The organism is Helicobacter mehlei, assembly GCF_003660265.1.
GTDB lineage: Bacteria > Campylobacterota > Campylobacteria > Campylobacterales > Helicobacteraceae > Helicobacter > Helicobacter mehlei.
Window position 1 is genome coordinate 1 of the sequence record NZ_QXQP01000001.1, and the last position, 115,343, is coordinate 115,343.

The 115,343-nt window shown below is 46.7% G+C and carries 109 protein-coding genes, 7 tRNA genes and 2 pseudogenes (1 of these 118 running past the window's edge); 83 read left to right on the plus strand and 35 right to left on the minus strand.

Annotated features, from left to right (window positions below):
* Together EAO36_RS00005 and EAO36_RS00010 are read left to right on the plus strand one after the other, a co-directional pair.
* Window positions 1-567 (plus strand): J domain-containing protein (locus EAO36_RS00005; protein ID WP_235852328.1); only part of this gene is annotated, 567 nt, incomplete at its 5' end.
* Window positions 568-569: 2 nt separating this feature from the next.
* Window positions 570-935 (plus strand): heat shock protein transcriptional repressor HspR, encoded by a 366-nt coding sequence (locus EAO36_RS00010; RefSeq protein WP_120948703.1) that lies wholly within the window; start codon window positions 570-572, stop codon window positions 933-935.
* Between the two features lie 81 nt (window positions 936-1,016).
* On the opposite strand, the gene EAO36_RS08880 is transcribed toward EAO36_RS00010, so the two are convergent.
* The 3 genes from EAO36_RS08880 to EAO36_RS00020 all read right to left on the minus strand — a co-directional run bounded on the left by EAO36_RS08880 (window position 1,017) and on the right by EAO36_RS00020 (window position 3,373).
* Window positions 1,017-1,148, minus strand: a complete 132-nt coding sequence (locus tag EAO36_RS08880) for a hypothetical protein (RefSeq protein ID WP_268877247.1) — start codon at window positions 1,146-1,148, stop codon at window positions 1,017-1,019.
* Between the two features lie 237 nt (window positions 1,149-1,385).
* The gene (locus tag EAO36_RS00015; protein ID WP_235852329.1) at window positions 1,386-2,513 is read right to left on the minus strand and encodes a hypothetical protein; all 1,128 of its coding nucleotides are present in this window, start codon (window positions 2,511-2,513) and stop codon (window positions 1,386-1,388) included.
* A gap of 2 nt (window positions 2,514-2,515) precedes the next feature.
* Complete coding sequence (locus tag EAO36_RS00020; protein WP_235852330.1) at window positions 2,516-3,373, minus strand: hypothetical protein; 858 nt, start codon at window positions 3,371-3,373, stop codon at window positions 2,516-2,518.
* A 119-nt stretch (window positions 3,374-3,492) separates the two neighbouring features.
* Between EAO36_RS00020 and EAO36_RS00025 the strand changes: the two genes are divergently transcribed.
* The 22 genes from EAO36_RS00025 (at window position 3,493) to EAO36_RS00130 (ending at window position 27,731) form a co-directional block, all read left to right on the plus strand.
* A tRNA-Thr gene (locus tag EAO36_RS00025) sits at window positions 3,493-3,565 on the plus strand.
* Window positions 3,566-3,567: 2 nt separating this feature from the next.
* A tRNA-Tyr gene (locus EAO36_RS00030) sits at window positions 3,568-3,653 on the plus strand.
* A 2-nt stretch (window positions 3,654-3,655) separates the two neighbouring features.
* Window positions 3,656-3,732 (plus strand) — tRNA-Gly (locus EAO36_RS00035).
* A gap of 20 nt (window positions 3,733-3,752) precedes the next feature.
* Window positions 3,753-3,828, plus strand: a tRNA-Thr gene (locus EAO36_RS00040).
* Window positions 3,829-3,881: 53 nt separating this feature from the next.
* A complete protein-coding gene (tuf, locus tag EAO36_RS00045) occupies window positions 3,882-5,081 on the plus strand; it encodes an elongation factor Tu (RefSeq protein ID WP_120947838.1) in 1,200 nt (399 codons plus the stop codon).
* A 13-nt stretch (window positions 5,082-5,094) separates the two neighbouring features.
* Window positions 5,095-5,253 (plus strand): 50S ribosomal protein L33, encoded by a 159-nt coding sequence (gene rpmG / locus EAO36_RS00050; protein ID WP_006017816.1) that lies wholly within the window; start codon window positions 5,095-5,097, stop codon window positions 5,251-5,253.
* A gap of 17 nt (window positions 5,254-5,270) precedes the next feature.
* Window positions 5,271-5,346, plus strand: a tRNA-Trp gene (locus tag EAO36_RS00055).
* A 29-nt stretch (window positions 5,347-5,375) separates the two neighbouring features.
* Window positions 5,376-5,555 (plus strand): preprotein translocase subunit SecE, encoded by a 180-nt coding sequence (gene secE, locus EAO36_RS00060; protein WP_120947839.1) that lies wholly within the window; start codon window positions 5,376-5,378, stop codon window positions 5,553-5,555.
* A gap of 15 nt (window positions 5,556-5,570) precedes the next feature.
* Window positions 5,571-6,098, plus strand: a complete 528-nt coding sequence (gene nusG / locus EAO36_RS00065; protein WP_104638355.1) for a transcription termination/antitermination protein NusG — start codon at window positions 5,571-5,573, stop codon at window positions 6,096-6,098.
* Between the two features lie 9 nt (window positions 6,099-6,107).
* Entirely contained in the window at window positions 6,108-6,533 is a 426-nt protein-coding gene (rplK, locus tag EAO36_RS00070; protein WP_120947840.1) for a 50S ribosomal protein L11, read from the plus strand.
* A 10-nt stretch (window positions 6,534-6,543) separates the two neighbouring features.
* On the plus strand, window positions 6,544-7,245 hold the full coding sequence (rplA, locus tag EAO36_RS00075) for a 50S ribosomal protein L1 (RefSeq protein ID WP_120947841.1): 702 nt from the start codon (window positions 6,544-6,546) through the stop codon (window positions 7,243-7,245).
* Window positions 7,246-7,328: 83 nt separating this feature from the next.
* A complete protein-coding gene (gene rplJ, locus EAO36_RS00080; protein ID WP_120947842.1) occupies window positions 7,329-7,811 on the plus strand; it encodes a 50S ribosomal protein L10 in 483 nt (160 codons plus the stop codon).
* A gap of 9 nt (window positions 7,812-7,820) precedes the next feature.
* A complete protein-coding gene (gene rplL, locus EAO36_RS00085; protein ID WP_120947843.1) occupies window positions 7,821-8,195 on the plus strand; it encodes a 50S ribosomal protein L7/L12 in 375 nt (124 codons plus the stop codon).
* A 121-nt stretch (window positions 8,196-8,316) separates the two neighbouring features.
* A complete protein-coding gene (locus tag EAO36_RS00090) occupies window positions 8,317-17,010 on the plus strand; it encodes a DNA-directed RNA polymerase subunit beta/beta' (protein WP_120947844.1) in 8,694 nt (2,897 codons plus the stop codon).
* A gap of 412 nt (window positions 17,011-17,422) precedes the next feature.
* Entirely contained in the window at window positions 17,423-17,902 is a 480-nt protein-coding gene (gene purE, locus EAO36_RS00095; RefSeq protein ID WP_120947845.1) for a 5-(carboxyamino)imidazole ribonucleotide mutase, read from the plus strand.
* The gene (purC, locus tag EAO36_RS00100; RefSeq protein ID WP_120955486.1) at window positions 17,899-18,609 is read left to right on the plus strand and encodes a phosphoribosylaminoimidazolesuccinocarboxamide synthase; all 711 of its coding nucleotides are present in this window, start codon (window positions 17,899-17,901) and stop codon (window positions 18,607-18,609) included. Before purE ends, purC begins: the two co-directional genes overlap by 4 nt.
* A gap of 1 nt (window position 18,610) precedes the next feature.
* Window positions 18,611-20,008 carry an amidophosphoribosyltransferase gene (gene purF / locus EAO36_RS00105; protein ID WP_120955488.1) on the plus strand — a complete coding sequence of 466 codons (1,398 nt, stop codon included), beginning with the start codon at window positions 18,611-18,613 and terminating at the stop codon, window positions 20,006-20,008.
* Window positions 20,009-20,020: 12 nt separating this feature from the next.
* Complete coding sequence (gene purM / locus EAO36_RS00110; RefSeq protein WP_120947847.1) at window positions 20,021-21,034, plus strand: phosphoribosylformylglycinamidine cyclo-ligase; 1,014 nt, start codon at window positions 20,021-20,023, stop codon at window positions 21,032-21,034.
* Entirely contained in the window at window positions 21,028-21,708 is a 681-nt protein-coding gene (locus tag EAO36_RS00115) for an IMP cyclohydrolase (RefSeq protein ID WP_120947848.1), read from the plus strand. Before purM ends, EAO36_RS00115 begins: the two co-directional genes overlap by 7 nt.
* Window positions 21,701-22,855, plus strand: coding sequence for a phosphoribosylaminoimidazolecarboxamide formyltransferase (locus tag EAO36_RS00120; protein WP_120947849.1), 1,155 nt, complete (start codon window positions 21,701-21,703; stop codon window positions 22,853-22,855). The genes EAO36_RS00115 and EAO36_RS00120 overlap by 8 nt, the downstream gene beginning before the upstream one ends.
* Before the next feature lie 8 nt (window positions 22,856-22,863).
* Window positions 22,864-24,096 carry a phosphoribosylamine--glycine ligase gene (gene purD, locus EAO36_RS00125; protein WP_120955490.1) on the plus strand — a complete coding sequence of 411 codons (1,233 nt, stop codon included), beginning with the start codon at window positions 22,864-22,866 and terminating at the stop codon, window positions 24,094-24,096.
* Complete coding sequence (locus tag EAO36_RS00130) at window positions 24,093-27,731, plus strand: phosphoribosylformylglycinamidine synthase (protein ID WP_120955493.1); 3,639 nt, start codon at window positions 24,093-24,095, stop codon at window positions 27,729-27,731. Before purD ends, EAO36_RS00130 begins: the two co-directional genes overlap by 4 nt.
* Window positions 27,732-27,733: 2 nt before the next feature.
* On the opposite strand, the gene EAO36_RS00135 is transcribed toward EAO36_RS00130, so the two are convergent.
* Together EAO36_RS00135 and EAO36_RS00140 are read right to left on the minus strand one after the other, a co-directional pair.
* Window positions 27,734-28,237: an isochorismatase family protein gene (locus EAO36_RS00135; RefSeq protein ID WP_120955495.1), complete on the minus strand. Its 504-nt coding sequence runs from the start codon at window positions 28,235-28,237 to the stop codon at window positions 27,734-27,736.
* An 82-nt stretch (window positions 28,238-28,319) separates the two neighbouring features.
* A complete protein-coding gene (locus EAO36_RS00140; RefSeq protein WP_120947853.1) occupies window positions 28,320-29,432 on the minus strand; it encodes a DegT/DnrJ/EryC1/StrS family aminotransferase in 1,113 nt (370 codons plus the stop codon).
* A gap of 55 nt (window positions 29,433-29,487) precedes the next feature.
* On the opposite strand from EAO36_RS00140, the gene EAO36_RS00145 reads away from it, so the two are divergent.
* The 5 genes from EAO36_RS00145 to EAO36_RS00165 all read left to right on the plus strand — a co-directional run bounded on the left by EAO36_RS00145 (window position 29,488) and on the right by EAO36_RS00165 (window position 32,192).
* Complete coding sequence (locus EAO36_RS00145; RefSeq protein WP_120955497.1) at window positions 29,488-29,766, plus strand: lipopolysaccharide biosynthesis protein; 279 nt, start codon at window positions 29,488-29,490, stop codon at window positions 29,764-29,766.
* Window positions 29,735-30,325 carry a glycosyltransferase family 25 protein gene (locus EAO36_RS00150; protein ID WP_162983234.1) on the plus strand — a complete coding sequence of 197 codons (591 nt, stop codon included), beginning with the start codon at window positions 29,735-29,737 and terminating at the stop codon, window positions 30,323-30,325. The genes EAO36_RS00145 and EAO36_RS00150 overlap by 32 nt, the downstream gene beginning before the upstream one ends.
* On the plus strand, window positions 30,325-31,323 hold the full coding sequence (locus EAO36_RS00155; protein ID WP_185962977.1) for an A/G-specific adenine glycosylase: 999 nt from the start codon (window positions 30,325-30,327) through the stop codon (window positions 31,321-31,323). The genes EAO36_RS00150 and EAO36_RS00155 overlap by 1 nt, the downstream gene beginning before the upstream one ends.
* Window positions 31,324-31,370: 47 nt before the next feature.
* A tRNA-Asn gene (locus EAO36_RS00160) sits at window positions 31,371-31,445 on the plus strand.
* 156 nt (window positions 31,446-31,601) lie between these two features.
* Window positions 31,602-32,192, plus strand: a complete 591-nt coding sequence (locus EAO36_RS00165; RefSeq protein WP_120955500.1) for an outer membrane beta-barrel protein — start codon at window positions 31,602-31,604, stop codon at window positions 32,190-32,192.
* A 27-nt stretch (window positions 32,193-32,219) separates the two neighbouring features.
* On the opposite strand, the gene mfd is transcribed toward EAO36_RS00165, so the two are convergent.
* From mfd to EAO36_RS00230, 13 genes and pseudogenes are all read right to left on the minus strand, one after another.
* On the minus strand, window positions 32,220-35,204 hold the full coding sequence (mfd, locus tag EAO36_RS00170) for a transcription-repair coupling factor (protein ID WP_205586146.1): 2,985 nt from the start codon (window positions 35,202-35,204) through the stop codon (window positions 32,220-32,222).
* The gene (locus EAO36_RS00175) at window positions 35,191-35,622 is read right to left on the minus strand and encodes a bactofilin family protein (RefSeq protein WP_120947856.1); all 432 of its coding nucleotides are present in this window, start codon (window positions 35,620-35,622) and stop codon (window positions 35,191-35,193) included. Before EAO36_RS00175 ends, mfd begins: the two co-directional genes overlap by 14 nt.
* Complete coding sequence (locus tag EAO36_RS00180) at window positions 35,547-36,479, minus strand: M23 family metallopeptidase (protein ID WP_120947857.1); 933 nt, start codon at window positions 36,477-36,479, stop codon at window positions 35,547-35,549. Before EAO36_RS00180 ends, EAO36_RS00175 begins: the two co-directional genes overlap by 76 nt.
* Window positions 36,466-37,395, minus strand: coding sequence for a M23 family metallopeptidase (locus EAO36_RS00185; protein WP_120947858.1), 930 nt, complete (start codon window positions 37,393-37,395; stop codon window positions 36,466-36,468). The genes EAO36_RS00180 and EAO36_RS00185 overlap by 14 nt, the downstream gene beginning before the upstream one ends.
* The gene (locus tag EAO36_RS00190; protein ID WP_120947859.1) at window positions 37,388-38,551 is read right to left on the minus strand and encodes a Mur ligase family protein; all 1,164 of its coding nucleotides are present in this window, start codon (window positions 38,549-38,551) and stop codon (window positions 37,388-37,390) included. Before EAO36_RS00190 ends, EAO36_RS00185 begins: the two co-directional genes overlap by 8 nt.
* Window positions 38,548-39,048: an LPS assembly lipoprotein LptE gene (lptE, locus tag EAO36_RS00195; RefSeq protein ID WP_120947860.1), complete on the minus strand. Its 501-nt coding sequence runs from the start codon at window positions 39,046-39,048 to the stop codon at window positions 38,548-38,550. The genes EAO36_RS00190 and lptE overlap by 4 nt, the downstream gene beginning before the upstream one ends.
* Before the next feature lie 3 nt (window positions 39,049-39,051).
* A complete protein-coding gene (gene leuS, locus EAO36_RS00200; RefSeq protein WP_120955502.1) occupies window positions 39,052-41,478 on the minus strand; it encodes a leucine--tRNA ligase in 2,427 nt (808 codons plus the stop codon).
* A complete protein-coding gene (locus EAO36_RS00205) occupies window positions 41,479-41,820 on the minus strand; it encodes a DUF6394 family protein (RefSeq protein WP_120947862.1) in 342 nt (113 codons plus the stop codon). It lies immediately after the preceding gene.
* A 21-nt stretch (window positions 41,821-41,841) separates the two neighbouring features.
* Window positions 41,842-42,810 carry a protein translocase subunit SecF gene (gene secF / locus EAO36_RS00210; RefSeq protein ID WP_120947863.1) on the minus strand — a complete coding sequence of 323 codons (969 nt, stop codon included), beginning with the start codon at window positions 42,808-42,810 and terminating at the stop codon, window positions 41,842-41,844.
* The gene (gene secD / locus EAO36_RS00215) at window positions 42,797-44,410 is read right to left on the minus strand and encodes a protein translocase subunit SecD (RefSeq protein ID WP_162983235.1); all 1,614 of its coding nucleotides are present in this window, start codon (window positions 44,408-44,410) and stop codon (window positions 42,797-42,799) included. Before secD ends, secF begins: the two co-directional genes overlap by 14 nt.
* 3 nt (window positions 44,411-44,413) lie before the next feature.
* Window positions 44,414-44,735 (minus strand): annotated as a pseudogene (gene yajC, locus EAO36_RS08555) (preprotein translocase subunit YajC).
* Window positions 44,736-44,790: 55 nt separating this feature from the next.
* Window positions 44,791-46,113: a sodium/proton antiporter NhaA gene (gene nhaA, locus EAO36_RS00225; RefSeq protein ID WP_120955506.1), complete on the minus strand. Its 1,323-nt coding sequence runs from the start codon at window positions 46,111-46,113 to the stop codon at window positions 44,791-44,793.
* A gap of 25 nt (window positions 46,114-46,138) precedes the next feature.
* Entirely contained in the window at window positions 46,139-48,988 is a 2,850-nt protein-coding gene (locus EAO36_RS00230; RefSeq protein ID WP_120955508.1) for a RecB-like helicase, read from the minus strand.
* A 134-nt stretch (window positions 48,989-49,122) separates the two neighbouring features.
* Here EAO36_RS00230 and ppsA point away from each other — a divergent pair, with 134 nt between their 5' ends.
* The 3 genes from ppsA to EAO36_RS00245 are packed head-to-tail and all read left to right on the plus strand — an operon-like array spanning window position 49,123 to window position 53,247.
* Window positions 49,123-51,531, plus strand: coding sequence for a pyruvate, water dikinase (ppsA, locus tag EAO36_RS00235; RefSeq protein ID WP_120947868.1), 2,409 nt, complete (start codon window positions 49,123-49,125; stop codon window positions 51,529-51,531).
* The gene (pepE, locus tag EAO36_RS00240; RefSeq protein ID WP_120955510.1) at window positions 51,531-52,229 is read left to right on the plus strand and encodes a dipeptidase PepE; all 699 of its coding nucleotides are present in this window, start codon (window positions 51,531-51,533) and stop codon (window positions 52,227-52,229) included. The genes ppsA and pepE overlap by 1 nt, the downstream gene beginning before the upstream one ends.
* Window positions 52,219-53,247, plus strand: a complete 1,029-nt coding sequence (locus EAO36_RS00245) for a glycosyltransferase family 9 protein (RefSeq protein ID WP_120955512.1) — start codon at window positions 52,219-52,221, stop codon at window positions 53,245-53,247. Before pepE ends, EAO36_RS00245 begins: the two co-directional genes overlap by 11 nt.
* A 30-nt stretch (window positions 53,248-53,277) precedes the next feature.
* Here EAO36_RS00245 and EAO36_RS00250 read toward each other — a convergent pair whose 3' ends face one another.
* Genes EAO36_RS00250 through pxpA form a run of 5 tightly spaced genes read right to left on the minus strand, consistent with a single transcriptional unit; the run spans window position 53,278 to window position 57,529 of the window.
* Window positions 53,278-54,252 (minus strand): 5-oxoprolinase subunit C family protein, encoded by a 975-nt coding sequence (locus EAO36_RS00250; protein ID WP_120955514.1) that lies wholly within the window; start codon window positions 54,250-54,252, stop codon window positions 53,278-53,280.
* A complete protein-coding gene (locus tag EAO36_RS00255) occupies window positions 54,249-55,145 on the minus strand; it encodes a 5-oxoprolinase subunit B family protein (protein WP_104752511.1) in 897 nt (298 codons plus the stop codon). Before EAO36_RS00255 ends, EAO36_RS00250 begins: the two co-directional genes overlap by 4 nt.
* A gap of 2 nt (window positions 55,146-55,147) precedes the next feature.
* Window positions 55,148-56,509 carry an acetyl-CoA carboxylase biotin carboxylase subunit gene (locus tag EAO36_RS00260; protein ID WP_120947873.1) on the minus strand — a complete coding sequence of 454 codons (1,362 nt, stop codon included), beginning with the start codon at window positions 56,507-56,509 and terminating at the stop codon, window positions 55,148-55,150.
* Window positions 56,510-56,512: 3 nt separating this feature from the next.
* Window positions 56,513-56,746 carry an acetyl-CoA carboxylase gene (locus EAO36_RS00265; protein WP_104752513.1) on the minus strand — a complete coding sequence of 78 codons (234 nt, stop codon included), beginning with the start codon at window positions 56,744-56,746 and terminating at the stop codon, window positions 56,513-56,515.
* Window positions 56,747-56,755: 9 nt separating this feature from the next.
* Window positions 56,756-57,529, minus strand: a complete 774-nt coding sequence (gene pxpA, locus EAO36_RS00270; protein ID WP_120955516.1) for a 5-oxoprolinase subunit PxpA — start codon at window positions 57,527-57,529, stop codon at window positions 56,756-56,758.
* Between the two features lie 209 nt (window positions 57,530-57,738).
* On the opposite strand from pxpA, the gene EAO36_RS00275 reads away from it, so the two are divergent.
* A tRNA-Pro gene (locus EAO36_RS00275) sits at window positions 57,739-57,816 on the plus strand.
* A 143-nt stretch (window positions 57,817-57,959) separates the two neighbouring features.
* Here the strand turns inward: EAO36_RS00275 and EAO36_RS08410 are convergent.
* On the minus strand, window positions 57,960-58,136 hold the full coding sequence (locus tag EAO36_RS08410) for a hypothetical protein (RefSeq protein ID WP_162983060.1): 177 nt from the start codon (window positions 58,134-58,136) through the stop codon (window positions 57,960-57,962).
* 38 nt (window positions 58,137-58,174) lie between these two features.
* Window positions 58,175-59,236 (minus strand): SAM-dependent methyltransferase, encoded by a 1,062-nt coding sequence (locus tag EAO36_RS00280; RefSeq protein WP_120947875.1) that lies wholly within the window; start codon window positions 59,234-59,236, stop codon window positions 58,175-58,177.
* 105 nt (window positions 59,237-59,341) lie between these two features.
* On the opposite strand from EAO36_RS00280, the gene ppk1 reads away from it, so the two are divergent.
* The 10 genes from ppk1 to rseP all read left to right on the plus strand — a co-directional run bounded on the left by ppk1 (window position 59,342) and on the right by rseP (window position 69,499).
* Window positions 59,342-61,372, plus strand: coding sequence for a polyphosphate kinase 1 (gene ppk1 / locus EAO36_RS00285; RefSeq protein ID WP_120947876.1), 2,031 nt, complete (start codon window positions 59,342-59,344; stop codon window positions 61,370-61,372).
* The gene (gene pyrD, locus EAO36_RS00290; protein ID WP_120955518.1) at window positions 61,365-62,405 is read left to right on the plus strand and encodes a dihydroorotate dehydrogenase (quinone); all 1,041 of its coding nucleotides are present in this window, start codon (window positions 61,365-61,367) and stop codon (window positions 62,403-62,405) included. Before ppk1 ends, pyrD begins: the two co-directional genes overlap by 8 nt.
* Window positions 62,406-62,469: 64 nt before the next feature.
* Window positions 62,470-63,759: a M16 family metallopeptidase gene (locus tag EAO36_RS00295; RefSeq protein ID WP_407925308.1), complete on the plus strand. Its 1,290-nt coding sequence runs from the start codon at window positions 62,470-62,472 to the stop codon at window positions 63,757-63,759.
* Window positions 63,760-63,762: 3 nt separating this feature from the next.
* Window positions 63,763-64,647 carry a 4-hydroxy-tetrahydrodipicolinate synthase gene (gene dapA / locus EAO36_RS00300; protein WP_185962975.1) on the plus strand — a complete coding sequence of 295 codons (885 nt, stop codon included), beginning with the start codon at window positions 63,763-63,765 and terminating at the stop codon, window positions 64,645-64,647.
* Window positions 64,644-65,429, plus strand: a complete 786-nt coding sequence (locus EAO36_RS00305; RefSeq protein ID WP_120947880.1) for an enoyl-ACP reductase — start codon at window positions 64,644-64,646, stop codon at window positions 65,427-65,429. The genes dapA and EAO36_RS00305 overlap by 4 nt, the downstream gene beginning before the upstream one ends.
* Window positions 65,430-65,482: 53 nt before the next feature.
* Complete coding sequence (locus tag EAO36_RS00310; protein ID WP_104640648.1) at window positions 65,483-66,610, plus strand: Eco57I restriction-modification methylase domain-containing protein; 1,128 nt, start codon at window positions 65,483-65,485, stop codon at window positions 66,608-66,610.
* Window positions 66,591-67,238, plus strand: coding sequence for a restriction endonuclease (locus EAO36_RS00315; protein ID WP_120947881.1), 648 nt, complete (start codon window positions 66,591-66,593; stop codon window positions 67,236-67,238). The genes EAO36_RS00310 and EAO36_RS00315 overlap by 20 nt, the downstream gene beginning before the upstream one ends.
* 32 nt (window positions 67,239-67,270) lie before the next feature.
* On the plus strand, window positions 67,271-67,891 hold the full coding sequence (locus EAO36_RS00320; protein ID WP_120947882.1) for a hypothetical protein: 621 nt from the start codon (window positions 67,271-67,273) through the stop codon (window positions 67,889-67,891).
* A 13-nt stretch (window positions 67,892-67,904) separates the two neighbouring features.
* Window positions 67,905-68,462: a CDP-diacylglycerol--glycerol-3-phosphate 3-phosphatidyltransferase gene (gene pgsA / locus EAO36_RS00325; protein ID WP_120955520.1), complete on the plus strand. Its 558-nt coding sequence runs from the start codon at window positions 67,905-67,907 to the stop codon at window positions 68,460-68,462.
* Entirely contained in the window at window positions 68,459-69,499 is a 1,041-nt protein-coding gene (gene rseP, locus EAO36_RS00330) for an RIP metalloprotease RseP (protein WP_120947884.1), read from the plus strand. The genes pgsA and rseP overlap by 4 nt, the downstream gene beginning before the upstream one ends.
* Window positions 69,500-69,549: 50 nt before the next feature.
* On the opposite strand, the gene EAO36_RS00335 is transcribed toward rseP, so the two are convergent.
* On the minus strand, window positions 69,550-70,536 hold the full coding sequence (locus EAO36_RS00335) for an asparaginase (protein WP_120947885.1): 987 nt from the start codon (window positions 70,534-70,536) through the stop codon (window positions 69,550-69,552).
* Window positions 70,537-70,825: 289 nt separating this feature from the next.
* Between EAO36_RS00335 and EAO36_RS00340 the strand changes: the two genes are divergently transcribed.
* The 9 genes from EAO36_RS00340 to EAO36_RS00380 all read left to right on the plus strand — a co-directional run bounded on the left by EAO36_RS00340 (window position 70,826) and on the right by EAO36_RS00380 (window position 78,833).
* Complete coding sequence (locus EAO36_RS00340) at window positions 70,826-71,626, plus strand: HrcA family transcriptional regulator (protein WP_120947950.1); 801 nt, start codon at window positions 70,826-70,828, stop codon at window positions 71,624-71,626.
* Between the two features lie 15 nt (window positions 71,627-71,641).
* Complete coding sequence (grpE, locus tag EAO36_RS00345) at window positions 71,642-72,169, plus strand: nucleotide exchange factor GrpE (protein WP_120947886.1); 528 nt, start codon at window positions 71,642-71,644, stop codon at window positions 72,167-72,169.
* 21 nt (window positions 72,170-72,190) lie between these two features.
* Window positions 72,191-74,059 carry a molecular chaperone DnaK gene (dnaK, locus tag EAO36_RS00350; protein WP_120947887.1) on the plus strand — a complete coding sequence of 623 codons (1,869 nt, stop codon included), beginning with the start codon at window positions 72,191-72,193 and terminating at the stop codon, window positions 74,057-74,059.
* A 405-nt stretch (window positions 74,060-74,464) separates the two neighbouring features.
* Window positions 74,465-74,749 (plus strand): hypothetical protein, encoded by a 285-nt coding sequence (locus EAO36_RS08415; protein ID WP_143928363.1) that lies wholly within the window; start codon window positions 74,465-74,467, stop codon window positions 74,747-74,749.
* 67 nt (window positions 74,750-74,816) lie between these two features.
* Window positions 74,817-75,434 carry a DUF1104 domain-containing protein gene (locus EAO36_RS00360; RefSeq protein ID WP_120947888.1) on the plus strand — a complete coding sequence of 206 codons (618 nt, stop codon included), beginning with the start codon at window positions 74,817-74,819 and terminating at the stop codon, window positions 75,432-75,434.
* Window positions 75,435-75,532: 98 nt separating this feature from the next.
* Complete coding sequence (locus EAO36_RS00365; protein WP_120955522.1) at window positions 75,533-76,078, plus strand: DUF1104 domain-containing protein; 546 nt, start codon at window positions 75,533-75,535, stop codon at window positions 76,076-76,078.
* A gap of 141 nt (window positions 76,079-76,219) precedes the next feature.
* Window positions 76,220-77,701 carry a catalase gene (locus EAO36_RS00370; protein WP_120947890.1) on the plus strand — a complete coding sequence of 494 codons (1,482 nt, stop codon included), beginning with the start codon at window positions 76,220-76,222 and terminating at the stop codon, window positions 77,699-77,701.
* Between the two features lie 18 nt (window positions 77,702-77,719).
* A complete protein-coding gene (locus EAO36_RS00375) occupies window positions 77,720-78,574 on the plus strand; it encodes a transglutaminase-like domain-containing protein (protein WP_120947891.1) in 855 nt (284 codons plus the stop codon).
* A 43-nt stretch (window positions 78,575-78,617) separates the two neighbouring features.
* Window positions 78,618-78,833 (plus strand): hypothetical protein, encoded by a 216-nt coding sequence (locus EAO36_RS00380; protein ID WP_120947892.1) that lies wholly within the window; start codon window positions 78,618-78,620, stop codon window positions 78,831-78,833.
* Between the two features lie 71 nt (window positions 78,834-78,904).
* Here EAO36_RS00380 and EAO36_RS00385 read toward each other — a convergent pair whose 3' ends face one another.
* The 7 genes from EAO36_RS00385 to gabT all read right to left on the minus strand — a co-directional run bounded on the left by EAO36_RS00385 (window position 78,905) and on the right by gabT (window position 86,432).
* Window positions 78,905-79,636, minus strand: coding sequence for a hypothetical protein (locus EAO36_RS00385; RefSeq protein WP_120947893.1), 732 nt, complete (start codon window positions 79,634-79,636; stop codon window positions 78,905-78,907).
* 55 nt (window positions 79,637-79,691) lie between these two features.
* Entirely contained in the window at window positions 79,692-80,831 is a 1,140-nt protein-coding gene (locus EAO36_RS00390; RefSeq protein WP_120955524.1) for a methyl-accepting chemotaxis protein, read from the minus strand.
* Between the two features lie 9 nt (window positions 80,832-80,840).
* A complete protein-coding gene (locus EAO36_RS00395; protein ID WP_120955526.1) occupies window positions 80,841-81,329 on the minus strand; it encodes a PAS domain-containing protein in 489 nt (162 codons plus the stop codon).
* Window positions 81,330-81,385: 56 nt separating this feature from the next.
* Window positions 81,386-82,585: an L-2-hydroxyglutarate oxidase gene (gene lhgO, locus EAO36_RS00400; RefSeq protein WP_120947896.1), complete on the minus strand. Its 1,200-nt coding sequence runs from the start codon at window positions 82,583-82,585 to the stop codon at window positions 81,386-81,388.
* Window position 82,586: 1 nt separating this feature from the next.
* Window positions 82,587-83,546 carry a glutarate dioxygenase GlaH gene (gene glaH / locus EAO36_RS00405; RefSeq protein WP_120947897.1) on the minus strand — a complete coding sequence of 320 codons (960 nt, stop codon included), beginning with the start codon at window positions 83,544-83,546 and terminating at the stop codon, window positions 82,587-82,589.
* Window positions 83,547-83,739: 193 nt separating this feature from the next.
* A complete protein-coding gene (locus EAO36_RS00415) occupies window positions 83,740-85,173 on the minus strand; it encodes an NAD-dependent succinate-semialdehyde dehydrogenase (RefSeq protein WP_120947899.1) in 1,434 nt (477 codons plus the stop codon).
* Window positions 85,170-86,432, minus strand: coding sequence for a 4-aminobutyrate--2-oxoglutarate transaminase (gabT, locus tag EAO36_RS00420; RefSeq protein WP_120955528.1), 1,263 nt, complete (start codon window positions 86,430-86,432; stop codon window positions 85,170-85,172). Before gabT ends, EAO36_RS00415 begins: the two co-directional genes overlap by 4 nt.
* A 131-nt stretch (window positions 86,433-86,563) precedes the next feature.
* On the opposite strand from gabT, the gene EAO36_RS00425 reads away from it, so the two are divergent.
* From EAO36_RS00425 to EAO36_RS00555, 27 genes and pseudogenes are all read left to right on the plus strand, one after another.
* Window positions 86,564-87,712: a glycosyltransferase family protein gene (locus EAO36_RS00425; protein ID WP_235852331.1), complete on the plus strand. Its 1,149-nt coding sequence runs from the start codon at window positions 86,564-86,566 to the stop codon at window positions 87,710-87,712.
* Between the two features lie 33 nt (window positions 87,713-87,745).
* Window positions 87,746-88,639, plus strand: a complete 894-nt coding sequence (locus EAO36_RS00430) for a DMT family transporter (RefSeq protein ID WP_120955530.1) — start codon at window positions 87,746-87,748, stop codon at window positions 88,637-88,639.
* A 47-nt stretch (window positions 88,640-88,686) separates the two neighbouring features.
* The gene (locus EAO36_RS00435) at window positions 88,687-89,133 is read left to right on the plus strand and encodes a CoA-binding protein (RefSeq protein WP_120947901.1); all 447 of its coding nucleotides are present in this window, start codon (window positions 88,687-88,689) and stop codon (window positions 89,131-89,133) included.
* Entirely contained in the window at window positions 89,100-90,341 is a 1,242-nt protein-coding gene (locus EAO36_RS00440) for a hypothetical protein (protein WP_185962973.1), read from the plus strand. The genes EAO36_RS00435 and EAO36_RS00440 overlap by 34 nt, the downstream gene beginning before the upstream one ends.
* On the plus strand, window positions 90,341-91,519 hold the full coding sequence (locus EAO36_RS00445; RefSeq protein ID WP_120955534.1) for a capsular biosynthesis protein: 1,179 nt from the start codon (window positions 90,341-90,343) through the stop codon (window positions 91,517-91,519). Before EAO36_RS00440 ends, EAO36_RS00445 begins: the two co-directional genes overlap by 1 nt.
* Window positions 91,519-92,085, plus strand: coding sequence for a ComF family protein (locus EAO36_RS00450; RefSeq protein WP_120947904.1), 567 nt, complete (start codon window positions 91,519-91,521; stop codon window positions 92,083-92,085). The genes EAO36_RS00445 and EAO36_RS00450 overlap by 1 nt, the downstream gene beginning before the upstream one ends.
* A gap of 118 nt (window positions 92,086-92,203) precedes the next feature.
* The gene (locus EAO36_RS00455; RefSeq protein WP_120947905.1) at window positions 92,204-93,220 is read left to right on the plus strand and encodes a branched-chain amino acid aminotransferase; all 1,017 of its coding nucleotides are present in this window, start codon (window positions 92,204-92,206) and stop codon (window positions 93,218-93,220) included.
* Window positions 93,221-93,230: 10 nt separating this feature from the next.
* Window positions 93,231-94,268 (plus strand): PTS sugar transporter subunit IIC, encoded by a 1,038-nt coding sequence (locus EAO36_RS00460; protein ID WP_120955536.1) that lies wholly within the window; start codon window positions 93,231-93,233, stop codon window positions 94,266-94,268.
* Window positions 94,269-94,350: 82 nt separating this feature from the next.
* Entirely contained in the window at window positions 94,351-94,755 is a 405-nt protein-coding gene (gene ndk / locus EAO36_RS00465) for a nucleoside-diphosphate kinase (protein ID WP_120947907.1), read from the plus strand.
* An 8-nt stretch (window positions 94,756-94,763) separates the two neighbouring features.
* The gene (locus EAO36_RS00470) at window positions 94,764-95,147 is read left to right on the plus strand and encodes a DUF177 domain-containing protein (RefSeq protein WP_120955538.1); all 384 of its coding nucleotides are present in this window, start codon (window positions 94,764-94,766) and stop codon (window positions 95,145-95,147) included.
* A 14-nt stretch (window positions 95,148-95,161) separates the two neighbouring features.
* Entirely contained in the window at window positions 95,162-95,311 is a 150-nt protein-coding gene (rpmF, locus tag EAO36_RS00475) for a 50S ribosomal protein L32 (protein ID WP_120947909.1), read from the plus strand.
* A gap of 8 nt (window positions 95,312-95,319) precedes the next feature.
* Entirely contained in the window at window positions 95,320-96,363 is a 1,044-nt protein-coding gene (gene plsX, locus EAO36_RS00480; RefSeq protein WP_120947910.1) for a phosphate acyltransferase PlsX, read from the plus strand.
* 10 nt (window positions 96,364-96,373) lie between these two features.
* On the plus strand, window positions 96,374-97,363 hold the full coding sequence (locus EAO36_RS00485) for a beta-ketoacyl-ACP synthase III (RefSeq protein ID WP_185962972.1): 990 nt from the start codon (window positions 96,374-96,376) through the stop codon (window positions 97,361-97,363).
* Between the two features lie 23 nt (window positions 97,364-97,386).
* Window positions 97,387-97,626 carry a 30S ribosomal protein S16 gene (gene rpsP / locus EAO36_RS00490; protein WP_120955540.1) on the plus strand — a complete coding sequence of 80 codons (240 nt, stop codon included), beginning with the start codon at window positions 97,387-97,389 and terminating at the stop codon, window positions 97,624-97,626.
* Window positions 97,627-97,629: 3 nt separating this feature from the next.
* Window positions 97,630-97,923 (plus strand): KH domain-containing protein, encoded by a 294-nt coding sequence (locus EAO36_RS00495; protein ID WP_120947912.1) that lies wholly within the window; start codon window positions 97,630-97,632, stop codon window positions 97,921-97,923.
* Entirely contained in the window at window positions 97,923-98,444 is a 522-nt protein-coding gene (gene rimM / locus EAO36_RS00500) for a ribosome maturation factor RimM (protein WP_120955542.1), read from the plus strand. The genes EAO36_RS00495 and rimM overlap by 1 nt, the downstream gene beginning before the upstream one ends.
* A gap of 11 nt (window positions 98,445-98,455) precedes the next feature.
* On the plus strand, window positions 98,456-99,187 hold the full coding sequence (trmD, locus tag EAO36_RS00505; protein WP_120955544.1) for a tRNA (guanosine(37)-N1)-methyltransferase TrmD: 732 nt from the start codon (window positions 98,456-98,458) through the stop codon (window positions 99,185-99,187).
* Window positions 99,184-99,546 (plus strand): 50S ribosomal protein L19, encoded by a 363-nt coding sequence (gene rplS / locus EAO36_RS00510; RefSeq protein WP_120947914.1) that lies wholly within the window; start codon window positions 99,184-99,186, stop codon window positions 99,544-99,546. Before trmD ends, rplS begins: the two co-directional genes overlap by 4 nt.
* A gap of 30 nt (window positions 99,547-99,576) precedes the next feature.
* Entirely contained in the window at window positions 99,577-100,542 is a 966-nt protein-coding gene (locus EAO36_RS00515) for a TrbG/VirB9 family P-type conjugative transfer protein (RefSeq protein WP_407925309.1), read from the plus strand.
* Window positions 100,542-101,650 (plus strand): annotated as a pseudogene (locus tag EAO36_RS00520) (DNA type IV secretion system protein ComB10). The gene EAO36_RS00515 and the pseudogene EAO36_RS00520 overlap by 1 nt, the downstream one beginning before the upstream one ends.
* Window positions 101,651-101,699: 49 nt before the next feature.
* Entirely contained in the window at window positions 101,700-102,443 is a 744-nt protein-coding gene (locus EAO36_RS00525) for a (Fe-S)-binding protein (RefSeq protein WP_120947916.1), read from the plus strand.
* Window positions 102,440-103,882 (plus strand): LutB/LldF family L-lactate oxidation iron-sulfur protein, encoded by a 1,443-nt coding sequence (locus tag EAO36_RS00530; protein WP_120947917.1) that lies wholly within the window; start codon window positions 102,440-102,442, stop codon window positions 103,880-103,882. The genes EAO36_RS00525 and EAO36_RS00530 overlap by 4 nt, the downstream gene beginning before the upstream one ends.
* Window positions 103,875-104,519, plus strand: a complete 645-nt coding sequence (locus tag EAO36_RS00535) for a LutC/YkgG family protein (protein ID WP_120955547.1) — start codon at window positions 103,875-103,877, stop codon at window positions 104,517-104,519. Before EAO36_RS00530 ends, EAO36_RS00535 begins: the two co-directional genes overlap by 8 nt.
* A 9-nt stretch (window positions 104,520-104,528) precedes the next feature.
* A complete protein-coding gene (locus tag EAO36_RS00540; RefSeq protein WP_205586149.1) occupies window positions 104,529-105,050 on the plus strand; it encodes a DUF2846 domain-containing protein in 522 nt (173 codons plus the stop codon).
* A 43-nt stretch (window positions 105,051-105,093) separates the two neighbouring features.
* Window positions 105,094-105,549: a thioredoxin-dependent thiol peroxidase gene (bcp, locus tag EAO36_RS00545; RefSeq protein ID WP_120955549.1), complete on the plus strand. Its 456-nt coding sequence runs from the start codon at window positions 105,094-105,096 to the stop codon at window positions 105,547-105,549.
* Between the two features lie 48 nt (window positions 105,550-105,597).
* Window positions 105,598-105,795 carry a sulfur carrier protein ThiS gene (gene thiS / locus EAO36_RS00550; protein WP_120947920.1) on the plus strand — a complete coding sequence of 66 codons (198 nt, stop codon included), beginning with the start codon at window positions 105,598-105,600 and terminating at the stop codon, window positions 105,793-105,795.
* A gap of 6 nt (window positions 105,796-105,801) precedes the next feature.
* On the plus strand, window positions 105,802-106,521 hold the full coding sequence (locus EAO36_RS00555) for a metallophosphoesterase (protein WP_120947921.1): 720 nt from the start codon (window positions 105,802-105,804) through the stop codon (window positions 106,519-106,521).
* Here EAO36_RS00555 and gpmI read toward each other — a convergent pair.
* Together gpmI and EAO36_RS00565 are read right to left on the minus strand one after the other, a co-directional pair.
* On the minus strand, window positions 106,518-108,005 hold the full coding sequence (gene gpmI / locus EAO36_RS00560) for a 2,3-bisphosphoglycerate-independent phosphoglycerate mutase (protein ID WP_120947922.1): 1,488 nt from the start codon (window positions 108,003-108,005) through the stop codon (window positions 106,518-106,520). The genes EAO36_RS00555 and gpmI overlap by 4 nt on opposite strands.
* Before the next feature lie 150 nt (window positions 108,006-108,155).
* Window positions 108,156-108,812, minus strand: coding sequence for a hypothetical protein (locus tag EAO36_RS00565; protein WP_235852210.1), 657 nt, complete (start codon window positions 108,810-108,812; stop codon window positions 108,156-108,158).
* Between the two features lie 105 nt (window positions 108,813-108,917).
* Between EAO36_RS00565 and glyS the strand changes: the two genes are divergently transcribed.
* The 4 genes in view from glyS to EAO36_RS00585 are tightly spaced (at most 3 nt apart) and all read left to right on the plus strand, a layout consistent with a single transcriptional unit that may run on beyond the window.
* The gene (glyS, locus tag EAO36_RS00570) at window positions 108,918-111,005 is read left to right on the plus strand and encodes a glycine--tRNA ligase subunit beta (RefSeq protein ID WP_235852211.1); all 2,088 of its coding nucleotides are present in this window, start codon (window positions 108,918-108,920) and stop codon (window positions 111,003-111,005) included.
* Window positions 111,006-111,008: 3 nt separating this feature from the next.
* Entirely contained in the window at window positions 111,009-112,277 is a 1,269-nt protein-coding gene (locus EAO36_RS00575) for a TolC family protein (RefSeq protein ID WP_185962971.1), read from the plus strand.
* Window positions 112,274-113,347, plus strand: a complete 1,074-nt coding sequence (locus tag EAO36_RS00580) for an efflux RND transporter periplasmic adaptor subunit (RefSeq protein ID WP_120955551.1) — start codon at window positions 112,274-112,276, stop codon at window positions 113,345-113,347. Before EAO36_RS00575 ends, EAO36_RS00580 begins: the two co-directional genes overlap by 4 nt.
* Window positions 113,347-115,343, plus strand: the 5' portion of a protein-coding gene (locus EAO36_RS00585) for an efflux RND transporter permease subunit (RefSeq protein ID WP_162983062.1). 1,066 nt of this gene lie beyond the right edge of the window; only the first 1,997 of its 3,063 coding nucleotides appear in the window; it begins with the start codon at window positions 113,347-113,349; its stop codon lies off the right edge, out of view. Before EAO36_RS00580 ends, EAO36_RS00585 begins: the two co-directional genes overlap by 1 nt.

Genomic DNA, 115,343 nt, shown 5'->3' on the forward strand with positions numbered 1-115,343 from the left:
GGGAGCTTTAACATGGGGGGTATGGGGGGTGGGAGTTTTGGCAACTTTGGGGATTTTGGCTTTTCAGAAAATTTAGATGTCCAAGTGGAAATCCAAATTGCCCTAAGAGAGGCAGTTTTAGGGGCAAAGCGTAAAATCCAACTCCAACATGATAGTTTTGAGATCAAAATCCCCGCTGGGGTCAAGGAGGGCGAGGTGTTGCGCGCACGGGGGCGCGGACACCAACAGGGCAGAATGCAGGGCGATGTGCTCTTAAAAGTGCATGTGCTGGAGGACAGCGAATACACCAGAGAGGGAGACGATCTCATTAAATCCTTTGATCTGCCCTTGAAGATTGCACTTTTTGGGGGCAAGGTGCAGGTGGAAACCTTGCACAGGGAAGTTAGCTTGAAAATCCCACCCAATACCAAAAACGCCCAAAAATTCCGCCTTAAAGAATTGGGGGTTAAAAACCGCAAAAGTGGGAACATGGGGGACTTATACCTAAAGGCTAATGTAATTTTGCCCCATACTGATAGCATGAGTGCGCAGTTTAAGCAAGTTTTGCAAGAACAATTAAAGGATTAGGCATGGTGGATTATGACGCACCGCTTTATTTGATCAGCGTGGTGGCTAAGATTTTAGGCGTGCATCCCCAGACCCTGCGCCAATATGAAAAAGAGGGGCTAGTAGAGCCTAAGCGCACCGATGGGAAAATGCGCCTCTATTCGCAACGCGATGTGGATAAGATCAAGACGATCTTGCGCCTAACCCGTGATATGGGTGTGAATTTAGCAGGGGTGGATATCATTTTGCGTTTAAAAGAACGCCTAGATGAGCTCGATAGTCTCAATGAGCAACTCCAAGCCCACGTGAAAAAACACGCCACTACCCCCACAGAAGCCAAACAAATCCAAAAAACTTCCTATGAGTTGATTTTATTTAAGAAGTCTTAAAGCACAGAGGGGGCTCAAACCCACTCTTTGACCTCTTATATGCCCTTTAATGTGATATGGGACTTGCACAACCACGCACTTTCACGCATTCACTGCCCAAAAGCTACCAAAACCAAGGATAGATTTCTTTGTTGCACCGATATCGATCAACTTCTCTTGCTTTGCACCAAATCCACTAGCATATATATTGGCCTGTTGTTGCACCTGTTGCATCGCCCGTTGCTTAAATCCTCCATTATGTGCCTTGCCATAAGGGCACAAGTGAGTTGTTGCATGCATACCCAAAAACAGAGGTTGTGTTATCCGTCAATGGCTGGTTAGGGTTAATGGCGTCTAACCGAGTGGTGCAACCCACAAAGAGGAGACCAGCGACTACCGCCCCTCCATATTAACAATGGATAACTAGCCATTGAAAAATGGCAAAATGATTGATTCGAGGGATTCAGGGTACTACTCCCCCCCTCTATATTCATAAACAAAAGGCACGGGGTGGTAATCCACCACCCTATCACCACAAGCTCCCATGCCAAAAAAGGCATCTTGCCAATTAGCCCATTTGTGTTCTTGGTGCTTCTCTTTGGGGCTAGAGCAATCAAGATTGACATAATCAGTGTCCTTAATGGCAAAATAATTTTGGAACAAGGCAATTTTAGCAGCGTTGTTTTGGCGACAACGGACTTGTTTGTTAAAGGTTTGGATATCGCCATTGTTATCGGTGTTTCTATCATCAGTAAGGATGATATGCAGATTTGCCTTTTTGAGCATATTGGGAAAATCCTCCACAATGCGCTGGCTTTGAGCGAAAATCTCCATATTACTATCAATCGCACTGGGTAAGACTATATAGAGGTCTTTAGCTTGGGGGTTTTGAGAAAGGATCGTAACGATTTGAGAGGTCGGAATGAGATCAAAAAGGGCGTTAAAATCACGGTGGTAGTAGGCATCATTAGCCTTTTGCATCTCTTGCATGCTCCGCCTAATCATTTGGCGGGCTTGCTTAAATCCACCAGAAGGGTCAGTGAGCTCAATAGCCAAAGTGTTGCCCTTGTCTAAAATCCATGTGCTATAAGTGGTGGTGCGCACACCCCAACCATAGAATGCGCCTTGATGTGCTTGGGCATAATCCTTGATCTGGGCGATGTTAAAATCTGTCCCTTCTAAGGGTTTTAGAGATAAAAGGGCGATGTCTCTGGGTTCATTTTCTTCCCCCTCATCATCCCCTTCAGGCACCTTATTGTTTAACATATCCCTAATCTTAGGGGGCGTGTTCTCATAGGCGCGCGCCTCTTGTATTCTCTGATGGATATAGGTTTTCTCTTGGGGCGTGGCGCGCTCTAAGAAATCCTGAGCTCTGTAAGCTTGGCTGTTATCTTTACTCACCACAAAGACATACAATTTGTCATATGCTTTAGAGCGCACGGCAACCACTACATCAAACTTAGCATTTAAACTCGTGCGCTCTTTTTCAAGGGGGTTAGTGCCTAAAAACTTAGACAACGCTTGTAAATTATCCTCACTAGTAAGCCCACCAGCAAGCAAACTACCCATACAAAGGCATAGTAACATTAACAAACGCATATTTAATCCTTTTTGGGGAGTGTGTAAAAGAGGGGCAAGAAGAAAGCAAGATCATCTGAATCTGTAACGCGATTTTTAGCAAGCCCCAATCTAAGGGTCAATCTGATGTTTTGCGTGATGCGCGCCATAGTTTTATGTTCCAATGTATGAGTCTCTGCTTCATTATCCAACACATCCGAGTCTAAAAACCGCGTGCATTGTTGCAAACGCGCTATGGTGCTAAGGTGTTGCGGGTTTTGTTGGAAATATTGTAGGCAAAGAGCTGCCCCCAAGAAGAGAGTATTCTCCACATCTTCACTAGGGTATCCTCCTAATAACACCACATGCACCCTTGCCTCTTTGGTGAGCTTTTCAAGCTTAGCTACAATCTCTTTGGACGGGACTCCTTTAGAGATGTAATAGACCTCCTTAACGGGGTGCTTGGATGGGGATTCTAGGGTGATGGTGTTTTTTGGAGGCAGTGCCTTGATAAATGCTTTAAAAGCTTTGGCATGCGTGGCGATAAAACGCTCCTTTTGCAAGGGGTCATTATGCTTTGCTGCTTGCTGACGCAACTCTAGGATTTGCTTGTAATCTCTTGGATCGGGCAAAACTAGCCCTCCATTGGCAGCCAACATTAAACTACTTTTGGGATCCCATAAAGACACTTCTTGCTCTTGGGTTTGCACATTTTGCGCTAACAGCACATTAAAAGAGGTGGCGTGTAAGGGCACTTGTTTTAAAATCATAAACACTTCCTTTGGTTTAGAAGAGGGGACAAAATGCAAATACACTTGTTTAGTGGTTTTGGTGTTAAAATCTGAGGGGTTGCCTAGGAGCATGGAACAAGACAAACAAACAAGACTTAAGATTTTTTGCACAGGCACTCCTTTTATTGGGGAATCGTGCATTATACTAAAAAGCGTTACACGCCACAAAATCTAAGGAGTCAAGAAAACTTGACAAATAGACAATGAAGTTGCTATAATATAAGTTTTATGCTGGCTTAGCTCAATTGGTAGAGCAGCTGCCTTGTAAGCAGCAGGTTGGGGGTTCAAGTCCCTTAGCCAGCTCCGGTGAGATACTCAAGTGGCCAACGAGGGCAGACTGTAAATCTGCTGGCTTTCGCCTTCCGTGGTTCGAATCCACGTCTCACCACCAGCGCGGGAATAGCTCAGTTGGCTAGAGCATCAGCCTTCCAAGCTGAGGGTCGCGGGTTCGAGTCCCGTTTCCCGCTCCAGTTAGGAGATTTGGCAAAGTGCCCATATAGCTCAGGGGTCAGAGCACTTCCTTGGTAAGGAAGAGGTCGGCGGTTCAATTCCGCTTATGGGCTCCAGTTGATGCAAATCCCTTAACGTGGCTTTTTAAAATTTTAGATAGGAGTCAAATATGGCAAAAGCAAAGTTTGAAAGAAATAAGCCCCATGTCAATGTCGGGACCATTGGGCATGTAGATCATGGCAAAACTACCTTGAGCGCGGCGATTTCTGCGGTGCTATCTCTCAAAGGTCTAGCCGAACTCAAAGATTATGACAACATTGACAACGCCCCTGAGGAAAAAGAGAGGGGTATTACCATTGCTACTTCTCACATTGAGTACTCCACAGAAAACCGCCACTATGCACATGTAGATTGTCCCGGACACGCTGACTATGTGAAAAATATGATCACCGGTGCCGCCCAAATGGATGGCGCGATTTTGGTTGTCTCAGCTGCTGATGGTCCCATGCCCCAAACCCGCGAACACATCTTATTAGCCCGTCAAGTGGGCGTACCCTATATCGTGGTGTTTTTGAACAAACAAGACATGGTCGATGACCAAGAGTTGTTGGACTTGGTGGAAATGGAAGTGCGCGAACTTTTGAGTCAATATGAGTTTCCCGGAGATGATACCCCTATCATTGCTGGCTCTGCTCTTAAAGCCCTGGAAGAAGCCAAATCAGGTAACGTAGGCGAATGGGGTCAAAAGGTTTTACAACTCATGGAAGAAGTGGATAAATACATCCCCACTCCCGAAAGAGATACTGAAAAAGCTTTCTTGATGCCCGTAGAAGATGTGTTTTCTATCGCTGGTCGAGGTACCGTGGTAACCGGTCGTATTGAACGCGGTGTGGTGAAAATCGGGGATGAAGTGGAAATTGTTGGCATTAAAGACACCCAAAAAACCACCGTTACTGGTGTGGAAATGTTCCGCAAAGAACTTGAAAAAGGTGAAGCTGGGGACAATGTGGGCGTGCTTTTGCGGGGCACAAAAAAAGAGGAAGTCTTCCGCGGTATGGTGCTTTGTAAGCCCGGCTCCATCACTCCCCATAAGAAATTTGAAGGCGAAGTCTATGTCCTCTCCAAAGAGGAAGGTGGTCGCCATACACCTTTTTTCAATGGCTATCGCCCCCAATTCTATGTCCGCACCACCGATGTAACCGGCTCTATCACTTTGCCTGAAGGCACAGAGATGATCATGCCCGGGGATAACACTAAAATTGTTGTGGAGCTCATTAGCTCTATTGCCCTAGAACTTGGGACAAAATTTGCGATCCGCGAAGGTGGTAAGACCGTGGGTGCGGGCGTGGTTACAAAGATCATTGAGTAGTTGGGGGATCATTGTGAAAGTTAAGGTAGGTTTGAAATGTTTGGGGTGTGAGGAGATCAACTACAGTACCACCAAGAACGCCAAAACAAACACAGAAAAACTGGAGCTCAAGAAGTTTTGTCGCAGAGAAAACAAGCACACCTTGCACAAGGAGATCAAGCTCAAGAGCTAGAGGATGGGGAGGGGTGAAGGTCAGTAGCTCCAATGGTAGAGCGTCGGTCTCCAAAACCGGTTGTTGGGGGTTCGAGTCCCTCCTGGCCTGCCAGTGGGTGTAAGATTTTAAAAGTGGGTGGCATGAAGAAGTTATTATCTCAGTATAAATTGACAAAAGAAGAGCTGTCAAAGGTGATTTTTCCGCTCAAAGAGCAGATTCGCAATGCCTTAGTATCCGTTTTGGTTGTGGTGACGATCATCACGCTATTTTTGACTTTGATAGATTTTGTTTTGTCGGCTTTTGTTTCTAGCGTGCTTTAGGGGAATTTAATGGGTATGGAGTGGTATGCGATCCAGACTTATTCGGGGAGCGAACAGGCGGTTAAAAAAGCCATTGAAAACATGGTGAGCGATCACAATATCGCCGATCGTGTCCAAGAGGTGATTGTGCCAACTGAGGATGTGATCGAGCTTTCTAAAAAGAGCAAGAATAAGGTTACTGAGCGGAGTTTGTATCCGGGTTATGTGTTTATCAAAGTCGATTTAGATGAAGTGCTTTGGCACAAAATCCAATCTTTACCTAGAGTGAGTCGTTTTATTGGAGAAAGCAAGAAACCCACCCCTCTAGGGGAAGCTGATATTAGCAACATTTTAGAGAAAATGACCCACCGGGCAGCCCCCAAGCCCAAGATTTATTATGAACGCGGGGAGGTGGTGCGCATCATTGAAGGACCTTTTGCGAATTTTACGGCTGTCGTGGAAGAATACGATGTCGAGCACCGCAAGTTGAAGCTGAATGTGTCTATTTTTGGGCGCAATACTTTGATTGAGATTTTATATTCTCAAGTTGAAAAAATCATTTAAGGAGCATGCATGGCAAAAAAGGTTGTCGGCGAGATCAAGTTACAAATCCCCGCAGGCAAGGCTAACCCCTCTCCGCCCGTAGGTCCAGCTTTGGGTCAAAGGGGTGTGAATATCATGGAGTTTTGCAAGGCATTTAATGAGCGCACAAAAGACATGGGGAGTTTTAATATCCCCGTGATCATCACGGTTTATCAAGATAAAAGTTTCACTTTTATCACCAAAAAACCCCCCGTTACAGACTTGATTAAAAAAGCCAGCGGGGTCGCCAAAGGCTCAGATAACCCCCTTAAAAACAAGGTGGGTAAGCTCACCATGCAACAAGTCGAGGAGATCGCCCAAAACAAGATGGAGGATCTCAACACCACCACCCTAGAGGCAGCTAAAAAGATCGTCATGGGGAGTGCTAGGAGCATGGGCATCGAGGTTGTAGAGTAGGAGAGAAAACATGGCAAAAGTGGCAAAAAGATTGCAAAAATTAGCAGAAAAGTTTGATAAAGACAAGGTGCATAGCGTTCAAGAGGGCGTTAGTGTAGTCAAATCCCTAGCTTCGGCTAAGTTTGATGAAAGTGTGGAGGTGGCTTTGCGTCTAGGGGTCGATCCCAGACATGCCGATCAAATGGTGCGCGGAGCGGTGGTCTTGCCCCATGGCACCGGTAAAAAAGTGCGTGTAGCTGTCTTTGCTAAAGACATCAAACTAGATGAAGCTAAAGAGGCGGGGGCTGATGTGGTCGGGGGCGAGGATTTGGCTGAGGAGATCAAAAACGGGAATACCAGTTTTGACATGGTGATCGCCACTCCGGACATGATGGCGGTTGTGGGGAAGGTGGGGCGTATTTTAGGCCCTAAAGGCTTGATGCCTAACCCCAAAACTGGCACCGTTACGATGGATGTCAAAAAAGCCGTGAGCAATGCCAAAAGCGGGCAAGTCAATTTCCGCGTGGATAAAAAGGGCAATTTGCACGCCCCCATTGGCAAAGCGAGCTTTAGTGAAGAGCAGATCCAGCAAAACCTGTTGGAGCTAGTCCGCACACTTAATAAACTCAAACCCAATACCTCAAAGGGCAAATATATCCGCAATGGTGTGGTGTCTTTGAGCATGTCCCCGGGTGTGCGTTTGGATTGTCAAGAGTTGATGGACACAAAATAATTTATCTTAGACTTAAGAAACAAGGGCGCAAGCTTGATTTACTTTGGTAGCCTTGTGGAAGTCAGGTCGGAAAGGAGGAAACCATGAATAAAGAGCAAAAACAAGAGCTTGTGGTACGCTTAAAAGAGGCATTCGCCAGCATGGATGCGTTGGTGGTGTGTGATTATAAAGGCTTGCCAGTCAAGCACTTAGAGCAATTACGTAATGCTGCTAGAGTGCAGGGCATCCAAGTGCAGGTGGTCAAAAACACCTTAGCCCGCCTAGCCCTTCAAGAAGCGGGTCTAAGTCCCTTAGAGCTTAAAGAGACTAATATCTTTGTTTGGGGGAGCGATCAGATCGCTTTATCTAAATTGGTGATGGGCTTTGCTAAGGACCACAAGGATCATTTTCACATCAAAGCCGGGCTTTATGAAAAGCAAGCTGTGGATCGCGCGCATGTGGAGGCTATCTCCAAATTACCCAGCAAAGAAGAGCTTATTGGCATGCTCTTGTCTGTTTGGATGGCACCGGCAAGGTATTTTGTTACCGGTTTGGACAATTTGAGAAAAGCAAAAGAACAAGAATAAAGGATGACTATGGCAATTAGCAAAGAAGAAGTGTTAGAGTATATTGGGGGCTTGAGTGTTTTAGAGCTCTCAGAACTGGTTAAAGCGTTTGAAGAAAAGTTTGGCGTGAGCGCAACACCTGTGGCAGTAGCTGGAGCTGTAGCCGGAGCATCTACTGAAGTGGCTGAGGAAAAAACCGAGTTTAGCGTGGTGCTCGCTGAAACCGGGGCGGAAAAAATTAAGGTCATTAAAGTCGTGCGCGAGATCACCGGGCTAGGGCTTAAAGAGGCTAAAGAAGCCACCGAGAAAACCCCGCACGTACTCAAAGAAGGTGTGAATAAAGAAGAGTCTGAGGCCATCAAGAAAAAACTCGAGGAAGTGGGGGCAAAAGTCGAAATCAAATAGCTTTTTGTCTTTTTACAAAAAGGAGGGGAAGGGAGGGGAGATAAGTGGCGCAAGGATGTAGCGTGCGTTATTTAGGTCAATCTACCCAAAGCTTCAAATCCACCAATAAAGGTTTATAGACATGGATACTTTAAGGAATCGCTTACGCGCGGATTTTACACGACTCCCACAAGAGCTAGAAGTCCCCAACCTCCTACTCTTGCAAAAAGACAGCTATGAAGCGTTCTTATACGCCAAAGAAGGTAAGGAGAGCGGGATTGAACGGGTGTTTAAGTCTGTCTTCCCCATCCATGACACCCAAAACCGCATCACCCTTGAATATGGCGGGTGTGAGTATGGGAAATCCAAATACACCGTGAGAGAAGCCATGGAGAGAGGGATTACCTACTCTGTTCCCTTGAAAATTAAAATCCGTTTGATTTTATGGGAGAGGGATTCTAAGAGTGGGGAGAAACTGGGGGCTAAGGATATTAAAGAGCAAAATATTTTTATCCGTGAAATCCCCTTGATGACCGATCGCACTTCCTTTATCATCAATGGCGTAGAGCGCGTGGTGGTCAATCAGCTCCACAGGAGTCCGGGCGTGATTTTTAAAGAGGAAAAATCTTCTACCAGCGCAAACAAACTCATCTATACCGGACAGATCATTCCCGATCGTGGATCGTGGCTTTATTTTGAATACGATGTGAAAGATATCTTGCATGTGCGCATTAACAAACGGCGTAAAGTCTCAGCCACTATTTTATTCCGGGCTCTAGGTTATAGCAAACAGGACATTATTAAAATTTTCTACCCGTTGTTAAAGGTGCGCTACAAAGCTATCAGCCCCACAGAGGGTAAATACTTTATCCCCTTTGAGAGCATTGATGCCAATAGCCGGGTAGATTTTGATCTCAAGGACGATCAGGGGAATATTTTACTGGCAGCGACCAAAAAGATCACTGCTAAAAAAGCCAGAGAAATTAAAGAAAGCGGGGTAGAGTGGGTCGAATACCCCACAAATATTTTGCTCAACCGCTACCTAGCCGAACCGGTTTTGGATAGTGATGGGGGCGTGTTGTTAGATACTCTAACCCAGCTAGAAGCCCCTAAACTAGACAAACTACGCGCCAGTGGCATTGAGGAATTTGTGATCGCCAATGATTTGGCTTTAGGGCATGATGCTTCCATCATCAAATCCTTTGGCACCGATGCCGAATCGCTCAAAAACGAATCGCTCAAATTGCTCAGACAGAGTGAGAAAATAGAGGACGAAAATGCCCTAGCGGCTGTGCGTATTTACAAGGTGATGCGCCCGGGGGATCCTGTAACCCCAGACGTGGCTAAGGCTTATGTGCAACAACTCTTTTTTGATCCCGAACGCTATGACTTAACGATGGTTGGGCGCATGAAAATGAACCACAAATTGCATTTAAAAGTACCCGATTATGTCACCGTGCTCACCCATGAGGACATCATTGAGACGGTCAAATACTTGATCAAGATTAAAAACGCTGAAGGGCAGATTGACGATCGCGATCACTTGGGTAACCGCCGTATCCGTGCTGTGGGCGAGCTCTTAGCAAACGAATTGCACGAGGGCTTGATGAAAATGCAAAAGAGCATTAAAGATAAGCTCACCACTATGAACACTGCCCTAGATACGCTCATGCCTCATGATTTGGTCAATTCTAAGATGATCACCAGCACCATTTTAGAGTTTTTCATGAGCGGGCAACTCTCCCAGTTCATGGATCAAACCAATCCGCTATCCGAGGTTACACACAAACGCCGTTTGTCCGCTTTGGGTGAGGGGGGGCTAGTCAAGGATCGCGTAGGCTTTGAGGCACGCGATGTGCACCCCACCCACTATGGGCGTATCTGCCCCATTGAGACCCCAGAGGGGCAAAATATCGGGCTAATTAACACCCTATCCACCTTTACCCGTGTCAATGACCTAGGTTTCATTGAAGCTCCTTATAAAAAGGTGGTGGATGGTAAGGTTAGCGATGAAGTGGTGTATTTGACTGCAATCCAAGAGGAAGGGCAGGTGATCGCACCTGCTAGCACACGGGTGGATAAACAAGGCTATATCCAAGAGGATTTAGTGGAAACACGTGTGGGCGGGGAAATTGTGCTCAATGAAAAACACAAGGTTACTTTAATGGATTTAAGCTCGCGCATGCTGGTGGGCGTGGCCGCCTCGCTCATCCCCTTTTTAGAACATGACGATGCTAACCGCGCGCTTATGGGCACCAACATGCAACGCCAAGCCGTGCCCCTTTTAAAGGCAGAAACGCCCATCGTGGGCACCGGCATTGAAAAGATCATCGCCCGCGATTCGTGGGGGAGCGTGAAGGCCCAGCGTGGGGGGGTTGTCGAAAAAGTGGATTCCAAAAACATCTACATTTTAGGGGAGGATGACAAAGAAACCTACATTGATGCCTATTTGTTGCAAAAAAACCTACGCACCAACCAAAACACCTGTTTTAACCAAGTTCCCATTGTCAAAGTGGGCGATGTGGTGGAGGCAGGGCAGATCATTGCCGATGGCCCCAGCATGGATCAAGGTGAGTTGGCTTTAGGGAAAAATATCCGTGTGGCGTTCATGCCTTGGAATGGCTATAACTTTGAAGATGCAATCGTGGTGAGCGAGAAGATCACCAAAGAGGATATTTTTACCTCCGTGCATATCTATGAAAAAGAGATTGAAGCTAGAGAGCTCAAACATGGGATCGAGGAGTTTAGCGCGGACATTCCCGATGTCAAAGAAGAAGAGGTTGCTCACTTAGATAGCGGGGGGATTGTCAAGATCGGAACTTATGTGAGTGCAGGCATGATTTTGGTAGGCAAGGTGTCCCCCAAGGGTGAGATGAAAAGCACGCCAGAGGAACGACTCTTGCGCGCCATCTTTGGGGACAAGGCTGGGCATGTGGTCAATAAATCTCTTTATTGCCCCCCCTCTTTGGAGGGGACGGTGATTGGGGTGAATATCCTCACCAAAAAGGGCTATGAAAAAGACGCGCGCGCCATTAGTGCCTATGAGGAAGAGAAGGCGGTGCTAGACATCGAGCACTACGATCGCCTAACCATGCTCAATCGCGAGGAACTTTTACAAATTAGCTCGATTTTCTCCAAAGAGCCCCTAGAGGAAGCCACGACTCTAAATGAGGTCGAATACGCTAAGGGTGATTGCATCCCTAAAGAGGTGGTGCTCGAGATCAACCGCTTTGCGCTCAATTCGCTCGCCAAGAAATACAAAAAAGAGGTCCAAGATCGCTTTGAGCAAATCAAAGCCAACTTCTTAGAGCAAAAGAAAATTTTAGGTCAAGAACACGAGGAAAAACTCTCGATCTTAGAAAAAGATGACATCTTGCCCAATGGGGTCATCAAGCAGGTTAAAATTTACATCGCCACCAAGCGCAAGCTCAAGGTGGGGGACAAAATGGCAGGACGGCATGGCAATAAGGGCATTGTCTCTAACATCGTCCCCATTGCCGACATGCCCTATACTGCCGATGGGCAACCGGTCGATATTGTGCTAAACCCCCTAGGCGTGCCCAGCCGCATGAATATCGGGCAGATTTTGGAAGTGCATTTGGGCTTGGTGGGCAAACAATTAGGGGATCAAATCAGCACCCTCTTAGAGCAACACAATGCGGACATGCTTAAAAAATTGCGCGCCAAAATGCTCGAGATCGCCCATGTGGTGAATGTGGATAACCATGATTTGGCTAAAATGCTGGAAAAGTGCAGCGATGAGGCACTTTTGGGCTATGCGCGCGATTGGAGTTCTGGAGTCAAGTTTGCCATCCCCGTTTTTGAGGGCATCTCTAGTGAGCAGTTCATGAATCTCTTTAAGCTAGCCCAAATTGATTTGGATGGCAAAACCGAGCTTTATGACGGGCGCACGGGTGAAAAGATGAAAGAACGGGTGAATGTGGGCTACATGTACATGCTCAAATTGCACCACCTGGTGGATGAAAAGGTGCATGCTAGAAGCACAGGACCCTATTCTTTGGTAACCCACCAACCTGTAGGCGGGAAGGCACTTTTTGGGGGGCAACGCTTTGGGGAAATGGAAGTTTGGGCATTGGAGGCTTATGGAGCAGCCCACACGCTTAAAGAGATGCTCACCGTGAAATCTGATGACATTAGAGGGCGTGAGAATGCCTATAAAGCCATTGCACGGGGCGAACATGTGGGCGAATCTGAAATCCCGGAAACCTTTTATGTTTTGACCAAAGAATTACAATCTTTGGGGCTAGATGTGAATATCTTTAATGAGGAAGTGGATGAATTTGGCGCGCCTAAACCCATTGTGATCAAAGAGGACGATCGCCCCAAAGACTTTAGCTCCTTCCAACTCACTTTGGCTAGCCCGGATAAAATCAAAGAGTGGAGCTATGGGGAGGTTAAAAAGCCCGAGACGATCAATTACCGCACCCTCAAGCCCGAGCGCGACGGACTCTTTTGTATGAAAATCTTTGGACCTACCAAGGATTATGAATGCCTGTGTGGCAAATACAAAAAACCCCGCTACAAAACCATCGGCACTTGTGAAAAATGTGGGGTAGCAATCACCAGCTCCAAAGTGCGCTCCTTTAGAATGGGGCATATTGAGCTAGCCACGCCCGTAGCGCATATTTGGTATGTGAGCTCTCTACCTAGCCGCATTGGTACGCTACTAGGGATCAAGATGAAGGACTTAGAACGCGTACTTTACTATGAAGCCTACATTGTCAAAGAACCCGGCGAGGCTTTTTATGATAGCGAATGCACCAAACCCATTTGCAAATACGACATTTTAAATGAGGAGCAATTCCAAAGCGTGGCGCGCCTCAATGAAGATAAGGGTTTTGTGGCACACATGGGCGGGGAGGTGATCAAGGACCTTTTAGAAGAGTTGGATTTAGTCGCTTTGCTCAGAAGCTTAAAAGAGGATGTCAAGGAGACCAATTCAGATGCCAAGAAAAAGAAACTCATCAAACGGCTTAAAGTGGTGGAGAGTTTCTTAAATTCAGGCAATCGCCCCGAGTGGATGATGCTCACCGCCCTGCCCGTGCTACCCCCCGATTTGCGCCCGCTCGTGGCTTTGGATGGAGGCAAATTTGCTGTCAGCGATGTCAATGAGCTCTACCGTCGCGTGATTAATCGCAACCAACGCCTGAAACGACTCATGGAATTGGGTGCGCCGGAAATCATTGTGCGCAATGAAAAACGCATGTTGCAAGAGGCCGTAGATGCCTTATTTGATAATGGCAGAAATGCTAACGCCGTTAAGGGTGCCAACAAACGTCCCTTAAAATCGCTCTCAGAGATCATCAAGGGCAAACAAGGGCGTTTCCGCCAAAACTTGTTGGGCAAACGGGTGGATTTCTCGGGGCGTAGCGTGATTGTGGTGGGGCCTAATTTGCGCATGGATGAATGCGGGTTGCCTAAAAACATGGCCTTAGAACTCTTCAAACCCCATTTGCTCTCCAAGCTAGAGGAAAAGGGCTTTGCAACCACCCTCAAGCAAGCCAAGCGCATGATCGAGCAAAAAAGCAATGAAGTTTGGGAATGCTTAGAGGAAATCGTGCAAGGCTATCCTGTCTTGCTCAACCGCGCCCCCACTTTGCACAAACAATCAATTCAAGCCTTCCACCCCAAACTCATTGATGGCAAGGCGATTCAGTTACACCCCTTAGTGTGTTCGGCTTTCAACGCCGACTTTGATGGGGATCAAATGGCTGTGCATGTGCCCTTAAGCCAAGAAGCCATCACCGAGTGCAAGGTTTTAATGCTAAGTTCGATGAATATTTTATTGCCTGCTAGTGGTAAGGCGGTCGCCGTGCCCAGCCAAGATATGGTGCTAGGACTTTACTACCTCTCTTTGGAAAAGAGTGGGGTATTAGGGGAGCATAAACTCTTTTCCAGCGTGCATGAGGTTTTGATGGCTGTGGATACCAAGGTGCTAGATTTGCATGCTAAGGTGCGTGTCTTGCACGATCGCCACATTTTACACACCACTGCTGGGCGTTTGGTTTTAAAATCCATTTTGCCCGACTTTGTGCCCATACACCTATGGAATAAAATGATGACCAAAAAGGACATTGGGGCATTGGTGGATTTTGTGCATAAAGAAAGCGGGATTGGGGCGAGTGCGCGCTTTTTAGACAATCTCAAAATGCTAGGCTTCCGCTACGCCACTAAGGCTGGAATCTCCATTTCTATGGAAGATATTATCACACCCAAAAATAAAATCCGCATGGTGGAAAATGCCAAAGAAAAGGTGCGGGCAATCCAAGCGCAATTTGAGGGTGGGCATTTAACTACACAAGAACGTTACAATAAAATCATTGACATTTGGACGGAGGTCAATGATTTGATGAGCAAGGAAATGATGCAAGCCATTGCGGAGGACAAAGAGGGCTTTAACTCCATCTATATGATGGCTAATAGCGGGGCACGTGGCTCGGCTGCCCAAATCCGGCAACTCTCTGCGATGCGTGGGTTGATGACCAAACCGGATGGTACGATCATTGAAACGCCTATTATCTCCAACTTTAAAGAGGGTTTGAATGTCCTAGAATATTTTAACTCCACGCACGGGGCACGTAAGGGGTTAGCCGATACGGCATTGAAAACCGCCACGGCTGGTTATCTCACCCGTAAGCTCATCGATGTTTCCCAAAATGTCAAGGTCGTGCAAGAGGATTGTGGCACGCATGAGGGAATCGAGATTACAGACATCACCGTAGGGAGTGAGCTGATCGAGCCCTTAGAAGAGCGCATTTTTGGGCGCGTCTTAGTTGAGGACATCATCGATCCGCTCACAAATGAGGTTTTGTTAAACGCCGATACAATGGTGGATGAGGAGAAGGCTAAAAAAATCATTGAAGCGGGGATCAAATCCGTAACGATTCGCACGCCCGTAACCTGTAAGGCACAAAAGGGCGTGTGTGCCAAATGCTATGGCTTAAACTTGGGCGAGGGCAAGATGGTCAAACCCGGGGAGGCTGTGGGCGTGGTGGCGGCCCAATCCATTGGGGAGCCGGGCACACAATTAACCCTAAGGACTTTCCATGTGGGCGGGACGGCTTCAAGGAGCCAAGAAGAACATGAAATTGTGGCAAACAATGAGGGTTTTGTGCGCTTCTTTAATATCAAAACCTACCAAAACAAGGAGGGTAAAAATATTATTGTCAATCGCCGCAACGCAGCGATTCTTGTGGTTGAGCCCAAGATCAAAGCCCCTTTTGCTGGCGTGTTGAAAATTGATAGCGCGCATGAAGAGGTCGTTTTGAGCGTGGTGGGTGAGGGGCAAGAGGCTAAGTTTGTGCTTAGAAAGAGCGATGTGGCCAAACCCAATGAGTTAGCAGGCGTGAGTGGCAAGATTGAGGGCAAAATTTATTTGCCCTATGCCAGCGGGCATGCCGTGCGTGAGGGTGGGAGCATTGCTGACATCATTAAAGATGGCTGGAATGTGCCTAACCGTATCCCCTATGCAAGTGAAATTGCCATCAATGATAACGACCCCATCACTCAAGAAATCAGTGCCAAAGAGAGGGGCGTAGTGAAGTATTACCACTTGGTAGGCGATCACTTGGAACGCTCTAGGGGTATTCGGGCAGGTGATGTGGTGCAAGAAAAGGGTTTGTTTGCTGTGGTGGCCGATGAGAACGATCAAGAGGCAATCCGCCACTACATCGCTAGAGATTCGGTTGTGGAAGTTGATGACAATAGTCCTGTTGAAAGCGATACGCTCTTAGTCAGACCCAGTCAAGACACTAAGAATGTGATCGCCTCTTGGGACCCTTACAACACGCCTATTATTGCTGATGCCAGCGGGGTTGTGCGTTACATGGACATTATTTCTGGAGTGAGTGCAACTGAGAGTGAGGATGAAAATACGGGGGTGCGCACTTTGGTGATCAATGAATATATCCCCAGTGGTTACAAGCCCAGTCTATTATTGGAGACAGATGGGCAGAGTATCCAGTATTTGCTAGAGCCCAAAACCTCTATTGTGGTCAATGAGGGCATGGCCGTTGAGGTTGCCGACATCTTGGCTAAAATCCCCAAAGCCACCATCAAATCTAAAGACATCACGGGGGGCTTGCCCCGGGTTTCTGATATTTTTGAGGCTAGAAAATCCAAGCCCAAAGACATCGCGATTCTTTCTGAAATTGATGGGGTGGTGAGCTTTGGCAAGAGCGCGCGCAATAAAGAGCGGGTTTTGATCACCTCTGCTGATGGGCGTAGCGTGGAATATTTTGTGGATAAGGGCAAGCAGATTTTAGTCCACGCCAATGAATTTGTGCATGCAGGCGAGGCGATCACTGATGGCGTGGTGAGCAGTCATGACATCTTGCGCATTAGCGGGGAAAAAGAGTTGCACAAATACATTGTGAGCGAGGTCCAACAAGTCTATCGTCGCCAAGGGGTGAGCATTGCCGATAAGCACATTGAGATCATCGTCTCCCAAATGTTACGCCAAGTGCGGATTTTAGATAGCGGGGATACTAAGTTCATTGAAGGCGATTTGGTGAGCAAAAAGCACTTTAAAGAGGAGAATCAGCGCATCTTAAGCCTCAAGGGTGAGCCTGCCATTGCTGAACCCGTGCTTTTGGGAATCACCCGCGCTGCCATTGGGAGTGATAGCATTATCTCAGCAGCCAGCTTCCAAGAGACCACAAAAGTGCTCACAGAGGCGAGCATTGCGATGAAAAAGGACTTCTTGGAGGACTTGAAAGAAAATGTCGTCTTAGGGCGCATGATCCCTGTAGGCACAGGGCTTTACAAGGATAAAAAAGTGGGGGTTAAAATTGAGGAGGAGCGTGCCAAACACTAATGAAAATCCCCCTTGCCCTATAGGGGCACAACTGGCTAACTAAAATTCTGGCATGTTTTGGGTGTTATAACCCCCATGCCATGCTGGGTATTTGGTGGGACTATCACAACCCAAGAATATATCTTCCATACACCCGACCCTAGACAGTTCCCAAGTTTCTAAGCCTTTAAAGTTTGTGCGCTCTGGCTGATAAAACAACCAACTCGGGTCCCTTAAGTCTCCAATATCAACTCCAGCCAAATGGACTTTTTTATTTTTGATTAATTTCTGAACACAACCATTAGCCTAAGTTTTGCCCATTTTGAGCTTATTAGCTTGAATTAATCTGTATTCACAAAATGCAATGGCTCAAAGCCGTTTTTGGGGCGTGATCTGCTAAAATAGGTTTTTATCCCTCATCTTAAGGTTTGCCATGGAAAAAGTTGCTGTGTTGATGGGGAGCCAGAGCGATACGCCGATCGTGCAAGAGGGGGTCAAAATCTTACAAGATTTTGGCGCACCCTTTGAATGGCGCATACTCTCAGCGCACCGCACCCCCCAAGCTCTCAAAAGTTTTGTTTTGGAGAGTGGTTGTAGCGTGTTTATCGCTGCTGCTGGCAAAGCCGCACATTTAGCAGGTGTGATCGCTTCGCTCACCACCCGCCCTATCATCGCTCTACCCATTTTAACCTCCGATCTAGGCGGGCTAGATTCCTTGCTCTCCAGTGTGCAGATGCCTAAAGGTATCCCAGTTGCCTGTGTGGGGATCAATGCGGCTAGCAATGCTGCACTACTGGCTTTACAAATACTCGCCCTAAACGATCCCCTTTTAGCCCAAAAACTCACTAAGCACCGCCAAGAGCAAGAATCTCAAGTCTTGCAAGCCGATCTTGAACTCCAAAGGCTCCTATGAAACCCACAACTCTTTTATACGAAGGCAAGGCTAAAAAAGTCTATGCCACCAGCGATCCGACTCTTTGCATTGTAGAGTATAAAGACAGCGCGACTGCTTTTAATGGAGCTAAAAAAGCCACTTTAGAGGGCAAGGGCGCGCTCAATAATGCCATTAGTAACCAGCTGATGGCGTATTTGCACGATCAAGGCGTGGCAACCCATTTTGTGGAAACACTCAGCCCCACCCAAAGCCTCGTCAAAAAGCTGGAGATGTTTGCCCTAGAGGTCATTGTGCGTAATTTGTGTGCGGGCTCGATGGCACAAAGATTGGGTATTGCAGAGGGCACAAGCTTTGAGAGCCCAGTTTTAGAGTTTTGCTACAAAAATGATTCTCTTGGCGATCCACTCATCAACGATCACCACGCCCTAGCCCTCAAACTGGCTAGTTTGGATCAATTAGAGCAGATCAAAGTCCTAGCCTTAAAAATCAATGCCCACTTGCAAGAGTATTTCAAGCCAAGAGGGATTATTTTGGTGGATTTCAAGTTAGAATTTGGGCACTCTGGTGGGCAGATCATCTTAGGCGATGAGATTTCCCCAGATACTTGCCGTTTTTGGGATAGCCAAACTCGCCGAAAACTCGACAAAGATCGCTTTAGACAGGATTTGGGCGGGGTGTGTGAGGCTTATGCGCTCATCTTAGAAAAGGTCTCTGTTAGGAGTTAGCATGGTTAAGGAAGAATGCGGGGTGTTTGGGGCTTTTGCCCCCACAAGTACCCAGCTAGCCCCCCTAGCTTATAATGCTCTGTGTGCCCTGCAACACAGGGGGCAAGAGGGCTGTGGGATCGCGCTCACACACAAGGGGCATATCACCTATTATAAAAATACGGGGCTAGTCAGCGAGGTTTTCACCCCCACTATCTTAGAACGCCTAGGTCAGGGGGAAATTTGTATCGGGCATGTGCGCTATGGCACCACAGGGGAGAATAACCGCACCAATACCCAGCCCATTGTGTTAAATCATATTAAAGAGCCCATTGCCATCGCCCATAATGGGAATTTGGTTAATTCTCTAGCCCTACGCTACGAATTGGAGCTCAAGGGCTGTATTTTCCACACCTCCAGCGACACAGAAGTGATCGCCTATTTGATCGCCAAGCACAGATTACACACCTCTAGCCTAGAAGAGGCGATTTTAGCCGCTGTGCCTAGCTTGCAAGGGGCTTACTCTCTAGTGATCATGACCGCTGATAAACTCATCGCCCTTAGGGATTGCTTTGGCTTTAGACCCCTATGCTTGGGGCAGACCCCTAGTGGGACTTACATTGTTGCCTCTGAGAGTTGTGCTTTAGATGCCTTAGGGGCATCTTTTATTAGGGATATCGATCCGGGTGAGATGGTGAGCATCGATTCTAGTGGCCTGCACGCCTGCTCTCTAACCCCCAAACAAGAACGCAAAATTTGCTCCTTTGAGTATATCTATTTTGCGCGGGGCGACTCTATGCTAGAGGGTAAAAGCGTGCATTTGGCGCGCTTGCGCGCAGGGGAATATTTGGCTCAAATTGCCCCCGCTCAAGCCGATGTCGTGGTGGGCGTACCTGATTCGGGGATTGATGCGGCTTTGGGCTATTCTAGAGCATCTAAGATTCCCTACGCTTTGGGCTTTATCAAAAACCGCTACATCACACGCACTTTTATTGCCCCTGAGCAAGAACGCACAGAGAAATTACGCCTCAAACTCAACCCGATCATTCCCAATCTACAAGGCAAAAAGATCGTGTTGATTGATGACTCCATTGTGCGGGGGAACACCACCAAACGCCTAGCCCAGCTATTGCGGGGGGTGGGGGTGCAAGAAATCCACATGCGAATCTCCTCCCCCCCCTTTTTGCACCCCTGTTTCTATGGGACAGACATTGATTCTCAAGAACATTTGATCGCCCACAAGCACAGCATTGAGGAAATCACCCAGCTTTTAGGTTTGGATTCGCTAGCCTACCTGCCCTTAGAGGGGATTGATTTTATGCTGGAGGGTTTGGGCTGTTGCAAGGCGTGTTTTTCAGGGCACTACCCCACCCCCACGCCCAAAGAAAAAATCACCCTCAAAGCCCCCACCCACATTTAAAGGAAAATTATAATGGAATCTTACAAGCAAGCGGGCGTAAATGTCCAAGCCGGTTATGAAGCGGTGGAACGCATGAAAAAACACATTGCGCGCACCAAAATCCAGCCCCTCAACACGATCGGGGGTTTTGCCGGGCTCTTTGCGCTGGATTTAAAGGATTATAGCCAGCCCGTGCTGGTGAGCGGAGCTGATGGCGTGGGGACCAAGTTAAAGTTGGCCTTCTTGTTGGAAGATCACAGCAGTATCGGGATCGATTGTGTGGCGATGTGTGTGAATGATGTTTTGTGCATGGGGGCTAAACCCCTGTTTTTTTTAGATTACATCGCCCTTGATAAAAACGAGCCTAGCAAGGTGGAAAGCATTGTCGCGGGCGTAGCACAAGGGTGCATCGAGGCGGATTGTGAGCTTTTGGGCGGGGAGAGTGCGGAAATGCCTGGATTTTATGCGCCTAAAGAATACGATTTAGCCGGCTTTTGTGTGGGGATTGTAGAACAATCCCAAATCTTAGACTCTAAGAGTGTGCAAGTGGGCGATGTGTTGATTGGGCTAGCCTCTAGCGGGTTGCATTCTAATGGTTTTTCTTTAGTGCGCCAAATTTTAGCCAATCAGAGAATCGATGCGCTACACACCGATTTTGAAGGGCAAAATCTAGCCCAAGTCTTGCTCACCCCCACGCGTATTTATGTTAAGCCCGTGTTAGAACTCTTGGCTAAAATCCGGGTTAAATCCATCGCACACATCACCGGTGGGGGTTTTTTGGAAAATATCCCCCGGGCTTTGCCTGATGGGCTAAAAGCTAAAATTGATCTAAAAGCCTTCCCCACCCCGCCTATTTTTGATTTTTTGCGCTCTTTAGGGGGGCTGGGGCTGTTGGAATGTTTTAGCGTGTTTAATATGGGCGTTGGGATGGTGATCGTGCTAGAGAGCGGGCATGCCAGCCAAGCTTTAGAGATTTTAAAACAAGCAGGGGTAAGTGCTTATGTGATCGGAGAAGTTGTTAGTGGGGAGGGGGTGGAGCTATGCTAGGCAAACAACGATATTTTGGGCGGGGTATTCTCATCGGGGCGAGTGGGGATTGTGTCTTTTTGGGGTATTTTTTGATGGGCAGGAGTGGGGCTAGCCAAAACCGATTTTTGAGCCTTGAGGGGGACAACGTTAAAATTTCTCTACTAGAACCCACAACTCAAGACACAACGCTCATCCTCTACCCGCCCTTAGTGCATGTGGGTGATCGCCAAATTGTGATTAGCAATGGGAGTCAAACTGAGGCGATTGTGCAAACCCTACAAGAGGAGGGGAGTTTTGAGGGGGCTTTGCGCACCCAAACTTTTGAGCCTGATGCGCCCCATTTCACGCCCCGCATTAGCGCGTTGGTTTGCTTAGATGGGGCAGACTTTAGTTACCAACTTAGCTTGATCAAAGCTCTAGAGCCGCCCGCTTGTGCGCGCTTTTTTTATAAATACGAGAGCGTGGCTGGGCGGGGGCATTTCTTGCATACTTACGATCATGATAACGACCCTTTGCCTGCCTTTTGTGGCGAGCCTAAGCCCCTTACAATCCCGCCTAGTTTGACTGAGTGGGGCGAAAGCCTATGGGAGGCACTGGATAGTGAATATAAAGTTGCGCTTTGTGTGCAGAGTGTGCATTTAAAAAGTGGCCAAGTGAAAACCCTCATTTTTAATAGGAAAACCCATGCCTAGTTTGCCCCTCAAATACGGAATCAACCCCCACCAGCTCCAAGCCTCTTTAAGTGCACCCACCCTCCCGCTTAAAATCCTCAATGGCAACCCTAGTTACATCAATTTTTTAGATGCGCTCAATGGCTACCAGTTGGTCAAAGAATTGGAATACGCTCTAAAGTGCCCCGCTGCCACCTCGTTTAAACATGCTAGCCCCACCTCTAGCGCGCTGGCTAGACCTCTTGAAGAGGCGCGTTTAAAAGCCTATTTTTTAAGTCCGGCGATCAATGATTCGCCTATAGCCACTGCCTATGCACGCGCACGGGGGGCGGATCGGCTAAGCTCCTTTGGGGATTTTGTAGCTTTGAGTGCACCTTGCGATCTGGCTTGTGCGCAGATGTTAAGCGTTGAGGTGAGCGATGGGATCATCGCTCCTGACTTTGAGCCTAAAGCCCTAGAGTTGCTTAAGCAAAAGAAAAAGGGGGGGTATGTGATTTTACAAATCGATCCGAGCTACACCCCCCCACTTTTAGAAAAACGCGATGTTTTTGGGCTCACACTCACCCAAGAGCGCAACCATGCCCCCATTAACCTAGATTGTTTAAAAGACATTGTGAGTCAAAAAAAAGAGTTGCCCACGCAAGCTAAGGAAGATTTGATTTTGAGCCTCATCACGCTCAAATACACCCAGTCTAATTCCATTTGCCTAGCCTATGAGGGGCAAGCCATCGGGGTGGGGGCAGGGCAACAATCCCGCATTTATTGCACCAAGATCGCCGCTGATAAAGCCGATTTGTGGCATTTAAGAGTCCATCCCAAAGTCTTAGATTTGCCCTTTAGGCCCAAATTGCCCCGCCCCACTAGAGATAACCTCATCTATGCCTATCTCACCCACGGGCTTTCTCAAGCTGATTTAGAGCATTTCACGAGCCCGCCTGAACCCTTGAACCTAGAGGAAAAAGTAGGCTATCTCAAAGGGATTTGTGGCGTGAGTTTGGGGAGCGATGCGTTTTTTCCATTTAGTGATAGTTTGGAGCGTGCCGCCTTAAGTGGAGTGGGCTATGTGGCTCAAAGTGGGGGGAGCAAGCAGGATAAAAGCGTGATTGCCACCAGCGATGCACTGGGCATGGTGATGATCTTTACCCATTTGCGTTTATTCCACCATTAGGAGAATTGATGAAAATAGCCATTATTGGGAGCGGGGGGCGTGAGCATGCGATTTTAAAAAAAATTGCCTCTAAGGATCGCCAAATCTTTATGATCCCGGGCAATGCAGGCATGCAAGCTCCATGCGTGCCTCTGAGTGTAGGCGATCAACAAGGCATTTTAGAGTTTGCCCAAAAAGAGCGACTAGATTTCATTATTGTCGCCCCGGATAACCCATTGGTGGAGGGATTGGTGGATGTGCTAGAGGGGGCGGGCTTTGCTTGCTTTGGACCTAGAAAACAAGCCGCACGCTTAGAGGGCAGTAAGATTTTTGCCAAGGAGTTCATGCAGCGGCACAACATCCCCACTGCCCCCTACCAAGCTTTTGACAATTTCAAAGAGGCTCAAGCCTTTTTAGAGAGAACGCATTTCCCCCTAGTCATTAAAGCCGATGGGTTAGCTTTTGGCAAGGGGGTTATGGTGGTTAAGAGTGTTTTAGAGGGAGTCCAAGCCCTAGAGCAGATGATGGTGCATAAAATCTTTGGGAGCAGTGGGGAAAGGGTGATCATTGAAGAGTTTTTAGAGGGGGTGGAGGCTTCTATTCTTGCCTTTTGTGATAGCCATAGCTTAAAGCTAATGCCCTCTAGCATGGATTACAAGCGGGCATTAGAGGGCAACAAGGGCTTAAACACGGGCGGGATGGGTTGCATTGCCCCCAACCCGCATTTCACCCCCCAAATTGCCAAAGAATGCCAAGAGAAAATTTTTGCCCCCACCCTAAAGGGTTTGCAAGTGGAGGGGCTGGATTTTAGAGGCTGTCTTTACTTTGGATTGATTTTAACCCCCCAAGGGGTCAGGGTTTTAGAATATAATTGCCGTTTTGGTGACCCAGAAGCCCAAACTCTCTTGCCCCTACTCCAAAGCGATTTGCTCCAAGTGATGCAGGCTTGCTCTAGGGGGGAATTAGAAAAACAAGAAGTCATCTTTAGCCCGCTGGCCTCTTGTTGTGTCGTACTCGCCTCTCGAGGGTATCCCCAAGAGTTTAGAACAGGGCACGCCCTCACCTACCCGCCCCATTTGGATATTTGTTTTGCAGGGGTCAGAAACACCCAAGAGGGGCTAGTCAATGCTAGTGGGCGGGTTTTAAGCATCACTAGCATAGCCCCTAGCTTAGAGCAAGCCCGCACCCTAAGTTATGAACGCATCGCCCAAATCCAGCTAGACAATGGCTATTACCGCCCCGATATTGGGAAAAACCTATGATCATCTATGTACAAAAAAAACCTGATTTTGATTTTCTAGCCCAAGAGTTGTTAGCCAAACTCCAAACCCTCTTAGTCCCCCATTTAGAACAAATCCGCTTGATTAACGCCTACTTGGTTGAAAATGTGTCTGCTGAGGATTTAGAACGCGCGCGGGGCATTGTTTTTTTAGAAGCCCAAGTGGATGAATATTTGCCCGAGCTGGATTTGAACGATTGTGCGGGGTATTTTGCCCTCCAAACTCTAAAGGGGCAACTCTGCCCTAGAAGTGAGGCAGCGCAACTAGCCTTGCAGGTGTTAAATCCCAGTGCACCCACACCTCTAGTTGAGCATGCCAGTATTTACAAACTCTATGGGAATCTCAGTACCGAGGATATAAAATCCATCTGCACCTACTTAACCAACCCCCTAGAAAACCACGAAATCCCCCTACCCCTTAGCCAAGCTCAAGCAAGCATGCCCACCAGCCCCAAACTAGAACTAGCAAATTTTGCCAACCTGTCAGATTTTAGCCATTTTATCAGACAGCACCAACTTTGCCTCAGTCCAGAGGATTTAAAAATCATCCAAGAGCAACTCCCCAACCTCAATCTCTTAGAACTCAAAATTTTAGACACTTATTGGTCTGATCACTGCCGCCACAGCACTTTTTTAACCAAACTAGAGGTGCATCTAGATCACCCCATAGCCCAAGAGATCTATGATCAATACCTCCAAGTGCGCCAAGAACTCGGGCATAACAAACCCATTAGCTTGATGGATTTATCCACCATCATGGCCAAATACCTAAGCGCACAAAACAAACTCCCCCAACTGGTGCAAAGTAGCGAAAATAATGCCTGCACTTTATCTATCAAGGTGCAGACCCCCCAAGGAGCTAAACCCTATTATCTCTTTTTTAAAAACGAAACCCACAACCACCCAACTGAGATCGAGCCTTACGGAGGGGCTTCTACTTGTGTGGGTGGGGCAATCCGCGATGTGCTTTCCGCCCGGGGTTATGTCTATGCGGCTTTACGCATTTCAGGCTGTGGCGATCCTTTAGAACCCATTGGCAAAACCCGAGCAGGCAAACTCCCACAAATTAAAATCGCTAAGCAAGCCACGCAGGGCTTTAGTAGCTATGGTAATCAAATTGGCGTGGCTACTGGGCTTGTCCAAGAGGTCTATCATAGAGGCTATAAAGCCAAACATTTAGAATTAGGCGCGGTGCTAGGGGCTGCCCCTCAAGAATGCGTGCAGAGTTTAGAGCCTGCTGTGGGCGATCTGATTGTATTACTAGGTGGGCGCACGGGGCGGGATGGCTTGGGGGGGGCTAGTGGGTCTTCTCAAGCCCACCAGATTCAATCTTTGGAGCTTTGCGGGGCGCAGGTACAAAAGGGCGATGCCTTGCAAGAGCGCAAATTGCAACGACTCTTTGCCAACCCGCATTTTACTAAGCTCATCAAGCGTTGTAACGACTTGGGGGCGGGCGGGGTGAGTGTAGCCATCCCGGAGTTAGCCAGCATGGGCGTGATCGTGCAACTAGATAAAATGCCCATAAAATATGCAGGTTTGAGCGCGTTCGATCTAGCCCTAAGCGAGTCTCAAGAGCGCATGGCAATTCTTATTGACCCCAAAGACTTAGACATGATCAACAAACTTTGTGAGAGTGAGGGGGTATTAAGCGCATGCGTGGGGCAGACAACGCCAAGCGGGTATTTTGAACTTTTTTATCACCAAAAACGCCTAGCACATATCCCCATAACACTTTTGCAAAGCGGGGGTGCACCCAGATTAGCCCATGCGCACATCAGCCAGAGTGCACACCTGCCTAAATGCGTCCATTCTTTTACCCTCAGTTTTGAAGCTCTCGCTTTGGGTTTGAATACTTGTTCTCAAAAAGGACTGGTGAGCCAATTTGACTCCACCATTGGGAGTAACACAATTTTTATGCCCTTAGGGGGGGCTTACCAAAGCACGCCCATCCAAGTGATGGCACACACAATCCCCTTTGAGCAAACCCATACTTGTTCGCTAGTGGCTTTTGGTTTTGATCCGCATGCATGCGCGCAAGAGCCCATCAAGGGGGGGTATTTTGCCGTGGTTACAAGTGTGTGTAAGCTGATAGCTTGTGGGGCGCAATTCAAAGATATTTATTTGAGTTTTCAAGAATACTTTGAATGTTTGGACAGCCCATCTAAATGGGGAAAGGCTTTAGGCACGTTGCTAGGCGCATTTTTAGCCCAAAAAAGACTGGGCATTGCCTGCATTGGGGGTAAGGATTCGATGAGTGGGAGTTTTGAGGATTTAAGCGTACCCCCCACTTTTATTAGTTTTGCCTTCTGTGCCCAAGAAAACCAACGCCTGATTAGCCCCGAATTCAAGGGTGCAAACCATTATCTCTATCTTTTGACCCCACCCCTAGATTTGCATGGTCTCCCCTATGATTTTGCAGAACTCTTCACTTATTTACACGCCCTGATCGTCCAAGAGGTGATCCTCTCCGCTTCTGCTTTGGGGCGCAAAGGCGCAGCGCAGGCGATTTTGCAGATGTGTTTGGGGAATAAAATTGGGGTTGAATTAGAAGAAGTGCCCCTAGATTTGCTCTTTGATCCGTGTTTTGGGGGCTTTGTGGTGGAATGCACACAAAAGTTGGATCGGGGGATTCTCTTGGGACACACCACAGCTAAAGCCCATATCAAACGCGTGTCTGCATGTTTGCCATTAAGCACCCTGCTAGAACTACTAGAACAACCTCTAGAACAACTTTACCCCACAAAAGCCCCCAAGGCTTTAGACCTACACACGCCTGCTAAGATTTTCTGCGATTTACCTAAAAGCCACACCAAGATCGCCAAACCGCGTGTACTCATCCCTGTTTTTGCAGGCACTAATTGTGAGATAGACACCCAAAAAGCCTTTGAGAGGGCGGGGGCTTTGGTGCGCTCTCTTGTCATCAATACTCTAACTCCTGAGTCTAGCACCGGATCAATACTAGCCATGCGCCAAGCTCTTAGAGAGTCCCAAATTTTATTTTTAGCTGGGGGCTTTTCGGGAGGCGATGAACCCGATGGGGCGGCTAAGATGATCAAAGCGTTTTTTTCCAACCCCAGCTTACAAGAGGCGATTTTAGCCCTTTTAAAACATCAAGACGGCCTCATTGGGGGGATTTGCAATGGGTTTCAGGCTTTGCTCAAAACCGGTCTCTTGCCCTTTGGGCGGTCTGTCCCTTCACAAGAAAATCACCCGACCTTACTGCCTAATTCTCTCCTACGCCACCAAAGCCAAATTGCCTATATCAAGGTGCGCTCAAATCGTTCGCCATGGCTGGCACGCACGCAAGTGGGGGAGATTTACGCTGTGCCCATCTCGCATGGGGAGGGACGTTTTTTTGCCCCACCTGCCATGCTTGGCGATCTAGCCCAAGGCGATCAAATTGCCACCCAGTATGTGGATTTGCAAGGCAATATTGCCCTAGAGACTCCCTTTAATCCTAATGGCTCACTCTGTGGCATTGAGGGGATCACCTCGGCTTGTGGGCGTATTTTTGGCAAAATGGGGCATACTGAGCGTTTTAAACCCGGTCTTTATCAAAATGTCCCGGGTCAGTTTGCCATGCCCATTTTTCAAGGTGCGGTGGATTATTACGCTTAAAGCTACTTGATAATTTGGGAGATGGTCTTAAACTGCGGGTGGGTGTAGGTTTGCATGCATTCAAAAGCGACAATTTCAGTCGATAAAATCCGCACCCCCAAGTGCCTTAACTCCTCTAGGGCTAGAGTTTTATTTTGCAAATCCCTAGAACTGGTGCAATCAGCTAACAAAGTTACCTCAAAGCCATGTTTTAAAAAATCTTTAGCACTCTGATAGACACAAACATGGGCTTCAATCCCCAAAAGGATGAGGGGGGATTTGTGGGTTGCGCTAAAAACGGGATAGGCACTAAAACTTTCTTTGTTCCAAGCCTCTTGAGCAAAATATTCCTTGATGGGGGCTAGAGTGGGGCCTAATTTTGCCGGGTTTTGCTCGGTGGCATAGATGGGGAGCTCTAAAGTGCGTGCAATTTTTAAAAACCGGGTGCAATTTTCTAGCAATAGATCTTTATTGGCCATCACGGAGAATAATCTTTCTTGAATATCAATCACCAACACACAAGACATGGAGGTCCTTTCTTTTTGCTATCTTAGCGTATATACTTAAAATTACATGTTATTTTGGCAGAATGGGTCTTATCCTATGGGGCTATTTTAAGCATGCCCCATTGATCACCTCAATAATAAAGCGTGTGGCCTCCAAGCTTTGGGTAGGGCTGATGGGCAGGCTCAAAATTTCTTGGCTAAAGCGTTGCGTGTTAGGTAGGTCTATGTGGCTGTATGTGCTTAAGAGTGGTTGTAAGTGGCAGGGGATGGGGTAGTGGATACTGGTTTCTATGGAATGCTTGGCTAAGTATTTTTGGAGCCGGTCTCTAGCGTGTGTGCGGATCACAAAGAGATGGAAAACATGTTCGTCAAAATTTCTAATCGGGGGCAAAACAATATGGGGGTTTGTAATGCCCTCCAAATAGAGTTGCGCCACCGCACGCCGTTTAGCATTGTCGCAATCTAAATGGGGTAGCTTGGCGTGTAAAAAGCTGGCTTGCAAACTATCCAAGCGTGAGTTAAAGCCCGCATAAAGCGCGTGATCTCTGCGTGGTGCACCATCATTGCCCAAAATACGCACCATTTCGATGACTTGTGGATCAGAGCTCAACACACAACCCCCATCGCCCAATGCGCCTAAATTTTTACTGGGATAAAAACTAAAGGCACTAGCATGCCCTAAGGAGCCTACCTTTTGACCCTCAAAGAGCGCACCATGCGCTTGGGCGGCATCTTCAAGTAACAAAAGTTGGTGTTTTTGCGCAACCGCTTGCAAGGCGCGCATATTAGCACTCTGCCCGTATAAATGCACCACTAGAATCGCTTTGCTTTGGGGCGTGATGGCAGATTCTACCAGTTTGGGGTCGAGCAAATAATCCATCCCCACATCGACAAATTGGGGGATCAAATCATTATGCAGAATGGCTAAAATGGTGGCAATAAAAGTAAAAGAGGGTACGAGAACACCCGCCCCCTTAGGGAGTGCCCCTAAGATTTGATAAGCCCTTAACATCAAGGTGAGCGCATCCAGTCCGCTATTCACACCGATTCCATAATCGCTTTGGCAATAATGGCTAAAGGCATGTAGAAAATCGGCACTAATGGGGGCATTGATGAAACTAGAATCGTCTAAATGATGGTCTAAAATCTGTTTAAAGCGTTCCTTGTAGGGCGCATGGAGAGTGTTTAAGTCTAAAAAAGGGTATTGGTAGGGCATGCACAACCTTAAGACATAATAATTTATAATGATACACCATCTTTGTAGGAAAGCCATGCGCATTTTTGTGATTCATCTCTCTAAACAGACTTGTTTAAAATATGGGCTTCGAGAGCGCAACGCCGAGCCCTTGTTAGAAAGTCTACAAAACCCTAAACACCCAGTAGAGGTCTTTGATGCGATCTATGCAAAAATCTCTAAGGGCTTACACCCTTTAGTACAACAACATGCCCACCCCTATTTTGTGCATACAAGCGTGCGACAAGATTTGGTGGGTAGAGTTTGTGGGGGGGGGGGGGGGGGTGAGCGCATGTTTTTATGCTTTAAAATATGAGGCGCGTGTTTTGAGTGCGGGCGAGTTGGGGGCATATGCGAGTCATTACTCTTTATGGCAAAAATGTATCCAGCTAGATGAGCCCATCGTGATCTTAGAAGATGATATTTATCTAGAACCTTACTTTTTTGAGAGTCTGGACTTTTTGCAAGAACATATAGCTAAAATAGGTTATATACGCTTGTCGCATAACACACACCACAAAATTTGCAAGAGGCCTACAAAATTTCCCCATATATTTGAAGTCGTCCAATTCACGCTAGGCATTGGGACGATGGGCTATTGCCTCACACCCAAAGTAGCGCACAAGTTTATCCAAGCGAGTCAAAAGTGGGTCATGCCCGTGGATTGGGTGATGGATAACCACTGCTTACATGGGGTTAGAAACTTGGTATTTGAGCCCTTTATTATTGGTGAAAATGAGCAAGCCATGCAATCTAGTATTGATAGACCGCCTTCAACCCAAAAGGTCTCCCCTCTTGTGTGGCTGTGTAACAAAATAGCCCATTTTCGCTTTGAACTCTATTTTTGGTCGTATGCTAAAATGAGGGTGAGCTAATGCTTAGCCATCTCCAAGATGCGCTTTTAAAATGGTATCCCTTGCATGGACGCATAGACATGCCCATCCGCCATTTGAGTGGGGAAAATGCGCCCTATGAGATTTATATTTCTGAGATCATGTCTGCCCAAACCCAAATTAATGTGGTGTTAGACAAGTTTTACTATCCCTTTTTACAAGCCTTCCCCACGCTCAAAGACTTAGCCCAAGCCCCTTTAGAACAAGTTTTGATTTTATGGAAAGGGCTTGGTTACTACGCTCGGGCTAAGAATTTACACAAAGCCGCTCAAATTTGCATGGCCCAACATGGCGGGTATTTGCCAAGAAGTTACCAAGCCCTACTAGCACTGCCCGGCATTGGGGCTTATAGTGCGGGTGCGATCTTGTGCTTTGGCTTTAAAGAGGCGGTGGGTGTGGTGGATGCCAATGTATCCCGTGTGCTCTTGCGGCTATTTGGGATGGATATTTCTAGCAAAACTTTAAAAACAGACTTGCAAAACCAAGCCAATGCCTTTGTGAATGTGGCTAACCCCTTTGATCACAACCAAGCCCTCATTGACTTAGGCGCGCTCATCTGCACGCCCAAAAATCCCCAGTGCCATCTTTGCCCCCTACGCTTTGCTTGTCAAGGTCAAAACGACACAGAACGCTTTAGCCTGCTGAAAAAAACCCCCAGTATCGCGCTCACCCAACATTATGGCGTGTGTGTGGATCAAGGTGGGTTGTATTTGTCCTTGCCCCAAAAGGGCTTGTATGCTGGGCTTTACCAATTCCCACTCTTAAAAGAACAGGAGCTTGTGAGTCTGCCCTTTATAGGGACCATCAAGCATAGCTACACCAAATACCGCCTACAAATCAAACTTTACCAAGCCAACTTGCACGATTTGGTGCCCACCAATCTTAAAAAGATGCCTTTAAGCCAGCTTGATCAAATCCCTACCAGCTCCATGACCGCTAAAATTTGGCATCTTTGCCAAAAAAGAAGAATATTATCCTAAAACCTTGACAAGTTTATTGAAATCATTATATAATCGGGTTTTGTTGATCCAGATTAGCTCAGCGGTAGAGTAGGCGGCTGTTAACCGCTTGGTCGTAGGTTCGAATCCTACATCTGGAGCCATTTTTAGGTTTCCCTTTATCCCCTTAGTTTGAGCGTTTTCTCCTTGCTGATTTACTTTTCTGTGTTAGTTTTGCCGATATAAGAGGGCGCAGTGTGGATAAGTTGGAACACTATTGGCTTACCTTGCTGTGTCCTAATTTAAAAGAAGGAGTTTTCATGGTTTTGAGTAAAAAATTGGGGGGCTTGGCTCTCTCTAGTTTGATGGCACTTGGTTTAGCTTCGTTTGCACAAGCAGATGAAAAAAATGGCTTTTTTATGGGGCTTGGTTACCAACAAGGTAAGATCGGGGGTGGTGCTTACCACACTGCTTTGACCAAGGGTACCCCCGTCTATGGTATGGATATCCAACTAGGGGGCGTGGGCTTTGCTAATAAATGGTTTGGCGGGCAGGTTTATGGGTTCTTTGATTGGAACAATAGCCATATCATGGGATCCAATGATCGCGACAAGTGGAATGTCTATACCTATGGTGGCGCAGCCGATGCGATCGTGAATCTAGTCGCCACTAATCCCTTTGCCTTTGGTCTAGTAGGCGGTATCCAGTTAGCGGGCAACAGTTGGAATTTTAACACCTTCTCGCACACTGCGTTCCAATTCCTCTTCAATGTGGGTGGCCGTATCCGCATGGGTACACACTCTGCTCTCCAAGCAGGGATCAAGTTCCCCATGATTCCCCAAAAGCTCACACCTGAAATCAAAGACATGCGCCGTTATGTGTGGTATGTCAATTATGTCTTCACTTTCTAGGCTGACCTAGAGATTCTAGGAGGGGGTTTAAGCGGGGCTTTTTAAGCGTTCTTGCAAATTTTCCAATAAGCTTTGCAACACTTCCGAGTCGTCTTTGCTAGGAGCTAGAATTGTGTATTGTTGGTTGCCCTTAAAAATGGTTGTGCGTTGGGCGTATTGGGAGATTTTGTGGATACCCAACAAGTTAGCCAAAATTTTAACACGGATGATCTGCAAAAATTGCGCACTCATAGGATCAAGCGGACCAAAGCGATCCACGATCTCCTCTTGGATGGCGCGCACACTGGATAAGTCGCTACACAAGGACAGCCGGCGGTAAAGTTCCAAACGCAAACTATCATTTTCAATCAAATCTGCGCTCAAATACCCACTCACCGCTAATTTCAAATCCACACTTTTTAACTCCACTCTCTCTCCGCTCTTTTCCCTGATGGCCTGTTCTAGCATTTTGCTATACAGACCATACCCGATATTTTGGATATGCCCGCTCTGATCTTGGCCTAAAAAATTCCCACTCCCCCGAATTTCTAAATCATGCAAAGCTAGACTCGCGCCCGCCCCCAAATCGCTATTTTTTTCAAGCGCAACTAAGCGTTTGAGGGCATCTAGGCTTAAATCCTTTTTGTTTTCCACCAAGCAATAACAAAAGCCCTCTTTGTGGCTTCTGCCTATACGCCCCCTAAGCTGGTGCAAATCGGCTAAACCAAAGCGATCGGCACGATCAATGATGATCGTATTGGCATTGGGGAGATGCAATCCCGATTCCACGATCGAAGTGCAGACTAAAATATCTAATTGCCCTTGCTCAAAGGCTTGCATAATATCCTGACTCTGTTGTAAGGGGGTTTTGGCATGCAGGGTTTCAATCTGCAAATGGGGTAAGAGATCAACAAGAGTTTTTTTAGCTTGGGGCATGCTCTCAATATGGTTGTGGATATAAAAGACCTGCCCGCCCCGTCTGCGTTCCCTTAAAATGATCTCTTTGAGCAAACTGGGGGTTTTTTCTTTCACAAACGTGCGGCTAGGGACTTTATAGCTAGGCGGAGTGGCTAAAAAACTCATGCCCTTGATGTGGGAGAGTGCCATGCTAAGGGTTCTTGGGATGGGAGTTGCAGACATGCTCAAACAATGCACGCTTTGGGCTAAAAGCTTGATGGTCTCTTTTTGCTTGACTCCAAATTTATGTTCTTCATCCACCACCACCAGCCCCAAGTTAGCAAACTCTGCCCCCAAGAGGGCATGCGTGCCAACCACCACATCTAAACTACCCTGCTTTAAGCCCTCTAGGATGTGTTTTTTTTCCGTGGGCTTGCTAGAACGATCAAGCCTGGCTACCCGCATGCCAAAGGGTTCTAAGCGGGTTTTGAGGCTATTAAAATGTTGGTTGGCTAAAAGCGTGGTGGGCACAAAAAATGCACTTTGCTTATCGGCTAAAAAAAGCGCATAGATGGCGTGCATAGCAACCTCTGTCTTGCCAAAGCCCACATCTCCACTTAAAAGCCGATCCATCACTTTCCCACTAGCCAGATCTTGTAAAATCTCGGTGATGCTACGCTCTTGATCAGCAGTGAGGGCAAACCCACTAGCGCGTTTGAAACGCTCTAGAGCATGCGTGGGGGGCGCGATAACCTGCCCAGCGATTAAATTACGCGTGGCTGCTAGATTAATAATATCTGTTGCCATGTCTAGTAATTTGGCTTTGAGTTTGGCTTTGAGTTTGGCAAAACTGCCCTTGCCTAGACGATCTAAAGTTGGGCTACCCGGGGCGATGTAGCGATCCAAGAGGTGCAAATTTTCCACTGGGAGCAAGAGGCGATCGTGGTTGCCATACTCTAGGGCTAAAAAGTCGCGTACGCTCCCTAGCACGCTATTTTGCACCAAGCCTTGAAATTTGCCCACACCATAATCTTCATGCACGACATAATCGCCCAAGCTAAGTTCATCTAGGATCAATTTGGAACGCCCACGCACCCGTTGCTTAATATAGCCATGCAAGGATAAAAAAATCTGTGTGGGGGTGGCAAAATGCAAGACACAATCTGAAATAACCACATCAAGTGCCATTTTAGGCAAGGGGGGGACAAGGCTTTTGTCTTTGGCTAGCAAGGTGATTTTGCGGTGCTGGTTGAGTTCTAAAAAACCATGGAGTTTGTCTAAATCCACTTGGATATCTTGGCATTTAGGGGGCGTAGCCAACACAGGCAAATTTAAAGCACGCTCCAAACTCTTTAAAGACTCCAAGCTGGAGAGTTCGCGCGCCTCCTCTAGAGCTTTGGGTGTGAGGGTGGCACTATATGTACTTAAAAAATCCACCCCTAAGTCGCCCAGCACCCAAAAGCCCAAAGAGGCGATATCTGGGATCAAGGCATCGCTTTTTAATGCCTCTAGGCGTGCTTGCATTTGCACCATCTGTTGCTTGGTGAGGCTAAAAAGAGCGGGGGTGATTTCTATGCTCTCGATGAGTTCAGGCTGGCTAAGTTGGGTGCGTGGATCAAAGCGTTTAATATCCTCGCAAGCATCGCCTAAAAAGCCCAAACGATAGGGTAACTCTTGTCCGGGGATAAAAATATCCACAATGTCGCCTCTAAAGCTAGCTTCCCCGGGCAATTCCACCACTTCTACAAATTCGTAACCATAATGGATCAAATCCTCTTTGAGGACGCTCAGATCATAGCTCTCTAAACACTCTAGGCGAAAGCTTTGGAGCAAGCAAGATTGGGGCAAGGGGTGCAATAACGCGCTTAAAGGAGCAACCAATAAGCAATCTTGCCCGCGCTCTTTAGCTTGATAAAACAAGCGCAACTGGGTTAAAAGTTCTTGAATCTCCGTGCTAAAAGCGCGCATGTCATCCAAATAGCGGGCGCGCAAATCAGGCAGGGTAAAGGCTAAAGAATGATCCCTAAAAAAGTGCCATACCTGCAACGCCTCCCTAGCCTCTAGGCTATCTTGCACGATTAAAATTTGGCTAGAAAAGGCATGTTGGAGGGCGGCATAAAAACTAGCTTGGATCATTGGCTTTATCTTTGGGGGCTAAAATGGGGGTTTCTGGACTTTTATCTTGCAATAAATTAGAGGACATCTCACCCTTGGGGCGGCTTTCCCCCGATAAAATACCCTTGCGCTCAATCACCAGCTCCGCGCTTACAATCTTGCCATCCACATATCCAAAGGGCATGATTTCAATCAAATCGGCTTGGGCATTGCCCATAAACTTCCCGCTCACCACCAAACGCGCTGCCACCAAGTCGCCCACCACCACGCCATTTTTGCCAATCACCACTGTGCTAGAGGAGTGAATCGTGCCCTCCAGCATGCCATCGACATGCAAGTGGCAATCAATATCGACCTCTCCTTTTACTTTGGTACCTTGGGCGACGATGGTAACCGATCCATTAGCAGGTTGTTTATAATCGTTAGTAAAGATGGCCATGCGATATTCCTTTCTTGCGTAAAAATGAAGTCAAAATTCTTCATGTTCCATTTGATAAAAAACATGGGATTAATAGGCTTGTCCATGAAACGCACCTCATAATGCAAGTGGGGTCCGGTGCTCATGCCACTACTCCCACTATAACCGATGAGTTGCCCTTTTTTCACAAATTCCCCATTCTCGACCACAATTTTACTCAAGTGGGCATAATAAGTCTTGAAACCAAAGGGGTGGAAGAGTTTAACAAGCCGCCCATACCCGCCATTCCACCCGTTATTGGCTAACCCCACCACCCCATTAGCAGTGGCATAAACGGGTGTCCCAACGGGCGTGCTCAAATCCACACCGGTATGCTGGTGCATGGTGTGCAAAATCGGGTGGAAGCGTTTATAAAACCCGTCGGAGACACGTACATATGAAACCAGCGGGGAGTCATTGGGGATAAAACGCATGATGAAGGTTTTTTGTGCACCGGTGATGCTGGCGACATCCAAACGCGCGCTCAAAGGGGCATCGTCCTGCTGATCCTCCACACTCTCAATACCCACCAAATCTTCTAAATCATTAATGCGATCGCCCGCCAACATCATCTCTTCGATATAGCCCTGCACTTTTTGGTGTAAGCGTGAATTGGTTTGGGTGCTCTTTTGGTATTCAGCTTTGAGGGTTTTGGTCTGATCTTTGGTGGCTTTGATTTCGTGGTTGAAGGTATAGAGCGCGCTACCCAAAAAGATCAATACGCCCAAAATGAATAATAAAAAATAGTAAGCCAGTTGTTTATAGATAATGGGGACATTGATAAATTTACTCCCATCGGGGTGGGTGATCATCAAAATCAGCCGTCTATTGAGCCACATTCAAAACGCTCCCCTTAGATTTTTGCGTGAGCTGATCGGCATTTTGGTAGCCCTGTATTTGCGCCATGTCGCTGATACTATAAAAGAGATTCTTCCAATTCACTTGCGAATCTTCCTTGAAAATAGATTCAAAGTGCACCAAATCCCAATTCAAATACCGGGGCATATCCACAATCTGCCCCAAAAAGCGGATTTCATAGTGTAATTGTGCGCGCTTCAAACCCCCGCTATTCCCGCTATAACCCAAGAGTTCGCCCTTTTGCACAAAGGCGTGCCTTTTAACCACAATTTGACTCAAATGCGCATAAATGGAGCTAAACCCAAAGGCGTGATCCAAACGCACTACATTTCCATAACCTTGGTGTCTGTTTAAAAAGATCACATCCACAATCCCGCTGGCGGTGGCATAAACGGGGGTATCAAGGGGCGCGCTAAAATCATAGCCTTCATAGTTCCCATTTTTCTTTTTAGCCGTAGGGGCTTTAGAAGTGTAGGATTTTAAAGGCTCGCCATTGGGGATTAGGGCTAGGGCTAGGGTTTTGTTGGCTAAAGAGAGTTTGTTTAAATCCACCCCGCTATAAGCATCTGCCCCATCGCTCTTTTTGACCTCTAAGATTTTCTTTAATTCCCTAATCCGGTGGGTGATGATGGCGATTTCTTGGGTTTTTTGGGCAATCTCTTTTTTGAGGCTGTTATTTTTATGGTAGAGGCTTTGGTAATCCGATTCCACGATGTGCTTTTCCAAATTCAAATGCCCGATTTTTTGCACCAAATAGCTTAAAAACCAGCCCCCAGCCACCATGCCCGCTACAACAAACAGCGCGCTCAAGAATAAATGCCGTTTGATTTTTTTGGAGAGTCTGAGCTGTTTAGAGCCATTCTCATCAATGATGGTTAAAACTAATTTGTCATGCATGCATGTGCCTATAAGATTGTATAAATCCTCCCACCACACTAAAAGAACCCGTTACCAACCAAAGCGTATTGGGTTTGGGTTTAAAATGCTCCCAGCTAAAGATACTAAAAGTTACTTTTAAGTCTTGTAAAATGCGTTCTAAGTCCTCTTGGGGGATGATTTGGGGATCATCGATCTGAAAAATAAACACATGGCTTATCAAGGGTTTTAAACAAGCAAGCACGCCCCGCACATCTTTTCTAGCATAGCTATTATATACCAAGTTGGCTTTGGCTCCTTTGAGAGCTTGGGCTAAGACCTGTGCACCACTGACATTGTGGGCACTATCGGCAATTAAATTAGGTGCTATGCGTTCAAAACGCCCCCCTAAATTCAAAGGAGGAAAAGAATCAAGGTTATAGGCAATCCCCAAAACTTCTAGGGTACTCAGGGCACTTTGGAGATTTTGGGCTAAAAAGGGCGGGTAGTGATGTTTATAGGCATAATCACAAACTAGCTTGGAGGGTGGGGGGGCTAGGGTTAGGGGCAAATGGGCTTGGCTTGCCATTTCCTTAGCTAGTTGGAGCACTAAATCCTCTTGGGGGGCACAAATGATCGGGGTGTGGGGCTCTAGGCTTTGCATCGCTTTTAACTTGGTGGTGGCAATGGCTTGAAGAGTAGTGCCCAGTCTGTCGGTGTGATCAAAACTAATGGGTGTGAAGACAATAGCACAACGCTTATCTAAACGCGTGGTGCTATCAAACTCCCCACCTAGGCCTGCCTCTAGCACCAAATAATCACAATCTCTAGCCAAGACAACCGCTAAAAGCGTGGCGTATTCAAAATAGCTAATTTGGGGCTCTAGGGACAAACTTTGCAAAAACTGGTGGGCATCTTCTAGCTCATGGGCTGTAATCACCGCCCCTTGTTTGTAAAAACGCTCGGCAAAATCACACAAATGGGGCGAGCTAAAATGCAAGACCTTAAAACCTGCATGTTCTAGGCCCAAAGTTAAAAACCGCCCCGTGCTGCCTTTGCCATTTGTGCCGATGATTTGGATTTTGGGTACGCAATCCTCAAAGTGCGCCCTAAATTGCGCATAAATACGCTTAAAACGCGTTGGGTCAAAGTGGGCTAGTTCATGCGCACGGGTGTTTAAAAAAGCCTGTAGAGTCATTTGACCTTGCCCTCATAGGCGATTTGGGAAACAAATTGCGTCATGGTTTGATCTAAGGCTTGGGAGATCGCATACAAGCGGTTATTATAGGTGATCAACGGGTTTTGCAAGGAGACGGCATAGTTGTAATACCCGCTGAACTCAAAACTCTTGGTCGTGCCCATTTTGTTATCATAAGTGTAGGTAACATAGACGGTTACGCGGTAAAAGGTGGTGAAACCCTCTTGGTTTTGGCTAATGGAAGTGTCTAGCACCTTATTCATCTCAATGGTGATGATCGAATCGGCTTGTTTTTCGCTGGTGAGAGTGTTTTGGAAGCGTTGGACCACGACACGATTGATCATGTCTTTAAATTCCACCGAGTTTTTGGGGTTGGGCATATTCACCACCAAGCGCACATAAACCCCCTTACCCAAGACTTTATCCGCAAAGTTCGCAATGGGTTTATAACCACAGCCACCCAAACCCAAGAGCCATAAAACAAGCAAGACCCGCAAAGATCACTTCACCACAAAATTCACTAACTTTTGGGGCACGACAATTTCTTTGACAATTTCTTTGGACTCCAACCATTTTTGCACGCTAGCTCTAGCCTCTTGTAAAAGGGTGGCGTTATCCAAGTCCTTAGCCACCACAATCTCCGCGCGCCTTTTGCCATCCACGCTCACGGCCATGCTGATTTGTTCTTGTTCTAATGCGCTTGAATCGACACTCAAAGGCTTAAAATTGCGCCGTTCAAAAAGGCGTTTTGCAATCTCAGAACACACATGGGGGATGATGGGTTCTAAGATGTGGGTTAGAATATAGTAACCCTCTGTCCATAGTTCCGTGTTGGTGGTTTTTTCTAGGGCGTTGAGGGCTTCCATGCAAGTGGCAATCAAGGTATTAAAGGGGTAATGGGGCTGATCCTTTTCAAAGATGGCATGGCATTTTTGCAAAGCCACATGGATTTTTTGGCGGGCTTGTTTTTCCGCATCGTTTAAATTTTGTGGGGTGGGGCATTCTTGGCTAGGCTTAGCTAGAAAAGATTTTTCATAAAAGCGTTTGATAAAACGCGCTGCCCCCTCTAGAGCTTTGTCATTCCACTCTAGTTCTTTATTGGGCGGGGCGACAAAGTGGATATATAATCGTGCAATGTCTGCGCCGTATTTTTCTAAAATCTCCCTGGGGGTCACAATATTGCCCTTAGATTTGCTCATTTTCGCCCCACTTTTAAGCACCATGCCCTGCGTGGTTAGCGCACTGAAGGGCTCATTAATCTGAAGATAGCCCAAATCTCTCAAGGCTTTAGTAAAAAAGCGCGCATAGAGCAGGTGCAAAATCGCATGCTCGATCCCGCCGATGTATTCATCAACCGCCATCCAATAGGCCAGTTCTGGGGTATCAAAGGCTTGTTTATCCCAAAGTTCTTTGGGCGTGGTGTAGCGCAAAAAATACCAACTGGATTGGAAAAAGGTATCCATTGTATCACATTCCCGCACAGCTTCCTGCCCACACTCGGGGCACAAACAATCTTTAAAGGTCGGGTGTTTTTCTAAAGGGTTACCCTCCCCATCAATGCGCACATCCTCAGGGAGCAAAATGGGGAGATTTTGGGCTTTTTCACACACCAGCCCACAACTAGGGCAATGCACCATCGGGATGAGTGCACCCCAGTAGCGTTGGCGTGAAATGCCCCAATCTTGTAAGCGGTAATTGATCACCAAATGCCCCAATTTGCGTTCTTCAAACAAAACACTTAATTTTTCTTTGGCTTGCGCGGTGCTTAGACCACTATATTCTTGGCAATCTTGCAAGATACCCTCTATGCAGGGGACCTCTTGGTTAGCAATAATGGCTTTGATGGGGATATTAAGGAGTTTAGCAAAATCATAATCTCTAGGATCGCATCCGGGCACGCCCATTAACGCCCCGCTTCCATAGCCCTCTAATACAAAGTTAGCCACATAGATCGGGATTAACTCTTTTGTGAGCGGGTGGATTGCCTCTAGGGGCAAGGCCACGCCCCGTTTTTCCAGCGATCGGGTGCGCATGTTGGTGTTTTGGATGTCTAAAATCTCTTGTTGGCTAGCTGGATTGAGGACATTTTGATCTAAGAGGGCTTTAACAATGGGGTGGGTGGGGGCTAGAGCGATGAAGGTTACGCCAAAAATGGTGTCTATGCGGGTGGTGAAAACCTCAATGCCTGTTGCGCCACTGAGTTGCACGCTCTGGGGGGTGAGCTCAAAGCTAAAAGCCATGCCTATGGACTTGCCAATCCAATTTTCTTGCATGCGCAACACTTGGGGGGGCCAATGCCCTTTTAATACCTCCAAGCCCTCTAAGAGTTCCTCGGCATACTGGGTAATTTTGAGGTAGTATTGGGGCATTTCTTTTTGCTCGACCACACAATCACAACGCCAACATTTCCCATCGACCACTTGTTCGTTAGCCAAGACCGTTTTATCATTAGGGCACCAATTCAGCCACGCCTTTTTTTGGTAAATCAGCCCCTTTTGATACATCTGCAAGAAAAATTCTTGTTCAATTTTGGTGTAATGTGGATCGCAGGTGGCAAATTCCCTCTCTTTAGAAAAAGAAAAGCCTAAAGCTGAAAACTCCTCCTGCATTTTTAGCATATTGTCATAGGTCCAGCTCTTGGGATGGACTTTGTGCTTGATGGCGGCATTTTCAGCAGGCATGCCAAAGGCATCAAAGCCCATCGGATGCAAGACATTATAGCCCATTTGGCGGTAATAGCGCGCTAGAGCGTCCCCGATGGCGTAATTGCGCACATGCCCCATATGCACCTCCCCACTAGGATAGGGCAACATGCTCAAAATGTATTTCTTGGGCTGACTAAAATTGCGACTAGGTTCAAAGGCTTTTGTCTGCGCCCACACTTTTTGCCATTTTTTTTCAATTTCTTTGGGGTCATAATGTTTCATTTAGTATTCCGTATCTGTATTTTTGGTGCTATCAATGATAAGCAAGATCAAGCAAAAAACATTGCTAATCAGTGCGCCAATCACCAGCACATAGGGAAAGATGCTATTATTTAAAATCTGCAAGAATACAAAAGCAGGCAAGAGGTGCAAGAGCGCAACCAAAGAGCCTCCCATCAGTTCAGAGGCAAATTGTTTTTGCACACCAATTTTAAGCGTGGTGGTGATAAGGTTAATGGCCATGGCTGTAAATAAGATCACAACATTAGGCTCGTATAAAAAACCCGCCAAAGAAGTGGTGCTCAACAAACTAAAGATCGTAAAGATTACCCGACCCCAATCCATGCCAATCCTTATATTACGATTTTAAAGCCGCCCATGTTCATATTGACGGCGCAAACGCTCCTTTTCTTGTTTGCGCTTGATCTTTTTTAATTCATTGTCATGGTAGCGTCCCAAATCAAAACCCAGTAACACCGCAATTCTAGGGGCTAGAAAGATCGAGCTATAAGTGCCCACAATCGTGCCCACCAGCATGGGCAAAGAAAAACCCACGAGGATTTTAGAGCCAAAAATATAGAGCACTAAGAGCACCAAAAACACGGTCAGCGAGGTAAAAAGCGTGCGCGTGAGCGTGCTTGAAATGGCCTCATTGATCACAGCATTGAGATCACTAGAACGCCTAGCCAACATGCCCTCACGAATGCGATCAAAAATGATGATGGTGTCATTGATGGAGTAGCCAATGAGGGTCAAAAGCGCGGCAATCACCTCTAAATTCAGATCGATGTTAAAAACAATCACGCTAGTTGCGGTAATCAAGGTATCATGGACTAAAGCCAACACCCCAGCCAAAGCAAAACGCCACTCATAGCGGAAACTCACATAGATCATCATTGCCACGATCGCCAAGACCAAGGAGAGTATTCCTTTTTCCCGCAATTCGTCGCCCACTTTGGGGCCCACGCTATCCAGCTTGCGAATCTCAAATTTGCCTAAGGGAGTTAAAATTTGGCTAATCTGTTCGCCTAAATCCTTAGCGTGGTTGGTGCTTAATAAAGGGATTTTGATCACCACCTCGCTAGAAGAGCCAAACTCGCTCACCTGCACGCCACTAAAGCCCGCTTGTACAAAAGCCTTGCGGATAGATTCTAAAGGGGCTTGCTGGCTAAAGCGCACCTGTGCCACGCTCCCCCCAGCAAAATCTACCCCTAGATTAAAACCTTTAAAAAAGATCAGAGCCAAGCAAATTACCAGCACAGCAAGAGAAACCCCCAAACCCCACTTAGAATACTCCATAAAATTTAAAATACGCGCGCGCTTAAAAAGTTCCATGCAAAGCCTTTTTGGAGTGCTTGGGAGAAGTTTGCACTCCAAACCAAAAATACAGATTTTTCTTGCGGGAGAGCTTGGGCAAAATGGCTTGGTAAAAGCCCTGCGTGCCCACAATGGCAGTCAAGATCGAGGCTAAAATCCCAATCCCGGTTGTGAGCGCAAAGCCCTTAATGGGTCCTGTGCCATAGGCATAGAGCAAAAAAGAGGCGATCAAAGAGGTGAGGTTAGAGTCAAAAATCGCCCTAGAGGCGTTTAGATAACCTGAATACAGAGCTTGGGCGACACTTTCATTAGCCCGCAACCCTTCGCGGATTCGCTCATTAATGATGATATTAGCATCCACTGCCATCCCCACGGTGAGCACAATGCCTGCCATACCCGGCAAAGTCAAGGTTGCCCCAAAGAGTGCCATCACGGCGATAATCAAGAACAAATTCACAATCAAGGCCACGCTGGCTATCACGCCCGCCATCGCATAATACACAATCATAAAAGCCATGACCATCACAAAGCCCCCAATGAGTGCCACAATGGAGGTTTTAATGCTATCAGCCCCCAGACTGGGCCCAATAATGCGCTTTTCTAACACCACGATGGGCGCGCTTAAAACCCCGCTTCTAAGTGCAATGGCCAAATCGCTGGCTTGCTCCACGCTGAAACTCCCGCTAATCTGCCCGCTCCCCCCGCCAATGCGTTCGCGAATGTAGGGGGCTGAATAGACCTTATTATCCAGCACGACTGCCATGCGCTTACCCACATTAGCCCCAGAAAAATCCCCAAAAATATGTGCCCCTTGGGCATTCAGCGTGAAACTCACCACGGGTTGATTATTTTGGTCATAGACTACTTGCGCATCGGTGAGCATCTCCCCATCCAGGATTGGTACCGCCTTTAAGAGCAACTTGCCCGCTCTGTTATCCGCATAGGACAACACCACATCACCTAATTTTTGAATCTCCTCCTCGCTCAATTCATGCACATACGGGTCTTTTTCCTCATCAACTGCCATCATCTGCAAATGTGCGGATTTGGTGATGAGCCCCTTAGCCCGTTGTTCCTCTTGGATCGTTTTAATCCCGGGTAATTGCACCAAAATCGCATCTTTGCCTTGCTGGAGAACGGTGGGCTCAGCTAGCCCGAATTGATCCAAGCGGTTTCTAATGGTGCTGATCACCTGGGCGATTGTCTGTTGGTGGAACTCTTGAATTTTGGGGAAATCTAGACCTAAGGTGTAATGATCCTGCTCGATAGAAACCTGCACGCCATCTTTACGCAAACCCTCCAAGATTTGGTTGAGGGCTTTGACATCGTCTTTATCAGGCAGGTCAAATTCGACACCCTGCAAGGAAGAGCGCAAGTTTTGCACCAATAAGTTACCCTTTTTAAAGGCATAGTCCAAAGAGGCTGCCATAGAGCTGTATTTATTTTTCAAGGCTTCCTCTAATTGCACACCTAATAGTAAGCTCAACCCCCCCCTTAAATCCAAACCCAAAGTAATCTTGGGACCCTTAGTTTGCAACAAACTGGGTAGAGAAAACCCCACCCCCACCACTAGGGCGATCAAAAAGGCTAACAAACGCGTGTTTAAAACCCGTCTCAAAGGCTAGTTCTCTTTTTGTAAAGATACCTTAGAATCGCCCGACTCTTTTTCCAAATCCTCTAATTTGTAGGCCACATGGTTTTTGGCTAACCTAACCTCTGTATTGTCGTTGATTTTGACCTTAAAAAAGGTGTTTTCAGGCTTGATCACTTCACAGATCAACCCCCCTTGGCTGACGATTTTATCGCCCTTTTGCAAGTTATCTAACATCTCTTTATGCTTTTTAGCCTGCACCCTTTGGGGGCGGATAATCAAAAAAGTAAAAAATCAAAAAAAGCACCAATAAGGGCAACAAAGAGGTTAAGAGCTCCTTAGTCTGACTCATCGCAATCCTTTATTTTAAAACCTAGCATTATAGCCATTTTTCTTAATTTTTGGCTTTAGACCTTGGGCTTGGAAAACATACCCAATACAAAGAGATAGAGCGTGCCTAAGACCCCGGAGATGATCGAGCCTAGTAAAATAGCGATTTTAGAAACCTCCATGCTTTCTTGGCTATTAAAAGCCAAATTAGAGATAAACATAGACATTGTGAAACCAATACCAGCCAACATACCCGCACCCAAAATTTGCCCCCAGCCCACCCCCTCGGGGCGTTTAGCAATGTGGAGTTTTTCAGCTAAAAATGTGATCCCCAAAATCCCCACAGGCTTACCAACCACCAAGCCCAACACCACACCCCATAAGATTTCATCAACCCCAAAGTGCATTTCTTTACCCACATGCACCCCAGCATTGGCCAAAGCAAACAAGGGCATAATAAAGTAAGCCCCGTAAGGGTGCAAGAAGTGCTCTAGCTTTTCTAGGGGGCTTTGTAGGCTCTTAGTGGTGCTTTGCAAGGCGTAGAGAATGTCGCGTTGATTTTGTTCTAAGGGCTTGTTGGCGTGGTAGGTGTGTGGATCAAAGGTTTGTTTAAAATTATCCACGAGTTGGGAAAATCCATATACTAGTTTTTTATCTTGGGGGACTTTAATGGGAATTGTAAAAGCTAGGGCGACCGCAGCGATAGTGGCATGCACCCCGCTACTATGTGTAGTTAGCCAAAGAATTGCTCCTAAGAGTAAATAGGGCCACAGGCTACGCACCCCTATTTTATTGAGTAATGCCAACACCAGTAGGATAATCCCCGAGCCTACCAACCAGCCCACTTGTAAATTGGTGCTATAAAAAATGGCGATCACCACTATTGCCCCCAAGTCATCGGCTACCGCCAGAGTAACTAAAAAAACCTTTAGCGATGTGGGGACTCTCTTGCCTAAAATCAAAATCACCCCCAAAGCAAAGGCAATATCAGTTGCCATGGGAATCCCAAAACCATGCGCGCTATTGGTGCCCGCATTCAGGCTATAATAGATGATCCCGGGGGCTAGCATGCCCCCTAGGGCGGCAATCACGGGGAAGGCAGCCTTTTGAAACCCGCATAATTCCCCGTACAAAACTTCCCGCTTGATCTCCAAGCCCACCATCAAAAAGAAAAATGCCATCAGCACATCATCAATCCACTGGTGTAAGGAAAACCCAATAAAGGTTTTGCCAAACTGGAAGCCTACCTGGGTGTGCCACAGCTCAAAATAATAGGTGGATAAAAAAGAATTGGCATAGATCATCGCCCACACGGCACTAACAAATAAAAAAATCCCACCAAAGGATTCGCTTTTAATAAAATCTAAAAATATATTCCTCTTGACTACCGAATCTGGCATGGCAATCCTTTCTTGTTCAAATCATTTAAATCGGGCGCACTTCTATTTGATTGGATAAGACATAGATTAGGGCAGCTTGCACATGGGCATGGGGGTAAATGCGCCCAACACGCTCCCTATAACCCTGCACTTGCGCGCGGTTTTCCTCAAGGTTGCCCTCTCCACTTTTAAAATCCAAGATCGTGATCTGATTGCCTGCAAATAAAAGCATGTCCATACGCCAAATATCGCGTTGGATTTTAAAGCCCACCTCAACTTCCATGTGCCCCTTTAACAACTCCAAAAATTGGGGGGCTTTTTGCAAGTGTTGGACGCGCGCAAGCACCTTGGCGATCTCTATGCCCCCAAAGCCATAATGGTGGGTCAAATAGGCTTGCGCTTCCTCCAAATTAACCCCATAACCATAGTGCAATTCTAGGGCTTTGTGCAAGATGATCCCAAAGAGCATCCCCAGCGCGTTTTCCTCTATGGGGGTTTCTTGTCTTAAATGATCGCTTTGTTCCCCAAAGGACTCCTGGCTCTCTAACAAAGAGGGGGTATTTTGGCAATCACAAGATTTTAACTCATCTTGTAAGCACTTATCTTGGCGTGTCAAACTACCTCTTTGCAAGGGATTAAGATTTAAGGACTTAAAAGCACTTTTGTCGGGCTTTTGGATGATGATTAAGCTGTGCTTGGCGCGCGTGCAAGCCACATAGAGGACATTGGTATCCTCGCGTTCTTGGGTTTTTTGGTATTCCTCAAGGGCTTGCTTGTAATCCCCATCCACCAACTTTCTATGTTTTTGCTTGTAAAAAACCTGCATCGTGCCGTGTTGATAGGTGGTGAAAAATTTGTTGGTATCTGGGCGTGCCCCACCTAAGCGATCTACCAAAATTACATGCTCAAATTCCAATCCCTTAGACTTATGGATGGTCATGAGCGTAATCCCTTGCGTATTGCTTTGGCCAAAAGCGGGTTTTTCTTTCTCTAGAGTATCCAAGAAGTCTAGGGCGTTGGTGTATTCTAAAGAGAGTTCTAGCAAATAACAAGCCCCGGGGCTATATAGCCCCAATTCTTGCATGAGTGTAAAAAGATAGGGGCTTAATTCTGTAAAGGGGGGTAAAGTTAGGGGCGTATCCAAGTTTAAGCCCAACAACTTGAGGATACAGGCTTGGTAATAGGGTTGGTGTTTGGGGGTAGCTAGGGCGTGTTGGAGCGCATAGAGCATGATTTTAACTTCTTTTTGCGCCAATAAGCCCATATCTGCATCGCTGACAATTTCTATCCCCTGCAATTCTGCGCAATTTTCCCGCATTTCCAACAAATGATCTTTTAAGGCGCGCACATCGTCATTTTTAAAGCAAAGTAGGGTGATTGTGCTGGGTTCTATGCCCGCCCTTAAGAGAATTAGCACTTCTTGAGAAACCGCTTCCAGCATTTCGGCTTGGGCTTGGATCACCTTGACATACCCCCCTTGTTTGTGTGCGGGGCTCTCTGGGGGCAATGCTTGGTATTCATACCCCCCAATGGAGTTTTTAAAACTCTCATTGACAAAATCCATGATCACTTTATCGCTTCTAAAGTTATGGGGCAAGCTCTGCGGGTGGAACCTAGAATCGGCACAAAGGCGATCAAATAAGAGGCTATAGCTCCCCCGAAAGCCATAAATGCTCTGTTTGGAATCCCCGACTAAAAATACACTCCGCCCTTCCTTTTGCCCCTTACCCGCTAAGATTTCATCAATCATGGGTCTTAGTATTTGGTATTGCAAGATGCTCGTATCTTGGAATTCATCTAACAGGATATGGCGGATTTGCGTATCCAAGCGGAAGTAAAAAAAGTTAGCAAAACTCTCCCAATCGCGTTCTTCTAAGAGTTGGTAAGCTTTCAAGGCAATGCTAGCGAAGTCAAGATGTTGGGGGCTATGGGTGTGTTTGTCATAGCGATCCAATAGATCGCCTAGTTTTTGGAAGATCGTAGCTTCTTTGAGGATATAATACTCTTTGAGTTGCCCTAGCAAGGCTTGGAACTTGGGGTCTAAATCTTGCAACTTGAATTTTTTAAAAAATTTGTATTGTGAGCCTTCTATGAGGGGGTTTAAAGAGTCTAGCAAACCTTCTAAATCGGGCTTGAGTGCATTTGTAGCTATTTTGCCCTCCACACGGCTTAAAACCTCTAGTCTTAGGGCTTGCCAATTTTGCTTAAGCTGTTCTTGCAAGGTTTTTAAACTCTGTTGTTGGGGTGCAATTCTCAAATGCTGTTTCTTAATGCCTTGGTAGTAGAGTTCTAAGAGGGGCTCTAAAATTTGCGCCACTTGCGTGCTTTGGCTCAAATCTAGGGCTTGGAGACAAAATTGCTCTAAGTCTTGCAATTCATGGGGTTTGAGTGTGGCGATAAAGGAATTGAGTTTATCTTGGTTATCTAAATGCCCGACCTTAAAATGCGCACTCACCCCCACAAAATAGCTAAATTTACGCAAGATTTTTTGCAAAAACGCATCAATGGTGGTGATTTGCAAGCGATCTTGCAGGAAACTTTGGTAAATGGACTCCATATACGGGGCGATTGCCTCTAGCGCGATGCCATACTTGTTTTTGAGTTCAGTAATGAGGGGGCTTGGGTGCGTTGTATTAGGGTCAAAGGCACTTGGATTTTGCAAATACGCTTGGCTTTCTATTAGCAACTCGTGCAAAGCCTTCCCAATGCGTTCGCTCATCTCAGCCGCTGCTTTGTTGGTGAAAGTCAGGGTTAAAATTTCAGAAGCTCTAGCGTTATTTTTAAACATTAATTTTTCTCTGAGTAGCGAGGCGACAAAGCGTAAAGTGAGGTGGAAAGTTTTCCCGCTCCCAGCAGAAGCCCTTAATGCCAAAGATGAAAAATTGCCCCTTAACATCACACTCTCTTTAAGGTTTTAACAAATGATACTCAAAAAGCCTTAATTTAAAAAACGCCTTTGCTCCTTGCTTAATACCCTCCCTTAGCATGTCCATGTTATAATGAGAGCATACAAATTAAAAAGAGAGTGCCATGCGATATATCAAGTTTTATCAAGAGCTCAACAATAGAGATATTGCCCTAGTTGGGGGCAAGAATGCCAGCATTGGGGAGATGTTCCAAGAATTAGTGCCCAGTGGGATCAAAGTGCCCAATGGTTTTGCTATCACCAGCGAGGCATATTGGTATTTGTTAGAGCATGGGGGCATTAAAGAGCAGATCATCCAGCTGTTAAAAAATGTGGATGCCACCGAGCTAGATGTGCTTAAAATGCGCTCCAAGCAAATCCGCGATCTGATTTTTGGCACTCCCTTTCCGGCAGATTTACGCGATGAAATCTTGCAAGCCTACAAAATGCTCAGCGACGAATACAATATGCGTGAAGCCGATGTTGCCGTGAGGAGTTCGGCTACCGCTGAAGACTTGCCAGATGCCTCCTTTGCCGGGCAACAAGATACTTATTTGAATGTGAAGGGCAAGGCGGAGTTGGTGCATTATATTAAGGCGTGTCTATCCTCGCTCTTTACCGATCGCGCCATTAGCTACCGTGCCTCTAGGGGCTTTGATCACCTCAAAGTTGCCTTGAGTGTGGGCGTGCAAAAGATGGTGCGTGCTGATAAAGCCAGCGCGGGCGTGATGTTCTCCATTGATACCGAAACCGGGTTTCAAGATGCCGTCTTTATCACGTCTAACTGGGGCTTGGGGGAAAGCGTAGTCGGTGGGTTAGTCAATCCGGATGAGTTTTATGTCTTCAAACCCACGCTTAAGGCGGGCAAACAACCCATTATCAAACGCCAATTAGGGGATAAATCCCAAAAGATTGTCTATGCCTCTAGGGGGAGTGAGAGCCCCACCAAGAGCGTGGTTACCCCAGTTGATGAATATTATCGTTTTTCCTTGAGCGATGAGGATATTTTGAGTTTGGCACGCTATGGCGTGATCATTGAGGAGCATTATAGCAAAGAGGCTGGGCAATACCGCCCAATGGACATTGAATGGGCTAAAGATGGAGATAGCGGGGAGATTTTTATCGTGCAAGCCCGCCCAGAAACCGTACAAAGCCAGCAGATGGAAAACCGCGTCTATGAAAAATACCGCTTTAAGGATAAAGCACCCAAGGAGGTTTTACTCACCGGTAAAGCCATTGGGAGCAAAATTGGCATCGGCAAGGTACGTGTGATCAATAGTTTGGATCACATGAATATTTTTAAAGAGGGCGAGGTGTTGGTAACTGACAACACCGATCCGGATTGGGAGCCCATTATGAAAAAGGCGAGTGCGGTTATCACCAATCGGGGTGGGCGCACTTGCCATGCCGCTATTGTGGCGCGCGAAATTGGCGTGCCCACCATTGTCGGGGCACTGGGTGCTACCGAATCGCTCTATACGGGCATGGAGGTTACGATCTCTTGTGCTGAGGGCGAACAGGGCTATATTTATAGTGGGGCGCATGCCTTTGAGGTAGAACGCATTGCTTTAGATCACTTGAACGAACCTAAAACCAAAATCTATCTTAACATTGGCAACCCCGAAAAAGCCTTTAAATTCTCGCAATTGCCCAATCACGGCGTAGGGCTAGCGCGCATGGAATTGATTATGCTTAATCAAATCAAAGCCCACCCCCTAGCCCTCGTGGATATGCACCACAATAAAAGCGTACCCGATCGCGAAAAGATTGAAAGCTTGATTGCGGGCTATGAGGGCCCTAAAGACTTTTTCATTAAAAAGATCGCTGAGGGGATGGGAATGATCAGTGCTGCTTTTTATCCTAAACCCGTGATTGTGCGCACCAGCGATTTTAAATCCAACGAATACATGCGCATGCTTGCCGGGAGTGCTTATGAACCCCATGAGGAAAACCCCATGCTCGGTTTCAGGGGGGCGAGTCGTTATTACTCCGATCTTTACAAAGAAGCCTTTGCTTGGGAGTGTGAGGCTCTGTGTTTGGTGCGCGAACAAATGGGGCTAACCAACATGAAAATCATGATCCCCTTCTTGCGCACCATTGAGGAAGCCAAAAAAGTCTTGGAGATTTTGCGTAAAAATGGACTAGAATCGGGTAAAAATGGGCTAGATATTTATATCATGTGTGAATTGCCCGTTAATGTAATTTTAGCCGATGACTTTTTAAACCTCTTTGATGGCTTTTCCATTGGCTCCAATGATCTAACCCAGCTCACTTTGGGCGTGGATCGCGATGGGCAGTTGGTTAGCCATGTTTTTGATGAGCGTAACCCCGCCATGTTGGAAATGTTTAAACGCGCCATTGTGGCATGCCAAAAACATGGCAAGTATTGCGGGATTTGCGGGCAAGCCCCCAGCGATTATATTGAAGTCGCCGAGTTTTTGGTCAAACAGGGCATTAGCTCCCTCTCGCTCAATCCTGACTCGGTCATCACCACTTGGGAGCAAATCGCTAAACTAGAACAAAACCTTTTGTAATGCCTTCTTTGCTCTTGCTCTCTAGTGCATGCTATGCCGGCACTTTTCTAACCCACGCCTTAGATAACTTGCAAGATTTTATTGGCCAACACCGCCTAGAGGGGCAAACAATCGCCCTTGTGCCCTTTGCTAGTGTTTTAAGGGATTATGCAACCTACACACAAGGCGTACAAGAGGCCCTTAAAAGTTTGCCCGTGCAGATTATCAGCGTGCATACAGATTTAAGCCTAGTGGATACTTGCGGTGGGTTTTTAATGGGTGGGGGGAATAGCTTTAAACTCTTGCACGATCTCTATAAATACAATCTACTAGACAAGATCGCCCAAAGGGTCAGGCAGGGCGTGCCCTACTTGGGTTGGTCAGCTGGGGCTAATGTGGCTACTCCTAGTATCCACACCACTAATGACATGCCCATCATCTACCCCCCCAGCCTAAAAGCCCTTGATCTTTTCCCCCACCACATCAACCCCCACTTTGTGGGGGGTAAACACCATCAGGGCGAGAGCAGGCAAGAGAGACTGGCCGAGTTTTTAGCCCTCAATCCCTCTAGCGTGGTGGATGCTCTGCCCGATGGGGCTTGTTTGTGGGTGCAAGAGGGGCATGCACGCTATTTGCACCCCCACAACACCCCCATGCTACAAATTACACACCCCTACAACGCCACACCCTTAAGCCCAGGGGCTAGCTTTGAACTTTGAGGGGCAAAAATTATTGGTGATCCGCAATGACAAATTGGGCGATTTTATGCTAATTTTCCCCGCTCTTGCTATGCTCAAAAAGAGCGCGCCTAAGTTACAACTCATCGCCCTTGTACCCGCATACACCGCCCCCATCGCGCAAAATTGCCCCTATTTAGATGGTGTGATCCTTGATCCGGGCAAACAAGCCAGCAAGCAGGCTAAACGAGATTTACTGGCACGCATCAAAGACCATCATTTTGACTATGCCATTAACTTTTTTTCTAACGCTTATAACGCTCTGTTGGTGTGGCGGGCTAAAATCCCCCACCGCCTAGCCCCGGCGACTAAATGGGTGCAGATTTTCTACACCCACCGCCTCACCCAACGGCGATCACGCTCGCTCAAACCCGAATTTGAATACAATTTAGATTTAGTCCGTTTCTTCCTCAAACAGCGGGGCGTGCTAACCATAGAACCACAAGCCCCCTTTTGGGTGCTAAATCCGGATGTTTTGACTAGACAAAGAGAAAAGCTAGCTCAAGAGTTAGGTCTTAGCACCAAACCTTGGGTCTTTTTGCACGCCGGATCGGGTGGGAGTGCCCCCACTTTAACCCTAGAACAATATGCCCACTTAGCTAATACGCTTTTAGAACACTTTACTATTGACTTAATTTTAAGCGCAGGACCTACAGAGGGTGCATTGGCACACCAACTAGTCAAAATGATCACCAAACCGGTGGTGGTCTATGAATCTAGACAAGGCTTGCTTGATTTTGCCCACTCTTTGGCATGTGCTAGGCTATTGATTTGCGGATCAACCGGTCCCCTACACTTGGGGGCGGCCTTCAATGTCCCCACTTTAGCCTTTTATCCAAGCCATGCCACCTCTAGCGCGCTACGCTGGCAACCCACCAACACGGCACATTTGAGCTTTTCAAGCCCAGTAACCCCCGCTAATGACTTAAGCGGACTAAAAATCCCTCTTAGTCAAGTTTTAGAATTTGTGCAAGGTGTTTTAACCCCCACAGCCCCATAAAACAACTCAGACATTGTCGCCGATCCCCTACTAACTCAGGCTGGCGATCATCTTCTTAATTTTGTCTTGATAGGCTTTGCGCGCCTGCAACGCCTCCTCCATCTCCACCTTTTTAAAGCGCACCTTTTGATTAGGGGCAAACTGCCCTAGTCGATCCAAATCGCAACTAATCAGCGTGCAATACATCGCAAACCCGCCCCCACTGGGCGCATCTCTTTGGAGCACAATAGGTTCATTGCCCCCGGGGGCTTGCATAGAGCCCACCGGATAACACGCATCGGCGATATTGCTAGGATTTGAGCCCGCCCCAAAGGGCTGGGGTAGGTCTTTATAGGTGAATTTCTGCCCGTTTTTAAAGCGATAGCCCAGCCTGTCTGCTTGGGTGGAGACGACATAGACATCATTAAATAGATTGTGCAAACTCTGCTCTGTGAGCTTGTAATCTTGCAGCCCCAAGATCACGCGCAAGGACTCCACCTCTTCAAGCTTTAAGTGAAACTCTTCTGCTAGAGGCTTGCTACTGGGTTTGCCTGTGGGCTTGCCAATTTGTAACACATCGCCCTCTTCTAATTTGCGCCCCTTAAAGCCCCCAATGCCCCCCAAAGGATAGGTAGAGCGCGAGCCCATCACTACGGGCACATCTACTCCCCCGGCTATGGCGATGTAAGCGCGCGCGCCTTTTTTCAAATAACTAAAGCCAAGTTTACCCCCAGCAGGCACTTTGAGTGCGGTATTACTGGGCATTTCTTGGTTATTGATAAGGGGGGTGGTGTGCGCGCCCGTAACCGCCACATAAGTTTCTTGCTCAAATTCTAATTCGGGTGCCATCAAAGCCACTTCTAAAGCCGCGGCGTTTTGCTCATTGCCCACCAAGACATTTGCCGCGATGAAAGAGGCTTGATCAAGCGCGCCCCCGGGGGGGATGCCCAAGTGGTAGTAACCATAACGCCCCAAATCCTCTACATAGGTCGCAATGCCCGGTTTGATCACTTTAAAAGAGTTCATGCAAGTGCCTTTAAGATTTTTTGATTATAACCCTTAGGATCGCTCTGCCACTCCTGCAAAGAAAAGAGAGTGGGGCGAATCTTGAGATCAAAAGTGCCCGCCTCTACCTCTTTGACATAGGCATCATACTGCTCCTTAGTGCAGGGGGTGAATTTGATGATGTCCCCCGGGTTTAAAAACACCATGCTCTCTTTGAAATAGGGCAGTCTCTGCTTGGGGTCCCACACGGGCGCGGGTGTAATGCCCATCATCTGATACCCCCCACCCCCACGCACCGCATAAACACAGCCAAAACACCCCCCATGCCCGATGGTCAGCGCCGGGGTGTCAATGCGCGCCACCGGGTATTTGGGCACTTCAATTTGGGCTTGTCGTTCCACGAGTTGGTATAGCCATGGCAGTCCAGCCACAAAGCCAATCATGCTCACAAACCATGGGCTTTCTGAGTGGGCTTTGATAAAAGCCTCTACACTCTCATAGCCATTGATTTGGCGGGCGTATTCAATGTCGGTGATATTGGGATCGAGCGTGGATCCCGGTTCGCGGCATTGGTGGTTGTTGCGGAAACGCATTTGGCATTCATGGGTGTAGGGGTCATTGTAAAAAACGGGCATTTCTATCAGGCGGGTTTGAATTTCTGTGCGCGCCCCCACAATTTCCTTTTCTAAGGATTTTAAAATCTCTAGGGCTTTGGTGTGGGGCAGAATGTCCGGATTGAAAGCGATCATATAGGACGCGTTAGCCGGGCAGATTTCAGTAATGCCCTCAATTTTCATCTCCCTTAGCTTGTTGCAAATTGCCATGGCTAAGAAAAATGCCTCCAAAGACATCCCATCCTCGCTCACCTCCACAAATAAAAAGGTGTCGCCACCAAAACTATATCTAAACGCCATCTTCAGCCTCCCAGTTTATAGCTTTCTAAAAAATTGATGTCGTAATCGCCCTTTTGGATATGCGGATCGTTTAAAAGGGCTTTAAAAAGCGCGGTGGTGGTCTTGACTCCCTCGATCTTCAGCTCGTTGAGCGCGCGTTTGAGCTTGCTAAGAGCAAACTCGCGGTTTTGATCATAGACGATGAGTTTAGCAATTAGCGAGTCGTAAAAGGGGGGAATCGTGCGCCCACTAAAGAGCATGCTATCCAAGCGCACCCCAGAGCCCGTAGGGCATTGCAAGTGGGTGATCTCCCCGGGGCTTGGGAAAAAATTATTTTGGGGGTCTTCGGCGTTGATTCTGACCTCAATAGAATGCCCGCGCAAAGAAATGTCCCCTTGTTGGTAAGCCAAGGGCTCGCCATCGGCGATGCGCAACATTTGGCGCACGATGTCAATCCCGGTCACCATCTCTGTAATGGCGTGCTCGACTTGGATACGGGTATTCATCTCCAAGAAGTAAAACCCCTTGCTTTGCGTGTCGTATAAAAACTCCAAAGTCCCCGCGCCCTTATAGCCTACATCGCTAGCCATGCGCGCCGCGCTCGCGCACAAGGCTTCTCGTGTTTGGCAATCTAGGCTAGGGCTGGGGGCTTCTTCTAGCACCTTCTGCCTGCGCCGTTGCAAAGAACACTCGCGATCGTACAGATGAATCACGCGCTCCCCATCGCCTAGCACCTGTACCTCAATGTGTTTGGCGTTTTGCAAATACTTTTCTAAATACACGCCCCCATTGCCAAAAGCCGCGCGCGCTTCAGCGGTAGCGATTTCAAATTGAGTGATGAGCTGGGCTTCATCTTGCACCAACCTAATCCCCTTGCCCCCACCCCCTGCAATGGCTTTAATGAGCAAGGGATAGCCAATGGCACGCGCCTCTTCTAGAGCCTGATTCACATTCTCTAGCACGGGACTATTTGGCATGGTGGGCACTTGGCTTTTTTTTGCCTGTTGCAGGGCTTTTGCCTTGTCGCCCATTGTCTCAATAAGTCTGCTAGAAGGTCCTACAAAGATGATCCCCGCCTCCTCCACCCGTTTAGCAAATTGGGCGTTCTCGCTCAAAAAGCCATAACCCGGATGAATCGCATCCACCTGCGCCTGCTTGGCGATCTCTAACACCTTGTCTATATTGAGATAACTCTTATGGGCTAGGTTCTCGCCCACGCGGTAGGCTTCATCGGCAAGTTGAGAAGCCAAATTGCCCTGATCGGCATCGGTGTAGATCGCCACGGCTTTCATATTGAGCTCATGGGCGGCTTGGATGATGCGCACGGCGATCTCGCCCCGGTTAGCCACCAAGACTTTTTTAATTTTCTGAGGGGTGTAAGCCATGGGTTACTCCACGACAAACAACACATCGCCCGGATTGACAAACTGCTCGTTTTCTGCCCTAATCTCTTTGATCTTGCCCTTGGCTCCGGCTTTGATCTCATTGAAGGTTTTCATCACCTCCACTAGGCAGACAATGGTGTCTTCATGGACTTCAGAGCCCACCTCTACAAAGGGGGCGGCATCGGGGTTGGGTTTGCGATAAAAGGTCCCGGGGATGGGGCTAATCACTTCGTGCATGATCTCTCCTTAAGGGTGGTGGATGGTGGGTTTTTGGATGGCAATGCCATGTTCTTCTAAGAGTTTTTTAGTCGCGCTGATCAAAGAGAGCGCCCCGGGGGTGTCGCTATGGATACACACCGAGTCAAAATCTACCTCAATGACCTTACCGGTTACCGTTTTGACTGTGCCCTCCTTGCAGGCTTGCAAGACCTTATTAGCGACCTCTTCAGGGGTGTAGGCGCGCGCACGGCGCACCATCACCAACTGCCCATCCTCGCCATAATCGCGATCCCCATAAAACTCGCGCACAAAGGGTTGTTTGAGTTCTTGAGCGACTTGGTGGGTGATGGTGCCTTGCATGCAATACAGGGGCAAATGGGGGTCAATTTTGTGCAGAGTGCTGATAAGCTCTTCAGAAAAGGCGCGATCCTTGCTTGCATGGATGTACAAACTCCCATGGGGCTTGAAGTGGTGCAGTTTGCCCCCTAGAAAATGCACAAACTCACGCAACGCCCCTAGCTGGTAGAGGCAGTCGTTGGTTAGCTCGGTGGGGTTAGCCACGATATGCCGCCTCCCAAAGCCCACTAAATCCCTAAAACCCGGGTGTACCCCAATTTCTACGCCATTTTCTAAGGCATTAGCCACGCAGTGGCGCATGATACTAGGATCGCTAGCATGAAAGCCGGCCGCGATATTGCAACTGCTAATGAGCTTCATAATTGCATCATCCACCCCATCCCCAATAATCCACGGACCAAAACACTCGCCCATGTCGCTGTTCAAATCAATGTGTTGTTTCACCTGTATCTCCTCTCTAAAGTTGCCGGTGTGCTATTGTGGCACAAGAATCACAATCAAAGGGTATGGATCGGGGTTTTTGGGTGAAAAATAGCCACTCGGAGCTTGTCTGTGGTTTTTAGTAACAAGATATAAGGGGAACGCTAGGAGGCAGATGCGTATTTATAAGTTAGAGTTAATTTTACTTGTGTTAGAATGCCACTCCTTTTTGGCGGAGTATGGCGCAGCCTGATTAGCGCGCACCCTTGGGGTGGGTGAGGTCGTGGGTTTGAATCCCGCTACTCCGACCATTTCAACGCTTCCCATGGATAAGTGTTTTTTGATTAGCCAAAGATTTTTCTTCTTGTTTGTCTTGTTTGGTCTGTGGTGTGCAATGGCAACAACCTACCAGCACAAAAGCAAAACCAGCTAAACACAAAAACTCCCTCATGCCCTATTTTTCACCTTGCAAGAGTGATTTTTCTTGCACAGCAGGTTTATCTTCACCTGCACCCTGGTGTTGTTTAGTACTATCTTGCGACTCGTGTGGGTGGTTTTTAGGCGTGTTTCCCTCTTTGTGGCAAGCGACCAGACCTAGAGCGAGCAGAGCGGACAAAAAAACATTTCTCATAACAATCCTTTAATAAAAATGAACCGCCATTTTAACACTCATTGGTAAAGTTCTGTTGAATCGTTGGTAATTTTTGGTGATTTTGAATGAGAGCCCAGAATCAATCCCTTAAAGCGTTCGCCAAAACCCTCGGGGCTAATGAGCGATCGAGCTTTGAGGGCTTCTTTGGAATAGAGGGTAAAGGGGGTGTTTTGTTCTAATAATTCCAAAAGCCGAGTCAGTCCCATTTTAATAAGGGCCGCACTTTGTGTCCCGTAAAAAAGCGTGTGGGCTCCTTGTTTGTGGAATAACGTTTCTAAAAGCTGGAAATCAATATCATAGGTCAAATCCACTTGTTGGTAGTAGCCCTCTAGGTTTGCTAAAATATCGGCAAAGTCTAGCACCCTGTGTTGGGTGTAAGCCCGCAAATCCACGCCCCCGCGCGCGCCATATTGCCCATAATCAAAACCCACCAGCACCCATTTTTGGCTTTGTTGCAAACTGGGGATCAAATCTTTAACGTAGTCCTCCCATGTGAGGGGCACACAACCTTTAAAATGGGCGATCTTTTCTGGTGGGTGTGTGTGGGACAAAAAATCTAAAACCTCTTGGCTAAGGGGTCTCCAGATGGGCTTGAAAGAATCCACATAGAGCATTTGGGAGTCTTGGCACACTTGACAGGGGAAACTATCCCATAACTCATTGCAATAGACAAATGTGCTTTTTCGGAGATGGGGTCTTAACGCCTCTAGGCTGGGCACACCGATTAAATTAGTTTGGATTTTTTGGAGGCGTTGTTGTTGCAAAGTGGCCAATGCGTTCAAGGGCTCGACGCTTAAAAAGGCAGTATGTTCCAAAACGCCACAACTCAGATCACGCAAGAATAACACCACATCTTGCAACAGATATCCCTCCCCTGCGCCAATCTCCACCACGCTTAAGGGCAAATCCAAAACCCCTTGTTCTAAGAGAGATAACAAATAAAAAGCTAAAGTTCCGCCAAAACAACGACTCGCATTCACAGAGGTGTAAAAATCCCCCTGTGTCCCAATTTTGGCAGTTCTATAATAGCCTTGATCGCCATAAAGCCACTCTTGCATGAGCGTGCTAAAAGTTTGCATGAGTCTCCTATCGTTGGTGTGTTCCCATGTTAGCTAGAATGACCTAATTTGCCAAATTAGCTGATCTTTTGTTAAAATAAACCACCTTGTCATAGAGAGCTATGGATGGAATTACCACCAGATTTGTATTTTAACCGCGAACTCTCATGGTTGCGTTTTAACACACGGGTGTTGGATCAGGTTTGCGATGGGGGTTTGCCCCTATTGGAACGACTTAAATTTTTAGCCATCTATGGCACAAATCTAGACGAGTTTTACATGATCCGTGTGGCAGGCTTGAAGCACCTTTACGATCATAGCGTGGTGCAAGAGGGTTTGCAAATGGGGCATGGCAAGCAACTAGAATGCATCCGCAGTTATCTAGTCGCCGAACAAAAAATCGTGCAAGAGCAGTTTTTACAACTCAAGGAGAAATTAGCCCAGCAACATTTGGCGATCCAGAGTGTCGAAGAGTTGAGTACCAAGAACACCGAAAAGCTCCGTGCCTATTTTGATAATTATCTTTATCCAGTTGTTGTCCCCATCATTTTAGACCCCGCCCGCCCCTTCCCCTTTTTAAGTAATTTGAGTTTTGGGCTCATTTTGGGCTTGCAACACCTCAATTATGCCCATAAAGCCTATGGGATCATTAAAATCCCCGCCCTTTTAAAACGCTTTATCCCTGTTGAAAAGGGTGTCTTTGTGCCTGTGGAACAAGTGGTGAAACAATTTGCTCCTTTACTTTTTGAAAAACACAGTGTGCTGGAGAGCATGGTTTTCCGTGTAACTTGTGATGCAGACATGGAGATTATCGAGGATGAGGGGCATGACCTAGCTGAGCTGATTAGCGAGGGTTTGCGCACGCGGGATCGGGGTGATGTAGTGCGTTTGGAAGTGAGCGAGGGTAATGCCGATTTGCTGGAATTTATTGAGCATAAGATGTTTGGGGTTACAAAGGATATTTATAAAAGCGATATACTGCTTAATTTAGGCTCTTTGTGGGAATTAGTTAATCTTAGGGGCTATGATGCGCTCAAATCCCCCACTTTTTACCCCAAAATCCTAGCCCCGCTGAATGGGATGGATTTGCTCACAGACAACGCAGCAATCTTCGAGTTGCTGGACAAACAAGATGTTTTTTTATTCCACCCATATGAGAGTTTCGATCCCATCGTGCATTTTATTGAAAACGCCTCTAGGGATAAAGATGTCGTGGCGATCCGCATGACTTTATACCGAGTGGGCAAGCAATCCCCCATTGTCAAAGCCTTAACAGAGGCTGCCCACACCAAACAAATTAGCGTTTTGGTCGAGCTCAAAGCCCGCTTTGATGAGGAAAATAATTTGCACTGGGCACAAGCCCTAGAAAATGCTGGGGCGCATGTGATCTATGGCGTACCTAGACTCAAGGTGCATGCCAAATTAGCCATTGTGGTGCGCCAAGTGGGGGCACAGCTTAAAGAATATGTACATTTGAGCACGGGCAATTACAACACCGCCTCAGCAAAAGTCTATACCGATTTAAGCCTACTCACCTCCAACAAACAAATTGCCTATGATATTTTAAAGCTCTTCCACTCCTTGAGCACCGGCGTGGCGGCTGAAATTGGGCTTAAAACCCTTTATATGGCTCCCATGCAGATCAAGCCCAAAATTATGGCGATGATCGCTGAAGAAATGCGCTTCAAACAAAGAGGGCGCATTATTTTTAAAGCCAATGCGCTTGTTGATCCCACCATTATTAAATGCCTGTATGAAGCCTCATGTGCGGGGGTTAAAATCGATCTCATCATTCGGGGGATTTGTTGCTTGCGCCCACAGATTAAGGGTTTGAGCGAAAATATTCGGGTTTTCTCTATTGTGGGCAAGTATTTAGAGCATGCTAGAATCTATTATTTTGCCCACGATCGCGCCAAGGTGTATTTTTCCAGTGCCGATATGATGCCCAGAAACCTAGAAAAACGGGTCGAATTGCTCGTGCCCGCCACTTCTAAGGCAATCCAACAAAAACTGATGCGAATCTTGCACATCCAGCTTAAAGACAATGTGAAAGCTTATGAGCTCAACCCCGATGGGTCTTATAGTAAAATGCCCAGCGTGGGCGAGTCCTTTAACGCCCAAGCCTTTTATGAGCAAGAAGTAGAAGAGCATGTTTGATTATGGTCAACTTAAAAAGGGGCTTTTTTGTTTGGAGGCTGAGCACGCGCATGCCCTAGCCACCCAAGCTTTGCGCATTTTGGGAGCATGCCCTTGGTTCTTTAGCCGTTTTGAAAGCCCGTTGTTAGAGACTAGCTTTTTAGATTTAAAACTGCCTAACCCCATCGGCCTAGCAGCTGGCTTTGATAAAGACGCGCGCATGCTAGCAGGTTTAGATGTGTTGGGCTTTGGGAACATTGAGGTGGGCAGTGTTACTCCAAAGGGGCAATTTGGCAACCCCAAACCTAGACTTTTCCGTTTTGCCAAACAAGAGAGCTTACAAAATGCGATGGGTTTTAACAACCAAGGCATTATACCCCTTGTATCCCGTTTGGAGCACATCAAGCCCTTAAAAAGTGTTGTGGGGATCAATTTAGGCAAAAATAAAAATACACCCCTAGAGCACGCCCTAGAGGATTACAAACAAGGCTTGCAAGCCAGTTTGGGCGTGGGAGATTACTATGTGTTTAATCTCTCCTCGCCCAACACCAAAAATCTAAGAGATTTGCAAAATGAGAGCTTTGTGGGCGAACTTTTTAGCATGGCAGTTGGGTACACCCACAAGCCTTTATTTTTAAAAGTTGCCCCCGATATGCCCATAGACACGCTTTTAGCAATCTGCCAAATTGCCCTAGACAAGGGTGCGCGCGGGATCATCGCCACCAACACCACCACAGATTATAGCTTGTTATCCGGAGCTAAAAACTTTGGGGGGATTAGTGGGCGTGTTTTGGAGGCTAAGGCTAGGGCAGTGTTTGCAGAGGTGGCTAGGGCGTTTTTTGGGCGGGCCATTTTGGTGGCGGTGGGGGGGATTAGCGATGGTAAAGAAGCCTATGAACGGATCAAAATGGGGGCGCATTTTGTGCAAATCTTCAGTGCTTTTATTTATCAAGGACCGCTAATCTGTAGACAAATCAAGCAAGATATAGTAAAATTACTCCAAAGAGATGGTTTGCGCTCTATTCAAGAAGCTATCGGGGTCGATCATGGGTAGGATAAGACGGGGATTGAGGACTTTTTTGGGGCAGGTTTTAACTTTAGCACTAGCAGGAGTGATCATGCGCGCAGAAGCAATACAAAAACAAGAGCACCACACTTATTTGCCATCACACTACACCACAATTTTAGACAATGGCTTACAAGTCGTGGCAGTACCCCTGAAAAATAAAAGTGGCGTGATTGAGGTAAATGTTCTTTACAAGGTAGGCTCACGCAATGAAAGAATGGGCAAGAGTGGGATCGCCCACATGCTGGAGCATATGAATTTCAAGAGCACCAAGCACTTAAAAGAGGGCGAGTTTGATGCCATTGTTAAGAGTTTTGGAGGGGTGAGCAACGCTTCTACTAGCTTTGATTACACCCGTTACTTTATTAAAGCCAGCAATGAGAATCTGGAAAAGTCTTTGGAATTATTTGCCGACATGATGGGTTCTTTGCAACTCAAAGAAGATGAGTTTTTACCCGAACGGCAAGTTGTGGCAGAGGAGAGATTATGGCGCACGGACAATTCCCCGCTAGGGTATCTCTACTTCCGCTTTTTCAACACGGCTTTTGTCTATCACCCCTACCACTGGACACCCATTGGCTTTATGGAGGATATTAAAAACTGGAATATTGAGGACATTAGGGCGTTTCATTCCCTCTATTACCAGCCCAAGAATGCAATTTTGCTCGTGGTGGGGGATTTAGACTACAAACAGGTTTTTGATCAGGCTAAGAAATATTTTGGTCCCATCAAGAACAAAACCACAACCACCATCCCCAAAGTCTATACCCAAGAGCCCATCCAAAATGGTTTGCGTGAGACCGTCATTCACAAAAAAGATTTATCTTTAGAGTGGATCGCCCTTGGGTGGAAAGTCCCGCCGTTTTTGCACAAAGATCAGGTTGCCCTCAATGCACTGGCTAAGTTGCTCAGCGAGGGGGATAGCAGTTTGTTGAAAAAAGGCTTGGTGGATCAAAAACGCCTAGCCTCTCAGGTGTTTGCCCAAAATATGGAGCTCAAGGATGCCAGTGTGTTTTTATTTGTGGCGGGGGCCAACCAACATGTGGAGGCCTCCCAAATCCGCAAAGAAATCTTAGCCATTATTGATAACATCAAAAAAGGGGGTATCACCCAACAACAGCTAGACAAGGTCAAGGTGAATAACCGCGCGGACTTCATCGCTAGCTTAGAAGATTCCTCTGATGTAGCCGAAATGTTTGCCGAATACTTGACACAAGGAGACATCAAGGACATGGCACAGTACCAAGAGGAATTTAACGCCCTAGAGATCAAAGACATTGTGCGTGTAGCTAACGAGTATTTTCGCGATGAAGCCTATAGTGTTGTAACACTCAAACCCTAAGAAGTGCCCATGCATGCCCTCAGTGCCCTAATCACACCCTTTAAGGAAAATTTGGAAGTGGATGAGAGTGCTTATGCCTCCCTTATTGAGCGCCAAATTGGGCTAGGTATGGATGCTTGCGTGCCGGTTGGCACCACAGGCGAATCAGCCACACTCACCCACCAAGAACACATGCGTTGCATTGAGATCGCCCTAGAGGTGTGCAAACCCAAAGGCATCAAGGTCTTAGCTGGTGTGGGGAGTAACGCCACCAGCGAGTCGATCATGCTTGCTAAGTTTGCCCAAAAATGCGGGGCTAGTGGGATTTTATGCGTGAGTCCCTATTATAACCGCCCCACTCAAGAGGGGCTTTACCAACATTACAAGAGTATCGCTCAATCTGTGGAGATTCCTTTGATTCTCTATGATGTGCCCGGGCGCACAGGCGTACAAATCGAGGTTTCTACTGCAGTGCGTTTGTTCCAAAATGTGGAAAATATCATCGGGATTAAAGAGGCATCGGGCATGGCCCAAAGACTGGTGGATTTAGTACACTTTGCCCCGGATATCCAAATTTACAGCGGAGAGGACAAATTAAACCACATCATCATGGCAAGTGGCGGGGTGGGGGTGATCTCTGTTACAGGGAACTTGCTTCCTAATAAAATTGCTGGCATGGTGCAGGCGTGCTTGGAGAAGGATTGGGACACCTCCAAGGAGATTCAAAACGAACTCTATGAGATCAACACGGCTCTTTTTTGTGAGACCAATCCGATTCCAGTGAAGGCACTAATGTACATGGCGGGTCTGATCCAAAATTTAACTTATAGACTCCCGCTAGTGGCACCCAGTGCTGAGCATATGCAGTACTTGGAAACCATTTTAGAGAAATATGAGGTATTAAAATGAATGAGATGGGCATGCGGGGTAAAACCCTAGTGGTGAGTGGAGCGACTCGGGGCATTGGTAGGGCTATTTTATACCGCTTTGCCCAAAATGGTGTGAATGTGGCTTTCACCTACAACAAGAACCAAGAGGAAGCCCAGCGGATCGCCACCGAAGTGCAAGAACTCTATAAAATCAAAGCCAAGCCCTATCATTTGGATATTTTAGAGCCCGAGCAATATGTGGATCTTTTTAAGCAAATTGACACCGACTTTGAACGGGTAGATTTTTTTGTATCCAATGCGATCATTTATGGGCGCTCTGTGGTGGGCGGGTTTGCCCCTTTTATGCGTCTTAAACCTAAAGGTCTAAACAACATCTACACCGCCACGGTCTTAGCCTTTGTGGTGGGGGCGCAAGAGGCAGCTAAACGCATGAAACTTGTGGGCGGGGGCGCGATTGTGTCCTTAAGCTCTACGGGCAACCTAGTTTATATGCCCAATTACGCTGGGCATGGCAATTCTAAAAATGCGGTCGAAACGATGGTCAAATACGCCGCTGTGGATTTGGGCGAATTTGGCATTAGGGTGAATGCCGTGAGTGGCGGGCCCATCGACACGGATGCACTCAAAGCCTTCCCCGATTACACTGAGATCAAAGCCAAAGTGGAGGAGCAATCCCCTCTAAAACGCATGGGCAACCCCACCGACCTAGCCGGGGCGGTGTATTTCTTGTGCGACCCCGAGCAAAGCGCATGGCTTACAGGGCAGACCATTGTGGTCGATGGGGGCACCACTTTTAAATAGGAACAATGTTTTATTATACAAACTGGCAATACAGAGTGTTGAAACGGGGTGCGATGGGACTTGATTTAAAGAGGGAACTCGGGCAGTTTTTTTCTCCTCAAAAGCTTGTAAATCAGTGTTTATCGCTCATCCGTTACAAAAATGGTCGGTTGCTAGAACCCTCTTGTGGCAATGGGGCTTTTAATGCACGGCTGGATAACAACGCTGTTTTCATTGAATTAGATAGGAGCGTGATTTGTGATGAAAGGGTGCTCAACATTGACTTTTTTGACTACCCCGTCAGCGAAAAATTTGACACCATCATTGGCAATCCACCCTATGTCGATCGTAGATTATTTAAGATCGCTCATAAAACAGCGATCAGAGCGCGCACGAACCTTTACCTTTACTTCCTTGAAAAATGCTTCCACCATCTCAAGAAGCATGGTGAGATGATTTTTATTGTGCCTAGAGACTTCATCAAACTCACTTCTGCTAGATATGTCAATCATTTGCTCTATGAACACGGGACGATAACCGATTTCTATGATTATGGTGATCAAAAGTTTTTTGGCGGTGCCTGTCCCAATGTGTGTATTTTTAGATATGAAAAGGGCAATTTTTCTTATTTAACCAATACCTTCTATGGTAAGCGGCACTTGCTCATTAGGGATGGTATCCTCTCTTTTCATAAGACAACAAACGTAAAGCCCATTGGTGCCTACTTTGAGATAAAGGTAGGGGCGGTCAGTGGCAAGGATGAATTATTTGAACATGAAAATGGCGATGCGTTTGTGTGTTCGCAAACAGCCAAAAGTGGTAAGCTTAAAAAGATGATTTATGAAAGGCCTGATCGGGTCTTAGAACCGTATAAGGAAATTTTGATCCAGCGCAAAATCAAGCACTTTACAGCAGAAAATTGGTGGGCTTGGGGGCGGCCTGTCAATTTCAGATTTAATGAGCCGCGGGTTTATGTGAATTGCAAAACAAGGAATGCAAACCCTTTTTTTATCAACGAGTGCAATCGATGGGATGGATCTGTGTTAGCACTCTTCCCAAAAAAGGGATTGGATTTAAAGCATGCTCTCCATACATTGAATGAAATTAATTGGGAAGATATGGGATTTGTAACGGGTGGGCGCTACATTTTTTCTCAAAAATCACTTCAGGAGGCTTTAGTTGATGCTAACTTATTTGAATAATATCATCGCTTACCTCAAACAAAAGCCGGTCGTTTTGAATGCAAGTAATCGAGATGGACGCATCAATTCCATTAGCCACGAGGACCAAATTTTGGCTGTCTTGACTGACAAGTTTTCAGAGGTGCAAATGTCCCCCCCTCGTTGTTGGTATGATTTTAAGATTGTCAAGGACTCCCAAGGGATTTTTGTCAACATCAAGGTCTCGGACCTCAACAACAATAGCGCAGACAACATTTCTGCCAAATTGGGCATGGGTTATGCCTTAACGGGCGTGCAAAACCTGCCCACCCCTTGGGAGAAATTCCATGCTATTTTAGCCGAACAACTTAAATTGGGCTATGACTATTATTTTTTGGTTGTGAATAAAAATGACCCCAAAGATTGTTTTTGGACTTCCCTAAAACGCATTGAAACCTTAAATTCTACTGGCAATAACCTACCTTTCCAATGTAAGTGGAACAAGAATCGGGGATTTTCTAAGCGCAATGAGATCGAAGCCACGCGATACATTTTAAACGTTTATTGGGAAAGCTGGAAGAAAAGAGTGGAGGGCTATCCCTCCCATGAGATCTCATCTAGCATCGATCAAAAAATCTGTAATTGGTCTTTAAACGGTGCAAATACTTAGTCCATCCATGATTTTAGCGTGGTAGAGTTTCCATGACCATCCACATCCAAGAAAACAAGGACTTCCAGATTGCCCGTAGGACTATCTTAGTTGCCCATGTTCTCTTAGCTCTCACCACCTTAGGGGCATTCTTTGGCTTGGCTGCTTGGTTGCAAAAAAGCGGGGGGCATGCAGAGCAGTTGGGCGGATTTTTCACCTCTCCCCTTATGCGTGTGTTGCTATTTTGCATGTTAGTCGTGTTTGTGTTCCAAGTTATGGGCTATTACAAGCTGGCAAAAGTGAGCCGTAATTTGTTGATTTTTCGCTGTATCGCCTTCCCCTACATTGCCGATGCGATTCTTTCCTTGGTAGCCCTAATACTTTTCCCCAAAGCCAGCTTAGATCAATTGTTCCACATCAAATCCATTACTTTTCTTTTATACCTCTACTATAGCTACCGACTTTTTGATGAATTGAGCCGTGTAACCCAAGATCGCGCCTTTAAACGGGGTGTGTTGCTCATCGGGGGGGCTTTGGGGTTGTTGTTCCTCCTAGCCAATCTAGGACCCACTCTTGTTGCAAATTGGGGTATTTTACTTGTTGCGAGTATGGTGGTTGGCTGGGGCATGATCTTTTTGGGTTTTGTCAGACTCAAACAAATCTCCACACCTTAAAACGATGCGAGGCATGATCCGCCACATCCCCAATATCCTCACCATTTTGCGCATTGTTTTGGCTATCTTTTTACTGTTCTTTATCCTCCACGCCCCCCATTTTTTTAAGGCATCCCAGACGACCTTAAATTCTATGGGAGCCTTGATTTTTTTACTCGCTGCGCTCACAGATTTTTTAGATGGTTACATTGCCCGCAATTATCAGCTCAAAACTCTTTTTGGCGAAATCTTTGACCCTTTGGCCGATAAGATTTTGATTTTGGCGGCTTTTTTGGGTTTAGTCTATTTGAACCGCATTAATCCGTGGGTGCCCTTTGTGATTTTAGGGCGCGAATTTTTCATCGCTGGTTTGCGCGTTTCTGTTTCTAATATGGGCAAGCACATTGCCGTGAGTCGCTTGGGCAAGTATAAAACATTCTTGCAAATCTGCGCGATTAGCTCTTTGCTGGCTGATTGGCGTATTGGTAGTGTCGTGGTGGGGCATTATTTGGTCGCCCTAGCACTGTTTGCAACTCTGTATTCGGGCATGGATTATGTGATCAAATATTACCAAATGGTGCGCAATCCATGAGTTTGTTATTTTCTTTAGTGGCTCTGGGTTTTTTGATTTTTTTCCATGAATTGGGGCATTTTTTGGTGGCGCGGGCGTGTGGCGTGCATGTGGAGGTTTTTAGTATTGGCTTTGGGCGGAAAATTTGGGCTAAAATGCATGGCGAAACCCAATACGCCCTCTCGCTCATCCCTTTGGGGGGGTATGTCAAACTCAAGGGACAGGACTTTGAAAACCCCTCTTTAGAGCCAGATAGCTACAATAGCAAGACTCCCTTGCAAAAAATCGCTATTTTGATGGCTGGACCCCTATTTAATCTCTTGTTAGCCTTTGGGATTTACTCAGGTTTAAATCTAATCGGGCAAAAGAGTCTAGCCCCTATTGTGGGGTCTTTGATACCCAACATGCCTGCTGTGCAAGCTGGATTGCAAGCTCAAGATCGCATCTTAGCTATCAATGGCGACCCCATTGCTGATTGGCAAGCCCTCACAAAGGCCGTCCAAAAATCTCAAGGCACTTTACAAGTAACCTTCAAGCGTGGCACACAAACCCTAACCCTCCCCATCACACCCATCACCCAAGAGCGTACAAATATTTTCCATGAACATGTGGCAAGCAAAGCCATTGGGATCGCACCCGCTCAAGCCTTTGTGGTGTTGCGCTATAGCGTATTAGGGGCCTTTAAGCACGCTGGAGCGCAATTAGTGGGCATGGTTGGCCTTGTGCTCCAAGGCTTAGAAAAGTTAATTGTAGGCGTGGTGGGTGTCTCAGAGTTAAGCTCTGTAGTGGGTATTGTGGATTTTATGGCGCACCAAAGCGATTGGAGTATTTTGCTCTTGAGTGTGGCGTTTATCTCGATCAACTTGGGCATTCTCAATCTTTTACCCATTCCCATGCTCGATGGTGGGCAGATTTTATTTGTTTTCTATGAAAGCTTGGCGCGCAAAAAGATCGGTCTTAAGAGTATCCAAGCTCTCAACATGCTTGGTTTGGGGATTTTAATTACACTGATGGCCATTGGGCTTTTTAACGATCTAATTAGACTCTTGCACGCCTGAAAAGCCCCCCATAGCCAAACTTGGCGATCCTAACCGCCCCGCATACCGGATCAATGTGTGTGGAAAAACTCTTGAATTTTGGCCACATCCTTGGTTTTTAACAAGGCTAGTTGCAATAAAACCCGTGCCTTTTGTGGGTTGAGATTATCGGGGGTGATAAAACCATATTTGGCATCATCAACCTCTGTAGAGCTCACAAGTCCGCCCCCTGTGCGGCTCGCACGCACAACAACCACACCTTCCTTAACCGCCTTGCCCATCGCATTTAAGAGTGCACTCCCCGGATTGCCATTCCCCATACCCGCAACCACAATCCCCTTAGCCCCATTGATGATCGCATTTTCTAACAGAGATACTTTGCAATCCACATGGGTATAGATCACCACTACCTTAGGCAATTCTTGGATTTTCTCCAAACCCAGATCGCTTTGCAGGGTGTGTTTTCTCAAAGACTGCATGTAAAAATGCACCTTCCCATAATAAATACTCCCTATCTTGCCACAATTAGGCGAGCAAAAAGCATGGACACTACTCGTATGGGTTTTCACCACCTCGCGCGCGCAATGGATTTCATCATCCATCACCACCAAAACGCCCTTACCCACACTTTCTTTATTCAAAGCCACTGCTACCGCATTGTATAAATTCAGTGGGCCATCAGCACTCATACTTGATCCATTACGCATCGCCCCCACTAGCACCACAGGCTTAGAAGTTTTGAGCGTGAGGTGTAAAAAATAGGCACTCTCTTCCATGCTATCTGTGCCATGCGTGATCACGAAACCTTTGATCGCCTCTTGTTGCGCCAAGGTTTCAATGCGTTCTAATAATTTAAACCAAATACCCCAATCCATATCTTGAGAGCCCACATTGGCAATCTGTTCACCCTCAATATCTACGACATGGTGGAGTGGTGGCAATGCCTCTAATATGCGATCAATGCCCATTGTGGCACTAGTATAAGCCCCACTAATCTGACTCTCACTCCCTCCAGCAATCGTCCCGCCTGTGGCTAACACCATCACTTTTGCCTTCATTTTGAAGTCTCCTTTAAGTTTTTTGGGCATTTTAGCCTAAAAGGCTAAATTTAGATACAGGCATGGTTAGCACGGGCTTATTTTGCCCTCTACGGACTTTTTTATTCTTTAATAAATGCCATTTATAGCAAGTATTATTAATTAAATAAGTAATATAAATTGATATAACTGCTATCAAGTTTTGGATTTTAAGCCCTAAATCTTAGCAATATTTGAAAAAGAATGCTAAAATTTGCAAATTCCATGCTATAATGCACTTGGTTTAAAAGATTTGGAAAGGTTGGATTTGATGAGTGTCAAAAAAGAGTGGCTTTTAGAGGCTTTTATTAAAGCTTACCTAGATAGCCACACGCCCATTGGATCGGAGAGTTTGCGTCTGCTCTTGCAAGGAGAGGACATGCAGATTTCTTCTGCCACCATCCGCAATTATTTTAAACGCCTCACTTCTGAGGGAGCATTGCGTCAAAGCCACACCAGTGGTGGGCGTATCCCCACCACCCAAGCCCTCAAAGACTATTGGCGTGCCAAGTTAGACACCGCCACACTCTTAGAAGTGGATCTGAGTAAAATCCAAGAAGCCAGTGTCCGCTATGGAATCTTTAGTTTTGTTGAGCGTTACAAACAAGCCATCTTGCTAGGTGTCTATAACTTCCAAGAACGCTTTTTGATCCTGGATTTTGGGGCGACTCAGATGTTGCTAGCCTATAGCAAGAAACTCGAGTCCTTTTTAAAAGACTTGGTGGGGTTGGGGTGTCAGGCTATCCAAGATGCTGCGTTATTAGTGTGTATCACCAGTCTGGCCAAGCAAATTAAGAACTTCTATCAAGAACGTTTTTATTTTGGACTCTGTGCTCTAGCCCAGCTCTTGCTAGCCCAAACCAAGCATGAAAAGCTATTTTTGGAAATTTGCGAGGGGAGTGTTTTTTGGCATCTCAAGCAGGGCTTGCACTTTGAGCGTATTTTGCCCTTGGGCTTTTTGGGGGTGGTGCAATCCATCACAACACAAGGGCTAAAAAGTAAAATGCTTTGTGTGGGGAGCTTGGAGCGGGATTTTGAGGGGTTTTACAGCGCGATCACGCGTGCATCTTAAGTGAAAGGGAAGAGAATGGCAGAAAATGAAGAAGTGGTGGATCGAGAGGGAGAGATTATCCAACCTAATTTGGATAAATCTGAAAAACCAGAGATTGACTACCAACTCAAATTCAAGGAGGCGCAAGATTTATATGTGCGCACCCATGCGGATTTTGAAAACGCTAAGAAAAGGCTAGAAAAAGACAAGGCGATGGCGTTAGAATACGCCTATGAAAAAATCGCTAACGATCTTTTGCCCGTGATTGATGCGTTGCATGCCGCTTTGCAGAGCGCACAAAAAGAGGAGGAAACCAGAGAGGCACAACCCATCTCTAAAGGGTTAGAACTCACCTTGCACAAAATGCATGAAGTACTCGCCAAACATGGCATTGAGTGTGTGGAGTGCGTGGCAGAATTTGACCCCAGCGTGCATAATGCGGTCATGCATGTGAGCGCAGAGCATAAGCAGGAAGGGGAGATTGTAGAGGTCTTCCAAAAAGGCTACAAGTATAAAGAGCGTTTATTGCGCCCTGCGATGGTGAGCATCGCTAAAAACAATTAATCTTAATACAAAGGATATAAAATGGCAAAAGTGATCGGTATTGATCTAGGCACAACAAACTCTGCAATGGCAGTTTATGAGGGCAATGAGGCAAAAATCATCGCTAACAAAGAGGGCAAGAACACAACCCCCTCAGTGGTGGCTTTCACCGATAAAGGTGAAATCTTAGTGGGTGAGAGTGCTAAACGCCAGGCGGTTACCAACCCGGAAAAAACGATCTATTCGATCAAACGAATCATGGGGTTGATGAGCAATGAAGACAAGGCACAAGAGGCTAAAAAACGTTTGCCCTATAAAATCGTGGATCGCAATGGGGCTTGTGCCATAGAAGTTGCGGGCAAAACCTACACCCCCCAAGAAATCTCGGCTAAAATTTTAATGAAACTCAAAGAGGATGCTGAGAGCTATTTAGGCGAACCTGTTACAGAGGCGGTGATCACCGTGCCCGCTTATTTTAATGACAGCCAAAGAAAAGCCACTAAAGAGGCGGGCACCATTGCGGGTTTAAATGTGTTGCGTATCATCAATGAGCCTACTTCAGCTGCCCTTGCCTATGGCTTGGACAAAAAAGAATCTGAAAAGATCATGGTTTATGACTTGGGCGGAGGGACATTTGATGTTACTGTGCTTGAAACAGGCGACAACGTCGTAGAGGTTTTGGCCACTGGTGGGGATGCTTTCTTGGGAGGCGATGACTTTGACAACCGCGTGATCGACTACATCGCCAAAGAATTTGAAAGCGAGAACGGGATTGACATTAAAAAGGACATTATGGCGTTGCAACGCTTGAAGGAAGCTAGCGAGAATGCTAAAAAGGAACTCAGTTCCGCACAAGAGAGCGAAATTAATCTGCCCTTTATCACAGCGGATGCGAGTGGTCCTAAACACTTAGTTAAAAAAATCACCCGTGCCAAGTTTGAAAGCTTGATTGATGATTTGATTGAGGATACCATCAAGAAAATTGATAGTGTGATCCAAGATGCGGGCTTGAGCAAGGGGGATATTGCAGAAGTGGTCATGGTGGGGGGTTCTACGCGTATCCCAAAAGTGCAAGAGCGGGTTAAGGAGTTCATCAACAAAGATTTAAACAAGTCGGTTAATCCCGATGAGGTTGTGGCTGTGGGGGCGAGTATCCAAGCGGGCGTGTTGAAGGGTGATGTCAAAGATGTCTTACTTTTAGATGTGATTCCTCTAAGCCTAGGCATTGAAACTTTGGGTGGGGTGATGACTAAGGTCATTGAAAAAGGCACGACCATCCCGGCTAAAAAAGCCCAAGTATTCTCTACGGCTGAGGATAACCAGCCTGCTGTGTCCATCTTGGTCTTGCAAGGTGAGCGCGAATTTTCTAAAGACAACAAGTCTCTAGGTAAGTTTGATCTCACCGGGATCGCCCCAGCTCCTAGAGGCGTGCCCCAAATTGAGGTTACCTTTGACATCGACGCTAATGGAATTTTGACCGTCTCGGCTAAGGACAAAAACACCGGCAAATCCCAAGAGATTAAAATCTCTGGTTCGAGTGGCTTGAGCGATAGCGAAATTGAAAAAATGGTCAAAGATGCGGAGTTGCACAAGGAGGAAGATCGCCGCCGTAAAGAGGTGGTGGAGGCTAAAAACCAAGCCGAGAGCCTCGCACACCAAACCAAAAAGAGCTTAGAGGAGCACAAAGCCGGTCTAGAGCCCAGTGATGTGGAGAAAATCCAAGGCGCGCTCAACGATTTAGAAGCCACTCTTAAAGATGAGAGTGCAACTAAGGAGATGGTAGAAGCCAAGATGAAAGCCTTAGCGGAGAGTTCGCACAAGCTCACCGAGGCGATGATGAAAAAGGATCAAGGGGCAGCACAAACATCTAAGAAAAAAGAGGATGATGTGATTGATGCTGAAGTAGAGTAGGGGGTGGAACCCACGCATTTAGGGAGTCTTAGCACCCAAGGTAACCCTTTCTGTGGAGGGGGGAACACCTTGCGTTGTCCCAAGCATGGATGGGTTTTTAGACTCCAATTCTCTTACCTACGCCAATGGGGCATGTAAGAGCCCACTTGATCCGACCAGCTACACTTTAGACAACCACACCCTAGCCCTAACAAACGCAACGAGTCTCACCAATCCCTGCCTCCTCACCAAAAAGGGGATGATGCACACATCTCCAAGGATAGACTCTTAATCTGTGCCAACTTTGAATCCCAAAGCACCCAAAAGGCGTTAAAATCTTGGATTTACCAACCCACCGTAAAGCCTCTAGCTTTAGTTGTGGGGAGTATGTCAAGAGATCATGTCTTGCACTTCAGCACGTAAGGCTTGAGAATAGAGGCCAATTTTGCTAGCCAAACTTTCCACACACTTGAACTCACAGAAGAGATTTTAGAATCTCAAGAGAGCTTTAGGGTGATGGTGCTCAAAATCTGTGCCGAAGTTCTTGCTTGCGTGGTGGAAAAACATCTGCCTTTTGAAGACTTCTCAATTGGCTTTACCGGCAATCCAACACATATGAAAGTGTTTTTTGGTTCCACTTCACCAATGTCTATACACACACTTACTGGTGTAGTTGCGGGGTTTGTTCGTGCAAGATTAGGGCACAATTAAGCTTATATTTAACTAGGACTAGCTAGAATAGCGATCGTTTTTTATTTCAATCACAAAGGGTCGGTTTATGCGTCGGTTTTTAGGAATTTTTTTGATGGGCATGTTGTCTTTGGGTGTTGCAAACGCTAAAGATTACTCTAGTCTAAGTGGTCCAGAGTTGCTCAAGTTAGCCGGTAAGGTGCCAGCTGAAGATGCTTTGGATTTGCGTGCAGCGGTCCATAAGCATGTTGAGAGCTTAAAAACAGCCAAGGCTAAAAATAGCTTCAAATGGAAATTCAAGCAAGCAGCTGAAGCCCACTTTAAGAAAATGAAAAAGAAAGATTTTGTGGCTATGCGCGAAGAAATCCGCAAGGAATTTGAAAGTGCCACAAAAGAGCATTCTCCTGACGAACTCAAAGAAATGGGTCTAGCCGGAGTCCATGTTTGTAAGGGTGAGGTGCGTAAAGTGTGGTGTGCTTCTAAAAAGAAAAGGGGAGCGCATAAGGAAGGTGCTCACAAAGAGGGCAAAGCCCACGGACACCATGGCGGACACCATGAGGGTGGTCATAAAGGCATGGAGAAATCTGGTACTGGTAAGGGCGGATCTATGGAACACATGGAACATGGCGACAAAGAAATGCCAAAAGCCCCTGCTAAGAGTGGTGGTGCTGGAGAACAAGCTCCAAAATCAGAGGCACAACACTAGTAGTCTATAGTCTGGAACTTTAGGGTCCTTTGGGACCCATGCTTTTATTCCTTTCTGTCTTTTTCTCTTTTTTAAATTTTCAGTGTTGGGAGGTGTGTATGAAATCTGTAAAATTGGGCTTATCGTCTTTGATCTTGGCTGGTTTATGCACAGGCTTGTGGGCAAATGAGGTCTCTTTTAAAAATAAGAGCAACCAAGAGCTAATCGAGTTAGCGGGCAAAGTGGCTCCCAATGAGGTCCCAGATTACCAAATGGAGCTCTTTAAGCGCATGAAGGGCATGGGTGCGGAGCAAAAAAAGGAATTCCATGACCAACTAAAAAAGGCCGCGGATAAAAACACCGAAAACATGACCATGGAGGAGTTTGAAAAACGCCGTGAGGCTATCCGTGCAGCTATCAAAGCGCGCATTGCTAAAATGACGCGTGCAGAATATAAAAATAGCGGTTTATCTGTCAAGTCTTGTAATTGCCATGCTAGGTGTAATTGCGATGTTGCAGGGCTTGTACCTGTGGCAAACACGGGCACAAGCACGATCGCAAACACAAACCCGGGCATGAGCACCACGAGCACGAGAATAAACACGAATCCTAGTCGCATTCTAGCTTTTCTTGAAGACCCGTCTAAAATGGGTCTTTTCTTATAATGACCACATAGTTACCATACATAACATTTTGAGAATTTAGTTGGGTTTTTGTTTCCTTTTAAGGCTTAGATAGAGTGTTTTTGTGCTACACTTCTGGGTGAATCCACTAGGGTTCTAAATAAAATATAAAGGATTTTCCCAATGAAACACAAAGAAGTTGTTTTAACCACCGCAACGGGAACGCCCATTGCCAATAACCAAGATGTTTTGACTGCAGGTCCAAGAGGTCCAGTGCTCTTACAAAGCACTTGGTTTCTAGAAAAATTAGCCCATTTTGATCGCGAGCGCATTCCTGAGAGGGTGGTGCATGCCAAGGGTAGCGGGGCTTATGGCACTTTTACAGTTACCAAAGACATCACTAAATACACCAAAGCTAAAATCTTTAGTAAAGTGGGCAAAAAAACCCCTTGCTTCTTCCGCTTTTCCACCGTGGCAGGTGAAAAAGGCTCTGCTGATGCTGAGAGGGACCCACGTGGCTTTGCGATGAAGTATTACACCGAAGAGGGCAACTGGGATTTGGTCGGCAATAACACCCCTGTGTTTTTCGTGCGCGATCCCATCAAATTCCCCGACTTCATCCACACCCAAAAACGCCACCCACAAACCAACCTACGGGACAACACAATGGTGTGGGATTTTTGGAGCAATGTGCCTGAGAGTTTGCACCAAGTTACCATTGTGATGAGCGATCGGGGTATTCCCGATGGTTATCGCCACATGCACGGCTTTGGTAGCCATACCTTCAGCTTGATCAATGCCAAAAACCAACGCTTTTGGGTGAAGTTCCACCTTAAAAGCATGCAAGGGATCAAGAATCTCACCAGCGAAGAGGCTGCTAAGGTGCGCGCACACGATCTAGATTCCGCCCAAAGGGATTTATTTGAAGCCATCGAGCGGGGCGACTACCCTAAATGGAGAATGTCTATCCAAGTGATGCCTGAGAGCGAAGCCAAGACCTATCGTTTCCATCCTTTTGATGTTACCAAGACTTGGAGTCAAAAAGATTATCCGCTGATCGAGGTAGGGATTGTAGAGCTCAACAAGAACCCAGAAAACTATTTTGCCGAGGTGGAGCAATCCGCTTTCACCCCTGCTAATGTTGTCCCGGGTATTGGCTATAGTCCCGATCGCATGTTGCAGGGCCGTCTTTTCTCTTATGGGGACACACACCGCTACCGGCTAGGCGTTAATTACACCCAATTACCCGTGAATGCGCCCCGTTGCCCCTTCCATAGCTCTTCTAGAGATGGTTTTATGACCAATGGTTATTATGGTTCCATGATTAACTATAACCCTAGTTCTTTCCCGGGCTATAAAGAGGATCCCAATGCCAAAGAGCCTAAACTAGACTTAGCCAAGCTAGAGGATGAGTTTGCTGCCTATGACTATAATTTTAGGGATTATGACACAGACTACTACACCCAACCTGGCGATCTCTACCGCCTCATGCCCAAAGATGAAAAGGAGAGGACTTGCCTTAACATCGTGCATTCTATGCATGGCGTGCCCGATAACATTGTAAAACGCCAAATCGAGCACTTCAAAAAAGCCGATGCTAATTATGGCAAACGGGTTGCAGAGCTGTGGGCACAAATGAAACGCATGCATAAAAACAAGGCATAGATTAGGTTTGGAGCAAATATGCAACGCAGAGATTTTATCAAAACGGGCATTATGGGAACGGGTATGTTGGTTGGGGCTGGCTTTTTGGGGGCTAGCCAGTCCCCTTCTCCGAAGTCTAAAAGACACCGCCTCCACCTGGATTATGAAATCCATGTAGCGTCCTCCAAACAAACAAAAATGTGGGTTCCCCTCCCCCTAGCCACAAACTACCAGCAACCCAGCAATCTTCGTGTGCATGGCAATTATACCCATTTGGAGGCTAGGGACGCTGATCAGGTGCCCATGTTGCATGTGGTGTTTGACAAGCAAGAGCCCGTTAAGCGCGTGCAGATTCAAGTGGATGTGTGGCAACTAGATGCTATTTCTGCCAGCCAAGATTCACAAGACTTGGCGCGCTTTTTGGAACCCACGCGCTATATCCCAGTCAATCTAGAGACTATCAAACAAGCAAAGGAGTTGGCCGGGCTCTCTGCCAAACAGAGCGTGGATCGCTACTATGCGTGGGCTAAGGACCATGGGACAACCGCTACCTTTGTTTCACTATGCAGGAGTGCAGGTATTCCAGCTAGAGAGGTGCAGGGTTTTGAGTTAGGGCATAAGTTGGCTTTAGGCGTGAAAAGCGAGGTCTTTTTGCCTAGTGCGGGTTGGGTGCGCTACGATCTGCAAGGTGCGCGCAATTCCAAATTAGATGGGCGAGGTCGCTGGATAGGGGATTTTGTTGCGCTCAATTTTCAAAAAGATACGCCCTTGGATCGCTTCTTAATCGATTCGTTTAACGGGGCGTTTGCTCTGATTGATGGGGATAATTTGGCTTACTACGATGCGAGCTATTTTATCCAAGATCTGAGCTATAAGACACTCCACGCCGTTTAAAAAGAGTGGAGGCGGGTTGGCGTAGGCTTAGTATGGGGATCGGATGGAATTTTTAAAAAAACTCCTTATGGAGTATAAAACGAAACTCTTTGTGATTTACTGGCTCCGTTGGATGCTTTCCGCTGTGGTCATGTTGCCCTTCATGCTTCTGTTTGAGTGGATGCACACCCCCCTTTGGCTCAATCTTTTCTTAGGGCAGACCATCGGGGCCGTCATTTTCTTTAAGATCGATAAATTTATCTTCCGCAAGCAAGATTAGTTTTAGTCTTGCCTGAGCAACCGCGCCACAGACTCCAAGTTTAGAAATCCCAGCGTGGCACTGGATTTTCTTTAAACACACTCCAACATTAAACGTGCCATTAAGGATAATTCCAACTTGTCAGAAAAGTGTTCTTTGTTTTGAGCAGGCAGAGTGCTTAAGCGTGTGGTGGGGTTATTCCCATAGAGATCAAGATGTTGGATGTGGCATTGCTTGCCCAGTTTTTGTGTCCAAAAAGTGGCTTGTTTTTGGGCTTTTTGCACCAAGACACCTTGCAAAGAAGTCCAGTCTAAATCTTCTGTTTTGAAGTGCAGGGCTGGGGTATTGAGCACAAAAAGCGTGCTCTTAGCCGCCACTTGTGCAATTTTATCGCGCAAGGTTTCATATTGGGATAGCGCGGAGGCTTTGAAGCTACAGCCCATATCCGCATAGAGTTTATAGCCAGTCAAAACTTGCCTGTTGTCCTTATCAAAGGTGTAGTTGGGCTTGAGGCTATAACTGGTCGCATGGCACAAGTTGGCATTTTTAACAAGCTTATTGATCTCTGAAAAGCCCGCTTTGATACTTTCCTCTTGTTGGGGGCTTAGAACCGGCGCACTCAGTAGGGCATTTGCACTGCTAAAAACAAGGTGTGTAGTGTAGGTTTTGGGTGTAACCTCTTGGGTGGTTTGGATTTCTAAGGTGATTTGGGTTTTATCCTTGTTGGATGCGTGCTTACTCAAGACAAAACGCTCAAAGGCTAATCCGCCTATGAAAAAACCCAAAAAAACAAGCCCCATCCCGATCGTAGCTAATTTCTTCATGTCATCCCCTTAAGTTAAATGGGGGTGATTCTAGCGATCTTAAGACAACATAGCCTTAAGAGACAGGCATTGCATCTAGACTCCGCAAACGCGCTACCATGTCATCTACCTCGCGTGTGTTATAATGTGCTTTGAGATGTTCTAACACCTCATTAATAAGGGACAGTCCATCTTGGCTGACCGCCTTTTCTAGCTCAATATTGACTTGCTTGTTGGTCACCACGCTCCGATAAACATTCATTTTCAAAATGATCCACTCGATGTGGCGCATCACATTTAAAAGCCCCATTTCCAATTCCTGATTATTGCTTAGGCTCTTGTGGCTATCGGTTACAAATGTCTGTAAAATCTTTAAAAACTCATCAAAGTGGGTGTTAATCCCCGTGCTCAGTTGGGCAATTTCTGTAAATTCCTGCCCTAACTTGTCAATCCCTCCTTTAAACTCGCCAAAACTGCTTTTAATGCTCCCCACCTCCTTAGCCACCCTCTCAGCTAATTTTCTAATCTCATCAGCCACCACCGCAAACCCACGCCCATGTTCCCCGCTACGCGCAGCCTCAATGGCAGCATTTAAGGAAAGCAAATTGGTCTGATCGGCGATGTCGCTAATCACATTAGTAACTTGCATCACAAAATCCATGCCACTTTCCAACTCACCCATCACAACATTAATGTTGGTGCAATTTTCATTGAAGTGGAGCAAATCGGTATGGATTTTTTGGATCGCATCTTGGTTTTTTAGCGAGTTTTTTTCAATATTTTGTGCCAACTCCTTATTCTCTATACACTGATCGATGCGTGTGCTAAGCTTGGTCAAAACATCTCTAATGCCCTTAGCACCACCATCCATATCGGCTAATTGCAACACAATGGCATTGTTATTAGAGGCAATGATTCCCTCTACATGGGACTCGGCATGCTCGGCATATTGTTTGAAAACCCCACGATAACCCCCATAAAACATATTGCGGTAATCCTTGCCATCTTTGGCTGCCTGCACACAAGCATTCATCTCTCTAAAAACCGATTCCACTTGATCTAAAAAATCATTCAAGCCATGCATGATGTTTTTGTATTTGCAATTCTCATCAATATCGATAATGCGCACTTCCAAATACCCATCTTTAATGGCATTAACAAATTCCTCGATCTTGCTTAATGCTGCATCTTGTTTTTTATCAAACAACCCTAACATGTGCGTCCTCTATAATCGTTGTAGTTTATTGACCCATTCTTCGTAGCCACAGCCTTGTTTGTCTAGTAGCTCTTGCAAACGCGTGCCACTTGTCTGCATGCCATGCCTTTTTTCCATCTCGAGCAAATCCGCATAAATGGGCGTGATAATATCCAAGGCTTTTCTGTTGGGCGCGCGCCGCACAGAGTAATAACCAATGGGTTTGCCATCACCATCAATAGAGGCGGTTACATTGGCAAAGACCCAGTAAAAATTCCCATCAAAGGTTTTGTTTTTGATGTAGGCAAAAATCTCTCTTTTGTCCATGATCGCCTCCCAAAGCATTCTAAAAATGACCTTGGGCATTTCTGGATGCCTCACAATATTGTGTGGCTTGTGCAAAATCTTTTTTTCGCTACAATGAACAATGTCCAAAAAAGGCTTATTGGCATAGGTAATAGCACCTTTTAAGTTGGTCTTGGTAACCAAAAAATGATCCGGCTTAACAAACTTTTCCATAACTGCGTCCTATTTAAAGAAGTGTAGATTCTGGTGCAATCCACATTTTATAATCCTCAAACAATCGCCTCTAATTGTAACAAAACATGCTTACCTATAGGTAAAGCCGCTGTAGCTGCTGGGCTAGGCGCATTGCATACATTGACCGTGCGTTGCGTGTTGTAAAACAAAAAATCCTCAATAAGTTCTCCACTCCCACTCACCGCTTGGGCACGCACACCAGAGGGGTGGTGTTCTAGGTCCTCAAGCCTTAAAGAAGGGCAGTATTTTTGCACCAAAGAGAGATAACTTTTCTTGCAACAAGAGTGTTTAAACTCGCATAAGCCAACTCTAAAGTGCTTCTTGATCACGTGCCGCACACCCTTGTGCCCTAACATTTCCTTACAATCCCGCCAACTCACATCAAGTTTAGAATACCCCTCTCGCTTGAGTGCCAAGATGGCATTAGGCCCCACGGTGATACCCCCACCAACCATGGGGGTCAAATGCACGCCCAAAAAGGGCATATCCGGATCGGGAATGGGGTAGATCAAATGCTTGACAAGATTATTACGATCGTGAGTGAGTTTGAAATATTCCCCCCTAAAGGGGCAGATTGTAAAATCCGGTTTTAAGCCTAGCATTTTCACCATGCGATCGGCATGCAAGCCCGCACAGGTGATCAAATAATTGCACTCAAACACCCCGCGCGTGGTGGTGATTTTCACCCCCCTAGCATGCTCGCTCAAACCCACTACTCCAGCATTGTAAAAGACCTCTCCACCTTGTTGCGCAAACAAAGTCCGCATGGTCTGCACAATAGCCGGGTAACTCACAACCGCACTGGTGGGGAAGAAAATCCCCCCCAAGCCGGTGATATTGGGTTCTTTCTCTCTGAGCTCCTGAGCATCCAAACGTACCCGTTCCAAGCCATTTTCTTTAGTGCGCTCCCAAAGCTCCTCCATGCGTTGCATTTCTAGTTCATCGCTGGCTACTAGTAGCTTCCCACATTCCTCATAGATAATCCCATGATCCTCACAAAAGGCCTTAGTCGCTTTGTTGCCCTCATAGCAAAACTGCGCTTTGAGCGTGCCGGGGGTGTAATAGACTCCTGCATGGATCACCCCGCTATTGCGCCCGGTTTGGTGCAACGCACTGGCATTCTCTTTTTCTAAAAGGGCGACTTTGGAGTTAGGGTATTGTTCCAGCAACTGCATCGCCACCGAATGCCCTAAAATGCCCCCTCCGATGATGATGAAATCATAGATAACAGCCATGCTAAAAATTTTTGAAATTTTTATAACGGCTAAAGGGGTTGGTGCTGAAAGAAAAATAACCCCTTTGGCGCATCAATTCCCGGCGTAAGCCCGCATGGGGTTTGAATTTATCCCGCCCATGCAACCAAAAAAGATTGTTGATCAGCAAAAACTGCCCCACGGGCACGGGGAAAGAAAGCTTATGTTTGGAACTCTCTAAAGAATCGCCCAAATCTGCCAAATAGACTCCCTCTTCATAGTCTTTGGGCTGGGCAAATTGATCGATGTAAAGCATGACCGGCTTGGCATGGCTGTCGGCCTCAAAGACGGGGTGGTAGACATCTTGGGTAACATTCTTGCTCGGTGGGGCCGCCCAACGCATGACCCTTTTGGCCATGTGATGGTTGTAAAACTTACCTAGATCCTCCCAATCATCTAGGTGCAAGAGTTGCGAGTCCCCACCCTCCATGTTTTGCTCATCGATCTTATACATCAACACATAGTCGGTAACCTCATTGACATAAGTCCCGTCATTGTGCAATTCTAGGGGTTTGTCAGGTTTCCTTAGGTAGCTGTCCGAATTGTCCGTATTGAGCACCGCCCAGCGGGCATAATATTGCCCGGTCATCTGATCGAAGTTGGATCGTCCGATCAAATGCACAAAAGCCGTGGCGATTTTCACCATCTCATCGCCCTGCTCAGCACGATTAATCCCCTCTGGATTGACCAACAACGCCCCCGCATCCCGATCGCCTAAAGCGCGTTCCAAAAAAGGTTTGAGCTGGTGATCGCAGATTCGATCTAAAATCTGAGCCACCCGGAAGCGCAAGAAAGATTTGTATTCCAAAGCCTGCACCGGGTAAATTTCAATTTCTTTCAAAAATTGCGCAATGCCCTCTTTGCTGATCGTAACCTGCAAGAGTCTATCAGAATAAGGAGTGGGTTTTACGCATAAATTTTGAGATTGGATATGATAAGCCATTTGTTCTCCTTTTCATAAAATCAAAGTCAAAATGCCATGACACTCCATATATGCGCTGGTATTCTACCACAAATGTAGCTGGTTGCTTGTTTGGTGAAATCCCGTGCATGGCATGGGATTAAAATTGGGAACAAACTTAACACCAAAACCCCACTATGCCCGATAGCCTTTGACAAGAACCTAGCCTCTGGCGCTACTTTTCCTCTAAATCCACGCACATGTATTTGAGCTCCAAATAATCCTCCATGCCATATTTAGAGCCCTCTCTGCCCAATCCGCTCTGCTTGACCCCGCCAAAGGGTGCGGTTTCTGTCGAGATGATCCCCGTATTCACGCCCACAATCCCATATTCTAAAGCCTCGCTCACGCGGAAAATGCGCGCAGGGCTTTGGGTATAAAAATACGCCGCTAGCCCGTATTCTGTGGCATTGGCTTTGGCAATCACCTCTTCTTCATCCTCAAAGCTAAACAAGGGGGCTAAAGGCCCAAAGGTTTCTTCTTTAGCAACCAACATCTCTTGATTGACATGGGTTAAAATCGTGGGTTCAAAAAAGCTCCCCCCTAAAGTGCTGGGCTTGCCCCCGCTTAAAATTTTTGCGCCCTTAGAGGTGGCATCGGCGATGTGTTCTTGCACCTTGTCCAATGCCTTGAGATCGATTAAAGGCCCTTGCGTGGTGCTCTCTTGCAAACCATCGCCCAATTTCAAGCCCTCAACTTTTGTTTTCAGCATCTGGCTGACTGGGTCATAAATGCTCTTTTGCACATAAATGCGGTTAGCGCACACGCAAGTTTGCCCGCTGTTACGGAATTTAGAAGCCAAAATCCCCTCCACAGCCTTTTCTAAGTTGGCATCCTCAAAGACAATGAAGGGCGCATTGCCCCCTAGCTCTAGGGATAATTTTTTGATACTAGGTGCACTTTGTGCCATTAAAAGCCGCCCCACTTGTGTAGAACCTGTAAAGCTGATCTTGCGCACCAAATCGCTCCCACACAGCACCCTAGAAATCATGCTAGCCCCTCCACTCACCACGCTTAATACCCCGCTAGGCACGCCCGCTTGCATTGCTAAAACCATGAGTGCATACGCGCTTAGGGGCGTTTGGGTAGCGGGTTTGACAATCATCGAGCACCCACAGGCTAGGGCGGGTGCGGCCTTGCGCGCGATCATCGCACAAGGGAAGTTCCAAGGCGTGATCGCCCCACACACCCCAATAGGTTGTTTGAGCACCAAGATTTTTTGATTTTTTGCTACACTGGGCAGAATATCCCCATCAATGCGCCGGCATTCCTCAGCAAACCAGCGCAAGAAATTTGCCCCATAGACAACCTCGCCCCGCGCCTCTTTTAGGGGCTTGCCCATCTCTTGAGTTAAAATACGCGCCAAATCCTCTTGGTGCTCCAACACCAAAGCATACCACTTGAGTAGAATGTTGGCACGCTCTAGGGCTAACTTGCCCGCCCATAGTTTTTGGGCTTTATGCGCTTGCTCAATGAGTCCTTCTAGCTCCTCTTGGCCAATATCCTTCACAAAGGCTAGGGTTTTGCCCGTAGCCGGGTTAGTGACCGGAATAAAGCCCTCTTTTTCCTGCTGGCTCACAAAGGGGTGATCTAGGAGTTTGAAATTCATCTTACAGCCTTTTTAATGGAGTGTTCTAAAATCTCAAGGGCGCGATCAAATTGCTCTTGAGGGATGGTGAGCGGGTAGAGAAAGCGAATCACATTCCCATAACCCCCACAGGTCAAGAGTAAGAGCCCTTGATCCATCGCCTCTTTTTGCACCCCCTTAGCCAAATCTGGGCTAGGCTTGCCCTCTTTAAAAAACTCCATAGCCACCATGGAGCCTAGCCCCCTAACCTCAGCAATCTCCTTAATCTCTTGTTGGAGGGTTTGGAGCTTCTGGGTGAGTTGCACGCCTAGGTTTTGGGCTCTTTCATTTAGCCTTTCCTCTTTGATGATCTCTAGCACCTCGAGGGCGGCAACTGTGGCTAATGGGCTACCCGCATAAGTCCCCCCTAGTCCCCCCGGACTAGGTGCGTCCATGATCTCTGCTTTACCCACAATCCCCGAAAGGGGCAAGCCCCCGCCCAAACTCTTAGCCATGCAAATCAGATCGGGGCTGACATTAAAATGCTCCATTGCAAACATCTTACCTGTGCGTGCAAAACCAGTCTGCACCTCATCGGCGATCAGAACAATCCCATGCGTGTTGCAAAACTCCCTAAGCTCCGCCACAAACTCCACAGGTGCGGGGTTAAACCCCCCCTCGCCTTGCACGGGTTCAAAGATGATGGCCGCCACATCTAGCGGGGAAATTGAGCTTTTGCAAATGTGCTCCAAGCTTTTAATACTATCGCCTACACTCACCCCGTGCAAGGCATTGGGGTAATAGGCGTGATAAACCCCCGGGTTACCCACACCCAGCTCGGCTTTATAGGGCACGACCTTACCAGTCATGCTCACCGCCATCGAAGTACGCCCATGGAAAGACCCCCCAAAGGCAATCACGCCATAGCGTTTGGTGTGGGCTTTGGCAATTTTGATCGCATTCTCGGTAGCCTCCCCTCCTGTGGTGAAAAAGCATGTCTTTTTGGTCCCCTCAATGGGCGCTAAGGCATTGATCTTTTCGGCTAATTCAATATAACTCTCATAGGGACTGACTTGGTAGGCGGTGTGTGTGAATTGATCCAGTTGTTTTTTGACCGCCTCAATCACGCGCGGGTGTCTGTGCCCCACATTCAAGACCGCAATCCCACCCGCAAAATCAATAAATTCACGCCCATCGCTACTTTTCAGCGTGGCATTATATGCCTCCTGCACGAACCAATCACACACAATCCCAATCCCCTTGGGCGTTGCGCTTAATCTACGGCCTAACAAATCTCCCATGATCGATCCTCAAATACTTAATTTAACGGGGGATTGTATAGCAACTAACTAAACAAATAACAAGTCCCCCCAAAAAACACCAGCCCTTAATGGGCTTTTCTTGTATAATAACGCCTCAAAAAAGGAACATGATGCCCGATTCCCCGCGCACGCTTTTATTAGTGGCTGCCCACCCCTTAAATAGCCCGCGCCCTTATCGCCTCAGAAAACTCTTAAAACCCTACCACCAAATCAGCGTGATGGGCATTAGCAAAATACCCCTGCCCCCTCAAGAGGATTTAGAGATTTTCACTTACCCGCCCTACCCTAAGCGCAATTTTTTACAAGAATGCAAGCTTTATATTGATGTGTGGTTGCAAAACGATCACGCCCTCATCTACACCCAAAACCGTGCCCAAATTGTGGAAGTGTTGCGCGAACATGCCTTTGATTTTATCTTTTGCTTTGATCTGGTGCTCTTGCCCATCGTGCTAGCTTACAAGAAAAATGCCAAGGTGATCTTAGATGCGCGCGAATACTACCCGGCACAAGATAGCAGTAATATCCGTTGGCGTTGGCTCTTTAAAGCTTTTTTCACCCGTTTAACCAACACCTACATGCCACAATGCGATCATATTTTGAGTGTGTCTAAAGGCGTACAGGGGCTCTATGAGAGTGAGCATGGGATTTCCAGTAGCGTATTTTATTCCTACCCCTTTTACCACAAACTTAAGGCCACACCCACCAAGCCCGATCAAATCCACTTGATCTACCATGGGGGTGCGAGCTATAACCGCAGTTTTGAGGGGTTGCAAACCATGATGGAATATTTGAGCGATCATTTAGGCGATTGGCGCTTTTGGCTGACCTTGATGCTGGTTGCCCCCCCTGCACGCCTAGAGGAGCTCAGAGCCAAGCTCACACACACCCGCATCAAAATCATCCCCCCAGTGGAGTTTAAAAAGATCATTAGCTTTAGCAATGCCTTTGATATCGGGCTGTATTTTAGCCCGCCTATCAATCTTAATATCAAGCACGCCATGCCCAATAAGTTTTTTGAATATATCCAGAGCCGTTTGGCTCTGTGTGCTGTGCCCAATGTGGAAATGCAGGCCGTCATTGAAAAATACCAAATCGGGGTGGTGAGCCAAACCAGTAGCCCACAAGATTTAGCCCTCACACTGCACAAATTACGCCATGAGGATATTGAGTTTTACAAGCACAACACCCAAAAAGCCGCCCAAGAACTCTGTGCCCAGCAAAACCAACTTGTGCTCTTAGAGTTGCTCCAAAAAATTTAAAGAGGTGTGCTAACATAGGTCTTTGGAGTGCGCATGGATATTAGATTGGGTCTGCTTTACATGGCTTTGAGTGCTTTTAGTCTAGGGGCAATGAACGCCCTGATCAAAATTGCCAGTGCCTATTATTCGCCCTTGGAGAATATTTTTTACCGCGCCTTTTTCACGCTCCTTTTTTTGGGATTCTTCTATTTTATCAAGCCCTTTAGCTTCCGGGCTTACAAAAAGGGTGGCGGGGTTTTGCTATTTTGGCGCATGGTTGTGGGGGCTTTGGGCATGACCTTGATGTGCTACAATGTCTATACCATGCCCCTAGGCATGGCTAGTGCCTTTAACCAAAGTTCCCCCCTATATGCAATTTTAATCTCTTTTTTAATCTTTAAAGAACCGGTGAGCTTGCGCTTGATTGGAGCTGGTGTAATTGGCGTTTTGGGTGTGGTGTTTGTAGCTAACCCCCATACCAGCGGGCTAACTTGGGTGCAAGTTGCCTCTGGCGTGCTCAATGGGGTTTTAGTTGCCATCGCCTACACTAGCTTGTATCGCCTCAAGGAATATTATAACGGCGCATTTGTCGTTTTTATCTTTAGCTTGTGCTTGAGTTGCATTGGTTTTGTGGGGCTCTGGATTGACTTTCCTCCCTTTGCCACAGGTTATCACCCCATGCGCTTTAACGGAGCTTGGTGGCATTGGGATCTTTGGGTGTTAATGGGGATGGGTTTAACCGGGACTTTTGGGCAATACTTTTTAACCAAAGCCTACATGATTGCTCCAGCCGGGGCGATTTCGCCCATGATCTATAGCCGTTTGTTTTGGAGTGTGAGTTTTGGGATGTTGCTAGGTGATCCATGGCTGGGCTTTTGGGAGGGGCTTGGCATGGGATTGATTGTGCTTTCAGGCGTGCTCATCGCTTCTTATGCGCGCAAAAAGTGATATTAACATTCTTGGGATATAATGATTCTTTTTGCAAAGGATTAGATATGGATTTTGACATCGAGCATGGCGATCGCTCCACTCCTGCGTTGATTTTGCAGTATAAATATTTGGCCATTGTAGGTTTGAGCCCCGATCCCTCTAAAGAAAGCCACCGAGTCGCTGCATATCTGCAAGAACAAGGTTACCACATCACGCCCATTTATCCCGATGACTCCCAACCCATTTTGGGGCAAAGGGTTTATAAGACCTTGAGTGCGGCCCTACAAGATAAACACAAACAGGGTGAAACGATTTTTGTGGTGGTGGTTTTTAGAAAACCAGAAGCGGTGTTGGAGATTGCTCAAGAGATGTTACAAAATGATCCCATCCCTCTTGTTTTTTGGATGCAACTAGGCATTAAAAATGCAGAAGCTAAAGCATTACTAGAGCAAAATGGGGTGGTCGTGGTGGAAGATAAGTGCATGCTTGTAGAACACCAAAAGCTATTTTGAGCGCGCCCAACACGCTCCCTAAAAACATTCTTTCCAAGCCCCTTTACTACATTCTCCTAGCTTTGATTGTGGGGGTTTCCCTGTCTTTGGGTATCTATAAAAGCCTAGAAATCTCGGTTAGCTATAAAGAAGCATTATTTTATTTTAGCACGCCTCGTTTCTTAGCCGATCGCCTCTTGCTCCAAGCCCTGCATGCCTTTGTGGAAAGAGTCGGGTGTACCTTGCCAAAAGATTTGGTATTGCGCTTGCCCGGTTTGTTTTTACACGGGCTCAACATTATTTTAATTTACCACATTAGCCACAAAATGCCCCTTAAAAAGCCCTATGATCCCCTTTTTGTGGCTCTCACCTTTGCTTTGCTCCCGGGCGTGCAATTAGGGGCGATCTTGCTAGGCAAGGTTAGCCTCTTGCTCACCCTCTCATTTTGTGCATTATTGGGTTTTTATACATGGGTTTTTTACCCCCTTGTGGTGGTGATTGCCCTTGCAGATGGGAGCACAATAGTTTTGTTAATGGGTTTATGCCTCTATACGCTCAAACAACGCTACACGCTAAAGATGGCGCTTTTGCTAGGGGCTTTGGGTTTTAATCTCTACTATTTTAGGTCTATCAAGGGCATGCCAGAGGGTTTTTTTATTGATACCCTAGTGGTGATGTTTGTTCTCTATTCGCCTTGCTTGTGTCTTTACTACCCCTATGCCCTCTATGCCCAAGTCGTGAAAAACTACAAACAAGATAGCCTAATAGGCATCGTGGCAACAACTGGGTTTGCTCTGCCCTTGTTACTCTCCTTGCGCCAAGAACTCCCGCCCCAATTTTTGAGCTATGGGGCTGTGGGCATGCCCATTTTGCTCCAAAAAGTCCTCTCGAGTATCCGCTTACATTTGCCCGTCTTTAGAAGCCATTACTATATCCGCTATAGTTTAGTTTTTGGCACACTTTTTTTAGAGAGCGCGTTTTTATGGGGGGGATATAATCCTTTTGTCAGCACCCACTATATTGCCAAAGAATTAGCCACGGCCCTCAAGGCAAAGGGCATTGATGCCATCCATGTGGATTCTGAACAAATGGCTTTACGTTTGAAGTTCTATGGCATCCAAGAGCGTCCTGATCTTTTTTTGATCAAACAAAAAAAGCAAGGAGAGATTAAAATCCGCTACAAAAATAAAGTCGTGGCTTCCTATGCGATCACAAACCACAAACCCTAATGCATCCTGCTTTTTTATTGCTCGCTGAAAACCCCCTAAGTGTTAGCCCTAGAGCCTACCGCTTGAGCCTAGCCCTACTAGCCCTCTACCCCCACACGCCCCTATTTGTGTTATCCCCCCCTCCATGCCCTCTATCCCCATCGGTAACCTTTTTGAGTTTCCCCCCCTTAGATAAAAGCCTGCTAAAAACCCAAAAAATCACTGACTGCATTGCCAAAAAACACTTTAGTCCCCTGCTTTTCACGCCCAACCGCCTAGAACTTGCGCGGCAACTCAACCAACTTGAAGCGCGCTTAGAAAGACAAAAAATCTATCTCAAGGCTGTTTTTGTGCAAGATTTGGCTTTGTTGCCCACCCTTGTAGAACACACACGCCTGCAAAACCTCATTGTGGATTTGCGCGAGTTTTACCCCGCACTGGTTAATCCCCAGCACTTCAGCGCGCCCCTTTTCCACCATATCTGCACCCACTATTTAAGCTATGCCCACAAGAGTCTTAGTGTGAATGCCTCCATCGCCAAGCTTTATGCCCAAAATTACCCCCACTTTAACCCCGCCCATAATTTGATTTGGCATTCGACCCCTTTTTATGCGAATCTGCGCCCTAGCCCCCTAAGCTCCCCTATCCGCTTGCTCTACCATGGGCTAATCGCTAAAGAACGCGATTCGCACAATCTTTTAGATTTGGCCCAAAATTTAAAAGATTTACCCCTACCCTATCATTTAAGCTTGATGGTCTTAAGCAAACACCCCACCTTTTTTCAAGATTTTAAGGCTAGGGCTACGCGCATGCAAGCTCAAGGTGTGCCCATCAAACTCCTTAAACCTGTGGGATTTTTAGAGATCATCACCACAAGCCAACCCTTTGATTTGGGACTTTTAAGCCTGCCCAACAATTCTCTTAATCACTTGTATGCCCTCCCCAATAAGTTTTTTGAATACATTCAAAGTGCCTTGGGTGTGATCAGCACACCCTTAATGGAAGTAAAATCCCTGCTAGAAGCCCACCAAATGGGTATAACCAGCCTTGATTTTAGCCATGCTAGCTTGCTAGAGACCTTGGCTGGTTTGAACATGGATCAAATCCGACACTACAAGCAACAAGCCAGCCAAGCAGCTAAGGTACTTTGCATGCAAGCCCAACTGCCTAAGCTAGCCCGCTTTCTAGGCGATCTGTGATGCGTTGTTTGGTGTGTGGGAAATGGGTTTTAACTTTGATGTGTGCACGCTGTTATGCAGACTTGTGCCCCTCTTTGGTGGTGCGCTCCTTGGAGGGCGTGCCCATTTATAGCTTTTATGTGTATGAGGAAATTGAGTGGCTGATTAAAAGCAAGTACCAGCCATTGGGTAGCCGTGTTTTGGCTCTTTTGGCGCGCCGTTGTGCTGTGCAGCTAGCCCCTCACCTGCCTAAGACCACTCTTTATGGTGTGGGGATTGATGATCATGTCAAAAGGGGTTATGCGCACACTGCCGTTATTTTGCACGCTCTCTGTGCCGCTCTCAAACCTTACCTAAAAGCCAAATACAACCAACTTAAAGCCACAAACCCCATCACTTACGCTGGGCAGAGTTTAAAATTCCGCCAAGAGAACAAGAAAAATTTTGTTTTTAAAGGCGATCCCAACTTGCCCTATTTTTTAGTTGATGATATCCTCACTACGGGCAGTACCATGCAACAAGCCATAGAAACTCTCAAAAATGTTGGGGCACGCGTTGTCTTTGCCTGCACACTGGCGCACGTCTAAAACCCTTTAATTTGCTTACCCCATAAGATTTTTGGACTAATGGATTAAAAATCTGCTATCATTAAAGAGGTGGGATGGTCTTATATAATCTCCCACGACAATCACTTAAAGGAGATGTATGTCCAATTTAGATTGGAACAACCTAGGTTTTACTTATGTCAAAACTGATTTTCGTTTTGTTGCCCGCTACAAGAACGGGTCATGGTCTGCTGGAGAACTAATTGAGGATAACCAAATTACTTTACATGAATGTGCCCCCGCCCTGCATTATGGGCAACAATGTTTTGAGGGTCTTAAAGCTTATCGCTGTAAAGATGGATCGATTAATCTATTCCGCCCTGAAGAGAATGCCAAACGTTTGCAAGCTTCTTGCAAACGTCTTTTAATGGCACCCGTGCCCGTTGATTTTTTTGTTGATGCGTGTATCCAAGTGGCTAAGGCTAATGCTAAGTGGGTAGGTCCCTATGGTTCGGGAGCGACACTCTATATCCGTCCATTAGTCTTGGGCGTGGGAGCTGAGATCAGTTTGGCTCCCGCACGAGAGTTTTTATTCATTGTCTTTTGTATGCCTGTAGGGCCTTATTTAAAGGGAGGCTTGCAACCGGCTAATTTTGTTGTTTCTGACTATGATCGCGCTGCACCGCAAGGCACAGGAGCGGTGAAAGTGGGGGGCAACTACGCAGCTAGCGCACTCCCGGCCAAACTGGCTAAGGAGCAAAATTTTAGCGATTGTGTTTATTTAGATGCCGCCACGCACACCAAAATTGAAGAAGTGGGGGCGGCTAATTTCTATGCGATTTCTAAAAAGGGTGTGTTGGTAACCCCCGCATCGCCCTCTATTTTGCCTAGTATCACCAAATATTCCCTCTTGTATTTGGCTAAAGAGCAATTGGGGATCGAAGTGCTAGAAGGTGATGTTTATATCGATTCCTTAGATGAATATAGCGAGGCAGGAGTGTGTGGGACGGCTGCGGTAATTGTGCCTGTGGGCGGGATTTTTTACAAAGACAAAATGCATGTCTTTTATAGCCAAACAGAGGCAGGACCAGTTACCAAACAGCTTTACCACGCCCTTGTGAATATCCAGTTAGGTGATGCGCCTGCGCCCGAGGGTTGGATTGTTAAGGTCTCTTAAAGGAGCTTAGATGAAAGATTTTTTACTCAAGCTTTTATCGGGGATGGCAATAGCCGTGGTGATCGCTCTAGCACCCAATGCAATCTTGGGGGGCTTGCTCAAGCCCTATGCCCATATCCATGCCGTTGGGCTCTTTGTAGATGCGCTGGTGATCTTGCAAGCCTTGCTCTCACTCATTACCGGCGTGTTAGTGGGGCTTAATTTTAACTTTAATCCCCTAAAATCCAGCATTATCGGAGCAGCAGCCTTTATTGCCTCTGGAGTGGTGAAACACACGCCCAATGGACTTGTACTAGCCGGCGTGGGGGATTTGCTCACCGTCTTAGTTGTGGTCGCTTTGGCTGTGAAAATCACACAATGGCTAGGCGATAGGTTTGGATCGCTCACCATTATTTTACAGCCCATTGCCGTGGGGGTTTTTTGTGGCTTTGTAGGCTTGCTTATTTTGCCCTACACCACTGGCGTAACTCTGCAAATTGGGCAAGCCATCATGTATTTCACCCAGCTACACCCACTTTTAATGTGCGTACTCATCTCTATCTCTTATGCCTTCATCATCATCTCGCCAATCTCCACGGTCGCGGTGAGCTTAATCATTGGCATTAGCGGTTTGGCTTCAGGAGCGGCTAATATGGGCGTTGTGAGCACGACAGCCGTTCTCATTGTAGGCTCGCTCTTGGCTAAGAATAGGGCAGGAGTGAGCGTGGCGATCTTGCTAGGAGCGATGAAAATGATGATCCCCAATTTTTTCAAATCTCCCATTATGAGCACTTGTGTTTTTGCTAATGGCGTGCTAGCAGGTCTTATCACTTATTTTTTCCAAATTACTGGTGATGCCAAGAGTGCGGGGTTTGGGATTGTAGGACTCATAGGACCCATCAAAGCTTATGAAGAGGCGTTGCTAAACCAGCTGGATTTACCTTTAATGCGCGTGGTGCTCACCTATGGTGTTTTACCCTTTGTGGGGGCGATTATCTTACACCTTTTGTGTTGCAAACTCTTTAGGGCTTACCACCATAAGATTTATTATTTCCAGCAGGCGGCCTAAAAATAGGGGCGGGAGGCTAGCCCGCCCTTTTTTAAGCTAAGACTTGCTATAATGCCCGGCTTGAATGCGATTTTAAAGGACCATGATGACGCGGACCCTGTCTATTATCAAGCCCGATGGTGTGAAAAAGAAAATCATTGGGAAGATCATTACCCGTTTTGAGGAAGCGGGCTTGGAGGTGGTTAAAATCAAGCGCATGCACTTGAGTGTAACCCAGGCGCAGGATTTTTACGCCATTCATAAAGATCGCCCCTTTTTCAAGGATTTGATCGCTTTTATGACCAGTGGGGATGTGGTGGTGATGGTTTTAGAGGGGGAAAAAGCGGTAGAAAAAAACAGAAAATTAATGGGGGCTACCGATCCTAAAAAAGCAGATCCGGGCACGATTCGTGCGGATTTTGCGGATAACATTGATGCCAATGTGGTGCATGGGAGTGACAGCAAAGAAAATGCCCAGCAAGAGATCGCCTTTTTCTTTGGCAACTAGAGGGTTTTTTGCGTTTAGAGATGAGGAAAATAGGCATGCGTGCCAAGCCCTTTACCTGCCAGTTGGAACGCATAGAGTTAGAAGGGTTTGTCAGTCGGGTGGGGAGCAAGCTTTACTTGCTAGAGGGTCATTTGCATGGGGTTTTGAGCGTGCCATGCGCTTTGAGTGGGACCATCTTTGATAAGCCCATTTCTCAGGACTTGCGCTTGCTTATCTCTGATGGCATTTACAAACCCGCAAAGGCACAAGAGCCAATTTACTTAGAAAATGGGTTCTGTATGGAAACAATGGATGTGGTAGAAAGTTTAGATGGGTGCATTGATTTAGAGGCCTTATTAGACTCCGAAATGCAGTCCATCCAAGCGGACTACCACTATTTGCCTAATTCATAAACAAAGGAGAAACAATGGCTGTTCCTGATAGACGCGTGAGCAAGACAAGAGCGAGGAAGAGACGCACGCATTATACTGCCAAATTGGCAACACCCGTTAAAGATAAAGATGGGAGCTGGAAGCTCCCTCATTTTATTAACAAATTTACGGGCAATTACAAATAGAGTCTAGCATGAGGATTGTGATTGACCTCATGGGAGCGGATTTAGGTATCCTCCCCATTGTTGAGGGCGTTGCTAAGGCTCTAGGTACGCAAGTGTTTGAACCGGTTTTGGTGGGTGATGCCACCAAAGCGAAGGCTTTGATCTCCAAAGATTTAGCCTCTAAGGTCGAGATTATTGATTGTCCCGATTATATCCGCATGGAAGAGCAGGCCACCGATGCGCTCAAGCGTAAAGAAACCTCGATCTTTGTGGGCATGGACATTTTAAAAAACGGGGCGGATGCGTTGGTTTCTGCTGGGCATAGTGGGGCGACTATGGGGCTAGCTACGCTCAAGTTAGGGCGCATTAAAGGGGTTAGTCGCCCAGCACTTTGCACGCTCATGCCCTCTGTGGGGCAACGCGCAAGTATCCTGTTAGATGTGGGGGCCAATACAGACTGCAAGCCAGAATACTTGTTGGACTTTGCCATTATGGGCTATGAATATGCTAGGAGTGTCTTGGGCTATGAGAACGCTAGTGTGGGGTTATTGTCCAACGGGGAGGAGGATAGCAAGGGGTCTTTAGCCACTAAGGAGGCTTTTAAACTCATTAGTCAATATCCACTTTTTCACAGAGAGCCCAACAACGCTAATGCCTCGGCTTTTAAGGGCAATGTGGAGGGGAATGATATTTTTGTCAATGCCGTCGATGTTGTGGTGTGCGATGGATTTGTAGGGAATGTGGTGTTGAAAACCACAGAGGGCGTGGCTAGCGCGATCAGTTCTGTATTTAGAAATGAAGTCAAAAATGGCTTGGGGGCTAAGTTGGGGGCGTTGTTGCTCAAAGGGGCCTTTAGCCTCATTAGGCAAAAAACTGACTATGCCGAGTATGGCGGTGCCCCCTTGCTGGGTGTGAATAAAACGGTGATCATCAGCCATGGCAAGAGCAACGCGCGTGCGATCGAGTGTGCTATTTACCAAGCCATTAAAGCCAAAGAAAGCAATGTGTGCGAAAAAATGGCACTAGCCTTTAGCCATAAGCCTTTAGATGAGGAAGCCTCCCATGAGTCTTGAAAGGAGAAACATGCCCTATGCGATGCTAAAATCTGTCGCTGCGTATGTGCCTGATAAGTGCGTGGATAACAGCACCTTTGAGGGCTTGTTGGACACAAGCGATGAGTGGATTCAAAAACGCACAGGGATCAAGACCCGTTATTTTGCCACGCCCGAGCAAAAAAGTAGCGATCTAGGTGTCAAAGCTGCTCAAACCGCTATTGAGCGGGCTGGCTTAAGCAAAGAGGAAATTGATTTAGTGTTGGTGGGTACGCTCAGCCCAGACTATTTAGCCATGCCCTCGACGGCTTGTACCCTGAGTGCTAAATTAGGTTTAGAGAACACACCTAGCATGGATATTGTGGCAGCTTGTAGTGGGTTTATCTATCTTTTAGCCACTGCCAAAGCCTTTGTAGAAAGTGGCATGTATGCGCATGTTTTGATTGTGGGGGCGGAGAAGTGTAGTAGTGTTTTGGATTTTGAGGATCGTAGCACTTGCGTGCTTTTTGGTGATGGAGCGGGGGCATGTGTGATTGCGCGCACAGACAACCCTAAAGAGAGTATCTTAGATGTTAAGATCGCCTCTAACGGAGCTTATGCGGACTATCTTTACACGCCCAGAACACTCAAACAAAGTGCTTTCATTGAATCTTGCGATCAAAGCCAAACTTTACGCATGAAGGGCAATGAAGTTTTTAAGCTAGCCATTAAAACTTTGCTTAAAGATGTTGAAGATATCTTAGGTGCCAATAACATTAGCCCCGAACAGATCACCTATTTTATCCCCCATCAAGCCAATTTGCGCATCATCCAAGCCGTGCAAAACCAGCTAGCCTTTAGTCAAGAACAGGTGGTGCTCACCGTGCAAAAGTATGGTAACACTTCGGCAGCCAGCATCCCCATGGCGATGAATGAGATTTACGAACAAGGGAAGCTCAAAAAGGGCGATTTGATGCTTTTGGATGCTTTTGGAGGGGGCTTGACTTGGGGGTCAGCATTGGTTTATTATGGCGGAGATTAATTTTAGCATGAAAGGAGTTTTGGATGACAACAATTAGATTAACGCGCGTGGGGCGTAAAAAAAAGCCCTTTTACCGGGTGGTGGTTACTGATTCAAGAAAACGTCGCGATGGGGGTTGGATTGAATCCATTGGTTACTACAACCCCTTGAGTAATCCTAAGGTGGTGCAGATTGACCATGTGCGTTTGGGTTATTGGAAGGGTGTGGGTGCCAAGATGAGCGAGAGGGTGGAAAAGTTGGCTTCCCAAGGCTCAAAGGCTTAAGGTTTGCCAGAGCAAGAGAGCAAAATAGAGGGGGATTTTTTTGTCGAAAAATTCGTGCAAGAGTATTGCAAAAAGATTGTAATCTACCCACAGGTTTTAGAGGTCAAATCAAAGATGCTTGAAGAAGGCACTAAGGAGCTTTGCATTTACACTAACCCAGTGGATATGGGGCGGGTCATTGGCAAGGATGGCAAGATGGTGAGCGCGATCAAGGCTTTTATCTCGGGGGTAAAAGCCAAGAATGGTTTGAATTATAAGATTGTGGTGCTCGCCTCTGAAAACCCCTATGTTTTGTGATGCAAACAGATGATTTATTGGTGGTGGGGCGCTTAGGGCGTAGTGTGGGGTTGCTGGGGGGCTTGAAACTCTCTTTGCAAAGCGATTGTTTGGAGTGCTTAGTGGCTGGAGCCCATGTTTATGCCTACACATCTTTAAGCCCTGTACATGCCCTGACAATCAGAAACTACAGTCATGACCTTGCACTGATTTTTTTTGATGAGATCGCCAGTAGGGAGCAGGCAAGGTTGCTCAGTTTGCACACTTTGGCGATGAGTCAAGAAGAGACGCTAAAATATTGCCACTTGCAAGAGGGTGAGTTTTTATACTGCCAACTCTTAAACCTAGAGGTGTTGGACGGGGAGGAGGTCTTGGGTCGGGTGGCTAGCATTGAGCGTCTGGCTGGCACGGATTATTTGTATGTGCAAACCCCTAAAAAGTTATTTTTAATCCCCTACATTGATGTCTATATTCTGCACACAGACTTAGAAAATAGGCGTATCTACACCCAGCACGCCCGTGGGCTTTTAGAACAATCCTAAGAGTTGTTGGTATGCGTTTTAGCATTTTAACCCTTTTTCCCGAACTGGTTGCCCCCTATTTCCAAGCTTCCATTTTAAAGCGTGCTTTAGACAAGCAGGTTTTTAGGTTGGAGATTGCCAATATACGGGATTTTTCCCCACACAAACACCAACGCGCCGATTTTGCGCCCATAGGCGGGGGGGCTGGGCAGATTTTAGACCCCTATATGCTGGAAAATGCGCTAAGGAGTGTGGGGCAAGGGCATGTGATCTTTTTAAGCCCCAGTGGCAAGCCCTATAATCAAAGCGATGCCAAACGCCTAGCCACCTATCCACATTTAGTCTTGGTGTGTGGGCGTTACGAGGGGTTTGATGAGCGTGCGATTGAGACTTATGGCGATGAAGTGTTGGGCATTGGGGATTTCATTTTAACTGGGGGGGAATTAGCCGCACTGTGTGTGTGCGACAGCGTGGCGCGCCATTTAGAGGGCACTTTGGGCAATAGCCAATCTTTAGAACATGAGAGCTTTGAAGAACATCTCTTAGAAGCCCCCCATTTTGCCAATACCGATCGCTTAAATACGCCTAGTTGTGCAGATATGCCCACTATTTCAGAGTATTCAAAGGGCAACCATGCTAAAATGAGATCGGTTATGCGTGATTTATCTATTTGCAAGACCCAATACTACCGCCCTAGTCTGTATCGTCTCAATAGGTCGCAACGCATGGTATTCGATTCACTTTATCAAAAAGGCCAAGTATGAAAAACCGCTATATCCAGCATTTTGAGGATAACCAAATCAAAACCCAACCCCCCCGCTTTAAAGCCGGCGACACGCTCAAACTGGGGATCCGCATTAAAGAGGGTGATAAAATGCGGACTCAGTTTTTTGAGGGAGTTTGTATTAGTTTACGTGGATCGGGCGTAGGTTGCACTTTTTGCGTACGCAAAATCGGCGCAAATGGAGTCGGCGTGGAGAGGATTTTTCCCCTTTATTCTGAAAGTCTAGCTAGCATTGAGGTTTTACGCGTGGGGCGAGTCAGACGTGCCAAACTCTACTACTTACGCCACCGCAAAGGCAAAGCCGCCCGCATTAAAGAGGTGCGCAAAAAAGAGGCCTAATTTGCCTTTGTGGAGGGTTGTGTGCTAGGTTTGCGCCTCTTGGGGGCTTTGAGTATCCTCGTGTTTAGGCTTTGTGCCCAGTCTGTGTCCGAAGAAGAGGAACAATCCCCTACCCCCTCTATGCAAGACCTCAAAGCTATTCAGGGGAGTTTTTTCCACAAAAAGCGTACAGAGCTTGATAACACGCTTTTTATTGATTACCACTTGGGGCAGACTTATAAGATCCGCCTGCGCTATGCAATGGTAACCACGCTGGTTTTTAGCGAGCCTATCCAAGAGGTGATCTTAGGCGATCATGTGGGCTTTAGCACAAAGTTACTAGGCGAGGAGAGACACGAAGTAAGCAATGTCTTATTGGTCAAGCCCTTACAAATTGGCATTGATTCGAATTTAACCATCATTGGCAAGAGCGGTAAAATTTACTCTTTTTATATTTTTTCCACCACTTTTACTAGCTCTAAATACCCCACACTCCATGTCTATATTTCTAATGAACATTTTTTGGATCAGGCTTCTCAGGTCCAGCAACCCCTAGCCATTTTAGAACCCCAAGAAGAACCCCTAGAGACAGAAACTCCAGAGAATTTGCCCAAAGAAAAGCAACCTAGCTTAGATGATGAAGCGCATTATCTTAAAATTGGTAAGGGTGCGCATACGATATTGATCCCCAAAAAGGAGATTGAACGTGGGTATCGCATCTTAGGGCATAAAAAACGCGCTTGGTTTTGTCTGTGGCTGTGCAAAGTCGCCACCTCCCAGCCCATCAAGCCTCTAGAGATTTTTAATGACGCACACTTTACTTACTTCAAATTTGATCACCGCGCCTCCCAAATCAAATTCCCTGTCGCTTATAAGGTGATTGATGGGTATGATAACCCCATCAACACGCGCATTGTGGGGGATTATTTGGTCGCTGAGGATATTGCGGACAAATGGACTTTAAGAGAGGGCAAGCAACACACCTGTATTAGGCGCAATCTTAAGAAAAAACCCTAATGTGGCGCAAAATATTCCTTTGGAGTTTAGCCGGGGTGGGTATTTTTAGTGCCTCTCTTGTCATCCATCATAAACCCAAGCCTCCCCAAGCCCCCAAGTTACAAGAAGTGAGCTATCCGCTCTCCGATTATATTTTATCCCTCCCAAACTCACAGCCTCAGCTCCCATGCCCCAAGATTACCAACGCCTCCAAGAGCAACTAAAAGCCGATGCACTCAAAATAGAACAGCTCCAAGCCCAGCTAGAAGCCCAACGCAAAGCCCCCGTTCCAAAGCCCTCTAAGCCCCCGCCCCAAAAGCCAGAGCCCTTAGAAGACCCCCAAATTTTAGAGGTTCTAGCTACGCGTATCCAGCCATTTGCCCCCCTAGAGCCCCAATCCCATAAAGAAGAGACCCATACAACCGACTCGATAGATTTAACCGACTATGGTACACATGGCTTTGATAATCTCTCCCAAAAAGATACAGCGACCCATGAGAATAAACTATTGAGGACCATGACAGCTGATAAGCTCATCCCAGCTTTTCTCATCACCCCAATTAGCTCCCAATTGGCTGGCAAGGTGATCGCCCAAGTAGAGAGCGATGTTTTTGCCAACATGGGCAGAGCCGTGCTCATCCCCAAAGGGTCTAAGGTGATTGGGTATTACAATAACACCAACAAAATTGGAGAATACCGTCTAGACATTGTTTGGACACGCATCATCACCCCACATGGCGTGAACATCATGCTTACCAATGCCAAAAGTGCAGATGTAAAGGGTTATAGCGGATTAGTCGGCGAGATGATGACCCATAATTTCCAACGCTATGGACTCCCTCTTTTAGTCTCCACTCTCTCAAATGGACTCTTAATTGCGCTCACAGCGGGTATTGCTAACAAAACCGGGCGTAATAACTTTTTTGGGGATTATCTCTTGATGCAACTCACCCGCCAAAGTGGCATGGGTTTGAACCAAATTGTCGCCCAAATCCTCAAAGATAAGAGCAATTTAAAACCCGTTGTGGTGATTAGGGAGGGTAGTCGCGTTTTTATCTCCCCCAACCTCGATATCTTTTTTCCTATTCCCAAAGAGGGAGAAATTTTGGCAGAATTTTTTACCAATTGAAACACAAATTAGCTATAATTAGGGATATGATGAGTTTTTAAGGATGGTTATGAAAGTTTATTTTTTTGCCACATGTCTAGGTGGGGTGGTCTATAGTCAAACCATTGTGAATTGTATCAAGTTGTTGCGCAAAGAGGGGGTGGAGGTGATCTTTAAAAAGGATCAAACCTGTTGTGGGCAACCCAGTTACAACTCGGGATACTACGATCAGAGCAGACAAGTCATTTTGCACAACCTCAAGCTTTTTAACGAGGATTATCCCGTCATTGTGCCTAGCGGGTCTTGTGTGGGCATGATGGCGCATGATTACAAAGAACTTTTTGAGGATAGCCCCCATTATGACGAGGTAGCGCACTTTGCAGGGCGTGTTTTTGAACTCTCGGAGTTTTTGGATCAAAAATTAGGGGTGCGCTACACCGATACTGGTGCACCGGTCAAAATCACTTGGCATTCTAATTGCCATGCTTTGCGGGTGGCCAAGGTGATTCAGAGTGCTAAAAAAATCATCGCCCAACTAGAAAATGTCGAACTGGTGGAGTTGGAGCGCGAGGAGGAGTGTTGCGGGTTTGGGGGGACTTTTGCAATCAAAGAACCCGAAATTTCCTTTGCAATGGTGCAAGATAAGATCAAAGACATTGAGAGTCGGCAAGTAGAGTATGTCTTAGCCGCCGATGCGGGTTGTTTGTTAAACATCAGTGGGGCGATGAGCAAAATGCAAAGCCAGACTAAAGCGATGCATTTTTATGACTTTTTAGCACAAAGGGTGGGGGTTGCTCCGGGGGGTCTAGCATGATAGCCCATAGCGCACAAGAGTATGAAGAGGCGATCAGGGCAAAGCTAGGAGATGAGCAGTTACGCACGAATTTGCGATCGGCAATGGACACCCTCATCACAAACCGCAGAAACTTGATCGCTAATCGTTACCACGATTGGGAGGAGCTCAGAGAGTTGGGCAAAAATGCCAAACTCAAGGTGTTGGCTAGGCTGGATCACTACTTGCAAACCTTTGAGGAAAAGGCTAAAGCCAATGGCTTTATCGTGCATTATGCCAGCAGTGCCAAAGATGCCAATGAGATCATCTATAATCTAGCCAAAGAAAAAAAGGTCGATCGCATCTTAAAAGGTAAGTCGATGGCGAGCGAGGAGATCGGATTAAACCATTTCTTGCAAGAAAAAGGCATCATCGCCAAAGAAACCGATTTGGGCGAGCTGATCATCCAACTCATTGATGAACACCCCGTGCATATCGTGGTGCCCGCCATCCACAAGAACCGCTATCAAGTGGGCGAGATTTTCCACCAAAAATTAAACGCCCCTTTGGAGAGCGAGCCTGAAAAGCTCAACGGCATTGCCAGAAAACACATGCGCGAGGAGTTTAAAAGCTTTAAAATGGGGATTTCGGGTGTGAATTTTGCCATTGCCAACGAGGGGGCAATTTGGTTGGTGGAAAATGAGGGCAATGGGCGCATGACCACCACCGCCTGTGATATCCATGTCGCTATTTGCGGGATTGAAAAGCTAGTTGAGAGTTTTGAAGATGCTTCTATTTTGGTAAGTTTGCTAGGACCTAGTGCGGTGGGTGTGCCCATTACCTGCTACCAAAATATCATCACTGGTCCGCGCCAAAAGGGGGATTTAGACGGACCCGTAGAAGCCCATATCATTTTGCTGGATCACAACCGCTCCAATATCCTAGCTGATGAAAAATATTACCGTGCACTGAGTTGTATTCGCTGTGGGACATGCCTTAATCACTGCCCAGTTTATGACAAAATCGGCGGGCATGCCTACTTGGCCACTTATCCCGGACCTATTGGCGTGGTGATCACCCCCCAACTCTTTGGGCTGGATAATTACGATCACATTGCTAATTTGTGTAGTTTGTGTGGGCGGTGTGGGGAGGTCTGCCCGGTGAAGATCCCCTTGCCTGAACTCATTAGGGATTTGCGTTGTGAGAAAGCCCATGAAGGGCGGGGCGTGGTACGTGGCTACAAGGACACCAAACACAGCAAGCTAGAGGAGTTAGCCATGAAAGCTTTTGCCAAAATGGCTTCTAATGGAGCTTTGTGGCGGGCGTTTTTAAAAATCAATGGCTGGCTAGCACCTTTGGGCAAATGGTTAGGCGGTTATACTCCAGTGCTTAAAATTTGGCTCAAACATCGCAACATGCCCGCCATTAACGCCGGTCTGCATGCTAAAGTCAAGCAGTTACAAGGAGTGGTTTATGAGTAGCAAGCCTGTTGTCTTAGAGCGCGTGCAAAATGCCCTCAAAAGGCACACCATCGCCCATGAGGAAGTGCATTTTAAAAATATGTTACGCGATGAAAAAGAGAGTTTGCTCGAGGAGTATATCCACTTCCAAACCTTGAATCGCGCCCAAGTGGTGCAATCTAGCCCAGAGAATTTGGCTCAAGATTTAAAAGAAGTTTTGGTGGGTTTTGAGAGTGAAAAGATTTTGCACGCTACTGACCTGCCACTAGATTTAGATGAGTTAGATAGCCAGCATGCATGGGTGAAAATCCCCTATAACCAAAGTGTGGAGGAGATTAAAGACACTCTTTTTCATGTCGATACTTCGGTGCTCAAAGCCACATGTGGGATTGCTAACTTGGGCATGGTGGGCGTGCTCTCTTCAAGCTTTGCGCCCAGATTAACTTCGCTTATTACACTCAAATGTGTTTTCTTGTTGGAAAAAAGCACGCTGGTTAAAAGCCTCCATGAAGGCATAGAAACCCTCAAGGCCCAAAACCCCGATCGCTTGGCGACTAATATGCTTCTCATTGGCGGGCCTAGCCGCACAGCCGATATTGAGCTTAAAACCGTCTTTGGCGTGCATGGACCTATGGAGGTGTGCGTGATTTTGTATTAAGGAGAAATGATGTGCTTGCAAGCAAAAACCACGCTCAAAGCAGAGGGAAAAATGATCTATGTGGCACTGAAAAAATTGTTTTTATGTGGCTCTATTTTGGTGTTGTTTTATGGTTGTGCTACAGTGAGAATAGCACCATCATCACTTGCTCAAGAAGCTAAAAAATTTGTTGCGCCTGAAATGGGTCAAGCCGGACTCTATGTTTATCGTGATGGTATTTTTGGTAGCATTCTAAAAAAAGATATCTGGGTTGATGGCGAATGTTTGGGCGAGTCGGCACCTAAAGTGTTTTTCTTTATGCGGTTGCCAGCAGGCAAACACACCATTGCAACCGAATCCGAATTCTCCCCCAATGCCTTAAGCCTTGATATGGAATCTGGCAAAAATTATTTTGTCCGCCAATATATCAAAGTCGGGGTATTTGTCGGGGGTGCGAATTTGAAATTAGTTGATGAAGAAAAAGGTCGGGTAGCGGTAGCCAAATTAAAGATGGCTGAACCGGGACATTGTAGCGATCCACATCCAAAGTGATTTTTATAGAGCGGTCGCAGTGATCTTGTATTAAGGAGTGTATATGACTTTACAATTTGGGCACAAAGCCCCTAATTTTAGTTTGTTGGATTCTCAAGGCAAACAAGTTTCTTTGCAGGATTTACGCGGGCAAAAAGTGGTGTTGTATTTTTACCCCAAAGATAACACCCCGGGTTGCACCCTTGAGGCACGCGATTTTACCCAGCTCAAAACCCAGTTCCAACAAAGAGGGGCGGTGATTATCGGGATCAGCCCCGATGATACCAAGAGTCATTGCCATTTTATTGAGTCTGAACAACTAGGGATCACGCTTTTAAGCGATCCGCATTTGGAAACTATCAAGGCTTATGGGGCTTATGGGGTCAAAAACATGTATGGCAAACAGATCGAGGGGGTGATCCGCTCAACCTTTGTTATTGATGAAGAGGGCGTGATCCTGCATGCACTCTATAATGTCCGTGCCAAAGATCACGCTAAAAGAGTGCTTGTTTTGCTTTGAATGGACGGGGTTTTTGTTATAATGTGCATTATTTTATAAAGGCAGTGTATGCAAATTTTCATTAACGGGCAAGCCCAAGAGGTCATTGCATCCAATATCGACTCGTTGATCCAGACCTTGGGCATTGAAAAACGCGTTTGTGCGGTGGCTTTGAATGAAAGGGTTGTCAAAAAAGAAGAATGGGGCAACACCTCTTTGCAAGAAAATGATCGCTTGGAGTGTTTGCAATTCATGGGCGGGGGATGAGCCTTTGTGGAGACTTTGGCGGAGGGGGCGATCTTTGTTGCCGATGCACACCACCAAGAGGGTAGCCCCCACCTCCCTTGTTTGCTTGATGGCTTAATTGCCAACCCTCCTCCCCAGTTTTTCCTGATGGGGGATATTTTCCAAATTTTAATGGGGAGTGTGCGCAGTAGCTATGAGCCCCATGCCTTAATTTTAGAGCAACTGCGTGTCCTTAGCCAAAAAAGCACTCTTTTTTACTTAGAGGGTAATCACGATATGGGACTAAGGTATTGGCAAGGTCTAGCCCAACATGCCCAAATTTACCCACGCAACTGCCAACCTCTAGCCTTTTCCTACCAAGACAAAACCTACCTACTGGCCCATGGCGATTTGTTCCTAGGCTGGGGGTATGAATTGTATATCCGTCTTTTATCTAACCGGCTATCATGCAAAATTTTAGGCTTTTTGGATCGTATCAGGCAACTTTACCCCTACATTGCCCGCCCCATCAAAAAGAAAAAGATCAGAGAATGGCATCTAAGTCCGGCAGACTGGATATGCTTTAAGCAAGAGCGTTTAAAACACTACCACAAAGGTGTGTGTGGTAAAGAGGGGGTCATTGAGGGGCATTTCCATATCCAAAACGCCCCACAAGATAGCCTGTATTGTCCCCTGCCCGCATTTTATTGCACCAAGCAAATTGCTACCTTCACGCCCAAGGGCCTGGTGATTAGCACAATCCCCTAAAATAGGGGGTCGTCCATCACGCTAGGAATGGGCAAACCCATCAGCTTGAGGACACTAGCAGCGACATGGTTGAGTGCCCCGGACTTGATCTGTTTGGCATCTTGACCCATCACAAAACAATAAACCGGGTTGGTCGTGTGGTTGGTGAGCACGCCTTCTTTGGTGCTGTGCATTTGTTCGCAATTCCCATGGTCACTAGTTAAAAGCATGGCATAGCCCAATTCCTGAGCCACTTTGAGCACCTGACCTAGCGCACTGTCCAAAGCCTCTATGGCTTGGATACAAGCCTCAAAATTGCCGGTGTGCCCAACCATGTCTCCATTGGCAAAGTTGGCGATGATTAAATCCTTGCCTGCGCGCATGCTAGAGATGATCGCCTGAGCGATTTCAGGTGCGCGCATCTGCGGACAGAGATCGTAGGTGGGGACTTGGGGGCTAGGGATTAAAATGCGCTCCTCATTGGGGAAGGGTTCTTCAATCCCGCCATTGATAAAGAAACTCACATGGGCGTATTTTTCACTCTCAGCAATATGTACTTGGCTTAAGTTGGCTTGAGAAACCACTTGGGCAAGCGTATCTGTAATCTCCAGCTTAGGGAAAAATACCGGATGCTTAAAATCTGCACTATAACTGGTCATCGTGGCGATCACCAATTCGGGTGCACCCGCTCCACATTCTTTTAGCCCCCTAAACATGTCCAAATCCCCGCTTAAGGCTTGGGTGAGCTCCCTAGCCCGATCACTGCGGAAATTCACAAAAATAGCCCCCTCGCCATCAAACATGCCCTTGTAGTGCCCAAAACTAGCTGGCTGTATAAACTCATCGTAAATATTGCGTGCGTACATGGATTCAATGTAGGCTGAGGGGCTCAACATGGTTTTATTTTGGGCATGCACGATACTTTCATAGGCTGACAAAATGCGCTCATAGCGTTTGTCGCGATCCATGGCAAAAAAGCGTCCAGAAATCGTGGCAATGGCGATATTGTGGTTGCAAATGCAAGAGATTAATTTGAGGTATTCTAGTGCACTGGTGGGCAACACATCGCGCCCATCGGTAATCAAGTGCAACCATACCTTCTTGCCCACCCGCTCTAAGAGTAATGCCATGCCAATGAGGTGATCGATATGGGCATGCACGCCCCCATCGCTCATCAGGCCCAGCACATGCACAATGTGGGAGTCTTCCACCACATGCCTAAAGGCGGGGTTATCCTCCATACAATCTTCTTCAAACGCCTTTGAAATTTTGACTAAATCTTGATAGAGCACACGCCCCGCCCCAATGCACATATGCCCCACCTCAGAATTGCCCATTTGCCCCTCTGGCAGACCCACGCTAAGACCATGCGTGCTTAATAAACTATGGGGCAAATGAGCCAACATCCAATCATAGGTGGGTTTTTTGGCATGGTAAAAGGCATTGCCCTCTTTTATGTCGCTATACCCCACCCCATCGGTGATGATCAACAATGTTTTTTGCATTAAAATACCGGGGCTTCTTGCATCAAGAAAATTCCATCGTCTTCTTGACGCTTTTTAGGTTTGGGCTGTATGTGGTGGGTTTGCTCCACTTTAGGCTTGGGTTTGTGGTGCTGGGTTGTTCTGGGTTTAGAGGGTTTTTTATAGGTTTTTCTAGGCGGTTTTTTTTTTGGTTTGTTTGGGGGGCTGGTAGGGCAATTCAGATTGGGCGTAGAGGGGGGTTTTGGGCTTATGCTCATGTTCTTTAACAAAATGCTCTAAGGTGGGCATAAGGCTTTGTAGGGTCTTGATCTTGATTAGGAGGTCTTGGTAATATTCATCGGCTTCTTGGTTAGCCATAGCGGGGTGTTTGGCTCTTTGGATATAGTAGGCCCGAATCATCTCTTTGAGGTTACCTTTGTGGATACGCTTGAAACTGACCAAAGTATCTAGGGCGATTCGGGAGGCAAAATTGCGATCCCTAATGAGTAGATCACCATAGTAACTTTTCATAAAAGGAGTCTGCCCCTCGTTGTAAAACTTTAAGACAGCTGGGATATAGGCATGGTAAATCCCCGCACTCGTCTCATCAAAATCGACTCGATAAGCTCCCGCACACGACTCTTTCCATGCAATGGCCGCCATCTCATAGCCTAAATTTTCTTTAGAACCATAATGGTAGGCATAGACCAAGACTTTTTTTTGCTCCAAATTAAAGTGACTAGGATCCATACACTCTGCCAAGTTTGGCTTGGCTACTACCCCACTCACCACCGCACCACTCAAAACTGCCAAAACAAAAACATGGCGGAAGAATCCCCAAGCCCACATTGACAAACCTTTAAGAGTTTTTCACTTTAAGTTTTGCTATAATCTTAACATAAGTAACCCTTGATAACTATTAATGGCTAGCCTGATTCACGCATAGGAGCTTACTTGAACCCATTACTCATTGAAGTTCTAGTTGAAGAGATGCCCGCTAAGGCTCTGTTGGCAGAATTTAAACACATCCTAGACAAGTTCCACCAAGCCCTACAAAACCATCAAGTGGATTTTAAAGGCGACCTGCGTGGCTATTACGCACCCACACGCCTTGTCCTCCATGCCCTAGATTTCCCCACCCACATCCCAGCTAAACAAGTCGAACACTTTGGTCCCCCCTTAAGTGTGGCTATGGAAGACAACCAGCTTAATCCCATTGGGCAGAAGTTTTATACCAAGTTGGGCTTAGACCCTTTGCAAGCCTTTAGTACGGTGCTAAAAAACCAAAAGGAAGTCTTGCACGCCATTTTACACAGCCCGCCCATCTCCACTGCTACGCTTTTAGATGGTATTTTGTTGGAGTTTTTGCGATCGCTAGATTTTGGTAAAAGCATGGCGTGGGGTAGCGTGCCAGAACGTTTCATCCGCCCCATCCATAATCTTTGCGTGATCTTTGCAGATGAGCCTGTGTCTCTAGAGGCTTGCCAACAAGCTTATGGTTGCACCGCTAGGCGTGCGACCAAAATCCATGCAGCTAAGAGTTTTGCCTACCATGAGACACCCAGCATAGAGGATTACTTTCAAACCCTGCAAAAAGGCTTTGTAATCTTAGACCCCAACAAACGCCAAGAAAAAATCTTGCATGAGATTAAGACTCTAGAGCAAGAACATGGCGTGCAGGTCCAGATTGATCCCGAACTTTTAGAGGAGGTGGTTGCCATCACTGCCTACCCCACAGCTCTTTATGGGCTTTTTGATCGCGCCTTTTTGGATTTACCCACAGAGGTTACCACCACTTCCATGAAGGAGCACCAACGCTATTTTGCCACTTTTAAAGAGGGCGTGCTCAACAATGGCTTTATTGTGGTGAGCAATGCACCCCTGCAACACCCCCAAGATTTTGCCACCATTTTAGTGGGCAACCAAAAGGTCTTGCGCGCGCGTTTGAGCGATGCGGTGTTTTTTTACCAAAACGATTTGGAGCAATCCATGGAATGGGAAAATGTGGCTCCAGCCTTAGACAAGATCGCTTTTATGCAGGGTTTGGGGAGTTTGAAAGACAAGGTGGAGCGTGAGCAAAAAATCGCCCTTTTTTTAGCCCAAAAATATGCCCCCCACGCTCAAGAATCCCAAGAGATTTTGCAAGCCAAACTTTTAGAGTCCTTGTGCCTAGCTAAGGCGGACTTGTTGAGCGAGGTGGTCTATGAGTTCCCCGAGTTACAAGGCGTTATGGGCTCTTACTATGCCAAGCACCACCACAAAAGCCCCGATATTTGCACCGCACTCAAAGAACAATATTACCCCATTGCTGAGGGCGCGCCCTTGCCCAGCACTTTTTTAAGTGCGCTGTTGGCATTGAGCATAAAGCTAGATAGCTTGTTGGCTCTTTTTAGTGTGGGCAAAATTCCCACGGGCTCTAAAGACCCCTTTGCCCTGCGCCGTGCGTGCAATGGCGTGTTGCGGATTTGCTTGCACTACAATTTGCCCTTCAATCTCCAAGCCGATTTGCAAATGCTTGGCACCCACTATGCCCCCTTTGATCTCTCTTTGTTAAGGGAGTTCATGTTGGAACGACTCTCCCATGTTTTAAGTGTCAAGTCCCCCAATCTTTACAAAAGCGTACTAAAAGGCATTGAAGCCTTGGGGGGGCAAGATTATGAGATTTGCCAATTGGCTCGTAAGCTCTATGCTTTGCAAGATTTTTTAGACCAGGTGGAGGATTCTAGGCAATTGGTGAGCGTGTTTAAGCGCGTGGCTAATATCACCCAAGATATACAACAAGCCAGCAACCCCGATCCGCACCTCTTTCAAGATACGAGCGAGCAAGGGCTTTATGAAGCTTACTTAAACTTGCAAAAAAGCACATTTGCCCATTTGGGCGATAAAATCCACGCCCTATTTGCCCTCAAAACCCCTCTAGAACTCTTTTTTGAAAAAGTGCTCATCAACGATCCCAACCCCCAAATCCAAAATAACCGCAAAAGCTTACTCTTTTTAATTTGTCGGGAATTTTTGAGTGTGGCGGATATTAAGGAATTGTAGGGCTTGTATCTCCAAATTCTTTGGCTAACTGCGGGTCTTTTAGCCAGCTTTTTAAGTGCTAAAACCTTTTCTGTAGAGGAATTTTTCAAGCGAGTCGAGCATAACTCTATGGAATTAATCCAAAAAAAGGCCGAGTTTATTAGCCTTTTGGAGGAGCAAAAATCCACCAATGCTTGGGATTTTCCCTTTATATCCAATGAAACCTCTATGGTGCGTAACTTCCAAGGTATCGCTGAGGCCCAGCCTCGAACCGTGTTGATGATCAAACCCAAACTCCCATGGGTTAGCCGTCTGCTTGCCCAAAGCCTCTCTATTAAAAATGTGCAATACCGCAAGAGTTATGAATTGAGCCGCAATCTTGCCTTTATTGGGGCTAAACGCCTCTACCTGAATTACATTTTAAACATTGAAAAACACAATATTTACGCCCGTCGCGAACAGATTTTTTTATCCCAGCTCAATGCTGCCCAGCGCAAAGTTGAAGCAGGGAGCATGTCTGAAAAGGACTATATCAACTTTAAAAATTCCTACTTGGAGTCCAAATTAGCCAAAATCAACATGGAGACCTTGATCATCAATCAAGAAAAAACGCTCAACACCATGTTAGCCATTGTGCATCCTGTCGTCTCCAAAAATGCCGATTTTAGCACTTTTTTAGACAAAGATCATCTCATCAAGATTCCGGGTTTGCAATTTGAATATGTCCGCATTGGGGAGTATGGCTTACAGCGAATCTTGGATCATTCCTTGTATGTGGAAGTGCTGGACTTGAGCGCAAAAGATTATAAAGTGAATGCGAATCTGGCTAATCGAGATGTCTTCAAAAACTTTGAATTTGGTTTGGGGGCGGAGAGTTATAACTCGGCGACCAATTTTTCCATTGAGTTTAATATCCCCCTGCCCGTTACGCCTAAAAATATCCACTTGAAACGCAAGTTTTTGGCCCTAGAAAATGGTACGCGGGCTAAAAATGTAGTGATGAAACGCAACATAGGGATCAACGCCCATGCCTACCTCAACCAGCTCCAGACCAAAGAAAAATACATGAAAATCCAAATTGAAGCCATCGACAACAAAGCAAAGCTGATGGAGATGGGGCGCATTGCCTATGAAGCCCAAAAAATCGGGCTCTTTGAATATTTGATCTATCAAAACTCTTATATGGACGCGCTGATCGCTTTGGCAGAGGCTAAGATCGAATATGTGGATATCACTGCGCTTTTAGAAGAGACACTAGGCCAGACTTTCACACGTATTAGGGGACCCCAGTGAAAATCTGGGTCTGCTTGTTGCTCTTTTTGGGAGCTTTGGGAGCTTTGGGGGCTTATGATGAAATCGTTTTGACCCAAAAACAGATTGATAGCTTGGGGATTAGTGTCGTGCCTTTGGATAAGAAATTGGGCACAAGGGGCTTGCCCTTTAACGCCGTGATTGATTTTAATAACTCTAACCCTAAGCACACGGTGATTCAAAGCTTGAGTTTTAACGCCACTGTGGTGGCCATTTACAAAAGCGAGGGAGAATATGTCAAAAAGGGCGATCTCATCTGTGAGATTAGCTCCATTGATTTGAGTAACCTTTACTTCCAATTACAAAATAGCCAAAACAAGCTCAAGGTTGCCCTAGATGTGAGCTCCAAAGACTACAAGCTCTATAAACAAGGCGTGATCGCAAAAAGAGAGTATCAAAATAGCCATTTGATCAGCGAAGAGATGCGCCTAAGGGTGCGCCAACTAGAAGACACTTTCCGCAACTTTGGGATTGACCCAAAACGCCCGATGGGGCTTTATGGCTTTAAGATCATTGCACGCAATAGTGGTATTTTATCCATTGCCCCCAAAGTGCTGGGAGAAAAAATCCTCCCTTTCACCACCTACATCCGCATCGCTGAAAATAACGACTTGATCGCCCGAATCAAATTGCCCGTCAGTCTCTCTAGGTACATCAAAAAAGGCTCGCATGTGTTAGACGCGTTGGGGAATAAAATTGGGGTGATTCAGAGTATCTCTGTGGTGCTGGATCGCAACTCTAACACCATTTTAGCCACCGCCTTTATTGATGCACATAATTACCATGTGGGTGAGGTGGTGGATATTTACATTGAGGGGATCAAGCCTAAAAACTCTTTGATCGTCCCCTCTAGTGCGATTATCCGCAATGATCAAGATTACTTGATGTTTGTGCGCACACCCAAGGGCTTTATGCCCACCCCTGTGCAAATTATTGAGGAACGCACCCGCGTTTTTGTGATTAGCAATAAAAATATCGACCCGCATGCCAAAGTTGCGGCAGGAGCACTGGTGAGCCTGAAGGGCATTCTCAATAATCTAGGTGATGATTGATGTTGGCTCCCATCATTGAGTTTTCTCTGCGCCAACGCTTGATTATCCTCATCTGTGCCTTTTTGCTTTTGCTCTCTGGGCTGTATGCCTTTTTCACCACCCCTGTTGATGCCTTCCCTGATATGTCCCCCACCCAAGTTAAGATCATCTTAAAGCTTCCGGGTAGTTCGCCCGAGGAGATGGAAAACAATGTGGTGCGCCCCCTAGAACTGGAGTTGCTAGGCTTAAAAGGGGAAAAATCCTTGCGGAGCACTTCTAAATACGCCATTTGTGACATCACAATTGACTTTGAAGATGGCATGGATATTTACCTAGCGCGCAATATTGTCAATGAAAAACTCGCCCTTGTGATGCCAGATTTACCCCCAGAGGTGGATGGAGGCATTGCCCCCATTGTAACCCCGTTATCTGATATTTTCATGTTCACCATTGATGGGAATTTGCCCGAGGTGGAAAAACGCCAGCTCTTAGACTTTGTGATCCGCCCCATGCTAAGAACGATCCCGGGGGTGGCTGATGTCAATTCTATTGGAGGGTTTAGCCGTGCCTTTGTAGTGATCCCCGATTTTAATGACATGGCAGGCTTGGGCATCTCCATTAGCGATTTGGAAAATACACTTAGAGCCAACTTGAGCAATAGCGGGGCTGGGCGTGTGGATCGCGATGGGGAGACCTTTTTAGTCAAAATCCAAACCATGGCACTCACCCCCAAAGAGATCGGGGATATCGCCATCTCAACCAAAATGGGTTTTTTGCACATCCGCGATTTTGCTAAGGTGGTGGTGCATTACCGCACCCGCTTAGGGTTTGTTACCAAAAATGGCATTGATGAAACCACAGAGGGGCTTGTGCTCTCCTTGAAAGGGGCAAACTCCAGCGAAATTATCAAGCAGGTGCGCCAAAAACTCGATCAAGACATCAAGCCCTTATTGCCCGCAGGCGTGCATACCCATGTCTTTTACGATCGCTCAGAATTTACCCAAAAGGCTATTGATACCGTAACCCAAACCCTTATAGAGGCGGTCGTGCTGATTGTGATCACCTTGTTTTTATTCTTGGGTAATTTCCGCGCCAGCGTGGCGGTGGGGGTGATCTTGCCCCTAAGTCTGAGCGTGGCTTTTATCTTAATTAAACTCAATGGGATCACGCTCAATTTAATGAGTCTGGGCGGGCTCATCATTGCCATTGGCATGCTCATCGACTCGGCAGTGGTTGTGGTAGAAAATGCCTTTGAGAAATTAAGCCACAACCGCACCACCACTAAGTTACACACGATATATCGCTCGTGTAAAGAAATTGCGGTCTCAGTGGTGAGTGGGATCATCATCATCATTGTCTTTTTTACGCCCATTTTGTCTTTAGAGGGCATTGAGGGCAAGATGTTCCGCCCCCTAGCCTCTAGTATTGTCTTTGCCCTACTAGGCACTTTGGTGCTCTCTATCACGGTGGTGCCCGTGATTAGCTCGATGGTGCTCAAAACCCAGCCCCATAAAGAAACCTACCTCACACGCTTTTTCTATTTTATCTACACTCCCGCTTTGCGTTTTGCCTTAAAAAACCCCAAAACCATGCTCTTAGGCGCATTGATCTTTCTAGCTGGGAGTCTCTCGCTCTTCCCCTTTGTGGGCAAGGCGTTTATGCCTAGCCTAGATGAGGGAGATAGCGTGCTGAGTGTGGATAGCGTGCCCTCTATCTCACTCAATCAGTCTAAGGATTTGATCTTGCGCATTGAAAAGACCATTAGAGAGAATGTCAAGGAAGTCAAAGCAATCGTGGCGCGCACGGGCTCGGATGAACTGGGGTTGGATTTAGGAGGGTTGAATCAAACCGATATGTTTATCTCCTACATCCCCAAAAAAGAGTGGAGTGTCAAAACCAAACAAGAGCTTTTAGATAAAATCCTAAAGGTTTTGGAGGATTACAAGGGGATTAGCTTTGCCTTCACCCAGCCCATTGAAATGCGTATCTCAGAGATGCTCACGGGTGTGCGGGGCGA

Bases quoted from the DNA above. Each gene is read 5' to 3' on its own strand.
- EAO36_RS00010 (WP_120948703.1), top strand. From the start codon at position 570: ATGGTGGATTATGACGCACCGCTTTATTTGATCAGCGTGGTGGCTAAG.
- EAO36_RS08880 (WP_268877247.1), bottom strand. From the start codon at position 1,148: ATGCAACAGGTGCAACAACAGGCCAATATATATGCTAGTGGATTTGGT.
- EAO36_RS00015 (WP_235852329.1), bottom strand. From the start codon at position 2,513: ATGCGTTTGTTAATGTTACTATGCCTTTGTATGGGTAGTTTGCTTGCT.
- tuf (WP_120947838.1), top strand. From the start codon at position 3,882: ATGGCAAAAGCAAAGTTTGAAAGAAATAAGCCCCATGTCAATGTCGGG.
- secE (WP_120947839.1), top strand. From the start codon at position 5,376: ATGAAGAAGTTATTATCTCAGTATAAATTGACAAAAGAAGAGCTGTCA.
- nusG (WP_104638355.1), top strand. From the start codon at position 5,571: ATGGAGTGGTATGCGATCCAGACTTATTCGGGGAGCGAACAGGCGGTT.
- rplK (WP_120947840.1), top strand. From the start codon at position 6,108: ATGGCAAAAAAGGTTGTCGGCGAGATCAAGTTACAAATCCCCGCAGGC.
- rplA (WP_120947841.1), top strand. From the start codon at position 6,544: ATGGCAAAAGTGGCAAAAAGATTGCAAAAATTAGCAGAAAAGTTTGAT.
- rplJ (WP_120947842.1), top strand. From the start codon at position 7,329: ATGAATAAAGAGCAAAAACAAGAGCTTGTGGTACGCTTAAAAGAGGCA.
- rplL (WP_120947843.1), top strand. From the start codon at position 7,821: ATGGCAATTAGCAAAGAAGAAGTGTTAGAGTATATTGGGGGCTTGAGT.
- EAO36_RS00090 (WP_120947844.1), top strand. From the start codon at position 8,317: ATGGATACTTTAAGGAATCGCTTACGCGCGGATTTTACACGACTCCCA.
- purE (WP_120947845.1), top strand. From the start codon at position 17,423: ATGGAAAAAGTTGCTGTGTTGATGGGGAGCCAGAGCGATACGCCGATC.
- purC (WP_120955486.1), top strand. From the start codon at position 17,899: ATGAAACCCACAACTCTTTTATACGAAGGCAAGGCTAAAAAAGTCTAT.
- purF (WP_120955488.1), top strand. From the start codon at position 18,611: ATGGTTAAGGAAGAATGCGGGGTGTTTGGGGCTTTTGCCCCCACAAGT.
- purM (WP_120947847.1), top strand. From the start codon at position 20,021: ATGGAATCTTACAAGCAAGCGGGCGTAAATGTCCAAGCCGGTTATGAA.
- EAO36_RS00115 (WP_120947848.1), top strand. From the start codon at position 21,028: ATGCTAGGCAAACAACGATATTTTGGGCGGGGTATTCTCATCGGGGCG.
- EAO36_RS00120 (WP_120947849.1), top strand. From the start codon at position 21,701: ATGCCTAGTTTGCCCCTCAAATACGGAATCAACCCCCACCAGCTCCAA.
- purD (WP_120955490.1), top strand. From the start codon at position 22,864: ATGAAAATAGCCATTATTGGGAGCGGGGGGCGTGAGCATGCGATTTTA.
- EAO36_RS00130 (WP_120955493.1), top strand. From the start codon at position 24,093: ATGATCATCTATGTACAAAAAAAACCTGATTTTGATTTTCTAGCCCAA.
- EAO36_RS00135 (WP_120955495.1), bottom strand. From the start codon at position 28,237: ATGTCTTGTGTGTTGGTGATTGATATTCAAGAAAGATTATTCTCCGTG.
- EAO36_RS00140 (WP_120947853.1), bottom strand. From the start codon at position 29,432: ATGCCCTACCAATACCCTTTTTTAGACTTAAACACTCTCCATGCGCCC.
- EAO36_RS00145 (WP_120955497.1), top strand. From the start codon at position 29,488: ATGCGCATTTTTGTGATTCATCTCTCTAAACAGACTTGTTTAAAATAT.
- EAO36_RS00155 (WP_185962977.1), top strand. From the start codon at position 30,325: ATGCTTAGCCATCTCCAAGATGCGCTTTTAAAATGGTATCCCTTGCAT.
- EAO36_RS00165 (WP_120955500.1), top strand. From the start codon at position 31,602: ATGGTTTTGAGTAAAAAATTGGGGGGCTTGGCTCTCTCTAGTTTGATG.
- mfd (WP_205586146.1), bottom strand. From the start codon at position 35,204: ATGATCCAAGCTAGTTTTTATGCCGCCCTCCAACATGCCTTTTCTAGC.
- EAO36_RS00175 (WP_120947856.1), bottom strand. From the start codon at position 35,622: ATGGCCATCTTTACTAACGATTATAAACAACCTGCTAATGGATCGGTT.
- EAO36_RS00180 (WP_120947857.1), bottom strand. From the start codon at position 36,479: ATGTGGCTCAATAGACGGCTGATTTTGATGATCACCCACCCCGATGGG.
- EAO36_RS00185 (WP_120947858.1), bottom strand. From the start codon at position 37,395: ATGCATGACAAATTAGTTTTAACCATCATTGATGAGAATGGCTCTAAA.
- EAO36_RS00190 (WP_120947859.1), bottom strand. From the start codon at position 38,551: ATGACTCTACAGGCTTTTTTAAACACCCGTGCGCATGAACTAGCCCAC.
- leuS (WP_120955502.1), bottom strand. From the start codon at position 41,478: ATGAAACATTATGACCCCAAAGAAATTGAAAAAAAATGGCAAAAAGTG.
- EAO36_RS00205 (WP_120947862.1), bottom strand. From the start codon at position 41,820: ATGGATTGGGGTCGGGTAATCTTTACGATCTTTAGTTTGTTGAGCACC.
- secF (WP_120947863.1), bottom strand. From the start codon at position 42,810: ATGGAACTTTTTAAGCGCGCGCGTATTTTAAATTTTATGGAGTATTCT.
- nhaA (WP_120955506.1), bottom strand. From the start codon at position 46,113: ATGCCAGATTCGGTAGTCAAGAGGAATATATTTTTAGATTTTATTAAA.
- EAO36_RS00230 (WP_120955508.1), bottom strand. From the start codon at position 48,988: ATGTTAAGGGGCAATTTTTCATCTTTGGCATTAAGGGCTTCTGCTGGG.
- ppsA (WP_120947868.1), top strand. From the start codon at position 49,123: ATGCGATATATCAAGTTTTATCAAGAGCTCAACAATAGAGATATTGCC.
- pepE (WP_120955510.1), top strand. From the start codon at position 51,531: ATGCCTTCTTTGCTCTTGCTCTCTAGTGCATGCTATGCCGGCACTTTT.
- EAO36_RS00250 (WP_120955514.1), bottom strand. From the start codon at position 54,252: ATGAACTCTTTTAAAGTGATCAAACCGGGCATTGCGACCTATGTAGAG.
- EAO36_RS00255 (WP_104752511.1), bottom strand. From the start codon at position 55,145: ATGGCGTTTAGATATAGTTTTGGTGGCGACACCTTTTTATTTGTGGAG.
- EAO36_RS00260 (WP_120947873.1), bottom strand. From the start codon at position 56,509: ATGGCTTACACCCCTCAGAAAATTAAAAAAGTCTTGGTGGCTAACCGG.
- EAO36_RS00265 (WP_104752513.1), bottom strand. From the start codon at position 56,746: ATGCACGAAGTGATTAGCCCCATCCCCGGGACCTTTTATCGCAAACCC.
- EAO36_RS08410 (WP_162983060.1), bottom strand. From the start codon at position 58,136: ATGAGAAATGTTTTTTTGTCCGCTCTGCTCGCTCTAGGTCTGGTCGCT.
- EAO36_RS00280 (WP_120947875.1), bottom strand. From the start codon at position 59,236: ATGCAAACTTTTAGCACGCTCATGCAAGAGTGGCTTTATGGCGATCAA.
- ppk1 (WP_120947876.1), top strand. From the start codon at position 59,342: ATGGAATTACCACCAGATTTGTATTTTAACCGCGAACTCTCATGGTTG.
- pyrD (WP_120955518.1), top strand. From the start codon at position 61,365: ATGTTTGATTATGGTCAACTTAAAAAGGGGCTTTTTTGTTTGGAGGCT.
- EAO36_RS00295 (WP_407925308.1), top strand. From the start codon at position 62,470: ATGCGCGCAGAAGCAATACAAAAACAAGAGCACCACACTTATTTGCCA.
- EAO36_RS00305 (WP_120947880.1), top strand. From the start codon at position 64,644: ATGAATGAGATGGGCATGCGGGGTAAAACCCTAGTGGTGAGTGGAGCG.
- EAO36_RS00310 (WP_104640648.1), top strand. From the start codon at position 65,483: ATGGGACTTGATTTAAAGAGGGAACTCGGGCAGTTTTTTTCTCCTCAA.
- EAO36_RS00315 (WP_120947881.1), top strand. From the start codon at position 66,591: ATGCTAACTTATTTGAATAATATCATCGCTTACCTCAAACAAAAGCCG.
- EAO36_RS00320 (WP_120947882.1), top strand. From the start codon at position 67,271: ATGACCATCCACATCCAAGAAAACAAGGACTTCCAGATTGCCCGTAGG.
- pgsA (WP_120955520.1), top strand. From the start codon at position 67,905: ATGATCCGCCACATCCCCAATATCCTCACCATTTTGCGCATTGTTTTG.
- rseP (WP_120947884.1), top strand. From the start codon at position 68,459: ATGAGTTTGTTATTTTCTTTAGTGGCTCTGGGTTTTTTGATTTTTTTC.
- EAO36_RS00335 (WP_120947885.1), bottom strand. From the start codon at position 70,536: ATGAAGGCAAAAGTGATGGTGTTAGCCACAGGCGGGACGATTGCTGGA.
- EAO36_RS00340 (WP_120947950.1), top strand. From the start codon at position 70,826: ATGAGTGTCAAAAAAGAGTGGCTTTTAGAGGCTTTTATTAAAGCTTAC.
- grpE (WP_120947886.1), top strand. From the start codon at position 71,642: ATGGCAGAAAATGAAGAAGTGGTGGATCGAGAGGGAGAGATTATCCAA.
- dnaK (WP_120947887.1), top strand. From the start codon at position 72,191: ATGGCAAAAGTGATCGGTATTGATCTAGGCACAACAAACTCTGCAATG.
- EAO36_RS00360 (WP_120947888.1), top strand. From the start codon at position 74,817: ATGCGTCGGTTTTTAGGAATTTTTTTGATGGGCATGTTGTCTTTGGGT.
- EAO36_RS00365 (WP_120955522.1), top strand. From the start codon at position 75,533: ATGAAATCTGTAAAATTGGGCTTATCGTCTTTGATCTTGGCTGGTTTA.
- EAO36_RS00370 (WP_120947890.1), top strand. From the start codon at position 76,220: ATGAAACACAAAGAAGTTGTTTTAACCACCGCAACGGGAACGCCCATT.
- EAO36_RS00375 (WP_120947891.1), top strand. From the start codon at position 77,720: ATGCAACGCAGAGATTTTATCAAAACGGGCATTATGGGAACGGGTATG.
- EAO36_RS00380 (WP_120947892.1), top strand. From the start codon at position 78,618: ATGGAATTTTTAAAAAAACTCCTTATGGAGTATAAAACGAAACTCTTT.
- EAO36_RS00385 (WP_120947893.1), bottom strand. From the start codon at position 79,636: ATGAAGAAATTAGCTACGATCGGGATGGGGCTTGTTTTTTTGGGTTTT.
- EAO36_RS00390 (WP_120955524.1), bottom strand. From the start codon at position 80,831: ATGTTAGGGTTGTTTGATAAAAAACAAGATGCAGCATTAAGCAAGATC.
- EAO36_RS00395 (WP_120955526.1), bottom strand. From the start codon at position 81,329: ATGGAAAAGTTTGTTAAGCCGGATCATTTTTTGGTTACCAAGACCAAC.
- lhgO (WP_120947896.1), bottom strand. From the start codon at position 82,585: ATGGCTGTTATCTATGATTTCATCATCATCGGAGGGGGCATTTTAGGG.
- glaH (WP_120947897.1), bottom strand. From the start codon at position 83,546: ATGGCTTATCATATCCAATCTCAAAATTTATGCGTAAAACCCACTCCT.
- EAO36_RS00415 (WP_120947899.1), bottom strand. From the start codon at position 85,173: ATGAATTTCAAACTCCTAGATCACCCCTTTGTGAGCCAGCAGGAAAAA.
- gabT (WP_120955528.1), bottom strand. From the start codon at position 86,432: ATGGGAGATTTGTTAGGCCGTAGATTAAGCGCAACGCCCAAGGGGATT.
- EAO36_RS00425 (WP_235852331.1), top strand. From the start codon at position 86,564: ATGCCCGATTCCCCGCGCACGCTTTTATTAGTGGCTGCCCACCCCTTA.
- EAO36_RS00430 (WP_120955530.1), top strand. From the start codon at position 87,746: ATGGATATTAGATTGGGTCTGCTTTACATGGCTTTGAGTGCTTTTAGT.
- EAO36_RS00435 (WP_120947901.1), top strand. From the start codon at position 88,687: ATGGATTTTGACATCGAGCATGGCGATCGCTCCACTCCTGCGTTGATT.
- EAO36_RS00445 (WP_120955534.1), top strand. From the start codon at position 90,341: ATGCATCCTGCTTTTTTATTGCTCGCTGAAAACCCCCTAAGTGTTAGC.
- EAO36_RS00450 (WP_120947904.1), top strand. From the start codon at position 91,519: ATGCGTTGTTTGGTGTGTGGGAAATGGGTTTTAACTTTGATGTGTGCA.
- EAO36_RS00455 (WP_120947905.1), top strand. From the start codon at position 92,204: ATGTCCAATTTAGATTGGAACAACCTAGGTTTTACTTATGTCAAAACT.
- EAO36_RS00460 (WP_120955536.1), top strand. From the start codon at position 93,231: ATGAAAGATTTTTTACTCAAGCTTTTATCGGGGATGGCAATAGCCGTG.
- ndk (WP_120947907.1), top strand. From the start codon at position 94,351: ATGATGACGCGGACCCTGTCTATTATCAAGCCCGATGGTGTGAAAAAG.
- rpmF (WP_120947909.1), top strand. From the start codon at position 95,162: ATGGCTGTTCCTGATAGACGCGTGAGCAAGACAAGAGCGAGGAAGAGA.
- plsX (WP_120947910.1), top strand. From the start codon at position 95,320: ATGAGGATTGTGATTGACCTCATGGGAGCGGATTTAGGTATCCTCCCC.
- EAO36_RS00485 (WP_185962972.1), top strand. From the start codon at position 96,374: ATGCCCTATGCGATGCTAAAATCTGTCGCTGCGTATGTGCCTGATAAG.
- rpsP (WP_120955540.1), top strand. From the start codon at position 97,387: ATGACAACAATTAGATTAACGCGCGTGGGGCGTAAAAAAAAGCCCTTT.
- rimM (WP_120955542.1), top strand. From the start codon at position 97,923: ATGCAAACAGATGATTTATTGGTGGTGGGGCGCTTAGGGCGTAGTGTG.
- trmD (WP_120955544.1), top strand. From the start codon at position 98,456: ATGCGTTTTAGCATTTTAACCCTTTTTCCCGAACTGGTTGCCCCCTAT.
- rplS (WP_120947914.1), top strand. From the start codon at position 99,184: ATGAAAAACCGCTATATCCAGCATTTTGAGGATAACCAAATCAAAACC.
- EAO36_RS00525 (WP_120947916.1), top strand. From the start codon at position 101,700: ATGAAAGTTTATTTTTTTGCCACATGTCTAGGTGGGGTGGTCTATAGT.
- EAO36_RS00530 (WP_120947917.1), top strand. From the start codon at position 102,440: ATGATAGCCCATAGCGCACAAGAGTATGAAGAGGCGATCAGGGCAAAG.
- EAO36_RS00535 (WP_120955547.1), top strand. From the start codon at position 103,875: ATGAGTAGCAAGCCTGTTGTCTTAGAGCGCGTGCAAAATGCCCTCAAA.
- EAO36_RS00540 (WP_205586149.1), top strand. From the start codon at position 104,529: ATGTGCTTGCAAGCAAAAACCACGCTCAAAGCAGAGGGAAAAATGATC.
- bcp (WP_120955549.1), top strand. From the start codon at position 105,094: ATGACTTTACAATTTGGGCACAAAGCCCCTAATTTTAGTTTGTTGGAT.
- thiS (WP_120947920.1), top strand. From the start codon at position 105,598: ATGCAAATTTTCATTAACGGGCAAGCCCAAGAGGTCATTGCATCCAAT.
- gpmI (WP_120947922.1), bottom strand. From the start codon at position 108,005: ATGCAAAAAACATTGTTGATCATCACCGATGGGGTGGGGTATAGCGAC.
- EAO36_RS00565 (WP_235852210.1), bottom strand. From the start codon at position 108,812: ATGTGGGCTTGGGGATTCTTCCGCCATGTTTTTGTTTTGGCAGTTTTG.